The organism is Flavobacterium sp. NPDC079362 (genome assembly GCF_050267765.1).
Taxonomy (GTDB): Bacteria; Bacteroidota; Bacteroidia; order Flavobacteriales; family Flavobacteriaceae; genus Flavobacterium; species Flavobacterium azizsancarii.
The window spans coordinates 57,672-173,014 of the sequence record NZ_JBNNFM010000004.1 but is presented as its reverse complement, the minus strand read 5'-3'; the positions used below and the strand labels follow the sequence as shown (position 1 = coordinate 173,014).

Sequence of the window (115,343 nt, the reverse complement as noted above, 5' to 3'; positions counted from 1 at the left end):
GACACAGATAAAGATGGTTTTACGCAATTAGAAAATTATTTAGATTGGCTGGCAACGCCTCATTATTTTATTAATTCCGGAGGAAAAGTGGCTTTTTCAGTGCAGGATTATTTCAAAGGATATGAGAAGAAACCGGTTTATACATTCTCTGAAGTAAAAAATGGGAAAGTTACTTTAAAAGGAAAAGAAGTTCAGTTTACTGCAACCAATAAAGGTTTTGCATCTTTCATCATTTCAGTAAAAGATGCTGATGGAGACTCAATGAGCCGTGTGATTAATTTCTTTGTCAAATAAAAAAGTTTGCCACTAATTACACTAATTTCCACGAATTAATTATCAAAAAAATTAGTGCTAATTTGTGGAATTCGTGGCGAAAAAACAGCACATAGATGAAGCAGATCTAAACGGATTCACGCAGATTTTTTTAATAATACAATTAAAATATAATCTGCTCAAATCTTTTTAAATCTGCGTGAAAAAACAGCACACAGATTTTACTTATATGAGCGGATAAAAAAAATCCGTAATAATCCGTGTTTTGCTTTAGCAATCCGTGTCATCAGCGTTACAACCACAATACCAAGAACATATTCAAAATGAAAAAGCATATAATCTTATTATCGACAATACTTTTTTCTACTTCCTTTTTGGCACAGAACAAAGGATTAGTAGCCAATTCTGAAAGCCCATATTCTAAATTACAAAGTGTTGGTCTTCAAGATGTAAAATGGACAAACGGTTTCTGGAAAGAACAATTTGATGTAGAAACTAAAAATACGTTGCCATATATGTGGAATTTGTATCATAACGATTCGGTTTCACATGCTTATAAAAACTTCGAAATTGCAGCAGGATTGATGAAAGGAAAATTCAGCGGACCTTCTTTCCATGATGGAGATTTTTATAAAATTTTTGAAGGAATGGCGGCCACTTATGCGGTAACAAAAGATAAAAAACTGGATCAGCAGATGGATAAAGCGATTGCACTTTTTGCAAAAGTACAGCGCAAAGACGGTTACATTCATACTCCGGTTTTAATCGATGAACGTTGGGGAACTTTAGGTCCGGAAGAAGTAAAAAAACAATTGGGTTTTGAGAAATACAATATGGGACATTTGATGACGGCTGCCTGTATTCATTATCGTGCTACCGGAAAAATAAATTTTCTGAATATAGCAAAAGGAGTTGCTGATTATTTATATGATTTTTATAAAAAAGCATCACCGGAATTGGCGCGAAATGCTATTTGTCCATCACATTATATGGGAATTGTCGAAATGTACCGAACCACCAAAAATCCAAAATATTTAGAGCTTGCCAATAATTTAATAGATATTAGAGGAACGACAGAAGACGGAACTGATGACAATCAGGACAGAGTTCCGTTCAGGCAGCAAACTACTGCAATGGGGCATGCTGTAAGAGCCAATTATCTTTACGCTGGCGTTGCTGATTTGTATGCAGAGACCGGAGAAAAGAAATTACTGGACAATCTCGAATCGATTTGGGATGATGTTACCTATCGAAAAATGTATATTACCGGAGCATGTGGGGCTTTATACGATGGAGTTTCGCCAGACGGAACTTCTTATGATCCTACTGTCGTTCAAAAAATTCATCAGGCTTATGGACGACCATTTCAATTGCCAAATGCTACGGCGCATACAGAAACTTGTGCCAATATTGGAAATGTCCTTTGGAATTGGAGAATGCTGCAAATTACAGGAGAAGCAAAATATGCTGACATTGTCGAGTTAGCACTATACAACAGCGTTTTATCAGGCGTTAATCTCGAAGGAGATAAATTCTGTTACAACAATCCGTTGAATGTTTCTGATGATTTACCATTTCATCAAAGATGGGGAAATGAACGCGAAGGCTACATTAAATTATCCAATTGCTGCGCACCAAATGTCACAAGAACCATTGCTGAAGTTGGAAATTACGCTTATAATCTTTCGAAAGAAGGTTTAATTGTAAATTTATACGGAAGCAATACTTTAAATACAAAAACATTAAGCGGAGAATCATTAGAAATAGAACAGCAAACTAATTATCCATGGGACGGAAAAATAACATTGAAAATTGTAAAAGCACCAAAGGATAAGTATACTTTCTTTTTAAGAATTCCGGGTTGGAGCAGTGGTGCTGAAGTTGCTGTAAACAATTCTAAAATTCAGGATAAAATTATTTCAGGCACCTATTTCAAAGTAAATCAAAAATGGAAAAAAGGAGATGTAATCGAATTAAATCTGCCTATGCCAGTAGAGTTGATGGAAGCCAATCCTTTAGTAGAAGAAGTTAAAAATCAGGTCGCTGTAAAAAGAGGACCTTTAGTATATTGCTTAGAATCAGATCAGCTTCCTGTGAATTCGAGTGTAAATGATGTCGTTTTAAATCTTAATTCAGATTTCAAAATTGACTTTACAGAATTAAAGAACAGAAAATTGATGACGATTGAGGCGACGTCTTTTATAGCGCAGGACAATTCATGGAAGTATTCACTTTACAAGCCAATTTCGGCAAAAGACGGAAAATCGGTAACTATAAAATTGATTCCGTATTTTGCATGGGGAAATAAAGGAAAAGGGGAGATGACCGTTTGGATGTCACACTAAAAAATAACTTATATAATCTTTGTCAAAGTTTTATACTTTGACAAAGATATTGAGATCAATTAAATTAAAAAATCATGAAATATATTCTAGCTTTATTTTTATTAGCAATCCCTTTTGTACGCGCACAAACCCTTGATAATCGGTTAGAACTAACCGTTGCAAAAGATGGATCCGGGGATTTTAAAACCATTCAGGAAGCCATTAATAATGTTAGAGATAATGCAGATAAACACGTGGTAATAACAATAAAACCCGGAGTTTATAAGGAAAAATTGGTTATTCCCGCCTCTAAAAATTTTATTACTTTAAAAGGAACTGACAGAGATAAAACTATTATTTCATTTGATGATTACTCGGGAAAACCAGTTAGAGAAATAGATGCATCTGGCAAGAAAGAATTTGGTACTTCAACTTCCTATTCGTTTTTAATACAGGGAAATGATTGTACACTCGAAAATCTAACGGTCGAAAATACCGCAGGAAAAGTAGGGCAGGCAGTGGCACTGCATATCAAAAGTGATAGGGTTATAGTAAAAAACTGCAATATTTTAGGAAATCAGGATACGCTATATTTATCCGAAGGCAATACACGCAGCTATTTTGAAAACTGTTTTATAAATGGTACAACAGATTTTATTTTTGGAGCCGCGACAGCCTATTTTTATAAATGTACTATAGAAAGTTTAAGTAATTCCTATATTACAGCTGCTTCGACTCCTAAAGATCAGCCTTATGGTTTTGTTTTTACTGATTGCAGGCTTACAGCAAAAGACAATACAGTTGATAAAGTCTATCTGGGAAGACCATGGAGACCTTATGCACAAACTGTTTTTATAAATACAGACATAGGTTCGCATATTGTACCTGAAGGCTGGAATGCCTGGATTGATACAAGATTTCCTGATAAAGATAAAACGGCTTATTATGCAGAATATGGTAGTAAAGGACAAAGTACCAAAAACGTAGCTCAAAGAGTTTCATGGTCACATCAGCTTAAAAAGGCAGATACCAATAAATACAAAAGAGAATTAGTTTTTAATGGATGGAATCCGAATAAATAACAAATAGACGCTCATGAAAAATTTCAAAATCGCTATCATTACAATAAGCTCAATTTTAATATTGAGCGCTTTTAGTTTTAAATCTAAAACCATGACAATTTATTTAATAGGAGATTCAACAGTTGCAGATTATTCGCTGGAAGAAGACTATCAAACCAAGAAATTTCCTCAGGTAGGCTGGGGGCAAATGTTTCAGCCCTTTTTCGAGAAAGACAGTTTGAAACTTGTAAAAAGTAGTATAGGAAATGCTACCGAAGTAAAAATCGATGATCGTGCCAAAGGAGGAAGAAGTACCAGAACCTTTTTTCAGGAAGGACGTTGGGCTGCTGTTTATAAATCACTTCAAAATGGCGATATGGTAATGATGCAGTTTGGACATAATGATGCATCGGTTGAAAAAACAGAACGTTATGTAAACATTGAAGGTTATAAAGAATTTTTACGCCTTTTCATCAATCAAACCAGAGAAAAAGGAGCGACACCCATACTTTTGACTCCGGTTGCGAGAAACTATCCATGGAAAGAAGTGAAGTTAACAAACGTTCATGGCGAATATCCGCAAGCGGTAAAAGATGTGGCAAAAGAATTGAACGTTAGGCTAATAGATTTAAACGAATTGTCTATGAAGTTTTTTTCTTCTAAAGGACAGGATTTTGTTACGACAAATTACTTCATGAATTTTGAGGGTGGTGTATTTCCTGCTTACCCTAACGGACAAAAAGATAATACACATTTTCAAACTGCCGGAGGGATAGAAGTCGCAAGATTAGTGTTTGATGCCATGAAAAAAGAATAGTTCTTCACCTATATGAAATTAATGTCACAAACAAATCCCGTGGCAATTCGTGACATTCGTATTATTCTTAAACTTGCGTCCAGACGGTAGGATCCTTCACTTTTTTTTCTTTTAAAAATTTGATAATCCCTTAATATCGTTAAACAAAAAAGGTTTTTTTATACTGTAAACATCTTGCCAAATTTAATTGGTCAGAATTTACGTTTAAAAAAATAAAATTTTAAAAAAAATCTATAGTAAGTTTTTATTAGTGTTTTTAATAGCTACTGTAAGTTTTTTATTAATTAACAAGTGTGTTTTTTACATGAAAACTAAAATAGAGATTAAAGACATATCTTATTTAATTGATTCTGTATCAACATACAAATTATGAGTTTTACGAATTAAGCAGCTTACAATTACTTTTACTGCTTTTTTTTCTTCTTTTTCTATAAAACAGGTTTCTGTATTGGATTATAGTCAAACATTTTCTTTATTTTTTCTGATACACATATTGTTTTTTTCTTTTTTTTATTAATATTGTTTTTTTAAGTGTAATTTTTTGAGATAATACTATTTTAACAGGATAGCACAGGACGGTTGTAATACGCAATCGTTATATTTTTGGATCAAAATTAATAAATGTGTTTTAGACATTTAATAAACGATTTAGGATTTATTTAGATTTTGTTTATTAATAAAACATATTAAACATGGCAAACACTTAAACAATTACTAACCTAACCAAAAAAAAACATTTATGAAACAAGCACTTATAAAAAGATGTAGTTTTCTTTTGTTTACATTAATGACAGTGATGAGTTATGCTCAAAACTCAACCACTTACACTGTTGTAACCGTAACAGGAACTGTTACCGACAATTTAGGAGGCCAGTTACCCGGAGTTAACGTAACTGAAAAATCTTCGAAAAATACAGTAACTACAGATTTTAACGGGCAGTATACAATAAAAGTAAAGACCGGATCGACTCTGGTTTTTTCTTTCATTGGAATGAAAAAATCAGAATTACCATTAAACGGACGCAATATCGTTAATGTAAAATTAGCCGAAGATTCTAACCAATTGGAGAATATTGTTGTTGTTGGTTACGGTACTCAAAAGAAAAGAGAACTTACTGGTGCTATTGCAACTATTAAGCCTGATGATTTAATGGATTTGCCAGCAACTAATTTATCTGACGCTTTGAAAGGATTACTTCCTGGTGTTTCCGTTACAAGTAGTTCAGGGCGTCCTGGAGATGCTGGTAGTATCCAGATTCGTCAATCTTTTGGTTTCTCAAAAGATGGAAATTCAACAATACCTTTAGTAATCATTGATGATATGATTCAGGTAGATCCTGCTAATGGTAAGCCAACATTAGAACAATTCAATAGACTGGATCCTTCTGAGATCGAAAGTATTACAGTTCTAAAAGATGGTTCTGCTGCAATTTATGGTTCTCGAGCCTCACAAGGAGCAATTGTGGTAAAAACGAAACGTGGTAAAGCGGGTAAAGCAAAATTCTCCTATAACAGTCAGTTTGCAGTAAATGATGCTGTGAGTCATAGTAAAGTTTTGAATGCTTATGAGTTTGGAGTTTTTAGCAATAGATTTAATACTTCTAGAGTAAATGCGCCAGCCGTTGTTGATCCTATTACATTATATTCTGCTTCTGAGTTAGAACAAATGAAAAGTTTGGATTATAACTGGTTAGATGAAGCATGGAAACCGGCTATTCAGCAAAAACACTCTTTTAATGTGAGCGGAGGTAATGAGGATATTACGTATTTTGCTGGTGCAACTTACCTTACTCAGGGTGCTAATTTAGGATATCAAAAATATGATAAATGGAATTTCCGTACCGGAATCAATGCCAAAATTGCTAAGAATTTAGACTTTTCTGCTTCTGTTTCCGGAAATGTAGGAACAATTGATAAATCTTTTACAAAAGCTTCAGCAAATATTAGTGACGGAAGTTATGGATCTGCTGCTGGTGGAGAACAGGCAGATTATGGATTCTTATTACACATGCCGCAACATGTGCCTTGGGAAACAATGATAGATGGGAAACAGTATTATGTGTCTCCATTCCCTAATTCAAACAAGAATTTAGGAAGCGCAAATGCCAATACTACAATTGCAGGCTGGAACTATTTTGCTAACTTAAACAATGGTTCACATCAAATTACTGATGACAATTCATTTAATGTAAATGCTTCGTTAAATTATAAAATTGCAGCGGTTAAGGGATTGTCTGTTAAAGTTACTTATGCCAGAACTCAAAGTTCTTCTTATACAGAACAGATTCAATTGCCTTATGATTTAGCCCGAATTAGAGATTATCAACTTTTAGACAGACACTTAGCTAGTGAAGCTAATCCTAGTATTTACAATGCAATAACGAATCCAACCGGTAGTTATATTATTGATACAAATGTTAGAAACTCAAGAGTTTATTATAATAATAACAATGGTAAAAGCACTCAGGGAGATTTCCTGATCAACTACGATAGAACGTTTGGAGATCATCAAGTTGGGATGATGGTAGGAGGAGAAGCATCAGAAGTTTATAATACATTTACACGTTTGGCATACGAGCAAACTGGTAAAGATTATTTAGGAGATTATCGTACAGCAGGGACATTAAATGGTTCTAATAGCCAAGCAACAAAAATAGAAGGAGGAACGCTATCTTATTTTGGGCGTTTTAATTACAGCTACAAACAGAAATATTTATTTCAATTTCTTTTTAGAAGCGATGCTTCAACAAAATTTGCTCCGGAAAAGTATTGGGGATATTTTCCATCTGCTCAGTTTGGTTGGGTAATGTCTAAAGAAAGCTGGTTTGAAAAATCAGTACCATGGGTTGATTTCCTAAAAGTTCGTTACTCGATTGGTAAAACGGGTAAAGATAACATTCAGCCATGGAGATGGTCTCAGTATTATGATCTTATCGTGGATAAAGGAACTCAGTTCGGACCTGGTGGAGGAACTAATGGCAATGGTTTAACACCTAGAGTTAATCCTAATCGATTAGTTACCTGGGATACTACTATTAAAAATAACGTGGGTCTTGATATTAATGTGTTGAAAAACAGATTAAATTTTACATATGATTTTTATTATGATAAAAACAAGGAAATGTTAACCGATATGAGTAGCGCTGTGGGAGTGCCAATTTCTGTAGGAGGAGGATATGCTGAAGAAAATTACGGAGCAATCGATGCTTGGGGATCAGAATTTAGTATTAACTGGAACGATAAAATCAAAAATAATATTAGTTATAACATAGGAATCAACTTTAGTTACAATAATAATGAAGTTAAGAGATTCCCTGACCAAGGAAATGTACTTCCGTCTAATAATGTTACAAGAGAAGGAAGATCAGTAGGATACAATCCTGTTTGGGGATTTGCAGTTTGGAAAGGAACATCTACAGGAGATGGTATTTTGCGTACAGATGCAGATATTGCAAATTACTGGGCTTACTTAACTGAACGTGCTACTGCAGCTGGTACGGTACCAAGATACTTGGACATTAATACAGCTTCTGGAATCAGAAAAGGATCTTTAGCTTATCAGGATGTTGCAGGGCAACTTAATCCTGACGGAACTGTAGCTCCGGCTGATGGTCAGATCATGAAAGAGAATGACTATGTAAAATTAGCAAACAGCAGTAGAACCTATGGATTTACGACTAATTTAGGTTTTAAAATAGATGGATTTTATCTAAGAAGTCAAATTGCTACTTCATGGGGAGGGGCTAATTTTGTAGATTTAGTAAATCAGGGTACTGCAACTGCTCATAATATGTGGTCTCGTGAAAGTTTCTGGAGTGATATGTATGCTGAGGATAATCCAAACGGAAAATATCCTAGCGTAGCACAGTGGGCTTATATGTCAAGTCCTTCAGATTTCTGGCAATTGAATACTTTCCGTTGTTTTGTCAGACAATTATCTGTAGGGTATGATATTCCTAAAAAAGTTTTTGCAGATACTAAAATTGCAGCTATAACATTAGGTATAACAGGTAATAATCTTTGGGATTTATACAATCCTTATCCAGATCATTATAGAAATATGTATGATAATTCTTCTGTAAATTATCCTACACTCAGAACCTGGACGCTTAATTTTAACGTATCATTCTAATTTAAATTAATCGCAATTATGAAAACACCAATTAAATATATAACATTATCACTATTGCTTGCTGCAAGCGCTGTTTCTTGTAGTGATGATTTTCTAAAAGACAAGAAACAATATTCATTTTACGATGACACATTCTATCAGACACAGGAACGTGCACAAGCATATGTAGACAATCAATATTATGATTTTTACAATGCATATAAGTCACCGGTAGTTACTATTATTGGTTCTTATACAGATGGAAATTCAAGATTAACGGAGGAATTAGGAGGTACTCAGGATCTTATCAATCCAAATAAAACACTTATAAATTCTATAGATGCCAATGGTTACTATGGAGGAAAATTAACAACGAGTATTAATAACACTCCTTATAACAGAATTAGAGAATGCAATGTTTTTCTGGAAGATATTGATGTAAAAGGTAGCAACTTAGATAAAACATTTCGTGATCAGGCAAAGGGACAAATGTATTATATGCGAGCTATGCAGTATTTTGATTTGATGCGTGTTTATGGAGCCGTACCAATTATTACTACTGTTCAGACCGCATCAGCTGATGATCCGTCTATTCAGCTCCCAAGAGCAAAAGTTTCTGAAGTTGTTGCTCAAATCGTAAAAGATTTAGACACAGCGGCAAGTTTATTGCCCGGAAACTGGGGTTCTGCAAGTTATGGACGTTTTACCAGAGGAGCAGCTTTGGCGCAAAAGTCCAGAGTACTTTTAACTTTTGCAAGTCCGTTATTCAATAAAAACTGGGATGGATCAAATGAGCGTTGGCAAGCAGCTTTGAAAGCTGGATTAGAAGCAGAAGCTCAATTGACACAAGATGGCTATGGTTTATACGGTAGTAATATTAAACAGTGGGAACAAATGTTTTTGATTGATAATGCTTTTTGTTCAGAGGCGATCACTGTGCAGCTTTGCGGAACAGGTGTTACGTCTAACGTAATAAACAATTCATGGGAAAAAGGAATTCGTTTATTGAGTTTAGGCGGAACAGGTGGAGGAACTGCAGCACCTAAGGAAATGATCGATTTGTTTCCGATGGGAGATGGTAGAAGACCTACTGCTGCAAATGGTTACAATGATTTTACTTTCTTCGTTAACAGAGATCCAAGATTTTACAGAACATTTGCATTCTCCGGAGCGAAATGGGGATCTAAAGAAACTCCCAATTCGGTTCTTTGGGCTTACCGTTGGGTAGATAATGGGAACAAAGCTGGTTTTTCAGATGGAAATACAGCAGTGTCAAGTCCTGCATTTGTTAGAAAAATGACGAATACTGCAGCTAGTAAAGAAACCAACTTCCAGTATTCTGGAACAGATATTTTTGAATATCGTTATGCAGAGTTATTATTGAATATTGCTGAGTGTTATGCCGCATTAGGGCAAACAGGAAATACAATAGATTATTTAGGAAGAATTAGAAATCGTGTAGGGATTCCTTCTGCAAACAATTACGGAATAGGTACGTTAGCAGATAAGTATAAAGCAATAGAAGCAGTTCTATATGAGCGTAGAGTAGAATTGGCCTACGAAGGAAAACGTTTTTGGGATGTTCAAAGATGGATGCTTTATGATAATGAGGCTCTTCCTGGCGTAACTGCTGGAACTGTTAGTAAGTTAGGTTTAGCACCTATTAATGGAACAAAACGTACAGGAAACTATTTACAGTTCAAAAATACTGCGGCATCTTCAACTACAGATCCTTTAGCAGCAGCTCGTGCAAGTATTGTAGCAGATCCGGATGCAGCTAATTTTGAAGCACAACTAACGACTTTAGCCGCTTTTTATAATACTAATTTTACGCGTACCCAACTAATTACACCTATGGATAATTTTAACGGAGGCGCTGTCAATATTAAATTCAATCCTAATTATTATATTAATGGTCTCAATACAACGGTTTTAACTTCAAATCCTTGGTTGTTGCAAACGATAGGCTGGAATGATAATTTTGGAGGACTAGGTACTTTAAATTATCAAGAATAAACATAAAACACACATAAAAACGGTCACCTGTATTCTTTTTAATACAGGTGATTTGTTTAAAAAGAATTACCAAAAGTAAAAATTAACATGAAAAATTCCGTATTATTTATCGCAACTCTGCTTTTTTTAGGAAGTGCAAAGTGTTTTGCTCAATATCCAAAACTAAGTAAAGAAGTTCAGGAACAAGAAAAGGCAATTAAAGACGAAGCTTCAAGACTTTCTGACGAAGCGTGGGAAAAAGCACTCGTAATTATCGAAGAAGAAGCTAAGCACGGAAAACCATATATTCCGTGGGCATCAAGACCAAATGATTTACCACAAGCAGAAATTCCTGCATTTCCGGGAGCCGAAGGTGGAGGAATGTTTACTTATGGAGGTCGTGGTGGAAATGTTTATACAGTAACAAGTCTGGAAGACAGAGGACCGGGAACTTTGCGTGAAGCCTGTGAAAAAGGAGGAGCAAGAATCATTGTTTTTAATGTTGCCGGAATTATCAAAATCAAAAGCCCGTTAATCATTCGTGCACCTTATATTACAATTGCAGGACAAACTGCTCCGGGTGATGGAATTTGTATTGCAGGAGAATCTGTTTGGATCGATACGCATGACGTAATTATCAGACATATGCGTTTCCGTCGTGGAGAAACTTTTGTAGGCCGTCGTGATGATGCTATTGGAGGAAATCCGGTGGGGAACATTATGATCGATCACGTATCAGCAACTTGGGGATTAGACGAGAATATGTCAATTTACAGACATATGTACAGTCCTGGTGCAGGTTATCCGGACGAAAAGAAACCTACAGTAAATATTACGATTCAAAATAGTTTATTTGGAGAAGCATTAGATACTTATAATCATGCTTTTGGAAGTACTTTAGGAGGAGAAAATTGTGCTTTTGTTAGAAACATGTGGGCAAACAATGCCGGTAGAAATCCTTCGATTGGATGGAATGGTATTTTCAATTTTGTAAACAACGTCGTTTTCAACTGGTACAACAGATCAACAGACGGAGGAGATTATACAGCAAATTATAATATCATCAATAACTTTTATAAGCCAGGTCCTGTAACTGATTTGACTCAGCCAATTAGCTACAGAATTTTAAAACCGGAATCAGGAAGAAGCAAATTGCCATATATGGTTTTTGGTAGAGCGTATGTAAACGGTAACGTCGTTAACAACAACGAAAAAGTTACAAAAGACAACTGGGACGGTGGAATTCAGATCGAAAATAAAAAAGGTGAATTAATGGCGTATGACGAAGCTAAAGATTTTTTTGCTAAAATGAAAAGCGACAGACCATTTCCGATGCCTTGGTTCAATAAATTTATGACTGCAGAAGAGTCTTATGATTTTGTACTTAAAAACGTAGGAGCAACATTACCAATCAGAGATAAAGTAGACGAAAGAATCGTAAGAACAGTAAAAACAGGAGTTCCTGAATATGCAAAAGGATTGGAGAAAAAAACATTCTACCAGTTCGAACACAGACGTTTACCGATGGATTCTTATAAAAAAGGAATTATCACGGATATCTCTCAAGTTGGAGGATATCCTGAATACAAAGGAAAACCTTATGTTGACACAGACAAAGACGGTATGCCGGACAAATGGGAAAAGAAACACGGATTAAATCCAAATGATCCTTCAGATGCTAAATTAGATACTGATAATGACGGATATTCTAATATCGAAGAATATCTTAACGGAACAGATCCAAATCAAAAAACAGACTGGAAAGATTTAAGTAACAATCATGAGACCTTAACAAAGTCCATACAAGAATAATCCAGAGATAAAGTAAGTGAAAAAATCTGCCTAATCTGTGAGAAAAAATAGCCTACAGATGAGGCAGATCTTATAAAATCATTGTAATTCATAACCTTTTTTAAAATGAAATCGATAAAAAACATAAGCGTTTTAATGCTGTTACTGGTATTCGTTACCAGTGTGGCACAACAGCATTTAGATCCGGAATACATCAAAGTAACCAACGAAAGAGCGGCTAAAATTGTAGAAAAATTAGGATTGAAAAATCCTGAAAAAGAAAAAGCCGTTACAGATATTGTAGCACAGCAATTCAGGGATTTAACTGCTATTCAGGATCCAAGAGATGCTGAAATCAAAAAAGCAAAAGAAGATGCCGGTTTATCAAAAGAAAAGCAAAACGAAAAGATTGATAAACTAAAGTCAAAAGCAGATCAGTCTATTGAAAAATTGCATACAGCTTATCTTAAAAAATTAGGAAAACAATTATCAGAAGATAAAATTACTGACGTAAAAGACGGAATGACCTACGGAGTTTTGCCTATTACCTACGCAGGATATCAGGATATGTTGCCGGCTTTGACTGAAGCGCAAAAAGAATATATCTATAAAGCTTTAGTAGAAGCAAGAGAACACGCCATGGATGGTGGATCATCTAAAGAAAAACACGGTTGGTTTGGAAAATACAAAGGAAGAATCAATAATTATTTATCTAAAGAAGGTTACGATTTAAACAAAGAAAGTGCCGACTGGCATAAACGTGTTGAAGAAAGAGAAAAGAATAAAGCAAATAAATAGATTCCGCTAAGACCTCACAAGATTTAAAAACCTGCTAGGTCTATTTAGAAAGTCATAAACTTCAGATCATAATTCTCATGCAAAATAATTCCTCAAATAGTATTTTAAAACGAACAATGATGATTGCTTCATTTTGTTCAGTGGTTTCATCTGCATACGCACAATATCCTGTAATTCCGAAACCGGTTCAGGAAAAAGCCGATGCAATTTTAGCAGATGAAGAAAAAAGGTTAAACGAAATTTGGACTTCCAATTATAATATCATTCAGTCCGAAGCAAAACAAGGAAAACCATATTTGCCTTGGGCTTCTTACCCTAAAGATTTTGTTCTGGCAGATATTCCCGCTTTTCCGGGAGCCGAAGGAGGAGGAGCTTTTACACAGGGAGGAAGAGGAGGAAAAATATTTGTTGTAACAAGTTTAGAAGACAGCGGAAAAGGAACATTTCGTGAAGCCTGTGAAGCCGTTGGGGCAAGAACAATTGTATTCAACGTTTCCGGAATTATTCAGTTAAAAAAACGAATCAGCATGCGTGCACCTTACGTAACCATTGCGGGACAAACTGCTCCTGGTGACGGAATTTGCATTGCAGGCGAAACATTAGAAATAGATACACACGACGTTATCATCAGACACATGCGTTTTCGCAGAGGCGCCACAGATGTTACCCGTAGAGACGATGCGCTTGGAGGAAACCCGATGGGAAATATAATCGTTGATCACTGCTCTGTAAGTTGGGGATTAGACGAGAATATTTCGTTGTACAGACACCAATTTCAAGTCAATGATAAATCTAAATTAGAGAAATTGCCGGCTTGTAATATTACCATTCAAAACACGATTTCATCTGAAGGATTAGATACTTATAATCATGCTTTTGGAAGTACAATTGGTGGATTGAATAGTACGTTTATGAGAAATTTATGGGCAGATAATATTTCAAGAAATGCTTCTGTTGGAATGTACGGAGATTTTAATTTCGTAAATAATGTAATCTTCAATTGGTGGAACAGATCTGTTGATGGTGGAGATTATCGCTCGATGTTTAATATCATTAATAATTATTATAAACCGGGACCAATAACACCAACAGATCAGCCAATTCGCTATAGAATTCTAAAACCGGAATCAGGATATATGGTACCAAAAACTTACGGAAGAGCGTATGTTGCAGGAAACTATATCGATGGTTCGCCGGAAGTTACGGCAGACAACTGGAATGGTGGGATACAATTAGAAGATATGCCAGATGAACAAAAGAAATCATATCTGGAATTAATCAAACAGACTAAACCCTTTTCGATGCCCAAGTTTACTATTATGACGGCAGAACAAGCATATGAGTTTGTATTGAATAATGTTGGAGCAACTTTTCCTAAAAGAGATATTGTCGACGAAAGAATCATAAAACAAGTACGTACCGGGAAAATAGATGCTAAGGACGGATTAGAAAATGCAATTGGCAAAGAATATATAAAAAGAAGATTACCTGCGGACTCTTATAAAAAAGGAATTATAACACACCCGGATCAGGTTGGCGGTTATCCGGTATACAAAGGAAAAGCCTATAAAGATTCTGATAATGATGGGATTCCGGATGCATGGGAGAAAAAGTTTGGTTTAAATCCAAATGATGCTTCAGACGCCAATAAAGATGCAAACGGCGATGGTTATACCAACATTGAGAAATATTTTAACGGAATCGATCCAAAAAGTAAAACTGACTGGACAAAACCTGAAAATAATACAGATACATTGGCTAAACTAAAAGGATTAGTACAATAATGTTTTAAATTTATTCCGTTGACAATATTATTTCAACGTCTAACAGGTTTTTCAAAACCTGTTAGGTATTCAAAGAATAAAAGAAAGTAGGTTAGAATGAATTTCGACAATATAAGATCGAGAACTAATACCCAACAGGTTTTTGGAAACCTGTTAGGATAAATTACAACAAAAAATATTTTAAAGTGAATTTCAGCAAACGACAAAAAATAAATTCTCTTCAAAAGGACAAACTGTTTTTGTTCTGTTTCGTTTTGTTTTTAATTGCAAATATAGGAACAGCACAAACCTCGTTCCCGGATATCATCAAAACTAAAGAAGGAAAACTTTCTTTTACCACTGACAATAAAGGAAACCAAATTCCTGATTTTTCTTATGCAGGATACATGGCATCTGAAAAAGCGATCCCAAATCTTGAGAATAAAATTTTTGTACCAAAACAAGAAGAAGATGCTACCCAAAGAATTCAGGCAGCGATAGATTATGTAAGTAATCTTAAACCAAATAAATCTGGTTTTCGAGGCGCCGTACTTTTAGACAAAGCAACTTTTAAAATCAGTGGGACTTTATATATCAGAAAATCAGGAGTTGTTTTACGAGGAAGCGGAAATACTGAAAACGGAACTATTTTTTTAGGAACCGGATTGAAACGAGAAGCCGTAATTCGGGTTTTAGGAGTTGATGATAAAAAGCTCGGTGAAACTTTCGAATTTAATACAAATTATACGCCACTCGGGACAAAAATAATTCAATTAAAAAACACCTCAAAATTAAAAACATCAGATGAAATTATCATCACTAAACCCTTAACTGCAAATTGGATTAAGGAATTAAAAATGGATGATTTTGGAGCAGAAACAGGTTGGATTGGATGGAAAAAAGACGATTGGGATATTTCGTGGAGCAGAGTTGTAACCAAAATTAGTGGTAATGAAGTAACATTAAATGCTCCGTTGACCATGACTTTAGATGATGTTTACGGAACAGCAAAAGCAACGTCTTATTCCTGGACAGGAAGAATCGAACAAATCGGAATCGAAAATATCCTGATGAAATCGACTTATGATCAGTCAAATCCAAAAGACGAAGAACACAGATGGTTCGGAATTAGCATCGAAAACACAAGAAATGCCTGGGTAAGACAAGTTAATTTCAAGCATTTTGCGGGAGGTGCAGTTTCGTTATTAAAATCGGCACAGCAAATTACAGTTGAAGATTGTATTGCAACGGAACCCATTTCTGAAATCGCAGGTTTTAGACGACATACTTTTTATACAGAAGGCCAACAAACTTTGTTTCAGCGTTGTTACTCAGAAAATGGTTACCACGATTTTGCAGTAGGCGGATTTGGAACAACAGGTCCAAATGTGTTTATTCAGTGTGAATCGTTTATGCCCTTCAATAATAGCGGAGCAATTGGTAGTTGGGCGACAGGCGTATTATTTGATGTTTCTTATGTAGACGGTCACGCTTTAAGTTACAACAACAGAGAACAAAACGGCAGAGGAGCGGGATGGACGGCTGCCAATAGTGTTATTTGGGAAACTTCGGCATCTAAAATAGAATGTTATAATCCGCCAACAGTACAAAACTGGGCTTTTGGAGTCTGGGGCGGAATCATGGCTGGCGACGGTCACTGGAAAGATGTAAACAATCATATTTCGCCAAGAAGTTTATTCTATGCACAATTAGAAAACAGATTGGAAAAACTTCCTGTAAATCCTCACATTTATGATTTAGGTTCAGAACCCTCATCAAGTCCTACAGTAGAAGTGGCGCAGGAATTGACTAAAAATTCAGTAGCTCCAAAAGAAAATTTAGTAGAATGGATTGCAGAAGTTTCAAAATCGAATCCAATTGACATCAACAATTCAGGACTTAAAAATGCAAATGATTTAAAAATAAATTCGGTACAAAATAGTACTTCAGATAATAAAGTAGTTACAAAAAACGGCTGGCTTACTTATGACAACAAAGTAATTGCCGGAAATAGATTAAGCGTGCCATGGTGGCGAGGAAGCCTGAGAGATAGTGATATTTCTAAGTCATTACCGGATATTACAAGATTTGTTCCCGGTAGAACTGGTACAGGATTTACAGATAATATCAACGAAGTTGTAGGTTATTTAAGTGCTAATAATATGGTCGCCTTAGAACATAATTATGGTTTATGGTACGAAAGAAGAATGGACGATCACGAACGCGTTCGCCGTTTTGATGCTGATGTTTGGCCACCATTTTATGAGCAGCCATTTGCACGAAGCGGACAAGATTTAGCCTGGGATCAATTGAGCAAATACGATCTGACAAAATTTAATAGTTGGTATTGGGATCGTCTCGCACTTTTTGCTGATTTAGCAGAGGCGAAAGGACAATTGTTAGTCAACCAACAATATTTTCAGCATAATATTATAGAAGCCGGAGCACATTGGTCAAGTTCACCATGGCGTTCAGCAAACAACATAAACAATACAGGTTTTCCGGAACCGCCGCCTTACGCAGGAGACAAACGTATTTTTATGGCAGAACAGTTTTATGATGTTACAAATCCTGTTAGAAGAAAATTGCACGAGGGGTTCATCAGAAAATCGTTGGAGAATTTTCAAGAAAACAGCAACGTAATTCAGCTGACAAGTGCAGAATTTACAGGACCACTTCATTTTATGCAATTTTGGTTAGATGAAGTTCAAAAATGGAAAGACGAAACAGGTAAAAAAGCAATCATTGGTTTAAGCGCTACAAAAGATGTTCAGGATGCAATTTTGATTGATGCCAAAAGAGTAAAAACAGTAGATGCAATTGATATTCGTTATTGGTATTATAAAGAAGACGGAACAGCTTATGCACCGCAAGGAGGTCTGAATTTAGCACCAAGACAACACGCCAGAAAATTAAAAACCGGAAAAGAAACAGACGATCAGGTCTATCGCGCCGTTCGTGAATATCGCGAAAAATATCCTGAAAAAGTAATTTTGTATTCAACAGATGGATCTTCAAAATTTGGATGGCCGGCATTGATGGGAGGAGCTTCTTTACCTAATATTCCAAAAATAGAAATGCCTGCATTTTATTCCGCTTTAAGCGAAATGAAATTAGTACAAGGAAATACGTTTTCAGACAAGCTATGGACATTAGAAAATAAGGGAAAAAGTTATCTTTTTTATGCGAAGAATCCACAAGATATTTCAATTGATTTGTCAGGTTACAAAGGTACTTTCGAAGTATATGAAATTAATGCTACAAAGGGAACTTTCATTAAAAAAGCAAATATAAACGGAGGAAAACAAGTAACAATTCCACAAGCCGAAATCAAAGAAAAAGTACTTCTTATAGTGAAGAAGAGATAGCCACAGATTTTGCATATTAAAAAGATTAAAAATTAAAAATAAATCTGCGAGAGAATTTAAAGACAAAGCTTGGAAAATCCATTAAATCAGTGAAATCTGTGGCAAAAAAATAACAACACAATTCAAAAACAAACCAAAATGAATCTGAAAATTAAATATTTATACGCCCTAAGTATATTCTTTTTGTTGACAGCACAAATCGGACATTCTCAATCTCAAAATCTGCCGCAGCTTAAAGTATCTAAGAATCAACATTATTTTGTAACCGGAGATGAAAAACCATTTTTCTGGTTAGGAGATACAGGTTGGTTAACTTTTGGAAAATTAGACAGAGCGGGAGTAGATAAGTACTTTAAAGACAGAAAAGAGAAAGGATTTAATGTAGTTCAGGTAATGGTTTTGCATACTCTCAATGTGACAAATGTTTACGGCGATATGGCTTTGATTAACGAAGACGTTTCTAAGCCTTTGATTACTGCCGGAAATAACTTCAAAAATCCACAGGAATATGATTATTGGGATCATGTTGATTATACTTTAGAGGTAGCTCAGAAAAATGGCATTTATGTTGCCATGGTTCCGGTTTGGGGAACAAACGTTGCAAAAGGAAATAAAGTAAGCAAAGAACAAGCTACAGAATATGCGAAGTTTTTAGCCAATCGATATAAAAACAGAACCAATATTATCTGGTTAAACGGAGGTGATACGCACGGAAACGAATTTATGGACATTTGGAATGCGATCGGGAGTACTTTAAAAACCAATAATCCGGATCAGTTAGTAACATTTCATCCTTTTGGAAGAACAGATTCATCTGAAAATTACCATAATGCAAAATGGTTAGATTTCAACATGTTTCAGTCAGGACATCGTCGTTACGATCAGGATACTTTACCAAATAGTTTCAAAGAAGACAATTATAAATTCGTTCAAAGAGATTTAACCCTAAAACCCATAAAACCAACACTTGATGGAGAACCGTCTTATGAAGGAATTCCACATGGTTTACACGATACGCTACAACCAAAATGGACAGATAATGATGTAAGACGTTACGGTTATTGGTCAGTTTTTGCAGGAGCTGCAGGATATACTTACGGACACAATGCCGTAATGCAAATGTTCAGAAAAGGCGATAAACCAGCTTACGGAAATAAAGAATTATGGACATCTGCGGTTAATGCGCGCGGAGCAAAACAAATGATATACATTAAGAAATTAATGTTAGGTTTTCCGTATTTAGAAAGAGTTCCGGATCAATCATTAATTGCCAATCAAGGAGAAAAATATGATTATCTAATTGCAACAAGAGCAAATAATTATGCACTGATTTACACATACACCGGTAGAAAAATTGCGCTTAACATGGCAAAGATTACCGGAGATAAAGTAACTGCAAGCTGGTACAATCCAAGAAATGGAAAAGAAACAAAAATTGGAATCGTAGAAAATAAAGGAATCCAGGAATTTCAGCCATTGGGAGATAAAAAAGATGGTAATGACTGGGTGCTTATTTTAAGATCAAAGTAACCACAATCTTGTCATACCGAGGAACGAGGGATCACACACGAAATTCGACAAAGGTTGACCATTAAGTAATAACCACGATCTTGTCTCCCGAGGGACGAGGGATCTGCTCAATCTGCGAGAAAAAATATTGCACTCAGATTTAAAAAAGATTTAAGCAGCTCCCAAAGATTTTTAATTATAGATCTGCCAAAATCAGCAAAATCTGTGTGAAACCAAAAAACATAAACAATGAAAAATATACTAATAATACTCTTCTTCATTACCGGACTTAACACCACTTTCGCAAATGACGGCTGGTTAAACATCCTAAACGAAGGAGGAAATAACAAAGGAGTAAAATGTACAGAAGCCATTCAGAATGCTATCGAAAAAGCATCTAAAAATGGCGGTGGAACCATCTTTTTTCCTGCCGGAGAATATTTGACAGGAGCTTTAAAATTAAAAAGCAATATTACCATTCATTTAGATTCAGGAGCACTTTTGAAATTCTCAGACAATTTTGATGATTTTTTACCTTATGTAGAAATGCGTTACGAAGGAATTGTAATGCAGTCTTTTTCTCCATTATTTTATGCGAAAGATGTAGAGAATATCACCATTAAAGGAAGAGGTGTAATCGACGGACAAGGTAAAGCGTGGTGGAATGAGGTGTACCGAATTGAAACGGCTAAAGGACCAATTCCGTTAACGAAATACCAGAAAATGTGGGAAGAACAAAACAAAGGAATTGTTTATTCTGATTATTATAAAAGAACGATCGACAAAAAGTTTTTCAGACCTTCTTTCTTTCAGGCCTATAATTGCAAAAATATTTTAATTGAAGGCGTTACATTTCAAAATTCTCCTTTTTGGACTATAAACCCAGAGTTTTGTGATAATGTGACCGTTACAGGGATTTCAATTTTTAACCCACATTCTCCAAATACAGACGGAATCAATCCTTCGTCTTGTAAAAACGTTCACATTTCGAATTGTCATATCAGCGTTGGGGACGATTGTATTACGATCAAATCAGGAAGAGACGAAGATGGTCGTAAATACAACAGACCAACGGAGAATGTTACGATTACCAATTGTACGATGTTAAGTGGTCACGGTGGTGTTGTTATTGGAAGCGAAATGTCCGGCGGAATTAAAAAAGTAACGATTTCGAATTGTGTTTTTGACGGAACAGATCGAGGAATCCGTATCAAAGCCGCTCGTGGTCGTGGTGGTGTTGTAGAAGATATTCGTGTTGATAATATTGTCATGAAAAACATCAAGGAAGAAGCCATTGTGTTGAGTCTTTTCTATGATAAAGATACCAAAGTAGAACCCGTAACTGAGAAAACCCCTATTTTCAGAAATATTCACATGAGTAATATTACGGGTTCGAACGTAAACAAAGCCGGACAAATTTTAGGAATTACCGAAATGCCAATTCAAAATATCACCTTTTCTAATATTAATATGGACGGAAAAGAAGGTTTTACAGTAAGCACAGCAACAGATGTTGAATTTCATGATGTAAAAGTAAATGCTTCAATTGGTTCTTCTTTTAAAATATCCGATTCTAAAAATATCATTTTAGACAATGTAGGTTCATCAACACCAATAAAAGGAGTTCCGGTAATTAAGTTAGATAATGTATCTAGTATGATGATCAATAATAATTTTCCGTTTAATGCAACGGATGTTTTCATTGAAGCAAACGGAAAAGAAACAAAAAATATTTTCCTGAAAAATAATGTGTTTAATAATGTAAATACAATTGTAAAAAAAGGAAAAGATCTGGATAAAAAAGCCATTACAGAATAAAAATTGGAGAGTCAATTTTGTCAAAGTTCGAACTTTGACAAAGTTTAAACGAGATACAACATGAAAAAAATAGCCTTCATCATAACCCTTTTTGTTTTTGCGATAAGTTATTCACAGAAAAAGAAAGACATTTATCTTTTTACATCGTTTAGAGAACCGGCAACAGCAGGTTTGTATTTGGCCTATAGTGAAGACGGTTACAACTGGAAAGGTCTTGAAGGATCATTTTTGAAACCCGAAATTGGAGCCAGCAAAATAATGCGCGACCCTTCGATAGTAAGAGGCGGAGACAATACGTACCACATGGTTTGGACAACAGACTGGAAAGGCGGAAACGGTTTTGGATACGCCAGTTCTAAAGACTTGATTCATTGGTCAAAACAGGAATATATTCCCGTGATGAAAAACGAGCCGGAAGTAGTAAACGTTTGGGCACCGGAAATTTTCTATGACGATGTCAAAAAAGAATACATCATTATTTGGGCATCAACAATTCCGTTTCGATTTGAAAAAGGAATAGAAGAAGAGAAAAATAATCACCGAATGTATTATGTAACGACAAAAGATTTTAAAGCTTTTTCAGAGGCCAAATTATATTACGATCCGGGTTTTAGCGTCATCGATTGTGTGATTGTAAAGAAAGGAAAGAAAGATTATGTTTTGGTTTTAAAAGACAATACAAGATCAATGCGTAAAATTGAAGTAGCATTTGGAAAATCACCTTTAGGACCATTCAGTAAAAGATCAGAACCCCTGACAGAATATTTATCAGAAGGTCCAACCGTAGTTAAAGTAGGTAAAAATTGGCTGTTGTATTATGATAATTATGGCTCAAAAAATTATAAAGCATTAAGTACTTTAGATTTTGTTCATTTTGAAAATGTATCATCAAAAATAAGTCTTCCGGAAGGGCACAAACACGGAACGATTACCACAATTTCTAAAGAAGTTTTAAAAGGACTAGTTGAAAAGAAATAGTTAGAAAATAAATTTCATGCAGATTTAAATGGATTAAGGCAGATCAGGCATATTTTTAATTTTCAATCTCATTAAATAAAATAAAAGCAGGTTAAAAAATGATCTGCAAGAATCAGCTAAAATCTGTAAAATCTGCGTGAAATAAAAAATATAAACAATGATTACTTTCCAAAACATAAAAACCAATATATTAAGTACAGCCACAATTCTATTGATTTGTGCCGCTGTAAATGCACAGAATGATACTGTGCGTTATGTGGGTAAAACACTTTCAAATATCGATTATCATCACGGTCAATTAAGTCCGGCTGTTGGAGTTCACGCCACGCAAATTATGCGTGCCAGCCGTGAACATCCTGAAAAAGCAGATGGTTTTGGCTGGACCTACAATCACCAGCCAACAATGGCGTATTGGAATAATACCTTTTATCTTCAGTACCTCAGTGATCCTGCAGGAGAACATATTCCGCCAAGCCAGACCGTGATCATGACTTCAAAAGATGGTGTGACGTGGAAAATGCCAAGAGTTATTTTTCCTATTTATCATATTCCGGATGGATGGAAAAAAGAAGGAGTAGAAGGTGTTGCCAAAAATCTGGATGCGATTATGCATCAAAGAATGGGTTTTTATACCTCCAAAGACAAACGACTTTTTGCTCTTGCCTATTACGGAATTGCAATGGATGAAAAAGACGATCCGAATGATGGAAAAGGAATTGGACGTGTCATTCGTGAAATCAAAAAAGACGGAAGTTTTGGTGAAATTTATTTTATCAGATACAATAAATCATGGGATAAATCAAAATCAGCTTTTCCATTTTACACACAGGCAAAAGACAAAGGACTTAGAAAAGCCTGCGAAGAAATTCTTTCAGATCCTTTAATACTGCAGCAATGGGTTGAAGAAGCGGATCGTGATGACGAATTAATTCCGTTAAAAAAACCTTATAAAGCTTTAAGTTCTTATCATTTGCCAAACGGAGACGTAGTAGGTTTATGGAAACATGCTTTAACTTCAATCAGTAAAGATGGTGGGAAATCATGGGAATATATGCCCGTTCGCGCTCCTGGTTTTGTAAACAGCAACGCGAAAATCTGGGGACAAAAAACATCAGATAACCGTTATGCAACCGTTTATAATCCATCAGAATACCGTTGGCCCTTAGCGATTTCAACCAGCGATGATGGATTAAATTATAAAGATTTATTATTGGTTCACGGCGAAATAAGCCCGATGCGCTACGGTGGAAATTACAAATCTGCCGGCCCGCAATATGTAAGAGGAATTTCTGAAGGCGACGGAACTCCGCCTGACGGAAAATTGTGGGTAAGTTATAGTGTCAATAAAGAAGATATTTGGGTAGCTTCGATTCCGGTTCCGGTTGTGGCTAAAGTTACCGAAGACGTAAATGATATTTTTAATGAACTTCCTGACGGACAAGAATTAAAACTGTGGAATACCTACGATTTATCCTGGGCTTCAACCAAAATAGAGAAGAAAGCAGACGGTAAAAAATGGCTGACTTTAAAAGATCAGGATTATTTTGATTATTCCCGTGCAGAACGCGTTGTTCCGTTTGCCGAAAAAATGGAAGCAACTTTTACCGTTAAACCAGAACAAAACAATCACGGTTTATTACAGATTGAATTTCAAAACAAGCAAGGATTACCGGCTGTAAGACTGACTTTTGATTCAGATGGACAATTAAAAACAAAAAACGGAGCCCGCTCGAATACCATTGCAAAATACGAAGCAGGTAAAGAATATAAAGTAACATTAAAGCTGAATGTCAAAACACGTTCATACACTATAAAAGTAAATAACGAGAAAGAATCAACGAGGATTTTTTACGCTCCGGTAGAAGGTTTTGAACGAATTATGTTTCGAACAGGTGAACAGAGATATACACCAAATCCTGATACAGCACCGGACACAGACGATTATGATGATCTGCCGCAAACCGGAAAATTAATCCCGGAAGCGGTATTTAATATCCAATCGCTGATTACAAAAAAGTTATAGAAAACAGAACGCGGATGAAACGGATTCGCTAAAGCGAAGACGCAGATAGACGCAGATTTTTCATCTAAACAGTACAATAAAAAAATCCGTTTTTATCTGCGTCTTTACGAAGTAAATCCGTGTTATCCGCGTTCAAAAATCTCAACAATAAAAAATGAAGAATTTAAAAAAATTCGGGAAATTGGTATAATTCGTGGCAAAAAAAGAATTCTGATAAAACAGACTCGCTAAAGAGAAGACAATAAAGCAAATAAAAAAATCCGTTTTTATCTACGTCTTTACGAAGTAAATCCGTGTCATCCGCGTTCAAAAATCTCAACAATAAAAAATGAAGAATTTAAAAAAATTCGGGAAATTGGTATAATTCGTGGCAAAAAAAGAATTCTGATAAAACAGACTCGCTAAAGAGAAGACAAGAAAGCAAATAAAAAAATCCGTTTTTATCTGCGTCTTTACGAAGTAAATCCGTGTCATCTGCGTTCAAAAATCTCAACAATAAAAAATGAAGAATTTCAAAAATATAATAGTAGCAATTTGTCTTTTAGTAAACCTGGTTTCTAAAGGGCAAATTTTGCCAGTACATCTAACAACAGAAATGGCTCAGAATCCAGTAGCGGTGGTTCAAAATCAGCCACGATTAAGCTGGCAGTTGGTTTCAAAAGAATCCGATGCATCACAAATAGGCTATCAAATTTTGGTTGCTTCATCAGAAGAAAAACTAAAAAATAACCAAGGAGATATCTGGAATAGTGGAAGAGTAAATTCTAATAAAAATTTACAGATAGTTTATGGTGGAAGCCCTTTAAAAGCTGAAACCAAATATTTTTGGAAGGTTAAAGTATGGAATCAGGCAGGCAAAATTTCTAAATGGAGTTCAACCGCATCTTTCAGAATTGCCCCTTTAGACGAAATATTAAATCCAACCTGGATTGGAGCCATTACAAAGGCCAACAGCCATTTACCGGAAGGAAGAAATTTTCATACGGCCACGTTTAACAGACAAAAAAAAGATGCTATAATTAATGCTTCAGATTCTTTGTCGCGCAGAAGTATTATGCTTCGAAAACCATTTACAGTTGCTAAAGAAATTAAGGAAGCGGTAGTGTATATTTCCGGTCTTGGACATTATGAATTAACGATTAACGGAAAGAAAATAGGCAATAGTGAGTTTGCTCCTTTATGGACAGATTACGACAAAACGGTTAATTATAATACCTATGAGTTAAACGCTAAAGAACTAAAAAATGGCGAAAATGTAATTGGTGTTCTTCTGGGAAATGGAATGTACAATACACTTGCTGAACGATATACCAAGTTTTTTGTAAGTTTTGGTCCGCCAACTTTATTTTTGAAAATGAAAGTGGTTTACAAAGACGGTACCGAAGACATTATTAAATCTGATGAAAGCTGGAAATACAGCAAAAGCCCAATAACGTACAATAGTATTTTTGGGGGAGAAGATTATAATGCCAATTTAGAACAAAAAGGCTGGAACGAAACCGGATACAATGATTCTAGTTGGAAGAAAGTAGTTGTTCAGGAAGCACCAAAAGGAATTTTAAGAGCACAAACAGCACCGCCAATTACAATTCAGAAACAATATGATGTTGCATCTGCAAAAGAATTGAAACCTAATTTTTATGTTTTTAACATGGGGCAAAATCTTTCAGGATTTACCACTATTAAAGTAAAAGGAAAGAAAGGTCAAACCGTTCGTGTTTGGGTAGGCGAAAGCTTAAATGATGATGGAACTGTAGGACAGGGAAGATCCGGAAAACCTTATTATTATGACTATACTTTAAAGGGTGGAGGAATAGAAGAATGGCAGCCAAAATTCAGCTATTACGGTTTTCAATATGTGCAAATTGAGAATATCAATTATAAAAAGACCAAAGATCAAAATCTACCGACATTACTAGATTTAAAATCGAATTTTATTTATAATTCGGCAGGAGAAGCAGGAACTTTTGAATCTTCGAATGCCATTTTTAATAAAACACATGAATTGATAAACAACTCCATAAAAAGTAATTTTCAAAGTGTTTTTACTGATTGTCCGCAACGAGAGAAATTGGGTTGGTTAGAAGAAATTCATTTAAACGGACCGGGATTAATGTTCAATTATAATCTTGAAAGTTATATTCCGGCAATGATGCAAAACATCTCAGATTCGCAAAGAGAAAATGGTTTAATTCCAAGTATTGTTCCTGAATATGTTGTTTTTGGTGGCGATTTTACTGATTCTCCGGAATGGGGTGTAACGGGAGTAATTCTGCCGTGGATGTATTACCAATATTACGGTGATGCTTCGCTAATTGAGAAATATTATCCTGTAATGAAAAAATATGTCGATTATTTAGGGACAAAAGCAACCAATCATATTGTTTCGCACGGTTTAGGCGATTGGTACGATTACGGAACTCATGCTGCGGGGTATTCTAAAAATAGTCCTATTGCCCTTTCTGCAACTTCTCATTTTTTCTATGGAGCAAGTTTGGTAGCAAAAGCAGCGAAATTATTGAATAAAACAGATGATATCGCTACATACGAAACACTGACTTCTGATATAAAAAATGCTTTCAACAAGGAATTTTTCAATGTTGAAACCAAACAATACGGAACAAACAGTCAGTTTAGTAATGCCGTTCCCGTTTACATGGATATCGTAGAACCGCAATATAAAGCTGCTGTAATGCAGAATTTATTAAGTGATATAAAAGCAAAAGGCGACCGATTGACAACAGGAGATGTTGGAAACCGTTATTTGTTTCAGGCTTTGGCACAAAATGGCGAAAATGAAATGATGTACAAAATGAACAATCATTATGATGCACCAGGTTACGGTTTTCAGATAAAATTTGGTTTAACCACTTTAACCGAGCAATGGGACCCAAGAAAAGGAAATTCATGGAATCATTTTATGCTGGGACAAATTGAAGAATGGTTCTATCAGAGTTTAGCAGGAATTGTTGCTGATCCGGAAAAACCGGGTTTCAAACATTTCTATATTCAGCCTGAAATTGTAGGCGATATGACTTTTGTAAAAGCAACGTACCAATCTATTTACGGAATTATTACATCAGCATGGGAGAAAAAAGACGGGAAGTTGATTTTGAAAATTGAAATTCCTGTCAATACTTCGGCAACAGTAAAATTGCCGGTTGATAAAAATTCAGAAATAAAAGTAAATGGAAAATTGACAAAGAATTTAAATTTTGGATCAGGAAAATATACAATAGAATACAAAATATAAATGGCACACGGATGAAACGCATTCGCTAAAGCGAAGACGCGGATAAAAACCGATTTTTTAATTTTTAAATATGGCAAGCTGAATAAAAAAAAAAGTTTTTATCTGCGTTTTTACGAAGTAAATCCGTGGTATCCATGTTCAAATCTATGTTAGTTAATACACAATACAACCATGAAAATAAAACATATTTATATATTAGTTTCAATTTTTGCATTGACAATTTCAAATGCACAAATAACATCTGATGAGAACTTTAGAAAACCCGTTTCAGAAACATTAAAAAAAATCGAAACAGCTTTTCACGTTACGATAAACGACGACCGAGGTTTACTAAAAGGAAAAGAACTGGACTATGCCGATTGGAGAATCGAACCGGGAAATCTGGCAATTTCACTCACCAATATTCTGGCTCCTTTTGAATTGATGTACTTCAAACAACCGGATGGAACTTACATCATTAGAAAATATGAAAATCACAAAGTATCGGTTGATAAAGGAAAAGAACGTCTGGCCTATTTAACGACTTTATATTCGAATGTAACTGAATGGGAAGCACGTAAAAAAGAAATAAAAGCGTGTATGATAACGTCTTTTGGTTTGGATAAAGCACCACCGATGCCAAAATCAAAACCTATTCTGACTCCAAAAAGAATTTATAAAGATTATAGTATCGAAAATATTGGTTTAGAAATCCTACCGGGTGTTTACGTTACAGGCTCGATTTACAGACCTTATCCTTTCAATAAAAAAGCTCCGATTATCTTAACGCCTGACGGACATTTTGGTGACGGAAGGTATCGAAAAGACGAACAATATCGTTGTGCAATTATGGCAAAAATGGGTGCCATTGTAGTGAGTTATGATTTGTTTGCCTGGGGAGAATCATTGCTTCAATTTCCCGAAGAAACACATAGAAACAGTATCGCTTCAACCGTTCAGGTTTTAAGCGGAATCAGATTATTGGATTATTTGGCAACAACAAAAAATGCTGATATGTCAAGAGTTGGCGTGACCGGAGGTTCTGGTGGAGGTTCGCATACCATGTTTTTGGCAGCTTTAGACGATCGAATTACAGTTTCGGCTCCGGTGGTGATGGTTTCTTCGCACTTTTCTGGCGGTTGTCCGTGCGAAAGTGGTCGTGGTATTCACCTTTGTGGAAACGGAACCAATAATGCCGAAATCTCTGCAATGATGGCACCAAAACCACAATTAATAGTTTCTGACGGAAAAGACTGGACATTGGCAGTTCCGGAACTTGAATTTCCTTTTATTCAGCGAACGTACGAATTATACGGAAAGAAAGATCTTGTAGAAAATGCTCATTTTGCTAAAGAAGGACATGATTTTGGAGTTTCAAAACGTATGGCTTTGTATCCGTTTATGGCAAAATATTTAGGATTGGATTTGAATAAGGTAAAAAATGAAAAAGGCGAAATCGACGAATCGACTTGTGTAATTGAACCCAAAGAAAAAATGTTTGTTTTTGGAGATAAAGGCGAAAAATTTCCAGCCAATGCTTTAAAAGACATCAACAAATTGTATGAGATGTTTGGGGAGAAGAATAATAAAATTTACGAGGTTAAGAAATAAAAGAAAGTTGCCACGAATTTCACGAATTAACACGAATTAAAATTTTTGACACAGATTAAAAAAGATTTACGCGATTCTTTAAATAATAAATCCAAATAATCCTTTTAATCTGTGGCTAATAATGATAGTGTGAATTAGTGTAATTCGTGGCGAAAAAAAAAATTTATATGAAGTTAAGAAATAAAATTACCTCGATTTGTGTTGGAATTTTTTCGTTTGCTGCAACAGCGCAAAACAACAGCGACCTAAAACTTTGGTACGATAAACCTGCTGCAATCTGGAACGAAGCTTTGCCTTTGGGTAATGGTCGTTTAGGGGCAATGGTCTTCGGCGATCCTGCGGTTGAACGTTTACAATTGAACGAAGAAACGATTTGGGCGGGTTCTCCAAACAGCAACGCCCATTCGAAATCATTAAAAGCTTTACCAATTGTAAGACAGTTAATTTTTGACGGAAAATTTGATGAAGCGCAGGAATTAGCTACTCAGGATATTATGTCGCAAACCAATGACGGAATGCCTTATCAAACTTTTGGGAGCGTTTATATTTCGTTTCCGGGACATCAAAAATATTCGAATTACTACAGAGATTTAGATATTGCAAATGCTACTGCAAAAGTAAAATACACGGTGAATGGCGTTGAATTTACCAGAGAAATTCTAACCTCATTTTCTGATCAGGTAATTGTGGTGAAACTTTTGGCAAGTCAGCCGGGTCAGATTACAGCGAATGTTTTTATGAACAGTCCGCTTGATAAAACGGTTTCGGGAACAGAAGGCGATCAAATTTTATTATCCGGAATTGGAAGCAATTTCGAAGGTGTAAAAGGGAAAGTGAAATTTCAGGGACGTTTAATTGCCAAAAATAAAGGCGGAGAAGTTTCAGCCAGCAACGGAATCATTAGTATCAACAAAGCAGATGAAGTGACGCTTTATATTTCGATTGCAACAAATTTTAAAAATTATCAGGATATCAGCGGTGATGAAATTGCGAAAAGCAAAGACTATTTGGCTAAAGCCGAAGTAAAAGATTTTGCCACTATTAAAAAAGATCATGTTTCCTATTATCAGAAATTCTTCAATAGAGTTTCTTTCGATTTAGGAACAAACGAAGCGGCGAAGAAACCAACAAACGAAAGAATCAGGGATTTCTCAAAACAATTTGATCCGCAATTGGCGAGTTTATATTTTCAGTTTGGTCGTTATCTTTTGATTTCGAGTTCACAACCTGGCGGTCAGCCAGCTAATTTACAAGGGATTTGGAACGATATGGTAACGCCTCCATGGGACAGTAAGTACACCACAAACATAAATGCTGAGATGAATTACTGGCCGGCAGAAGTAACGAACCTTTCAGAAATGCATGAACCGTTTATTCAAATGGCAAAAGAGTTAAGCGTGACAGGAGCCGAAACAGCAAAAATAATGTACAATGCAAAGGGTTGGGTTTTGCATCATAATACTGATATTTGGCGTGTAACTGCTCCGGTTGATTATGCTGCATCCGGAATGTGGCCAACAGGTGGTGCATGGGTAAGTCAGGATTTATGGGAAAGATATTTATACACAGGAGATAAAAATTATTTAAAGGAGATTTATCCGACAATAAAAGGCGCAGCAGATTTCTTTTTAGATTTCATGATTATTGATCCCAATACAGGTTATCTGGTGGTTGTTCCTTCAAGTTCTCCTGAAAACACGCATGCTGGCGGAACAGGAAAAGCAACAATTGCATCGGGAACCACGATGGACAATCAGTTGATTTTTGATTTGTTTACGCACGTTATCGAAGCTTCAAAATTGGTTGCTCCAGATGAAGCTTACGCCAAAAAAGTAAGTGAAGCTTTGGCTAAAATGCCTCCAATGAAAGTAGGAAAGCACAGTCAGTTACAAGAATGGCAGGAAGATTGGGACAATCCGGAGGACAAACACAGGCACGTTTCGCATTTGTACGGTTTGTTTCCAAGCAATCAGATTTCGCCAATTGAAACACCGGAACTGTTTGAAGCTGCAAAGAATTCACTGAATTACAGAGGAGACGAATCTACAGGTTGGTCAATGGGATGGAAAGTCAATTTATGGGCAAGATTGTTAGACGGAGATCATGCTTATAAACTATTACAGGATCAATTGCATCTGGTTACGGCAGAACAAAGAAAAGGCGGCGGAACGTATCCGAATATGTTAGATGCGCACCAACCGTTTCAAATTGATGGAAATTTTGGATGCACAGCCGGAATTGCCGAAATGCTAATGCAAAGTCAGGAAGATGCGATCCTCTTATTACCGGCTTTACCAAGTGTCTGGAAAGACGGTAGTATAAAAGGTCTGGTGACCAGAGGCGGTTTTGTAATCGATATGAGTTGGAAAAACAATAAAATTTCGACTTTAAAAATTTACTCAAAACTAGGAGGGAACTGCAGATTGAAATTAGAAAATATACTAAAAGCAGATAAAGGAATTTCTATTAAAAAAGCAAAGGGAAAAAATCCTAATCAATTATTTTATGATGTCGAAGTAAAGAAACCAATTATATCAGATCAGGCGAATTTGAAGAAAGTGGTTTTACCAAAATATAATATATATGATGTTCAGACAAAAGCAGGACAGACGTATACCTTTTACGGGAATTAGAATTATCCTAACAGGTTTTTAAAACCTGTTAGGTATAGATTGATAGTGTAGTTTGTAGTGTGATTTCTCCCTCCGGTCGAAATGACAAAACAATGGGAATAGGCATTAGTTGTGTGAAGAACAAACAGCCCGATTCGCCGCAGCGAAACACACCCAAAGAATAAGTTTTTAAATAATAATTAGAATATGTTACACCATTTCAAATACAAAATAATAGCTTTCCTAATCTTGATTTCAGCCTTAAATATAGGTTGTAAATCAGGCGTAAATCAGTCTCAAAAAGGAACTTCGGTGGTTTTGAATCCCGCAAATTTCAAACATTACGTTGATTATTTCAATACAATGGAAGATGAGAATTTAAAATTTGCGATTCCGAATAACAGTGCCTGGGGTTGGATGGAGAAAAATATCCCGTTGTTTGAGTGTCCGCAGCAAAATTTTGAGGAGATTTATTATTTTAGATGGTGGAGTGCACGAAAACACATCAAGAAAACACCTCAGGGATATGCGATTACAGAATTTTTGGTAGATCGTTCGTATGCTGATAAATACAATATGATTAGTTGTGCTTTGGGGCATCACATTAACGAATTCAGATGGTTACACAATCCGGAATATTTGGAGCAGGATGTACATTTATGGTTTAGGGGAAATGATGGTAAACCCATGAAAAAACTCAGAACTTTTAGCAGTTGGACGGCGGATGCTTTGTACAATCGCTATTTAGTGAATAAAGATGATAAATTTTTATTGGATATGTATCCTGATCTGGTTGCCGAATATGCCGCTTGGGAAGGTGATAGAAAACGTAAAGACGGTTTGTTCTGGCAGTTTGATGTTAAGGACGGTATGGAAGAATCATTGAGCGGAGCCAGAAAATTTAGAAATTCACGCCCAACGATCAACAGTTATATGTTTGGAAATGCTGCAGCTTTGGCTAAAATAGCCAAGCTGAAAGGAGACACTAAACAAGAGAATTATTTTGAGGCAAAAGCCGATACATTACAAAAATTGGTAGAAACAAAACTGTGGAATGCTAAAAGTGAATTCTTCGAAACGTTTACAGAAAAAGATACTTTGGCACAGGTTAGAGAAGCGATTGGGTTTATTCCGTGGTATTTTAATCTGCCACAGAAAGACAAAGGATTTGAAAAAGCTTGGGAACAAATTAAGGACGAAAAAGGATTTTCGGCACCGTTTGGATTAACAACCGCGGAGAGAAGAAGTCCGCGTTTTAGATCACACGGAACAGGAACTTGTGAATGGGATGGTGCGATCTGGCCTTTTGCGAGTTCTCAGACTTTAACAGCATTGGCGAATGTCTTGAATAATTACGATCAGAATTTTGTTGCCAAGCCGGATTATTTCAAACAAATGAATCTGTATGTAGAATCGCAATATTATCGCGGAAGACCTTATTTGGGCGAATATCTGGACGAAACGACTGGATATTGGTTAATGGGTGACAAAGAAAGAAGCCGTTATTACAATCATTCGACTTTTAATGATTTGATGATTACAGGATTGGTAGGTTTACGACCAAGAGCAGATGAAAAAATTGAAGTAAATCCGTTGATTCCACAAGACAAATGGGATTGGTTTTGTCTGGATAATGTTTTATATCATGGCAATATTGTTACGATTCTTTGGGATAAAACAGGAGAAAAGTATAAAAAAGGAAAAGGTTTCAGGATCTTTAAAAACGGGAAGGAAATTGCGGTTTCTGAGAAGTTGGAGAAATTGGTTTCTGAATAAATATTGGCGAACGGGTTTAATGAATTAAGCAGATTGACACAGGTTTTATTCTCATTTTGTGTCATTGCTCTCAGAGATTTCTCGTTCATCTAAATGACAAACCAAATCGAAAATAAAATAAAATTCGCAATAATCTGTTTGATCGGTTAAAATCTGCAGGCAAAGAATCAACGCATTACATACTAAAATACAACTTATGAAAAGGTTTTTTTTACATACAACATTCATCATTTTAACCCTGATTTCAATTTCGGCGAAAGCCCAAAACAAAATCGGCGTTACAAATTTGCAATGCGAAATGCTCAGCAATCCGGAAGGAATTGATGTCGTTCAGCCACGATTGAGCTGGCAAATAAATGCGAATGTTAGTGATGTAAAACAGACCGCATATCAGATTATTGTGTCTTCGACTTTAGAGAATCTGAACGCGAATAAAGGTGATTTATGGGATACTGGAAAAGTACAAAGCAACGCATCTGTCAATATTATTTATAACGGAAAACGACTGGAAAACCGTCAAAATGCTTTTTGGAAAGTGATTCTCTGGACGAATAAAGGTGAAATTCAATCAGTAGATAAAGCTCATTTTAGTATGGGTATCATGAATTATGCTGACTGGAAATCAACACGCTGGATTGGGTACGAAAAAGCTTCTGCAGGAGATAGTATATCTCAATATTCTAAATTATCAGCAAGATATCTTCGAAAAGAAATCAACTTAAAAAAACAAGTTAAAAGTGCCAAAGTCTACATCATGGGAATGGGATTATATGAGTTGTACATTAACGGAAATAAAATTGGTGATCAGGTTTTGGCGCCTGTTCCTACGGATTATACAAAGAATGTAAAATATAATGTTTTTGATGTGACTTCTCAACTTAAAGAAGGTAAAAATATGTTAGGAACGATTTTAGGAAATGGACGTTTTTTTACGATGCGTCAGGATTTTAAACCGTATAAAATCAAAACTTTTGGTTATCCAAAAATGGCTTTGCAATTGTATGTTGAATATACAGATGGAACAAAAGAAGTAATCAGAACGGATGATACCTGGAAAGTAACCACAAATGGACCCATTTTATCTAATAATGAATATGATGGAGAGGAATACGATGCCCGCAAGGAATTGAAAAATTGGAACACCACCAATTTTGATGATAAAAATTGGTTTCAGGCAGAATATGTTCAGGAACCGGGCGGTTTTTATGAGGCGCAAATGACACCTAATATGAAAATTATGGGTGAGGTAAAACCAATTTCGTTCAAACAAACGCCTAAAGGAACTTATATCTTGGATATGGGACAGAATATGGTAGGTTGGCTGCAATTGAAGGTAAAAGGTAAAAGTGGCGACAAAGTGACTTTGAAATTTGCCGAATCCTTGCAAGCAGATGGTTCTTTGTATATCGAAAATTTACGTGACGCCAGAACAACAGATGTTTATACTTTAAAAGGCGAAGGCGAAGAAATTTGGGAACCAACTTTTGTTTTTCACGGTTTTAGATTTGTCGAAGTTTCAGGATTTCCGACGAAACCAACGCTGGATAATTTTGTTGGAAAAGTAGTTTACGACGATATTAAAACGACCGGAACTTTTGAATCTTCAGACGCTGTGATGAATCAGATTTTCAAGAATGCCTATTGGGGAATAAGTGGCAATTATAAAGGGATGCCAATCGATTGTCCGCAGCGAAACGAGCGTCAGCCCTGGCTTGGCGACAGAACAACCGGAGCTTATGGCGAAAGTTTTTTATTCGATAACCAAACTTTATACGCAAAATGGCTGGATGATATTAAAAATGCACAAACGGCAGATGGCGGAATTCCGGATGTTGCACCGGCTTTCTGGCGGTATTATGGCGATAATGTAACCTGGCCCGGAACTTATATTACGGTTGCTGAAATGCTGTACCAGCAATTTGGCGATAAAAAAGTAATTGAAAAACATTATCCGTCGATGAAAAAATGGGTGGTGTATATGGAACAGAATTATTTGGTTAAGGATTTAATGACCAAAGATAAATATGGAGATTGGTGCGTTCCGCCGGAATCATTAGAATTAATTCACTCGAAGGATTCAGCAAGAACTACCAATGGCGAATTAATTGCCAGTGCTTTTTATTATCATTTACTGCAAAAAATGAAAAAGTTTGCTACTATAAATGGAAATAATTCAGATGATATTCAATATTATGATTCACTTTCTGAGAGAGTGAAAACGGCTTTTAATGTGAAGTTTTTCAATGCTTCTAAAAACAATTATGCCAACAATACGGTAACAGCAAATTTGCTTCCATTAGCTTTTGGAATGGTTCCTGAAAATCTTCAGTCGAAAGTATTTGAAAATATTGTTCATGAAGTCGAAGTAACCTATAATGGTCATATTAGTACCGGAGTTATTGGGACTCAGTTTTTAATGCGAACCTTATCTGAGTACGGAAGACCAGATTTGAGCTATAAACTGGCTTCGAATGATACTTACCCAAGTTGGGGTTATATGGCAAAGAATGGTGCAACAACAATCTGGGAATTGTGGAATGGAAATACTGCTGATCCTAAAATGAATTCTCAAAATCATGTGATGTTATTAGGCGATTTACTGATTTGGTATTACGAGAATATTGCCGGAATCAAGAGCAATCCTGAAACTCCGGGGTTCAAACAAATCATCATGAAACCAGATTTCGAAACCGGATTAACCTTTGTGAATGCTTCTTATGAATCGATTCACGGAACGATAAAGAGTAACTGGAAAAAAACTAAAAATAATTTGCAATGGAATATTACGATTCCTGCCAATACTTCGGCAATAGTTTATTTGCCTTCAACGAAAGTTTCAGCAGTAACTTTAGACAATAAAAATTTAGATAAAACTGCGGTATCTTATAAAGTAGAAAACAATAAACTTGTTCTGACATTGCCTTCTGGTTCTTATGTTTTAAATGTAAAATAGTAATAGCAGCACTTAAGCGCATATAATCTTGCTTCAGATCTTTGTCAAAGTTTAAAATTTTGACAAAGACTTTTGCTATTGTCTGGTCTGCCATTGTTAAAAAACGCAAAAAGTATCCCATTTAAAAAAAATTCGGGACAGTACAGGATGGATCTTTAGAATTTTAGTGTCATTTTTACACTTAATAAATAATTTTGTGCGAAAAATTATCAGGAATGCATTTAAAAGCAAAAATTTTAATTCAAAATAAAAAATAATAATGAAGATAATAAAAGTAACATTTGTGTTATTGGGTCTTTTACTTTTGGGAAGTTGCAAACCAACTTTACAAAATAAGACCTGGAAAGAAGGAATTTTAGTAGATGAATTTATATATGATAAAGCACCTTATCCGTCTTGCCACGCTGTTACAATTGTTGAAGCTTCAAATGGGGATTTAGTTTCATCCTGGTTTGGAGGAACGCACGAAAGACATCCGGATGTTTGTATTTATGTAAGTATAAAACCAAAAGGAAGCGATAAATGGAGCGAAGGCGTTAAAGTGGCTGACGGCGTGATGAAAGAAGGCCCGAGATTACCAACATGGAATCCTGTTTTATATCAAATTCCGGGTGGCGATTTAATGCTTTTCTATAAAATTGGTCCAAAACCATCTGAATGGTGGGGTGTAATCAGAACTTCATCTGATAACGGAAAAACCTGGTCTGAGGCGAAAAAAATGCCGGAAGGTTTCTTAGGACCAATCAAAAACAAACCGGTTTTATTAAGCAACGGAACTTTATTGTGCCCTTCAAGTATCGAAGGCGACGGCTGGAGACTTCGCATGGAATCTACTCCTGATTTTGGAAAAACATGGGTAATGGGCGATACTTTATCGCGAGGAAAACAAAAGATAAATGCAATTCAGCCAAGTATTCTTTTTCATAAAGACGGAAGTATACAGGCTATTGGAAGAACGAGAAACAGAGCTATTTTTAGTACTTTTTCTAAAGACAACGGAAAAACATGGTCTGATATAGAATTAATTGGTCTACCAAATAATAACTCAGGAACAGATGCGGTAACGCTTAAAGACGGAAGACATTTGTTAGCTTACAATCATGTCTTACCTCCGGGAACAGAAGCAAAAGGTCCAAGAACGCCATTGAATGTTTCAGTTTCTAAAGACGGAATTCACTGGGATGCAGCGTTAGTATTAGAAGATTCAAAAATTAGTCAATATTCGTATCCATCCATGATCCAGAGTTCTGACGGAATGGTACATATCGTTTACACATGGAGAAGGGAAAAATTGAAATATGTAAAAATTGATCCAAGCAAACTAAAAACGATTCAAATCAAAAACGGAATCTGGCCCGGAGATGAGAACAAAGTAGTAACGGCTGTAAAAGCTGAAGAAGAGTAAGAATTTAAATTTAACCATTAAGATATTAAGTTTCATTAAGCTTAACTTTCTTAATGGTAAAAAACAAAAATATGAAGTCAATTTATTTAAAAAAAAATATTATTATTTTATTTTTTGCTGTTTTGTGCACTAGTTTCAATAGTTGTGCAACGGCTCAGTCATCAAATAACAAACAGCGCTATAAAGTTGCGGTTTGCGACTGGATGATTTTAAAAAGACAAAAATTAGGCTCTTTTGCTCTCGCAGCTGAAATAAAAGCTGACGGAATAGAACTGGATATGGGAGGTTTAGGAAACCGCCCAACCTTTGACAGTAAATTAGGAGATCCAATCGAAAGACAAAAGTTTCTGGATAAATCCAAAGAATTGAATGTCGGAATCAGTTCGATAGCCATGTCCGGATTTTACGCGCAGTCTTTTGCAAAAAGAGAAACTATCGCGCCCATGATCGAAGATTGTGTAAAAGCAATGAAAGACATGAAGGTCAAAGTCGCTTATCTTCCTTTAGGGACGGAAAGTGATTTGGTGAAAAATCCTGAATTACGTCCTGTAATTATCGAAAGATTAAAATGGGCGGGAAAACAAGTAGGCAAAATTGGTGGAGTTATAGCAATTGAAACATCATTAGACGCTACCGAAGAAAAAAAACTATTAGAAGAAATAGGTTCTAAATATGTCAAAAGTTCTTTCAATTTTGCGAACGCCGTAGATAACGGAAGAGATATTGTAACCGAATTAAATATTTTGGGTAAAAAACATCTGGCACAAATTCATGCTTCAAATACAGACAAAGTCTGGCTTGAAAACGATACCGCGATCGATATGCCAAAAATAAAACAAGCGCTGGACAAAATGAAATGGAGTGGCTGGCTAATCGTAGAACGTTCCAGAGATGTTACACAGGTTCATAATGTAAAAGCGAATTATGGCGCAAACGTTGCGTACTTAAAACGTGTTTTTCAGAATTAAATAAAGAGGAATCTGCCAGATCTGCAAAATCTGCGAGTGTTAATTTTTGACGTAGATTTTGCAGATTAAGCAGATTTATTCTCATTTTTTGTCATCTCAACGAAGAAGAGATCACACAAACTTCATTCTCACTGTTGCTGAATATTGGATGTGATTTCTCTTTCGTCGAAATGACAAACTAAACAGAAATTTTCAAGAATAAAATTCCAATACCATGAAATATTTAAGTTTACTTTTTTTAGGTTTTTACGTCACTATTGCAACAGCGCAAAACATTACCATAGTTAATGATGTCAATTCGCCCAGAGCTAAATTCGGTGCCGGAAAACTATCAGAAACACTTACTTCTAAAGGTTTCAAAATCACCTCTGCAAATAAAATCAAAAGCTCAAAAGACCAGTTGATTGTTATTGGAGAAAAGGGAACTGATTTCTGGAAACAGAATGCAAAGAATGCCAAAATAGATGATAGTAAACTCATCAAAAAAGAAGGCTTCCAGATTCGTAGCCAAAAAAACATCATTTATATAGAAGGAACAGATGCATCAGGAGCTTTATACGGCGCTATGGAATTGGTGGATCGTATTAAAACTTCAGGTAAGATTCCAACAGAAATAAATATCGAAGACAGTCCTGAAATGGTTTTAAGGGGAGCTTGTATCGGTATGCAGAAAACAACTTATCTGCCGGGCAGAGATGTTTATGAATATCCGTATACGCCGGAAACTTTTCCGTGGTTTTACGATAAAAAATTATGGACAAAGTATCTGGATATGCTGGTTGATAACAGAATGAATTCCTTGTATTTATGGAACGGACATCCGTTTGCTTCATTGGTAAAACTTAAAGATTATCCGTTTGCTTTAGAAGTAAGTGAGGAAGATTTCAAAAAGAACGAAGAGATCTATAAATTCCTGACCGAAGAAGCCAATAAAAGAGGAATTTGGGTGATTCAGATGTTTTACAATATCATTGTTTCCAAACCTTTTGCAGAACATTATAATATTAAAACACAGGATCGTTCGCGTCCAATTACACCTTTGCTTTCAGATTACACAAGAAAATCAATTGCCGCTTTTATCGAGAAATATCCAAATGTTGGTTTATTAGTTTGTTTGGGAGAAGCCATAAACACCATCGATGATGACGTAGAATGGTTTACCAAAACGATTATTCCCGGAGTTCAGGATGGTTTAAAAGCGTTGGGAAGAACAGATGAACCGCCAATTATTTTGCGTTCGCACGATACCGATGGACCTTTGGTTATGGAAAAATCGCTTCCCTTATATAAAAATCTCTACACAGAAAGTAAATATACCGGAGAATCCCTCACGACTTATACACCAGGCGGACCTTGGGGAGAAACACATAAACAGTTAAGTGCTTTAAAATCGATTCATATCGAGAACGTACATATTCTGGCCAATTTAGAACCTTTCAGATACGGTTCACCTGATTTTATCCAGAAAACAGTAAAAGCCATGCACAGTGTTCACGGTGCCAATGCATTGCATTTGTATCCTCAGGCATCCTATTGGGATTGGCCTTATTCAGCAGATAAAACAAAAACGGGCGAACGAATTCTCGAAATGGATCGTGACTGGATTTGGTACAAAGCGTGGGCAAGATATGCATGGGACAGTAAAAGAGATCGAAATCAGGAAGTTAAATTTTGGGATACAGATCTGGCGGCGAAATACGGAACAGATACACAAGCCGCCAATAACATCTTAAAAGCCTACGAAGAAACCGGAGAAATTGCGCCAAAGACGTTAAGACGTTTTGGAATTACCGAAGGAAACCGTCAGACTTTATTACTAGGAATGTTCGAAAGCCAATTGGTAAATCCTGCAAAATGGCGTGTTTATCCTGGTTTTCATGAATCGTGCGGACCTGCCGGCGAATTGCTTTTAGAATACGCTAAAAAAGAGTGGAATAAAGAACCGCATTCTGGTGAACTGCCAACTCAAATTATTGCCGAAATCACTGAACACGGTAGATTAGCGGTTGAAGCCATTGACAAAGCGGAACCAAAAGTGACAAAAGACAAAGAAGAGTTTTTACGCCTTAAAAACGATATGCATGCCTATAAAGCTTTCGCCGATTTCTTTTCAGAAAAAGTAAAAGCAGCATTATTGGTTTTGCGATACAGTTACTCAAATGATATTTCAGATCTTGACAAAGCGCTTCCGCATTTAGAAAAAAGTATCGAATATTATGAGTTATTGGTTGATCTTACAAAGGACACATATTACTATGCTAACAGTATGCAAACTGCACAACGCCGTATTCCGATTGGTGGAGACGACGGAAACAACAAAACATGGAAGGAATTATTGCCACATTACGAACGTGAATTGGTTAATTTTAAAAGAAACTTAGGGCTATTAAAATCATCAAAGGATGGTAAGATAGCAACCACAGAAGGCAAACCATGGCAAACTGCAGAAGTCACTTTATTAAGTGAAAGCAAAGGGACTTATGCAGTAAAAAACGGAACAAAAGTATACGGAACACCAATTTCTGAGCTTACAAAAGTAGCTCCGGAATTGCAAAACCTGAAAGGAATTACATTCGATGAAACTTCTCAAAACGAGAACGGAACGCAGCTGAAATTCAAAAACACCAAAGCCGTGAAACTGGTTGTAGGTTATTTCAATTCAGATCAGAAGAGATTTTTATTTCCGCCAAGTTTAGAGACAGACGCAGCCGGAAATGCTCACGGTCAGGCCGAAGTGATCTTAGCAAGTGCCATGAATCTTAAAGAATTACCACGTGTAAATATTCATACCTATACTTTTCAGCCTGGCGAAAACAAACTCGATTTAGGCAAAGGAAGAGTATTAATTTTAGGATTTATAGATGCCAATCAAACCATAACACCACGAGATGTGGGTTATATCGATGCAGGAGAAAAAGGCGCGATAGACTGGTTGTTTTATTAATAGTATTGAGAATAAAGTTTCTAATTTGGGCGTATTCGCCGCGGCGAACGGACTATCCGCGATATCTTTTTATTTTTAAAGAAAAAATAAAAAGGATATCGCTTCTATCCCTAACGCAATCCAAACGTCATCGAGACCTGACAGGTTTTAAAAACCTGTCAAGTCTAACTTAAGATATAAACACAATCTTGTCACCCTCGACGAAGGAGAGATCACATCCAGAAAGCAACGAACTGTGAGGATTCAGCAAATTCGATGTCTGTGATTGAGAATATAAACACAATCTTGTCATATCGACGAAGGAGAGATCACATCCAGAGAACAACGAACTCTGAGGATTCAGTAAATTCGATGTCTGTGATTAAGAATATAAACACAATCTTGTCATCTCGACGAAGGAGAGATCACATCCAGAGAGCAACGAACGGTGAGGATTCAGTATATGTCATTTCTCCTTCGAAATAACAAAAACACTAAAATAACCTTATATCGCTTATATGGTTTAATAAAAATATAAGGTTCAAAAAAATATGAAGAAAATAGTTTTTTTTATTTTTTGTTTTTGCTCAAGTAGTTGCCTTGTTTGGAGTCAGGGCAATAGTTCAGTAAAATTTCGTCAGGAAATTTCGCTGAACTCCGCTTGGGCTACTATTGTTTTAGACCAGCTTCCAAAACAAGAAGATGCTTTTGTCAATGATCCCAAAACCGATGCACAATGGCAACGCGTAAATGTACCACACAATTGGGATCAGTATTACGGATTCAGAAGAACAAAACATGGTAATTTGCACGGAACTGCCTGGTATCAAAAATCATTAAAACTGGATAAATTGGTTAAAGGAAAAAGACTTTTCCTTTATTTTGAAGGTGTAAGTTCCTATGCGACCGTTTGGGTAAATGGTAAAAAAGCCGGAGAACACAAAGGCGGAAGAACTACTTTTACAATCGACATTACCCAATTAGTAGTTTTAGGAAAAGAAAATAAGATTCTGGTAAAAGCGGCACATCCATCTTTTATTGCTGATTTGCCGTGGGTTTGCGGAGGATGTTCCGGCGAATGGGGGTTCTCTGAAGGATCCCAGCCTATGGGGATTTTCAGACCAGTTTCTTTAATAATTACAAACGAAATCAGAATTGAACCTTTTGGCGTTCATATCTGGAATGATGCTTCGACTTCTAAAGAAAAAGCAATTCTTCACATGACAACCGAAATCAAAAATTATGGTGTTTTAAAACAAAATTTAACTGTAGAAAATATCCTTTTTGATAAAGACGGAGAAAAAGTAGTTTCAGTAAAAAGTAAGGTAGCCATTAATTCTAATGAAATAAAAGAAATAGCGCAAACACTGCCTGAGATTCTTCAGCCTAAATTGTGGTCGCCATCAAATTCATATCTATACGAATTGGTTACGTCTGTTTATGAAAACGGAAAAAAAATTGACGAACTAAAAACGCCTTACGGAATCCGTTGGGTGAGTTGGCCGGTTAGCAGAGACGGAAAAGACAATCGGTTTTTTATCAACGATCAACCTTTATTCATCAACGGAACCTGCGAATACGAACATTTAATTGGGAACAGCCATTCGTTTTCAGACGAACAGATTCATTCCAGAATCGAACAAATAAAAGCGGCTGGATTTAATGCGTTTAGAGAAGCACATCAGCCCCATAATTTATTGTACCAAAAAGAACTGGACGAAAACGGAATTCTGTTTTGGAGTCAGTTTTCGGCACATATCTGGTACGACACGCCAGAGTTTAAAGAGAATTTCAAAACCCTGTTGCGAGAATGGATTAAAGAACGTAGAAACAGTCCGTCGGTTGTCATGTGGGGATTACAAAACGAAAGTACAATCCCAATGGAATTTGCTGAAGAATGTACTAAAATAATCCGAGAAATGGACCCGATGTCAGCTTCGCAACGTATTGTCACGACTTGTAATGGAGGTGAAGGAACAGATTGGAATGTTGTACAAAACTGGTCAGGAACGTATGGAGGCGATCCGTTAAAATACCATCTTGAAATGACCACCCAGTTATTAAACGGTGAATACGGTGCATGGCGTACAGCAGATTTGCATACTGAAGGTGAGTTTGATCAAAAAGGAATTTTGAGTGAAAACAGATTTTCCCAATTAATGGAGATTAAAATCCGTGAAGCCGAATCGGTAAAAGATAAAATTGCGGGACAATTCAACTGGCTTTTTGCTTCGCATGAAAATCCGGGACGCGTTCAGAACGGAGAAGGTTTTAGAGACATTGACAAAGTTGGACCAGTTAATTATAAAGGACTTTTTACCATTTGGGGAGAACCTCAGGATGCGTATTATATGTACCGTGCCAATTACGTTTCGAATAAAACCAACCCAATGGTATATATCGTTTCGCACACCTGGCCAAGCCGTTGGGATTCGGTGGGAATAAAAAACGGAATCGATGTTTATTCGAATTGTGATGAAGTCGAATTGTTTAATGAAGTTAATAAAACATCATTAGGAAAATTAAAAAATCCAGGCTTAGGTCAGCATTTTCAATGGAATAATGTCAATATTCAGTACAATGTTTTGTATGCTGTTGGTTATGTAAATGGTGTGGCTGTAGCCAAAGACTATATTGTTTTGAACACACTTCCTAAAGCGCCAAATCTAGCCGAATTATACACAGATAAGGCAGATATTTTAGAATCAAAAAAAGGATACAATTATATTTACAGAGTCAATTGTGGAGGTTCTGAACTGACAGACAGCTCCGGAAATATTTGGTTAACCGACACACACAAAAGCGGTCAAAATACCTGGGGTTCATTATCATGGACAGATAAATTCGAAAAACTTCCGGACTTTTATGCGAGTCAGCGTAGCACTTTTGATCCTGTAATGGGCACAAAAGACCCTGTATTGTTTCAAAGTTTCAGATACGGAGTTGATAAATTAAATTACGAATTTCCTGCACCGGACGGAGAATATTTAGTCGAATTATACTTTACAGAACCTTGGTACGGAACTGGCGGAGGATTAGATTGCAAAGGCTGGCGTTTATTTGATGTTGCGATCAATGACAATGTAGTTTTAAAAGACTTTGATATCTGGTCAGAAACAGGACACGACAAAGCCTTGAAGAAAACATTTACTGTAAAAAGCAAAAACGGAAAAATCAATATTTCTTTCCCAAATGTAAAAGCGGGACAAGCGATTATTTCTGCCATTGCCATTGCGACCAAAAACAAGAACGTTAAGCCTGCAAATGCATCGCCAAAAAATATTGAGAATGTTGTTCTAAGTTCTCAAATCCAAAATGAATCAAAAATTGCTTCGTGGCTGGATATCAATTCAAAACAATATTCAGATTCAGATGTTGTTTTTACCCAGTTACCTTCGGAAGTTTTTGGAGCTGATTATTTGCAGTTTTTATCTCAGTCTAAGATTAAAGGTTCTTTTACATTAAAAGAAAACTCAGATTTATATCTTTTGATTGACAATAAAATAAAAACAAAATTTGCGTGGTTATCAGATTATAAAAAATCAGAAGAAATTGCAAAAAACAGTAATAATGTTGAATTTAGTATTTTTTCTAAAAAGGTAAAAAAAGGAGAAAAAGTATCTTTTGATAATTCAGAAGTTTTGAGTTCTATTATTGTCGTTCCAAATTATGATATGGGCGAAAAGGACGATTCAAGACCTGTAGTAGTTATCGAAGCAGAAAATACAAAAACCACAGGAACCGATATTGTAAAAGGAAATTTCAAAAAAGCGGATTATATCGAGTTTACAAAAAAGACACATAATAGTATTGAGTTTGAAGTAAAACCAGGAGTTGCCGGAATTTATTTGATGCGTTTTAAATTCATGAATCGAAACGAAACACCATTAAAAGTAAATTTCAAAATGGAAGACGCTTACGGAATTTTGATGCGAAATGATACGATAGAGTTCTTTCCTTCACCGGAAAAATGGAAGGTTTTGAATACCACTTCTGGAGGATATATTAATGCAGGTACGTATAAAATTACGCTGGAAGCGGAGGATTTAAAAGGATTGATGTTGGATAATTTTGAATTTCAATAGTGGTTTTGCCACGAAGGCACAAAGACGCAAAGGTTTAATAAAGATTAGTAGTGTGTATAATTAGCCACGAAGACACAAAGGCGCGAAGGTTTAATAAAGATTTTTATTGTAGAGGCGCACAGCAGTGCGTCTACGTTCCAATTGTCAGGCTGAGCTAAGTCGAAGCTACGCAAAGAGAGTTTCGCCTCATTTTTGTCATCCCGAGGAACGAGGGATCACATTAGAAATTCCGAATAGAATAGTGTTATTCTTTGTCGAGTTACGTGTGTGATTTATCTGCCGAAGCTGAATGTCATTAGGTTAAGCTTTTTTAAAGACAATTATGGCTAAAAAAATTCGCGCAAAGTCGCAAAGAAAATGGATGTAAACTTGGCGGCTTGGCACCTTTGCGCGAAATCCATTTAAGGATTACGGAATATTGGGTTGGACTTCGCTCAGTCTGACAAATAGGGGGTATATTTTAGATTAGAATAAAAAATATAATTATGATTAAACATAAAAAAAATTTACAAAAAACAGTAATTGCAATATCATTATTATTGCTCTCAACAATTGGTTTTTCACAAGAAAAAAAAGCCAGAATCATCGAAGACTTCAATAAAAACTGGAACTTCAAACTAGGAGATTATCCAACGGCAATTCAGTCTGATTTTAAAACTACCGATTGGAGAACGCTTCAATTGCCACACGATTGGAGTATCGAAGGGGCTTTTGACAAAGACAGTAAAACAAAACAGGCACAAGGATTTTTACCTGCCGGGAAAGGTTGGTATCGTAAAGTATTTACTGTTCCTGCAAATTGGAAAAACAAATCGGTTTCGATAGAATTTGACGGTGTTTTTAAAAATAGCGAAGTATTTATTAATGGACATTCATTAGGAATTCGTCCTAATGGGTATATTTCCTTTGGGTACGATTTGTCAAAATATTTGAATTTTGACAAAAAGGAAAATGTAATTGCTGTAAAAGTCGATAACGATGCGCAACCTAATTCAAGATGGTACACGGGGTCCGGAATTTACAGGAATGTACGTTTAGTTGCGAGCGAGAAACTGCACGTAGGGAAGTGGGGAACTTTTGTAACAACGCCGGAAGTTGCTGCGGCAAAATCAAAAATACATTTAGAAGTCACGATTGATAATGACAATGGTATTGCAAAAGAATTTAAATTGGTTACTTCAATTTTAAATGCTGAAAATAAAGAAGTGGCTAGTTTTACTTCAACTGAAAAAATAAGAGCAAAAACATCAGAGAAAAAGATTCACGATTTGGTTTTAAATCAGCCAAAACTATGGAGCACAGAGAATCCCTATTTGTATAAAGTGGTAACTAAAGTTTATGAAGGATCTAAATTGGTGGATGATTATGAAACACCTCTTGGTTTCCGATTTTTTGATTTTGATGCTGAAAAAGGTTTTTCATTAAACGGGAAACCAACCAAAATATTGGGCGTTTGCCTGCATCACGATAATGGCGCATTGGGCGCTGTAGAAAATATTCATGCCGTGAGAAGAAAGCTTAAAATCTTGAAAGAAATGGGAACCAATGCGATTAGAATGTCGCATAATCCGCACTCTCTGGAAATGATGCAGCTGTGTGATGAAATGGGATTTATTGTTCAGGATGAAGCTTTTGATGTTTGGAAGAAGAAAAAAGTAACCAACGATTACCATAAAGACTGGGATGCATGGCACAAACAGGATCTGGAAGATTTTATCAAAAGAGACCGCAATCATCCATCTGTAATGATGTGGAGTATTGGTAACGAAATCAGGGAACAATTCGACAGTACCGGAATTGCCATTACAAGAGAATTAGCCAAGATTGTAAAATCGTTAGATACTACTCGTCCCGTAACTGCGGCTTTGACAGAGAATATAATCGAGAAAAATTTTATTTATCAATCCGGTGCTTTGGATCTTTTGGGTTTCAACTACAAACACGAAGATTACAAAGATTTTCCTGAACGTTTTAAGGGACAGAAAATATTAGCTTCTGAAAGTGTTTCGGCGTTGGAAACGCGTGGACATTATGATTTTCCAGATGGAATTAAAGCCTGGCCAACAAAGCACGGTGCTGCGTTTGATGGAAATGCAGATTGGACGGTTTCGGCCTATGATCAGGTAAAATCATATTGGGGAGCTACGCACGAAGAAAATTGGAAAACTATTAAGAAACAGGATTTCATGGCGGGAACTTTTATCTGGACTGGATTCGATTATATTGGCGAACCGGATCCGTATCCATATCCGGCAAGAAGTTCTTATTTCGGAATCATCGATTTGGCCGGACTTCCAAAAGATGTGTATTATATGTATAAAAGCGAATGGACAACGAAACCTGTGCTATATATTTTTCCGCACTGGAACTGGAAAGCAGGACAGGAAGTCGATGTTTGGGCGTATTACAACAATGCTGATGAAGTTGAATTATTCCTTAACGGAAAATCACTTGGGAAAAAATCAAAACAGAATGATGACTTACATATTTCATGGCGTGTAAAATTTGAACCCGGAGCGATAAAAGCAGTATCTAGAAAAGATGGGAAAGTAGTTTTAGAGGCAGCAATTCATACAGCCGGAGAAGCTTCTAAAATTGATTTAAAAGCTGATAAAACGACGATCAAAAATGATACTTATGATTTGGTTTATGTAACGGTTTCTATTGTAGACAAGGATGGAAATTTACTTCCTAACGCTAATGATTTAATTAATTTTGAAGTTTTGGGTGGAGGAAAATTAGTTGGCGTTGATAATGGATATCAGGCCAATTTGGATTCTTTTAAAGCCAGTTCCTGCAAATTGTTTAATGGAAAATGTATTGTAATTATTCAGTCGAATGGGAAGAACGAGGCTATTCAATTGAAAGCTTCAGGGGGAAAGGAAATTCCAATTTCATCTATTGAAGTTAAGGTGCAATAATTTTAATTATTTCGCGCAGATTTTAAAGATTTAAGCAGATAATCGCAGATTTATTTGAAAGTAAATTATAGCAAATTTTAAATTTGTTCTCATCTGTAAAATCTGCGTGAAACAGTCTTTTTTGTGGTTATTTCAATATTATTTGATCTAATTATGTTTGTTCTTTGTAGTAAAATAATTCTATATTAGCGTAAACAAACAGATTTATAAGCCTGAATATTTAATCGCAAATAGAAAATAACGAAATGATTTGTACCATTTACTCGCACCAAACTGGTTTCGAAAATATTAAAGAAATAATCTTATTGAATTTCCCAAAAGGGGAAGTTTCAATAAACAAAGAAGATGAATGTGATGTCATCGAAATTGAAATTAAAGAAGGGCCTTTGAATTCCTGGGGAAAGATAGAAATTTTGTATCGTGAAAGACTCGAGCCGTATTATCAAATTCCTGAAATCAACGATTCGACTTTTACAGCAAATCTAAAAGGATTTTACGGATTCGTAAATTCATTGCCAACTGTCGACGAGAAAGTCAAAGATTTGTTTCTGCGTAAAATCCAGACCCTGAATTGTGAGTTTACAGTAATTCAGGAAGAGGGCGAAGTCAAAGATTTAAAGAAGATAATAGCAAATTTAGCACTGGAACTTGATGCTGTTTTATTTGTGCAGCCAGATAGTATTATCAGCAGATCTGGTGGACAGCACTTTTTGGACAAAAATCTGAACCTTATTATTGATATCGAAGGAAATTGTGAAATTGATACTTTAGATGTCAAAATCGATTCCCTTTATTTTGATGAAGATCAAAATGCTTTAGAAGAAGATCAGAAACTCAGAAAAGAAAATAACGAAAAAATTCTTGAGAATTATACGATCAAAATCAACAGAAATCTTCCTTGTATAGAATCTGAAAGCGAAACTACTTTAAGAACCCCAAAAGAAATTGCACAACGTGTTAGCGTTTTGGCGGTAGTAAATTTGGTTGCATTTAATAGTATTTCTCCCGAGGAAGCCACTGAGTATTTGCAAAATTATAAGCTGTGGAATTTTGTAACTGAGAATGAAAAGGAATTTCTGGCGAATCCTACAGACGATAAAAAAGCAAACGAAAGCTGGAAATGCGAAGGAATCTGGGTTTTGATGTGGGCATTAAACAAAGTTGAAACACTGGATTTTCCGAATGAATTTTGTGATTTAGAAAACTTAGATCCTGATGATTATCCTGTTGGTCAGGATAAAGACCCAAATTTTTTTATTGATGCAATCGTTTCAACAAGATCTAAAAGTGAAATTTTGGATGTCAATGATTTGTATTACAGATTTAATTGGGCTTGCGTAGATGAAAGAATTAATGGCAGGGAAATAGAAGGAATTAATCCGGGGATCGTTTATGAAAGACAATATGCTTTAAACTGGCTTGTTAATTATATGGAGCAGGATTGGGATATTGTTACTTGCGATACCTAGAATTTACTAATTAATTTTATTGCAATCCCTATAGCGATCTGAAACAGAGAATTTTACCGCAAAGCGCGCAAAGTTATATTAATGCGATTTTCTAAGAATTAAAGTTCCCAAAGCTTGGTATTGAAACAGCTTTGCGAACTCTTTATTTATCAACGTAATATTAGGCAAAAAAACTTTGCGTTCTTTGCGGTTAATTTTTTATTACGCTATTAAAAACAAACATTCCGCCCCAAAAAATGAAGCGGAATGTTCTAATTAAAAAAAAAATTCAAGTTATTATCTTTACAGATTATGTTGCTGTGTTTGTATCTTTTTAGAATACACCAATATAATGGTTTCCAGGATTGTTGATCAATTTAGCCCCTTTAGTTACAGCTCCGGTAGGAATGTCGATAATATAAAGGTTTCCGTCTTTTCCAACTGGAGTAACCGCGATGTATAAATCATTTCCGTCAACTACAAAACCTTGGTACTGACCAAAATCTAAAGCCGGGTCATAAGCTATGTCTTCTACTTTTTTAGCTGTTTTTGCATTCAGGTCAACTCTTGCAACAAAACCTTGTTCTCCTGCATCTGCATGAGTATAAAGTACATAAGCAATTCCGTTTCCTGCATATCTCCATGCGTCGATATAAGATCCTTTTACTCCAAGAGCCGTATCTAGGCTAAAGTTATAAGAGTTGTCGTATTGATTGCTTTGGTTAATTCTTAAGATGTAAGAACCATTTTTTGTGTCTCTTTGAGTCGCTTGGTAAATATTACCGTCAGTTGCTAAAAAGCTATTAAAACTACGGAAACCACTTGTATCTCCAAAAGCTACTGTAGAAGTAATCACCTGTGGATTCTCTAAAGAAGGGTAATCAACAATTACAGATTTTGAACCTAAACGGTCAAATGTAGCTTCGTTTTGTCCGGTCTCAGGATTTGTTTTACGCATCCATGTACCAATGATTAATTTATTTCCGGCTTTGTTAAGTGTTGGAGCATCCAAACGGAAAAGGTGATGTCCTTGTGCTTCTTCCTGAGCAGTTAATGCAATTTCGTATTGTTTATATGCCGAAATTAAAGTTTGTTGCATGTTCAATGATACAACAGTTGCAAGTCCTCTGGTATGTTTGTAACTTTTGTCAGTATTAGTAACCACTACCGGGGTCGCTACATTTACAGCTACACCTGTTTTATCACCGTCAAAAAGTTTGTTCCATCTTGGTGATGTTCCGGCATATTGAGAGATATTTACTGTAGCTCCGGACTGCGCAAAGTTAGCAGCTCCGTTTACTTTATAAGTCATAAATTCACCACCGTTTGCACCTGTGTAAGTAATATTAAAAAGAGTGCTTCCATCTACAGATGATTGTAAACGAGCGGTTCTGCTTGACTGAACAGGAGATCCTTTTCCGTATACATCAATAGAAAAATTAGGATTTCTTGCATCTACCTTAGAAACAGAAAATACTTTTGTTCCACCGTTTCCGTCTCCTGGTTCTGTTTGCATCAATGCACCGGCAAGAGTAATCCAACGTCCCGGAGTTTCAGGTAATGTAGGTGGGGTATTATCGTTATTGTCGTTACTGCTACAACTTGTTGTTAGGGCAAATGTTGTAAAAACCAGACCACATGCAAGTAATTTAAATGTACTTTTTTTCATATTCATGGATTTAAAAAAATTAATTATATAGAGTATTAGAATTTATTGAGTGTGTAGTTTAATTTTAAATAAAAAGCCCTTCCTGGTTTTTGTACAGCAAAATTGTCATATACCTGTTCGTTTAGAATATTTCGGGCATCAAAGCTTACTATTATTTTTTTGTTAGGAAAAGCGTAACTCAATCCTAAGTCTTGGGGGAATTGAGTTGTTGTTTTATCTATTTCAAGCCATGACGTATAAAATTCTCCCACATAACCAAAATTGTAATACAAGTTCAGTTCAGAATTCTTTTGTAAAATATCTTTAAAATTATACTGAAGACTTCCGTTTACGGTGAAGTACGGCTCATTAGGTAATTGTTTATTATAGTACAGGAGCACATTTCCGTTTTTGTCGTATTTACTTTTATATAATGAATTAAATTTCGACATGTTCATGGATACGAATAATCTCTTATTGTATACATAATCAAATGAGGCTTCGAAACCCAAAGATTGTGCTTTTCCAAGATTCGCAAAAGGTGTTGATTGTACCGCTTCATTCAAACGGATACTAATGGCACGTACAATTTTGTCTGTAGAATTTCTCCAGAATCCGGATCCGGAAAAAGAGATTCTGTGTTGGTTAAAATCATAAGGACCAAATTTAATTCCTGCGTTTACATTTTTACTTTGTTCAGGTTTTAGTTCAGAATTTCCTATTATATTTTCTCCCGGTCTCCCGAATACTTCATCTTCAGAAGGCAGTCTAATCGCTTTTTCTGCAGATAATGAAACCATTGTTTTAGGGGTAACAAAATAAGAAGTGGCTAAACCGTATCCGAAAAATGAATTTGTGTTTTTAGTTATTTTTTCAATAACGGTATTTTGACCATTTTGAGAAAGGAGTTCAGGTTTTATTTCATTTAACTTCTGTTCATAGAATTTAGCAAAAACATTGGTTCTTAAACGGGAATCAAAAGCTTCCATTTCATATGCTAATGAAGAAACTGTTTTTTGTAAATCGCGTGTTGCCTCAAAATTGTTCTGAAATTCTGGTTTTATCAGGTCATTGTCATTTCTGTCAACCATATAAAACATATTGCTAAACACAATTCTGTTCTTCTCATTTATGTTATAGTTTAATCCCATTCGTGACGTAAGGATATTACTTGCGATAGTATTAATAGTTGGCCCGGCTTGTTGCGCTCCGTAAGTAGATAAAATAGGTTTACCATATAATCCCAGTGCTTTTTCGCCAAACCAATTGTAAGTCCATTTTACAGTGTCATTTAATGTTTCGTTTCTTTGGCTGTAAACTGCGTTTAAGGTAAAGTCAAGTCCTTTTGCAAGGAAATCTTTTTTAGCATAATTCAAGCTTATTGCTGTCGCATCCGCTTCTGTAAAACGGCCTTTATAAGGTCTTGTCATATATTGACCATGCTGAATCTGATTGTGGTCTTCAGAAACATTTACACCTATTAAAAAGTTATCTGCCCATTTAACATCTGTAAAACCAGCCTCAAATCTTCCTCCATATGAACGGTATCTGTTTTCAAAACGTTTGGCTCTAACATAATCGTAGCGTCCGTCTGGCAGGATATTGTAAACAAATTTCCCCCATACCTCATAATCATTATCAGAGTAATTATAGAACCCGGATCCTTTTACTGTAAAACCGGATTTGTCGCGGTATGTAGTATTAAAATTAGACTGAACTGTATTAAAAGAACCATAAGAAACAGAAGCATTCAAGGTATTTTTAGCTCCTTTTTTCAACACTACATTTATGGCTCCACCTAATGCATCATCTGCCAAATGAGCAGGGGTAACGCCTTTGTAAACTTCTATGCGTTCGATTAATGCGGGTGGAATACTGTTTAAATTGAATGATGAGCCATAGGTAGAAATTGGAATCCCGTCTATAAATACTCGTATAGAATTTCCCGTCATTCCGTTTACATTATAATCAACGCTAGATCCTAAACCACCATTTTGCCTGATTCGAACTCCTGCAGAGCGATCCAGTAAATCGTTTGTCTGAAGGTTTCTGGTAGCTGCATCTTTGGTGTCAATGACATTTACCGAGAAACCTTTTTCTGTAATCTCCTTTTTTATGGATTTTTTCTGAATGACAACTTCTTTAAGGTTCTTAGGATCATTTTTTTCTATTGAAATAGTAATATGAAAAGAAGGACGATTTATATGAATGTCAACAGTTTTAGTTTTGGCTTCTAACGAAGAAATTTCTAAAGTATAATTTCCATAAGCCAATCCTTCTATTTCAAATTGACCTTGATTGTCAGCAATAACAAATTTTTGTGTTCCTAAAACAAGTACCGAAGCCCCTGAAGTTGGCTGATGGTGAGGGAAACTTACTTTTCCGGTAATTTTTCCATTTTGTGACCAAGCAGAAAAATTGGCAAGCAAAAGAACAAATAATATAAATCTCATAATTAGTTTACATATCAATAGAAACGCAAACTTATAATATTGTTTATATTTAATCTAAATAAATACATTAGAAAATCATTAGAATTACATTAGAAATTCTAATGTTGGGATTTTGATATTTTTAGAACTTGAATAAGAATGATTTAAGAACAGGGATAAGGAGATTTTGTGTTTTTAAGTGGAGATCGGCAGGTCTAATATTAGAAGAAAACCCGGCAGGTTTTTATCACAAAGCATAATGTCATTAAGCTAATGTTTTTTAAAGAAAATTATGGTTATAAAAATTTGCATAAAGGCGCAAATGCGCAAAGAAAACGGATGTAAACTTGGCGAATTTGCGCCTTTGCGCGAGATCCATTCGGTAAAAGCATTATAGATTTTCCTTAACTTAATAACATTGCCCAAAGCGTGGGGTTTAATGTTTTTTTTGCGTGATAAAAAAATTGAGTTTAGTCTCTTGTATGAAAATGCATTAAAGTTTTGCCCTGAATTTTTTGATAGAGAAGTTTTTTGATTTTACCAGTTTTCCATTATCGGTAATCATTACGCAACTGTATTCTGGATATTTCTTAAGGAAAAGCAGACCTTCTTTTTGTCCTAAAACCATGAGTGAGGTACTAAGACCATTAGCCGTTTCGGCATTTGGACCAAAAACAGATACGCTGCACAATCCTGTGGCAGGATAACCTGTTGCTGGATTTATGATATGAGAATATCGTTTACCATTAAAAACAACAAACTTTTCGTAGCTTCCTGAGGTGGTTACGGCGCCATTATTTAATGGAACTACTGCAAATAAGGTATCCGGATGAAACGGATTGGTCATACCAATATTCCAGTCTTTGCCATTGGGTTGTTTTCCCCATGCCGTCATATCTCCGGATCCGTTTACGATTCCGGCTTTAATGCCTTTTGCGAGCATCATGTTTCGGCATTTGTCAGTCGCATATCCTTCTCCTAAAGCACCAAAACCTATCTTCATTCCTATTAATTTTAGGAATATAGTAGATTGAACTGAATCTAAAATGATGTTTTTATAACCTACTTTTTCTACCGATTTTTTTATGGCTTCTGCCGAAGGCATCCCGGTCATTGATCCGTCAAATTTCCAAATTCTGTCCATTGCAGCAAAGCTCACATCAAAGCCACCATTTGTAGCTTTAGAAAACTGTATGGCTCTTTGTGTTAATTCAAATACTTCGCGATCTACTTTTATAGGTTTGATTCCGGCATTTTGATTGACTTGTGATACTTGCGAATCTGGTTTCCAGTCGGAAATTAGATTTTCTATTCGTGTAATTTCCGCAATGACTTCATCGATATTTTGTTCAGCCGAAAGAGAATCTTTAGCAACAATTGTAATATCAAATCGTCCGCCCATAAGCAAGGTTGTTCTTTTTCTTAGAATTTGTGCATTGCCGGATAAGCTGCATAAGATTACAGAAAAAAACAGGAAGGTATATAAGGTTGATTTATGCATGAGAATCGTTTTTAAAGACTGTTTTTAGTAAGATTTCAAATGTGACTTTAGATACAAAATATTGGTAGTTATTTATTCGAAATTTGTTAGCGTGCCATAGGTATGCAACAAAATGATTGCTATTGCGTCTACTGCAAGCTAAAAGCAACTGTTTAAATATATATCACCCCGCCGGGGCTCTTTTTTTTTGAATTTATAATTTTCTACCAATATTTAGTACTCTCGTTATGAAATTAATTGCACGAAAGAATTTGTGTAAATTAGTAAAATTCGTGTTTAGTAACAATCACTAAGTAACTGACCATTATCTTTATAATATGAAATGCTCTTCATTTCTCCGGCAAGACACAATTTATCCAGAATGGCTTCAACATCTTTTTGCATCGCAAGCGAACCGCAAATCATGATTACACCACCTTGCAGCAACAGATCAATAAAGAAGTCAGCATCACGTTTTATCAGGTCCATTACATAAAAATGTTCTGCTTCGCGTGATAAAGCCAGATGAAAACTTTGAAGTTTTTGCTTTTGGATCATTTCTGATGTAAACTTCTTATATTCTGAAACAGTTTCAGTTTCCATTCTGAATCCCGCATACAAATGTGTTTCTGTTTTTGCTTTATTTTGTTCAATCATTCCAAGGAAAGGAGCAATACCCGTTCCGTTAGAAATTAATGCTATTTTAGAAACTTTTTGAGGAAAATGAAAGGCTTTATTATTGATAATCCTTGCTTTGATAATATTTCCCGGCACCAGACTATTTAAGAATTCAGAACCTAAACCATGTTGGTGTAGTTTTACAACCAATTGAATATTTCCGGTATGTTTTCCAATAGAGTAGAGGCGTTCCCTCGTATCGTCTGCCGGATAAATAGCAAGTAAATCTCCAGAATTAAACCTTGATCTTAAATTGGCTCTTAGAGTAAGGATAAAAGTTGGCTCATTTTCAGAAACTAACGTTTTATCCAATACCATTATTTTTTGTAAACCCTGAGGAACATGATTGTATAGAGAAGGTGTTGTTGATAATGGAATTTCGTTTTTAGTACTCCATAATTTTATCCATTCTACAAATTCTGCAGCAGATTTATCATTAACTGTTTGAACTTCCAGAAAACGTTCTGCCCAATTCTGATTTTCCAGTTGTTTGTCAATTTCGTATGCAAATCCACAAAAATCGGGATACGCTTTCGAGCCAAAACCGACAACAGAATAATTGATTTTTTGTTGTTGGGGATATTTCTTTAAAAGTGAAATAAATTTATTTCCATTAGACGGAGCATCTCCTAATCCGTGAGTAGACGAAAAAATAATAATATGTTCTGCCTTCGGAAAAACAGTAAAACTATTCAATTCAGTAATAAAAGCTTTTTCTCCATGAGCGATTAATTGCTTGAGAATAGCATTAGCGAACCGCAATGAGCTTCCGTTTTCTGAACCAATTAAAAGAATGATTTTACTTTCGCCGGCTTTGAATTTGTTTTTAATACGGCTTGCTCTTCTTTTTAAAGTAATTGCAAAACCTGAATAGATAAAAAAGAGAATATTTATACTTGCAATGGCTAATATAAAAGCCCAGATTGCATTGGTTTTTCCGGTATGAAGATTAAGGCTTAAATCAGATAACTGAACCGTCATTGGGGAACGTTTTTCAGTCACAACAGCGCCTGTAACCTGATTGACTTCGATTTCACGATCGTTTAACTGAATGATATAATATTCTTCAGGATCGTCTGTAAACGGAAATTCGATTTTCTTTACATCGGCCAAAAGGGTAGTTGTAAAGACGGATGGAGTTTTACCTTTTGGAGTTGATACAACCTCTATTTTTTCTTTTTGATTTTTTTCTTTACCCATAAAAAAGTTAAACCTTTCTAAAGATAAATACGTTCCGGTAAGTGCAATAATCAGAATTGGAATTAAAGCCAGTCTGCCTAAAACAACATGATAATATTGAGTGAAATATTCTTTGACTACTTTCGAAAAGAAATTACGAATGCCTCTTTGTCTGTTCAGAACAAGAGCAAAGCCTGAGATCGCGATTAAGACTAATAAAAAAGAGATTACACCCACAAAAAAACGTCCGGTTTCATGAAGAAATAACGAACGATGAAAACCGGTGACCCATTGTATGAATTCACTTTTTTTGATTGGCTTTCCTAAAGCTTTTCCGGTTTTGGCATCAATATAGGCATTGATATCATTACCATCCTGATCAATTGCCTGTAAAGCTACAAATTGATTATGATCTACGCTTAGTTCTGTTATTTCCGGATAGGCCTTTTTTAGTATTGGCAAAGTTTCGCCTAAGGTGATCTTGCCAAAGTTTTCTGTATGATACGGAAGTGTTTTTTCCTGCATCGCATCAACTGCCAGAATAATACCGGTTGCTGAAGCCAAAACTAAAAACAAAGAAGAGAAAAGAGCCAGAGCCAGGTGTGAGTAACGCCAAAAGGAAAGAGTCATTGAATGTAATCTATAGTGTAATCAAATGTAACTGAGAATTGGTTTGCCACAGATTAAAAAGATTTTCTTCCGGATGGTAAAATATAATTGTTAATCTTTTTAATGTGTCAACTTTGTCAAAGTTCAAAACTTTGACAAAGTTTGTTAGAAACGGTAAACTATTAAATCTTGTTTAATCTCACGTATCTAATATATCCTTTTCCTTCTGTTTTATCAGCTAATCCTTCAGTAGTTAAAGGAATTTCAAGATCACTTACATAGTATTTCTGATCTTCAACAGCAGATTCGAATCTTAGTTTATATCCTTTGTTAATTTTAGAATCTTCAATTTCTATGGTTGTAATACTGCGATCTCCACCAGTAACTGATGCTCCGGTTTTTGCACTGATATCAGCAGGTTTTTGAGTTTGAAATTTATTCCACTCCTTCAATGATTTGTACCATTTTTTATCGTCGCCCATTACATAAAGCGTTTTCTCATAACCACCGGTCGGGTTAATAAGCGAAACTACGATGTAAGCTCCTTCTCCCATGTAATTTGCCATTTGAAGCATACATTTGTATTTGCTCGCCTGTGCATTTGCCTGAAAAGAGATAAGACAGATTAGTGCGCCTGTTAACGCTATTTTAAATATTGATTTCATGTTAATTAATTATGAATTGTAAATTGTGAGTTATTAGTTATTGGTTATAAATTATGGGTTTGAGTTTCGTTTTGACTTATAACTCAACCCCATAATTCATAATTTTTTATTCTATTTTAAAAACTCAACAGATACGTTGTTTTTAGTTAGGGACTCATTTTCTTTGGCCAAAGCATAAGCACTTTCGTCGAATTCAGTAGTAACGTCTTTTTTAGCCCCAATTGATACTAAATATTTCATGATAGTATCATCTTTGGCAACCATTGCTGCTTTATGCAAAGCTGTTATACCATCTTTGTTTTTAGCATTCACATCAATATTTAAAGAGGATAATTTCTTTACCAGGTTCAAATCATTCTTGGCTGCAGCAAAGTGGTATAATGTGCTTCCGTCTTTTTGCGGCGTACTAAGGTTTAATCCTTTGTCCTGAAGTAATTTTACTTTAGCATCAAACGGATCTTTAGCAGCGTTAGCTTCACCACGTCCCGTTGGTCTGTAGGATTGTACCAAATAAACGCCTAAATTGTTTCCGTCTTTGTCTTTTACATTTACGTCAGCACCTTTGTTTAGCAAGGTTGCAACTGCTTCAGGAGTTCCTGATTTAACCGCAACTGTCAAAGCCGATTCTCCTTTTAGGTTTTGTGTATTGATGTTTTTTACTTTTGGTAATAGTAGTTCCAAAACAGCAGTATCTTTTGCTCTGGCCGCTACCATCAGGGGAGTATTTCCTTCCTTATCAGTTTTATTGGCATCTACACCTTTAGATAAAAAATAGTTGATAATTTCAGTTTGATTAGGTTTTGCAGCTAGAAAGTGAAGTACATTTTCTCCATCTTTAGTAGTTACAGTAGGTTTGATTTTTACTTCTTCTACTAAATATTTATATGTTTCAAGTGTATTCGTTTCTCTGCGGCTACCCTGAGAAGCAATAATAAGTGCATTGTCAGTATATTTAACTCCTTTTTCTAAAAGCTTTTTCAGAAATGGAATATTTCCGGATCTTGCAGCATAGTTAAATGCAGTATTTCCATCACTATCAACATCTTTCAAAGACATTCCTTTAGTGATAAAATAATCAGTAAGTGTTAGGTTTTTGTCTGCTGCAATAGCTAAAAGCAATAAGTTTTCTCCACTTTTATATTTTTTCTTAGGGCTTATTCCTGCCTTAAAAAAAGCATCGTACAAAGCTGTATTAGTTTGTCCGTTAGATGCAGCAAATACAATTGGAGTAGTGCCGTGGCTGTCTTCCAGATTAATATCAGAACCTTTTGCAATCAGATATTCTACCAGTTCAGTATTTCCTCTGTAAGCCGCCCAATGCAAATAAATACGATTATCATGCGTCATTTTACCTACTTCGTTTCCGGGTTGGTCCAATAAAAATTTAATAGTCGCTAAAGGTGCATCATTGTTAATAGCAAGAACTGTAGGGTCAAAAGCATTTGCATTTGCTTCAGCAGGATTGTTTCCTTTTGCAATTTCAGCTTTAACTGTGTTTGTATCAGGTGCATTTTTCCAAAAAGATTGTTCTAATAAGCTATTTTTTTGTTGGGCACTAACAAATAAAGTAGCGGCTAATGCAAAAGAGATAAAAATATTCTTTTTCATATGGAGATATTTATTGTTTAAATTGGTTTAAGGATATTTCTTTGTATTGTAAAATTCAAATAAGACCTTCAATCTATTTAGAATAATTAAAAATAACACAAATGTAAAAATTAATATTAGTAAATCAATTTATTTAAGGAATAAACTCGAATTTTAATCAATTTTTAAGATTTTAAATAATAAGAAAAAGGCAGGGAAATGACAAGATTCTTGGTTTTTGTTTGTATATACCTGAAAAAAAAAAGGAGATTAGAATGTTGTACTGTAGATTATTATAAGTTATAATTTGAAGAATAAATTCAATTCCCAGTACCGATTCTTTCTGAAGATTTATTACTATTTATTAATCGTTTCAATAATCTTTTCGCGATGGCTTAATCCCCAGTTTACCAAAGTTTTAGTTACCGGAAGAACAGATTTTCCGTATTCTGTAATAGCATAAACGACCGTAATAGGTTTTGTTTGTTGTTGTGTTCTGGAAACAAGCAAATTAATTTCCAGCTCTTTTAGCTCTTTACTGAGCATCTTGGCAGAAATTCCTTCGATTTCCCGTTGCATTTTTTTGAAGTTAATTACCTGATGTGTTCGGTTTGTTAAAAAACGCAGGATCATCAATTTCCATTTCCCTCCTAATATGTCCAGACTATCACGCATTGCCATAAGTTCTTCTGAACAATTTGCTTCACGTAGTATTCCGTTATCATTAATTTTTGCCATAGTAGTTTCTCATTGGTAACTGGTAACCTCGGGTTAACCAATAGCAAAAATAAAGTATTTGTATGATAATTTTGTACCATAAAAAATATAAAAATGAAAGCAATCATTTTACATCAGAATGGGGATTTTAAACTGGAAGAAGTTGATACACCGGAACCAATACACGATCAGGTTCAGGTAAAAATAGTGGCGGCAGGTTTTAACCCGATAGATTACCAAATGACCGAAAATGCGATGGAACGCAAGTTATTGCATTCAACTATATTAGGCAGGGAATTTTCCGGTATTGTATCTGCGATTGGCAAAAAAATTACTGATTTTAAAATAGGAGATGCTGTTTTTTGTGGGTCCGGAAGTATGGGATCAAACGGTACATATGCCAAATATATTTGTGTTCCCGCAGCGATCCTGATGCATTTGCCCAAGAATATTTCTTTAGAAGAAGGAGCCGCATTACCTTCTGTGGGATTGACAGCATTACAAATTATAAAGAGAATGAAAGTCAATAAAGATGATTCTATTTTTATAACAGGAGCTGCTGGCGGAGTAGGGAATATGCTCTTGAAATTGCTTCTTGCAAACGGGTATAATAATTTTATTGTGACGGCAGGAAACGAAAAGAGTATCGTATCATTATTAGATCTTGGCATAAAACAAAATCAGATTATAAATTATAAAAAGGATAAAGTTTACGAAACGGCTTTAGCATTAAATAATGGCGAAAACTTTGATTTTGTCGTTGATTTAGTAGGGAATGAGATGGCAGTTACAGCTGCAAAACTTCTAAAAACAAACGGAACGTATGTTGATGTTACTAATTTTTCTACCCCTGATTCACGCGAAACCCTTTTTAGTAAAGGTGCAACGATTCTCAACATATCCAATTATGCATATGGGTTGGAGAAACGATACGATTATTATAAAGCAGGTCTTGACCAATTGAGAAGTTTACTCGAAAATAAATCTATTATGCCACCAAGTATAGAAATAATGGGGGATTTAGAAGTTTCGACAGTATTAAAAGCACACACAATACTCCGCGAAAATAAAACGAACGGAAAGAAATTAATCATGCAAATAAACCAATTATGAAACCAATTCCGAGAAGGATCATTACGGGAATAAAAAACGGAAAATCAATAATTGAAAAAGATGCAATTGTATCAAATGTTTCAGAACATTTTCCTGGATTAATTATATCAGATATCTGGTCGACAGATTCTATGCCTGTAAAATTAGAAGAAGAAAAAGTGATCGAAAATACTGCTTTCCCACATACACCCAAAAAAGGAAGTTATTTCAGGTATGTTCAAATACCACCCGATAAGGATCTTGGAATTGTGACGCCCAAAGGTCAGCCACATCCGTTGATGCATCAAACTGAAACTTTAGATTATATCGTAATTCTTTCCGGTGAAATCTGGCTTATTGTTGATGAAGGCGAAACTTTATTGCAAGCCGGAGATATTGTCGTGCAAAGAGGAACCAATCATGCGTGGAGCAATCGATCTGATTTGCCTTGTATTCAATTGGCGATATTATTGGATGCAGAGAAATAAGGTTGTTGAATTTATGGCCCACGGATGACACGGATTCGCTATCGCGAAAACACGGATTTGCACGGATTTTTTTATGAATTTTACTTAGTTTTAGCCTCATTTTTGTTTTTCGACGCAAAGAGAAATCTCCGCGAGAAGCTCGTCAAAAATTAGTGATTCTGATTGACGGTTTTGATTACCTATGATGGATTAAAATCCTTCCCTACAATATGTTTTTGTTCCTCCGGAACGTTCTTTAAAAATCGGAGGAATGATTTATTTTGTAGCAACGGATTTTAATCCGTTGTAAAGCAAAAAAAGAAATCCGCGCAAATCTGTTTAAATCCGCATAAATCCGTGTGTCATAAAAACACCCAACCCTGAAACAAGTCTATTAAATTGATAGGATAAAAAAAGTTTCAGGTTTTGTATTAAAATTCAAATTATCTCTTTAAATTTGCCGCAGCAATGAAAAACAATAACCAGTATACAATTCATTACAACTGCAACACGATGTGTTGTGATACTATGCGATGGTATGAACTGGCTTATATATAATAGTAAAATTATTTATTCCTGAAGCCTTTCATAATCAATTGAAAGGCTTTTTGATTTTTAATTTTAGAATTTCAGAAGCGTTAAGTATTTATGTCTGTGGATTTAGCAGGTTTAACTTGAATTATAAAAATGATTGAATTAAAAAATGTAACGAAGAATTTTCATCAGAAAAACCGAATTGTTTCGGCTTTATCAGATGTTTCTCTTAAAGTTCCTCCAGGGAAAATCTTTGGCGTAATTGGAACTTCGGGAGCTGGAAAAAGTACCTTAATTCGATGTGTAAATTTGTTGGAAAGACCAACTTTTGGAGAAATTATCGTAGACGGAAAGTGGTTAATGCAATTAACGAATGCACAACTGGCGATTGAAAGAAGACAAATCGGAATGATTTTTCAGCATTTTAATTTACTTTCCTCGAGAACGGTTTTCGAGAATGTAGCTTTTCCATTAGAATTGGCTGGTGCATCAAAAGGAGAGATCCAGACTCGTGTTTTAGAATTATTGGAATTGGTAGGTTTAGCCGAAAAAGCCAATGATTATCCTGCAAGCCTTTCAGGAGGTCAAAAACAAAGGGTTGCTATTGCGAGAACTTTAGCAAATAATCCAAAAGTACTTTTGTGCGATGAAGCGACAAGCGCATTGGATCCGGCAACGACAAGATCGATTTTGAATTTATTGAAAGATATTAATCGTCGTTTAAACATTACGATTTTATTGATTACCCATCAGATGGAAGTTGTTAAATCAATTTGTGATGAAGTTGCTGTAATCAGCCACGGAAAACTGATAGAACAAGGAAGTGTAGGCGAAATTTTTGCTGATCCTAAACATGAATTAACCAAGGAATTTATTGCTTCTTCCTTACATCTTGACATTCCGAGAGTATATCAGGAAAGATTACAAAAGGTAGATGGCGAAGGTTTGAGTCCGTTATTGAGATTAGAAATGACTGGGAAATCAGTAAATGAACCTGTTATTTCTGAAGTTTCGAGATTATTTGATACCAACTTTAAAATTGTCAGCGCACAAATGGATCAGGCCGGAGATGTAAATTTTGGCGTAATGCTGATTGAATTATCAGGTAAACGTGAAAATTACGAAGCTGCAATTGAATATTTTATTTCTAAACATATTAAAACAGAAATTATAGGTTATGTCTGATTCTATTATTGACTTATTATTAAAAGGAACCTGGGAAACCATCGTGATGACATTTGTGTCTGGCTTTTTTGGTTTTGTATTAGGACTTCCAACAGGTGTATTGCTTTTTCTTACCCGAAAAAATCAAATTCTGGAGCAACCAATTTTAAACAGAACTTTATCGATTTTAGTAAACATTTTTCGTTCTATTCCGTTCATTATACTAATTGTCTGGATGATTCCGTTTACGCGTGCTTTGGTAGGAACTTCTATTGGTGTGAGTGCCGCTTTGGTTCCGTTAAGTATTGGCGCGGCGCCATTTATAGCACGACTTGTTGAGAATAGTCTTCTTGGTTTGCCTTCAGGATTAATCGAAGCCGCAAGAGCTTTGGGTGCAACACCATTACAAATTGTATATAAAGTATTGCTTCCGGAAGCTTTGCCATCATTAATAAATGCCGCATCGATCACGTTAATCACACTTGTAGGTTATTCTGCAATGGGTGGAGCAGTTGGTGCAGGCGGATTGGGACAAGTTGGGTATCAATACGGATATATTGGTTATGATGCCGTAACGATGAATTCGGTTTTGGCATTATTGGTACTTTTGGTATTTATTATTCAATTTGCGGGTGACTTTTTATCAAAGCGATTTGACCATAGATAATACTTTGCGATTTTACCGCAACGAGCGTGAAGTTTTTTTTATGCTTTGTGAATACTTTGACATTTTACCGCAAAGTGCGCGAAGTTTTTTAATTAAGCGGTTTTATAAAAACACAAAGTTCGCAAAGCTTTGTGTATATTTTGAGATTTAACTACAAAGCTTTTGTGAACTTAAATTGTGTTTACAAACTTCAATCTTAGTGAACTTTGCGAAAAACCTTTGTGTTCTCTGCGGTAAAACCTTTGCGGTAAAAAACACATATTACACATAAATTAAGAATTAAAAATTAAAAAATACGAGATGATTACTAAAAATAAATTTTTAAAAACAGCCGGAATTATAGCATTAGCATTTGTAGTAGCAAATTGCGGAAAAAGTAAAAATAATGATCCACATCATATTAAAGTAGGAGTTGCAACGGGACCGGAATATAAAGTGGCAGAAGCGGCTAAAAAAGTAGCAAAAGAAAAATACGGATTAGAAGTAGAGTTAATTTCTTTTAATGATTATGTGATTCCAAATGAAGCTTTGAGTCAGGGAGATATTGATGTAAATGCTTTTCAGCACAAACCATATCTTGATGAACAATCGAAACAACGCGGTTATAAATTAGCAATCATTGGTAAAACATTTATTTATCCGATTGCAGCGTATTCTAAAAAAATCAAAAACCTTTCGGAATTAAAGGACGAAAGCACAATTATTATTCCAAATGATCCAACAAACGGTGGACGTTCTTTATTGCTTTTAGAGAAAAACGGATTGTTGAAGCTTAAAGCAGGAATTGGCTTATTGCCTAAAGTAACGGATATTGTAAGTAATCCTAAAAAACTTAAAATATTAGAACTGGAAGCACCTCAATTGCCAAGAGCTCTGGATGATGAGAACGTAACAATTGCGATTATCAACAATACTTTTGCTTCTCAGGCAGGACTTATTCCTTCGCGTGATGCTTTGTTTGTTGAGGATAAAGACTCTCCTTATGTAAACTTGGTAGTAAGTCGTGAAGACAATAAAAACGAAGAAAAAGTAAAACAGTTTTTACAGGCTTTTCAATCTGCAGAAGTTGAGCAGGCCGCTCTGAAAGAATTTAAAGGCGGTGCTGTAAAAGGCTGGTAATAAAAATGAGTATCTTTTTGATATAAAAAAGAAGCGCTGGATCAGTAGATTTAGCGCTTCTTTGGTTTTAAAAAAAAAATATTAAATAAATCATAAGAATCATTTTATGGAAGAAAAAAAGCAAAATGAAATCGTTACCTTTATGCTGCTTATTTACAATTCCTAAAATCGAATCCATTAACAAACACGCTGAATTGATTTATTTTTCAATCGGTATATTTATTCTAAAAATCAATCCAATGAATTTTCAAACAAAAAACATTATTGCTTCACTCTTGCTTTGTTTTGGAGTTACTGCTGCACAGGCTCAACAAAAAGAGGGCGCTTCAAAATGCCGTTATGTTAAAACTGCTGCAGGTTATTTAATGGTTTTACGGGAGTCAGATAATGTTATCGAATCGATTGAAAAGCTCGTTCGGGAAGAAAAAATTCCTTCCGGAAACTTTACAGGAATTGGCTTTGCACAAGAGGTTACTTTTGGTTTTTATGATTTTAATCTCAAGAAATTTAATCCAAAAACCTATAATAAAGTCGAAATGGGAAGCCTCACGGGTTCTATCGCCTGGAATGGAGACAAACCTTCATTACACATTCATGGCGTGGCAACCGATGATAAATTTAGTGCATATGGCGGACACATTCTTGCCTTAAAAGTTGGCACAGGTTCTATGGAGGTTTACATTACAGTGAATACAGAAAAACTGGAACGAAAAATTGAGCAGCCCTTAAATGCTAATGTGCTGCAATTGCCCTGCATACAATAAAGTGCTGACTTAAATTTGCAAAAGACTGATTGAGGCAGGAATTAAAAAACTAAATGCATTTTCAATTCTTACTAAACCAACTATTGGTTAGTCAATCTCTATACTTTCAATTGCTTTTTTCATTGCATTCTCTTTTACTTCCGGTACTTTAAGCCCTTCAGCACGAAATGCCGTAAGATCTGTCATGCCCAGAAACCCCAGAAATGCTTTTAGATAAGGAACTACAAAGTCATTGGCTTTGCCGGTACCTTCAGAAAATATACCACCGGAGCTCATTGCTACGTAAACTTTTTTGCCTGTTACTTTTCCAATTGGGCCATTTTCTCCATACCCAAAAGTTATTCCTGCTCTGGTGATATGATCAATCCAGGCTTTTAATGATGAAGGTATAGTAAAGTTATAAAGAGGTGCGCCGATAACGATAATATCTGCAGCCAATAATTGATTTACAACCTGATTAGAAAAACCAATAGATTCTTTGTCTTGTTGTGTCAGCTGATCTTCCGGAATAAAAAAAGTGCGAAGAACGTCAGGATCAAGATGTGGAATTTTGACATCGGTCAGATTCAATTCTTCAACCGTACTGTTCGGATATTTATCCTGAATTTTTTCAATTATAGCTTTACCCAATTTAATGCTGTAGGATTCATTGCCTTGTATGCTTGAAATTAAATGAAGAATGTGTTTCATAACGAAAATTATTAATGTTAGATTTTTGTATGAAGCAAAGCTACAATTACCAACTATGCAAAAGTGAGTACTTACCCAAAGGAAAGCGGTTACTTTTAGGAAAGTGCCTATCTTTGCAGCATGAAAATATTTGAATATGAAATACTTCCTACAAAGGACGAATGCACCGGATCGCTTAAGAACATACTCGATGCGCTCTATGTTTTAAACGGCAAATGGAAGATAGCTTTAATTCTTAGCCTTATACAATCACCCAAACGTTTTAATGAGATTCAGAAAGAAGTCACAGGAATTTCGCCAAAAGTTTTAGCCAACGAACTCAAGGATTTAGAATTGAACGAATTTATCAAACGAAATGTGTATCCTACAACTCCGGTAAGCATCATTTATCAAGCTACGGACTACAGTCAAAGTTTAAAAAGTGTGATCCGTGAACTTAGCGCATGGGGCGAGCAACATAGGGAAAGAATTAAGGAAAGTATGCGGAAATAGATGAAAAGGGAATCAAAAATAACTTTCGACATAAGCATTAAAAACAGAACCGCAATTAACGTGTGCGTTAAAATTAAAGCTATTTCAGCCTGTTTTTTTAACGTATCATAAGCTTTATTTAGGGTATATTAACTTTTGTCCTACACGGGGTTTTAGTAAATTTATAATATCAAACTATAAATATATTCTTATGAAAGCAGTACGATATTATGGACACAAAGATGTTAGGATTATAAATGATTTAGAAAAACCTAAACCTTCAGGCGATGAAGTTTTATTAAAAATTGGTGGAGCAGGAGTATGTCATTCAGATTTGCACATTATTGATGAAGGAACAGTTGTAGGAACGACATTTACTTTAGGACATGAAAATGCAGGTTGGGTAGAAGAAGTGGGACAGGATGTAAAAGGTTTTAAAAAAGGAGATGCCGTTTTAGTTTACGGTCCCTGGGGTTGCGGACATTGCAAACCCTGTCAACATTCGAACGAAAATTATTGTGATCACCAATCTGAACAAGCTTATGGCGGAGGATTAGGATTAAATGGCGGAATGGCTGATTATATGCTTGTACCTTCTTCTCGTTTATTGGTACCTATTCACGATTTAGATCCTGTAATTGCAGCTCCACTTACAGATGCTGCCCTAACACCTTATTCCGCCATAAAACGTTCGTTGCATAAATTAATGCCGGATGAATATGTGGTGGTTATTGGAGTTGGTGGACTTGGACATGTGGCACTTCAAATTTTATCCGAAATGTGCGGATCAACCATTATTGCGTGCGATATAACACCAGAAAGACTTGAATTTGCCAAATCACTTGGCGCAGCTCATGCGATAAATTCTACGGATAAAAATGCTGCCGAACAAATCAAAAAAATCACCGGAATAAAAAAAGCCAAAGTTGTACTTGATTTTGTGGGAGCAACTTCGACAATAGATTTAGGAACAAAAATTATCGGCTTAGATGGAGACTTAACCATTGTAGGGTTAGGCGGAGGAAAATTTGAATACAATATGAATGGATTGCCTTTTGGCGTAAGCATGACAAATCCGTATTGGGGATCCAGAACAGAATTAATGGAAGTAATAGGTCTGGCGATTCAAAAGAAAATTCACATCGAAATTGAAAAATACAATCTGGATCAGGCACTTGAAGTATACGATAAATTACGTCAGGGAAAAATTAAAGGACGCGCTGTTTTAATTCCTTAATTTTAAAAATAGATGAGCTTGTTTTATTACAAGCAAAAAGCGCTGAACCAGTACATTCAGCGCTTTTTTTTATAATAATTCGAATTAGTAAAAACAATTTAATATTGAGTACTTAACTTTTTTGAGTTTTTTTCTTTCCCTCAATATTGGGAAGAAAGGTTGTCAAAACTCCAATCAATGGTAGAAAAGCACATACTTTAAAAACGTATTCAATACTTGTAGCATCAGCTAATTTTCCTAAAATTGCAGAACCTAATCCACCCATACCAAAAGCAAATCCAAAGAAAAGCCCCGCTATTAAACCTACTTTTCCCGGAACAAGCTCAGTTGCATAAACCAAAATTGCAGAAAAAGCCGATGAGATGATTAAACCAATGATTACAGATAAAATTCCGGTCCAGAAAAGAGAAACATAAGGCAATAGTAGAGTAAAAGGAGCAACACCAAGTATCGAGATCCAAATGATATATTTTCTTCCAAAACGGTCTCCTAATGGTCCGCCAAATAATGTTCCTGCAGCTACAGCCCCCATAAAGGTAAAAAGATAAACCTGAGATTCCTGTACAGACACATGAAACTTATCGATAAGATAAAAAGTATAATAACTCGTCATGCTGGCCATATAAAAATACTTAGAAAAAATAAGCACCATCAAAATAGCCAATGATAATATTACTTTTTGTTTAGAAAGCGAATGATGAACCTCTTCAACAGAAGCTGATTTGTTTAAAGCTTTAAGGTTTAAATGTTCCTGATACCATTTTGCGATTCCTGAAAGAATTATAATTCCCAGCACAGCAGCAATACAAAACCAGATAATATTAGATTGTCCGTAAGGCACCACAATTATTGCCGCAAGCAAAGGTCCTATGGCACTTCCTGCATTTCCACCTAATTGAAAAATCGATTGGGCTAAACCTCTTTTTCCTCCAGATGCCATATGCGCAACCCTCGAAGCTTCAGGATGAAAAATAGAAGATCCAATTCCTATTAAACTAACAGCAAGTAATATATTGACAAAACTGGAAGCGTAAGCAACAGCGGCCAGGCCAAGCATTGTAAAAACCATTGAAACGGCCAAAGAATAAGGACGTGGCTTTCTATCGGTATAAAATCCAACAAAAGGCTGCAGGATAGATGCTGTAAGTTGATAAGTCAGCGTAATCAATCCTATCTCAGTAAAGGTAAGATGAAATTTGTCTTTTATAATTGGATATACCGCAGGAACGACGGCCTGTAGCATATCATTAATTAAATGAGTAAAACTAATGGTGAATAAAATAGAAAACACTGTCTTTTGGACTAACTGTTTTGAATTGGAAGTGGTATTTGTTGTCATAAATTTAAAATCAGATCATCTGATGAATTTGGGTAAAAAATTAGTAATTAATATGTCCTGTGATTTTTGCGACAATATTCCATGTCTTTTTTTGATCTTTTGCAATAATGCTTTTTAGAAGCTGTTCGTGTATAGCATATGTTTCCTGAAATACTATAGTGTCCGGATAAAGAGTAAGAAATTCCTTTTTTAGATGTTTAGAAACGGATTTGTATAAATCGGCAAGGATCTCATTTTTTGATGCTTCTGCAATAGCAATATGAAATTGTATGTCAGCTTCAACACATTCTTCTATTAAACCTTCATTGGCCGCTTTCATACGATCAGCCAAATGTTGTTTCATAGCAATTATATCATCTTCTGTTCTGTTAAGTGCTGCTTTTTCAGCAATTTTCAATTCAAGCAATTGTCTTACTTCATCTAAATCCTCCAGACTTGCACGTTTAAAACGTTGGTCCATTGGCTCACGTGTATTGGTAACTTCCTGAACAAATGTACCAACACCTTGCTGAATACGAAGTAACCCGGAATTAGCCAATAGCTTCATTGCCTCTCTTATAGAGGATCTTCCAACACCAAAACTTTTCATCAACTCCGCTTCAATTGGTAGCTTCTCATTGATCTTATAGTGACCCAGAGCTATTTGCTCCTGTAATTTTGAAGCAACTTCTTCTGCGAGAGATTTTTTATTGATTAAAGTCATAATTTAGTTGTCATATCATCTGATGATTGCAAATGTATGAAAATATTTTAAATAACGGCAAGAGCTTAAAAATTTTAATGGCAAAGTCTTTTTACCGCAGAGAACACAAAGAAAGAGCAGACAGAGTTGACAAAGGTTTTATTTCTCTGTGAAAATCTTTGTGTTCTCTACGTTTAAAATAAAAAACCTTTTAATTAATTATGTAAATTTTCCTATAAATTATATAACTGTTTTTATTTTTAATTTAAGATTTTTACTTGGTTAAAAATTAAAGCAATACCATTTACAACTTTTTTTAATCATTAAAATCCCAAAACTATGAGAAATATTAACCAGATTGCTATTGTTTCTATTGTGCTAATTACCTTATTAAGCTGCTCAAATGATAAAGAAACGAATGTAGATCCCGGCACAATTACCAATCCTGTCGAAGGTGGTGCTGCCAATACAACATATAAACCGGCATTCGAAGGGCAAACAAGAATCAGTGGTATCCAGACCAATACACCCTATGAAGGAGTTGTTATTGCTACAACATTAACAAGTCCGTGGGGAATAAAAACGCTTCCTGATGGCCGATTATTGATTACGGAAAAAACAGGAACCATGCGTATTGCTACAACAGCCGGCGTTTTGAGTGCTCCAATTACAGGTATTCCTGCTGTTAATCCTGCTAGTCAAGGTGGTTTATTAGGTTTGGCTATTGATCCTGATTTTACGACAAACAGAATGATTTACTGGGTTTTTGCCGAAGCTACAAATGGCGGAAATAATACCGCTGTAGCGAAAGGAAAACTTTCAGCAGACGAAAAAACTATTGAAGGAGCAGCCGTTATTTACAGAGCAAAACCAGCGAACGCAAGTACGCTTCATTATGGCGGAAGAATTCTTTTTGATAAAGCTGGTTTCTTAGTTGTAAGTACCGGAGAGCGTTCTGTTTTAGAAACACGTCCATTAGCACAATCTGTGACTTCAGGTTTAGGAAAAGTAGTCAGAATCACAAAAGAAGGTCAACCCGCAACCGGAAATCCAACTTTTACAGGAACGGGAGCTTTACCGGAATTATATACTATTGGACACAGAAATCCGCAAGGTTTGGCGCTTAATCCTGTTACTAATGAAATTTGGTTAGCAGAACACGGACCACGTGGAGGTGATGAAATAAATCGCCTAAAAGCAGGTTCGAATTACGGATGGCCAACAATTACTTACGGAATTGAATATAGCGGAGAAAAAGTAGGAGCGGGAATTCAGCAGCAAGATGGTTTAGAACAGCCCGTTTATTATTGGGATCCTGTAGTTTCGCCAAGCGGAATGACATTTTATACCGGAAATCGTGTTCCGGAATGGCAAAATAATCTTTTCATAGGCGCTTTAAGCGGAATGCATATCATTCGTCTTGCCATAAAAGACAATAAAGTAATTGGTGAAGAAAGACTTCTTGCATCCGAAAATCAACGTTTTAGAGATGTCACGCAAGGAAATGACGGCGCATTATATGCTGTTACGGATGGTGGAAGACTTTATAAAATTGATAAAAAATAAGTTTCAATTTCAACATATGTTCTTTTCTAAGAACAAAATAATGGCGCTATTTGGTGCCATTATTTGTTATGCGCAAAACGGTTAAGTATATTTGAATTGCCATTAAACCAAAAACAATTGAAGAATAAAATTACAACATATTCACTCGCACATCATAAGAGTTTGTTTGCCGATGTTGATAATACGAAAGAGTACTTTTATATTCAGGCCAAAGATCATCCTTATATCAGCGAACCTTACCGCGCAGAAAGTTATGCCATAGAATTTCTAAGAAAAGGCAGTATTGTTATGCAAACCAAATTGAAGAAAGTCGTAATTCATGCGCCGGCAATAATCACATTAGGACCGTCAGTAATTAGAAGTTTTACAAAAGACAGCGATGAAATTCTAATTGATATTATTTTCTTCAAATCACAATTTTTTCTTCACAATCAGGCCAATGTTTTTTTTCTTTCGCAATATGAGTTTTTTGAAAATAGCGACATGCATGTTTTTAATTTAGAGAAAAACAACGAAGAAAAGTTCGAACAAATATTTTCATTGCTAAAACAATCCCTTGATACTAATTCAGACCATCAGCCCTCTATTTTAAGAGGATATCTGTATATTTTGATTTACGAACTTGATTTTATAAAGCAAACAATTATTAATGAGAATTCACAGAATCCATTGTTTGAAAAATTTAAGGATATCCTTTCCAAAGATTTTTTAAGCCAAAGATCAGTTCAGTATTATGCCGATACTCTGAATGTAACTCGTAAATATTTATCAGAAGTAATCAAAAATAACAGCGGTAAAACAGCCAGCAACTGGATCGAAGATATTGTAATTCTCGAAGCCAAAGTATTACTTCAAAACAAAGATATCACAATCAACCAAATCAGTGATACATTAAACTTCCAGAATCAATCCACTTTTGGTAGATTCTTTAAAAATGCCACGGGAATTTCGCCTTTAGAATATCGTAAGAAAAATATCTAACAAAATATCAAATCATATCACATTTTAAACATAGCCCGAGGTTTCACCCCTTGGGGAATGTAAGGTTATTACGAAATATAAGGTCATTTATTTCAAGTTTTTCTATTGTGATTTCCCCTTCGTCGAAAGGACATAGAATAAGAAAAAAAATATTTTAGTCTGTATTTGAAGCTTTAGGAATGCCTTATTCTATGTGTTTTATTAAAAGTGAAATGCCTTTTTTTAAACATTATGTTAAGCTATTTTTCTATGTGTTTAAAATAAATTCACCGACTTTTTGAACAAAACAAAAGACATTTAGCTCTTTCCTCATCCATCAAATCATCTCAACTTTGCACTTAAGATAATTCAAAATTTTAAAAATAAAAGACATGTCTAAAATAGCAAGATTCGTAGTAATCATAAATGATAATGTAATTTGGATGGAAGAAAAAGCACTGAAATTCTATTCAGATTTATTCGTTGATTCAAAAGAAATAGGAGAGAAGTATGCAAATGAAAATTTGTCAAGTCAGAAATTATTCAAAATACAAAATGACTTTTCGGTTGAAATGTTGATGGCTTACGAAGGCGAAAATCCGTTGTCTTTTATGAAACTGAATTCGTCCCGACTTTCAAATCAAAATCTTGGCGCTAATAAAGCGATTGGTGTTGATCATATTGTTTACTTTAATCAAGAAGATATTTTGATACTTTTTAAACGTGCTCAAGAAGTAGCTTTACAAAGAAAACACGATTTAATTTGGGCAAAAGCCTTTGAGATAGATACAGTTTTAATAGAAACATTGAAGTCTTTGGGATACGTAGAATTTAATTATGAAAATGATGTGAATCGGGATACCAATCAAAAACAACTTTATTTTAAGAAATCAGTTTAGTTTTATTTTGACTACTTCATCATTTGCAATGGCATACACAATATCATTTTGTTGCGGTTTTAAAACATGCTTTCCTGTAAATTCTCCAAAAGCAGCCAGAATCATTTGGTTTTCTTTTCTGAAAAAGCAAGATAATTTCAGAGATTGATCACCAAAGCCACGAAGAATAATTCCCGGATGAATATGCCCTGAAAAATTAAAAAAACCTTCTTTTATGGAAGGATGATGAGTCAATAAAAAATCATCGATTTCAAGAAATTCGACAACATCGATATCGAGTTTTATGTAATGCTTTTTGTCAATAATATCGTGATTTCCTGCAATCAGGATAATTTTGTTTGTACAGCAATCTACCCATTGCTGGAATAAATCCCATTCAGAATTTTTAGAACTATGGAATAAATCTCCGAGGAAAATAATTTTTTCAGGTTTAAAATTTTCGACAATATCAGTCAAACGTTTAAAATTTTCCGAAACTACATTATTCGGAATCGCGACGCCATGTTTTCTGAAATGCGAGATTTTACCCAAATGCACATCAGAGATCAGAAGCAAATTTCTGGTTTCCCAAAATAAAGCACCGCTGGGATGTAAAATAAACGTTTGATTTTGTATAGTAATTGTCATAAGTAGCTACTTCATATACGAAGCCGTCATTTTTTTAATTCGTTCTGCCAAAGTCTCACTCGACAATTTTTCGCGTAATCGATCTGTAATTAAGGGAAAACTAAAAGGCGTAGGTTTTAAACATTGTTTCCAGACAATTTCTTGTTTCTCAATTCGTTCCAAAGCCATAATCAAACGGCCTTCTTCAAGCTGATGCTCAAAGGTTTCACGATAAGCCTGTTGAAACAATAAATTATCAGGTTCATAATCCCTAAAAACCTCAAATAACAATTGCGAACCGCTTTGCAAATGTTTTGTCTTCACCATCTTACTAGGAAAACCAGTAAAAACCAAACCTGCAATTACGGCAATATCCCTGAATTTACGCCTTGCCATTTCGGTAGCATTCAAACTTTTTTGTAAATCATGATGTACATATTCCGTCGAAAATAGATTATTATCTAAAACATTCTGCATATCAATTTCCTGATCTGATAATAATTCGAATCCGTAATCATTATACGCAAGCGAAAAACTAATGGGCAATAATAAACTAATTCGGTAAGCCAATAAACTAGCCAAAGCTTCATGTACAAAACGACCTTCAAAAGGATAAAAAATGGCATGATAACCTTCTCTGGTTTTAAAAGTTTCAATCAAAAACTGATTATCACCGGGAACAATAGATTCCTTTCTTTGTCTTGTAAATAGTGGTTTTAGAGCTTTTAATTCCGGCGATAAATCATCAGTGTTGGCACGATACAATTCATGTCGCAGCAATTCACTCATTTGTGCCGAAAGTGCCATTCGGCCACCCATCCAGCTTACTACTTTTGATTTCTTTTTAGGATCTGCCTTTCGAACTAAAACCTGCATATTTCGTATTCTGAACAATTCGAGTTGTTTACCCGCAAAGATAAAAGTATCTCCCGGTTTTAGTTTCGAAACAAACCATTCCTCAATAGTCCCAATATAACCGCCGCTCATGAATTTTACGTTCACCACGGCATCGCCTACAATGGTACCAATTTGCATGCGGTGATGCATTGCAATTAATCTACTATTGATTTTAAAGCGTCCGTCTTCCTCAATTTCTACTTTTTTATATTCGTCATAAGCCTGTAAACTTTGGCTTCCGTTAGAAATAAAATTCAGAATCCAGTTCCAGTTTTCCTCCGTCATTGCCTGATAACAAAACGTTCCTTTGACTTCTTTAAAAATTTCATCAGGAAGAAATCCGTCCGAAACTGCCAAAGTATTTAAATATTGTACCAAAACATCCCAACTGTTCAAATACGGAACGCGATCTTCGATTACATTTTCTTCAACTGCTTTTTTTAATGCCGAAGCTTCGATTAGTTCAATCGCATGCGTGGCAAGAAAATAAATCACACTTTCTTTCCCGGGTTGATGTCCGCTTCGTCCCGCTCTTTGCAAAAAGCGCGCGACACCTTTAGGTCCGCCAACTTGAATAATGGTTTCTACAGGCGCAAAATCGACGCCCAAATCCAGACTTGAAGTACAAACAACGACTTTTAATTCTTCGTCTCTAATCGCTTGTTCGACCCAAAGTCGCGTTTCTCTGTTAATGCTTCCGTGATGCATCGCCATTTCTCCCGCAAACTCAGGATATTTCTCGAGTAATCGCTGAAACCAAATTTCGCAAGCCGACCGTACATTGGTAAATATCAAAGTCGTTTTGCTGGCTTTTACAATTTTAGCCACTTCATCAATAAGATGCAAACCCATATGTCCGCGCCACGGATAGGTTTCCATTTTATCGGGAATAATCGAAATGACTTTTATTTTTTTGTGAATTTGAGCCTTTATCAAAACTGAATTATGATACGCATCTGAATCAACTCCCAATAAAACTTCCTGAGCTTGCTGCAGATTCCCGATTGTAGCCGAAATTCCCCAAATACGCATTTTAGGCGCAATCGCTTTTAGTCGGGACAAACCAAGTTCTGTTTGTACGCCTCGTTTTGTACCTAATAATTCGTGCCATTCGTCAATGACAATTGCGGTACAATTGGCAAATATTTTGTCATAACCTTTTGTTGCCAAGAGCAATTGTAAACTTTCCGGCGTTGTGACCAATAAATCCGGCATTTTTCCTTTTTGCTTGGCTCGCTCACTTGCCGATGTATCTCCGGAACGAATCCCGACGGTCATTTTTGTTCCTAAATCATTAACAACTCTTTCTGCAGCTTGTTTGATTTCCACCGATAATGAGCGCAAAGGCGTAATCCAAATTGCTTTAAGTCCCGGAGTATGTTTGGTTTTATAATTAGGATTGTCTTTTATGTAATTCAAAACAATAGGTAACCAGAGCGCATAGGTTTTTCCGCTGCCTGTAGGAGCGTTCAGCAAACCATTTTTTCCCTGTAAAAAAGCAGTCCAGGTTTGCGTCTGAAACGGAAATGGTTTCCATCCCTGATGCTGAAACCATTCATTTGCTACCGCAAAAAGTTGCTCTCTGTTCATTTGTTCTTGTTATTGTTTTTTTATCATTAAGATTTTTTTAAACCATTAAGATATTAAGATTCATTAAGTTTTGAGTTATTAAAGAAAATCAAGGGAATATGTTTTTTAATTAATATTAAATTCAAATGATAAAAATTTATGTAACAGAACCCCAGAGGGGTGACATAATATATGATGATATTATTCGAAACCAATTATATATCGCTCCGCTAGAGCTTTGAAAAACTATATTAACCACAATTTTGTCATTTCAATGGAGGAGAAATCAAACTCGTATTCGAAAATTTTTACTTCTCTGACGAGTTTCTAGTGTGATTACTCCCTTCGGTCGAAATGACAAAAAAAATGCGTAATGACAAAAAAAGCGAATAGAAATTAGAAAAATTTAAAAACAAAAAATAAAAAATAAAAAATCCGTTTTTAATCCGCGTTTTCGCGATAGCGAATCCGTGTCATCCGCGTGCCATTCTGCTCATGCTATATAATCATACTTTTCAAATCATCAATAGAATTCGCTTCATCTATTTTTTTATCGTGCCGCCATCTTAAAATTCTAGGAAACCGTGTTGCAATGCCACTTTTATGTCTTTTCGAAAGTGCAATTCCTTCAAAACCAATTTCAAAAACCAATTGTGGTGTTACGCTTCGAACGGGACCAAATCGTTCCAGTGTATTTTTCTTAATCCAGTCGTCCACCATTCTGAATTCAGCATCGGTTAAACCAGAATATGCTTTTGCAAAAGTCACCAGTTCACGTTCGTTATTTTCGTTATTCTGCCATAAGGCAAACGTATAATCCGTAAATAAATTCGAGCGTCTTCCGTGCCCGCGCATGGCGTAGGTAAGAACCGCATCAATAACAAGAGGTTCAATTTTCCATTTCCACCAATCGCCTTTTTTTCTTCCTACAAGATAAGCAGAATCTTTTCGCTTTATCATCAAACCTTCGCTTTTCATTTCGCGGGAGCGCAATCTTTCCTCCGTCAATTCTTCCCAAGTTGAAAATTTTACCCGTTCAGAAAGTTGCAACGGAATATCGTGGTGTTTGATATCTTCATATAATTGTTCTAATAAGATACGTCTTTCTTCAAAAGGAAGATTTCGAATATCAATCCCTTTCCATTCTAAAAGATCATAGGCTTTTATAATTACAGGAGATTTTTTAAGGATTGCAGCCGAAACTGTTTTACGCCCGATTCTGGTTTGAAGATCATTAAAAGTCCCAATTTCATTATTTATGTAAGGCAGAATTTCACCATCAATTACGGTTCCGTCCGGGATGATTCCAATAAACGAAGCAAATTCAGGATATTTATCCGTAACCAATTCTTCGCCACGACTCCATATAAAGATTTCATTATCACGTATTATGGTTTGCGATCTTATTCCGTCCCATTTGTGTTCAGCGCTCCAATCTTCGGGATTTCCAAGATTTGATGGTTCGCCTTCGATAGGATACGCGAGATAAAACGGATATGGTTTTGATAAATAATCGCTATTTTTTTCATCCAGAATTAATTCCTGAAACGTGATCGTATTAGGATTCCAGTCGCCCATTAATTTGTGTGCCAAAGCATCTTCATCAATGTTTTCGGCTTTAGAAAGTGCACGCGTCATCAATTTTTGGCTTACGCCGATTCTGAAACTTCCAGTAATTAATTTGGTAAAAACAAAACGTTCGTAGTAATTTAAAGCCAGCCAGTTTTCGTGCAGATATTCTTTTTTCTCAATATCGGTTTTCTTTTTCAGCGCAATAATTTCCTGAAGATATTCAGTCAGACTTTTATCCGAATGTTCTTTTGTAGTAGGAATCACCAATGCAATTGTCTCGGCAAGATCGCCTACAATATGATAACTTTCCTCAAACAACCAAAGCGGAATATTTGCCAGTTCATTCGCCCATATTCTCAATAATGTAGTATTAACGGGTCTTGGCGGCCGACGATGCGAAAGTATTGCAATTGTCCAGACTTTATCTTCGTTACTGGCATTGATGAAATAATTGGTCAAAGCATCCACTTTTACCGACGTTTTATTAGAACTGTCAAGCGCTTTAATAAGTTCGGCAAAGTTTTTCATTTTTGTTGTGGTTATTAATTAGGTGTCGTGGGGCTTAATTTTTAAATTTAAACACATAGAGACATAGCTTTTTTAACTTAAAAAATAGGCATTTCACTTATTTTAAATTACATAGTACTTTGCGTATTTGCTATGTGAAAGAAATGTATTTCTTTTTGTATCCTTTTTAAGCATTAAACAAATCCTATGTTTCTATATGTTTCAAAAATTTAAGCAATAGTCTATATTCTATTCTCTTTGTTCTATTTTCTCAGTTTCTATTTCTTCCTCAACATCTTTCTTTGAATCCATTTCTCCCAATTCTCCTTCGTATTGTGTGTGAGCGGTTCGAGCATCATAACCAATTTCCTGAAGATATTTTGAGAAAATATCTGAGTAGCCGTGTGTACAAATTATCTTTTCGGCTCCTGTTGCTTTAATGCTTTCCAGTAAACCTGTCCAGTCACAATGATCGCTTAGAACAAAACCCCTGTCTACGGCGCGTCTGCGTCTGGCACCTCGAAAGGTCATCCAGCCACTTGCAGAACCTGTAATAAACGGAGTCATTTTCCTGATCCATGTACTTCCGTGAGCGCTTGGCGGAGCGAGGACAATACTTCCCAGTAAATCTTCTTTTTTAGTTTCAGAAGTTACTCTCGTTGTGGGCGGAAAATCTACTAACGGACGCAATACTTCGGTCATGTTTTCGATGGCTCCATGGGTATATATTTTTCCAATATCAGTATCCAGATATTTTAGTAAACGTTGTGCTTTTCCTAACGAATATCCAAAAAGGACTGACGTTTTGCCTTCGGCTCGATTTTCTGCCCACCAATTGTTGATATCCGTCATAACCTCGGCTTGAGGTGTCCATTTAAAAGCGGGTAATCCAAACGTACATTCGGTGATAAAAGCATCGCATTTTACCACTTCATAAGGAGTGGAAACTCCGTCATCTTCGGTTTTATAATCTCCCGTAAAAACCCAGACTTCGCCTTTGTATTCTACGCGTATCTGAGCAGAACCAATAACGTGTCCGGCAGGGTGGAGGGAAAATTGTACACCATTTACGGTAAAAGTTTCGTTCCAGTCTTTTCCGGTAACATTAATATCGCCCAAACGGTGTTTTATAATAGGCACATTTTCATAATGTGTAATGTAATTTTTATGCCCCCAACGTGCATGATCTGCATGTCCGTGTGTGATAATAGCATTTGTAACCGGACGCCATGGATCAAGATATACATCGGCCTGCTGGCAATATATTCCTTTATCGTTGAAGGCTAATAGTGGGGTTTTCATAATTTTAATTAAGCTATTTGTGCAATTCTTGCTGTTTTGTACAACGGATTTGCCGTCATGAAATGAGATACTTCGTCTTTCATTTTCTCATATGATTGTCCGTAAAAGTATAATCCTGTAGTCGAATTTCCTTTCCAATATCTCTCTGTAGTTTGAGAGGTATTGGTTCTTCTTGAAATCTCAGATTGAACAAAATCCAAATTATATTGTTCTTCTTTTTCTTCAGCATTTTCTTCATCAAGATATATGGCAATTCCTTCGTTTTTACCAAACGGAATTTCCTGATGGGTATTTTCTATAATTATTTTTGATCCTTTTGGAGCACCACAATCTTCAAGGCAAGTCTTAATATTTTTTAAAATATTTGGAGCAATTTTTTCATCAAAAAGTTTGATATGGATATCGCAAAAAATAATTTCACCCGGTTCTTCTTTAAGAATTCCACCGCCTGAAATTTCACCATAATTTTTTTCTAATAATAATTCATTTAAAGGAAGAAGATAAAGATTTCTTTTGTCTAAAGGAGAAACCTTATCATTTATCTGAATCACAATATCGTATTCATTATGATCCGTTTCGTCGCTTTCGAATAGTTGTGAGATAAATTGTAGTAGCATAACAATTAAGGTATTAGTGGTAAAATTACTTTCTCAAAGTTACTTCGTGAGGCAAGTTTAGAATTTATACTTTTTTCCGTAAATGTTATATGATTTCTTTTTGAAACTTGATGCGTATGATATCACGTTTCCAAACGGTTGAAACCGTTCGCCATGTTTTTTAGTATCTAAAACCATTTAATTTCTTCATATTTCCGCATAGCCCGAGGTTTTGACCTTGGGAACACCCGGAGAATATTAGTCCAATGCAGGTTTGAAATCTATTGCGATATATATCACGTCCAAACAGTTGAAACCGTTCGCGATGTTTTTTAGTATTTAAAATCATTAATTTCTTCATATTTCCGCATAGCTGGAGGTTTCAACCTCTGGAACATCCAGCGTATGTTAGTGGGATTTAAGATGAAATCTATTGCGATATATATTATATCCAAATGGTTGAAACCGTTCGCGATGTTTTTCGTAATAGCCTAAGGTTTCAATTTTATAATGTATGAGATTATAAGTATTACAAGATACCATCCAGTGTGCTAACTAATTCCTGAAAATTATTAGGTTTTGTAAATATTTGAACAGAATCAAATTCATTGGTTAATTTTTTTAGTGTATCATGAGAGTGCGAGGAGTAAACCACAATCTTAATTGGACTAAGTTTAGGAATTTGTCGTAGTTCTTGAATAAATTCTGCTCCGCTTAGGTAAGGCATTTGCATATCCAAAAATATAAAGTCAGGTAAAACTGTTGCTACTTTTAAATTGTTTAGAGCTTCTAATGAATTATTAGAAATCGTAGTCAGTATATTTTTGTTCAAAGAAGCAATGGCTGCGATAAAAAGTTCGCAATCATCTTCGTCGTCGTCCACTAATAAAATTACTGTATTTTTCATTTTATGAAATTATTTTAAAATCCGGAACTTGCGGTTATATAATTTTATAAGGATGTTACATAATATAGATGTTTAATCTTCGATGAAACAAATTTCAAAAACAGTTTTATGATCTTCGGTTTTATGCGCGATATAACCGCCATGAGCTTCAATAATATTTTTGGATAAGGTTAATCCAATTCCGGCACCTTCTTGTCTTGTGGTGAAAAAAGGCAGGAATATTTTATTTTCTATTTCTTTTTCAATGCCGTTTCCGTTGTCAATAATTTTTATAAAGATTCGGTTTTCTTTTGCTTCCGCCGAAATATAAATCTGCTTATCAAATGTATCTTTCAACGCATAAATGCAATTCGTTAAAAGATTAATTAAAACCTGTTCTATTTGTTGCGCATCAATATTAATGAAGCGTTTAAGTGTTATTGCGTTTACTACTTTAACAGCATTGTCCCTGAATAGCGGATTCATAATCTGAAGACAGTTATCGATTAAATATTGTAGTTCTACTTTTTCTTTTTTTGGAGTAGGCAACATGGCTAGTTTTCGATAGCCTTCGACAAATTTTTGTAAATGATCGCTTCGTCTCAACATGGTTTCAACACTATTTTTGACATCCTCAAGATCTTCTGCCGACATTGAATCCTGTTCGACCAAATCTTGTAAATTCTGGCAAATAGAACGAATAGGCGTAATAGAATTTAATAGTTCATGAGAAATCACCTTCATCAAATTTACCCACGCTTCTTTCTCTTTTTTCTCGACAACATTTTGAATTGAATCGAGTAAAACAATAAAATAATCCTGTTCAAAAATTTCTGTTCTGGAAGCCTGCAAAACAAATGTCTGCATGTTTTGTTCGTTTACCCGGATTTCTACCGATGTTTTAATCTCTTGAAAATTATCTTCTTCAAGGATTTCACACAAAGAAGGCAATTGGTTTTTTAGGTATTTCCATTTGGATACTTTAGGAACATTAAAGTGCGTCGAAAAGTAATCGTTCATTAAAAAAATATTCCAGTCATTATCCTGTTTTTGCAAAATGATAATTCCCGTTTCAATATTATTCAAGATAGAACGATATATGATGTCTCGTGAAACCTGTTCTTTTTGTTTGTTTTTTAAGATATCGTATAAATGAAATAAGTCATTATAATTCTTGTTGAATTTATGTTTCGAAAAATCGGAACTAAAATCATTTTGTAATATCGAAGCTATGGTTTTGCTATAAATCAAAACAAAATTACGAACATAAAAATACATTTCCCTTAGAAGCAGAAAAACGATAAAAAGTCCAAATATTCCAGTAAAAAGCAATTCTTTTTTAAAGAAAAAAATAGAAACTTCGATTCCCGCAACAATTAGAATTAATCTTAAAAAAAGAAGTTTGTATGTCTTGATGGATTGAAACATGTTTTAATAATTAAAAATTGAGAATTAAAATTTAATTTTTTGAAACCATTATTTATCTCATAGCTATGCGATTTATTTTAAGTAAAACGCCTTTCAACACTATGTAATACTATGTTTCTATGTGTTAAAATAAATTAGAGACCATCTGTTTTGATGTTAATATTATATTTTTCTAAACGTCTATATAATGAACCGCGTGACAAACCCAATTCTTCGGCAGTTTTACTGATATTATTATTGTTTTTGATTAACGCTTTTTCAACGGCAGTTTTTTCGACAGCAGAAAGCTGAATGTCATCCACGTTTTCTTCATAAGCGGTGATAATTTCCAGATCTAAATCAGCAACGGTAATTTTATTGTTTTCACAAAGAATAACGGCACGTTCTATCTTATTTTCCATTTCCCTGATGTTTCCATTCCAGGCATGTTTTTCGATTTGTTCGAGAACTTTTTTATCAAAAGTAATCCTGTCCCTGCTGTATTTTTCGATCATTTTATCCAATAGATATTCGGCCAACGGAATTTTATCTTCGTTTCGTTCGCGCAAAGGAGGCAATACAATTTCCATAGTATTGATGCGATAATACAAATCTTCCCTGAAATTTTTATCGGTAACTTCCAGTTTCAGGTTTAAGTTCGTTGCCGTAATAATACGTACATTCAATGGTCTTGCTTTCGTTTCTCCTAATCTGGTTACGGTTTTTGTCTGGATAACCTGCAATAATTTAGATTGTAGATGCAGTGGAACATTCCCAATTTCATCCAAAAATATAGTTCCGTTTTGTGCCATTTCAAAACGTCCCGGAGTATCGGTTTTTGCATCTGTAAAAGCACCTTTTGCATATCCGAATAATTCACTTTCGAAAATATTCGAATTCAAAGAACCTAAATCAACGGCCATAAAAGGGCTATTTTTTCTATCAGACTGACTGAAGATATGATGCGCCAGAACAAATTTTCCAGTTCCATTTTCGCCCAGAATTAAAACATTAGCATCAGTTTTAGCTACTTTGTCTGCGAAGGAATAAGCTTTTTTTATAATTTCAGAACTACCAATAAAAAAGTTGTTTTCGATTTCAATCTTCTTTTCCTTTTTCTGATCTTTTCGTGCTTTATCAACGGCTTGTTTTACAGATTCGAGTAATTTTTTGTTTTCCCACGGTTTTAGGATATAATCAAATGCACCATTTTTTAATCCTTCAACAGCAGTTTCAACTTTGCCAAAAGCAGTCATTAATATCACAACAGTTTTGGGAGAAAGTGTCTTTATCTCTTTCAATAAATACAAACCTTCTTTTCCGTCTTCAAAACCAATTCGATAATTCATGTCAAGTAAAACAACATCGATGCTTTTTTTTGATAATAATTCGACAATATTTTTAGGATTATTAAGTGTATAAATGTCTTCAAAATACTTTTTCAAGAATACTTTCGACGCAAAAAGGATGTCTTCCTGATCGTCTATGATTAAAATTGAGGCATTTGTCTTTTTCATTTTTGTTCGGTTTTGGACGAAAGCTGTCCAATAGTGGACACTTTTGAATTTCTTAAATAAATAAGAATTTAAAAATAAGGCAGTTACAATCTTTAAATTTTTGGCATGAAAATCACATTAAGATTAGCAAATCATCAAGTATGAGAATCATTATTACCGGTAAATGTAACAAAAATAGATATTTATAGATTATGTTATCTATTATCTTAATTTAGGATCTGTTTTTTACTTCAGCACTTAAAATTCTCAAAAAGAAAATCAAACATCAAAAACAAATTATTATGATCAGTATTACCAAACTTTCAAAAATTTTTAGAACTGAAGAAGTTGAAACAAAAGCTTTAAGTGAAATTTCGCTAACGATTAACCAGGGGGATTTTGTGTCGATCATGGGGCCTTCCGGAAGCGGAAAGTCAACTTTATTAAATATCATTGGATTATTGGACAGTGCTTCAGGGGGAAGTTATAAATTGCTGGGACAGGAGATGATTGGCCTAAAAGAAAAATCAAAATCGAAAGCCAGAAAAGAAAACATTGGGTTTATATTTCAGAATTTCAATTTAATAGATGAATTATCGGTTTATGATAATATCGAATTGCCGCTGATTTACAATAATGTTCCGTCATCAGAGAGAAAGAAAAAAGTAGAGGATATCGCTAAGATATTAGGTATTTCGCATCGTTTAAAACATTATCCGCAACAACTTTCAGGAGGACAACAACAGCGTGTAGCCGTTGCGAGGGCTTTGATCAATGACCCGAAAATTATTCTTGCCGATGAACCAACGGGAAATCTTGACAGTAAAAATGGTAATGAAGTGATGGAGTTATTAACGGATCTTCACGCCAGCGGTGCCACAATATTGATGGTAACACATTCTGATTATGATGCCTCGTTTTCGCAAAAAACTATTTTGATGAAAGATGGGGTAATACTTTCTGAGAAAATGAACAATAGAAATGTCGATGTTTTTGCAGCAAACTTAAATAACTAAGATAATGCTAAAGAACTGGATCAACATATTTATTTACCACATCAAAAACAATAAGCTTTTTACGGCTTTGAATGTTTTGGGTTTGAGTATTGGAATCGCGGGATTAATTTTCGCTATTTTATATTGGAATGATGAGCATTCATACGATCAGTGGAATCCTAATAAAGATAACGTATTTTTAGTCGCCAATCAAATGGATGCGACTACCTATTGGGCTTCAAGTTCAGCACCAATAGGATCTGCAATAAAAGAAGCAAGCCCTGAAGTAGCATCTTACTGTTATTTGAACGGCAATTATGAAAATGATATTATTCGCGTTAATAATAAAAAAGTGCAGTCTGACAGAATAATTGCAGCACAAAAAAACTTCTTTGATTATTTTCCATATCAATTTATTGAAGGAAGTTCAAAAAATGCATTACCAGATGTAAACAGTATTTGTTTGTCACAGGATTTGGCCATTCAGCTTTTTGGAAACCAACCTGCCGTAGGGAAACAAATCGTACTCCAGGGTAAAAACCTAATAGTAAGAGGTGTTTATAAACTCGATAAAAAATCAGTTTACAATCCTTCGTGCGTGGTTAATTTTATAGATACAAGAATTAAAGAAACCATTCAGCAATGGGGTAATTTTCAATTTGTTCTGTTATTAAAATTAAAAAATCCCAATGACCAAAAGCAAGTGACTCAAAATCTTCAGAAAATATATTTTGCAAACATGACAACTCGTTTTGCAAAAGAGCAAGGTATTAAACCTGAAGAATTTATTAAGAAATATGGCGAGGTAAAACCAGGTTTAGAGTCATTATCATCTATTCGATTACATACAAAAACCGGTGGTGTGGTAGAAGCAAACGGCAATCTTCAATTTTTGCTTATCATGGTTGGATTATCTGTTTTAATCCTAACGCTATCTATTGTAAATTATGTTAACTCAGCTACGGCAAATGCTGTAAAGAGAGCGAAAGAAGTGGGAGTTCGCAAAATCATAGGAGCTTCTAAATTTTCTATAATTCAACAATTTATTTTTGAAACTGCCATCATTTCGTTGTTTTCAATTTTAATATCATTGGTCATTGTCGAGATCTCTTTACCGTATTATAATGCTTTTTTAGATAAATCACTCGTATTGCAAAGCGGACAGTTTTATATCCAGCTTGTTGCTATATTTTTCATAACTGTAATATTGGCAGGAATATTTCCGGCTGTGTATGTTGCTAATTTTGAACCATTAAAAGTATTAAAAGGAAATTTTGGAAGAAGTAAAAGCGGTGTGTGGCTTAGAAACGGGATGCTCATTTTTCAGTTTGCTGTAGCTGCTTTCTTTATTGTAGGATCTTATATTGTTTATGAGCAAATAGAGCTTATGAATGCAAAAGATTTGGGTTTTAGCGGAAAACAAATCCTTAATGTTTCATACCGAAATATCTATGGCGACGCAATAACTGATAAAGACCGTTTTGAACGATATAGTATTATTCAAAACCAATTAAAGCACATAAAAGGAGTGCAGCAAGTTGCAGGAGGTGGTTTTGTTTTTGGAAAAGGTGTAAAATCTGTAATAACATATCATTACAAGTATATAAAAATTGACGGAAGTAATGTACCAATAGATTTTGGACTGCTGGAAATGATGAAAATAAAAGTTGTAAAAGGACGTTATTTGAGTCCGAAATTTGCACAGGATACCGTTACTTCGATGCTAATTAATGAAACTGCCTTAAAGCTATTAAGTGAAAAAAATCCGATAGGTAAAAAACTGAGTTGGAACGGACAAGATGCCATTATTGTGGGAGTTGTAAAAGATTTTAATATAGGAAATCCGGGAGATGCAATACCTCCAATGTCTTTTTTCCATTTTAAAAGCGTTCCTTGGTTTTCAGGACTTTTGAACAATATTTACATTACCGCTGATCCTAAAACTATGCAACAAACCATAGGTGATATAGAAAATCTGTGGACAAAAAAGGTAGATACAGAATATCCATTTGTATATGATTTCGTAGATAAAGAATATAAGAAGTCGTATAGCAGTTATGTAAAGCAAAAAAATCTTTTCTCTTTATTGAATATTGTTGTTATTGTAATTGCACTCTTCGGGTTATTTGCTCTCGCTTCGTACTCTATAGAACGACGTATGAAAGAAATTGCGATTCGAAAAACCCTAGGCGCAGAAACAAATGTTTTATTAAAAGAACTTTGCAAACAATATGTCATCTTTAGTATAGTAGGTTTTTTAATGGCTTTGTTTCCGGTTTATTATTTATTGGATAAGTGGTTAGAGAATTTTGCTTACCGAATTAGTATTTCTGTTTATCCGTTTATAATTGGGTTCAGTGCTTTATTGATATTAACATTATTAGTTGTACTTACAAGAGCGTATCAGGCAACAAAAATTGATGTTTTAAAATATTTAAAATACGAATAAGATGCTAAAGAACTGGACCAACATATTTATATATCACATCAAAAACAATAAGCTTTTTACAGCTCTGAATATTTTGGGTTTGAGTATTGGAATTGCGGGATTAATTTTTGCCACTTTGTATTGGAATGATGAACATTCGTATGATCAGTGGAATCCTGAAAAAGATAAAATTTACGCTGTTCTAAATGATATTGGCGGTGGTAATGTTTGGGCTGTCAATTCTCCTGTACCGGGACCGCTCTTAAAATCAACTGCAGATGTACAGGATTATTGTTATTTTTCAAGTAATTACGAAAAGGAAACCATACAGTACAATGGGAAAATAGAATTGGTCGATAAGATTTTTTCTGCTCAGGGCAATTTCTTTTCTTTTTTTCCCTTCGAATTTATTAGAGGTAATAAAAAAGACGCTCTTCATGACCGTAATAGTATCGCGTTTTCTGAAGAGACAGCTGCCCGTTTGTTTAAGAATGAAAACCCAATGGGAAAACAGGTTAAATATGCTGAAAATTATTATGTCGTTCGCGGTATATACAGCTTATCCAAAAAATCTTCGGTAATGCCTGCTGCAGTTACTAGTATAATAGAGGAAAATCTGGAAAAGAAGAAAGATAACTGGGGATTAAATTTTGGATTAATTCTAAAATTAAACAAACAAAGCGATACGACTGCTGTCCTTAAAAGGCTGAATACTATTTATATTGAAAATTGTTATAAAAAACAGGCAAAAGCTGAAGGAATAACCTTTGATGCTTACTTAAAGCTCTATGGCGAACTGACAAAGCCAAAATTACTGGCATTTTCAAAGTCGAGGCTTCATCAGGGAAACTGCCCTTTTCCGGAAGGAACCGGAAATCTTCAGTTTTTAAAAATTTTAATGGGATTATCGATTCTTATTTTAGTATTATCAATTGTAAATTACATTAATCTTGCTACTGCAAATGCGGCTAAACGTGCTAAAGAGGTTGGTGTAAGAAAGATCGTTGGTGCTGCAAAGTCACAAATTATCACTCAATTTGTATTTGAAACCACATTAATTACGCTTTTTTCGCTCTTGTTAGCATTGGTAATTGTCGAACTTTCACTTCCTTTTTATAATTCACTTATAGGCACAAATTTAATCCTTGAAAGTTCTCAGTTTTATTTACAGTTAATAGTCATTTTTGTAATTGTCATTTTGGTTTCCGGAGTTTTACCCGCTATTTATGTTTCTAATTTTGAGCCTTTAAAGGTTCTAAAAGGAAATTTTTCCCGCAGTAAAAACGGAATCTGGCTTAGAAATGGTATGCTGGTTTTGCAATTTGCGATCGCAACTTTTTTTATAATTGGTTCTTTTATAGTATATCAGCAGGTCAACTATATGGCCAATAAAGATTTAGGTTTTAAAGGAGCTCAGGTAATGGATATTTCTTTTAAACCCAAAAAAGAAAAAAATCAATTTGAACGGTACAAAATAATACAACAGGAACTTTTGAAAATAAAAGGGGTTCAGGCCGTTTCAGCTGGAGTATTTTCTATAGGAAATGATGTTAATTCATGGTCAGGATTGCATTATAAAGACAATAAGGAAGTCATAACACAGCAAATGCCAATTGATTTTGGAATGCTGGATCTTCTGGGAATTAAGATAGCTAAAGGAAGGGATCTGACAAGTAAATTTGCTTCTGACACTATTAACAACGTTTTGCTTAATGAAGCTGCCGCTAAGACATTACAGGAAAAAGATCCTCTTAATAAAGAAGTTATTTGGGAAGGTAAAAAATTAAAAGTAGTAGGGATCGTAAAAGACTTCAATTATTTTGGACTTGAAAATAACATTTCGCCAATGATTTTCATGCATATCAAAGCCTTTGACTGGATGTCTAGGGACATGTCTAATATTTCGGTTAAAATTCAGCCAAAAGATATGCCTGAAACAATTGCTGCAATTGATAAATTCTGGAGAACAAAGGTAGATGCCGAATATCCTTTTGAATACAATTTTGTAGACAGAAGTTTTGCACGTACTTATAAAAATTATGAAAGTCAAAGTGAATTATTTTCTCTGTTAAACGGAATTGTGATTCTAATTGCCATTTTTGGATTGTTCGCTTTAGCTTCTTTTTCTATGGAAAGGAGGTTGCGTGAGATTGCTATCAGGAAAACACTAGGCGCTGATACAAATGTTCTGCTTAAAGATTTATCCAAACAATATGTGATTTTTTGTGCGATTGGTTTTTTGATAGGAATTATTCCGGCATATCTTTTATTGCAAAAATGGTTAGAGGATTTCGCCTTTAGAATTGATATTCCCATCATTCCCTTTCTTGTAGCTTTTGTTGTTTTGATATTTTTGACATTAACTATTGTGCTTGCAAAAGCATATCAGGTCACTAAAATTGACGTTCTGAAATATTTAAAGTACGAATAAAAGAGTAAATGTCTTTATTCTATTTAACCACTAACTATAACTATGATACTAAACTATATCAACATATTTATTTACCGCTTAAAGCACAACAAGCTTTTCTCTTTTCTGAATATTCTAGGATTGTCAATAGGAATTTCCGGGCTGATTTTTGCACTACTTTACTGGAACGACGAACAAAATTACAATGCCTGGAATCCTGAAAAAGAAAAAGTATACCAGGTTTTGGTTCAACTAAGCGATATGCCTGCCTGGTCAGATTGTGCCTTATTCCTGAAACCGGCTTTAGACGAAGATCCAAATATCGAATCTACATTATATGCTGATTCTGATTACTGGTATCAAAAGGATAAAATTATTTACAAAGGAAAAAAGGAATTTGTAGATAAAATTATCAATGTCGAACAAAATTTATTTTCTTTTTTTCCTTTCAAAATTATTCAGGGCGATGCAATTTCAGCTATAAAAGATGATTCCAGCATTGCTATTTCAGATCTTACAGCTAAAAGGGTTTTTGGAAATGAAAACCCCATTGGGCAACAAATAAAATGCTTTGACCAGCTGTTTTCTGTACGGGCTGTTTATCATATTCCCGGAAATTCTTCGATTGCGCCAAATGCCATCATCAATAAAATGAAGAAACTGACCACTTCAGGAAAGACATATCCGTTTATTTTAAAGTTATTATTAAAAGTAAAAGATCCGTCAAAAGTTGATCTGACAAGACAGAAACTCGAAAGAATTTACAACCATAATTTTATTGCGCAACTTGCCAAAGAAGCAGGTTTTACGCCCGAAGTTATGGCTAAAAAAGTAGGTCATTTTACGGTTATTCTTGAACCATTATCAAAAGCCAGATTACATTCGATAACAGATGGTTATCCTGAAACACGAGGGAATTATCAATTTTTAATGATCATGATGGGGTTATCTCTTTTAATTCTCATTTTGTCGATTGTTAATTACATCAATCTCGCAACCGCTAATGCCGTAAAGCGGGCGAAAGAAGTTGGAGTACGTAAAATTTCGGGTGCATCAAAAGGCGATATTATTAGTCAGTTTCTCTTTGAAACGGTTTTAACCACGAGTTTTTCTATTTTACTGGCGTTAGTAATTGTAGAGCTGACTTTGCCGTATTACAACAATTTTTTAAACAAAAACATTGTACTTCTTGCCAGTCAGTTTTACATACAATTGATATTGATTTTTATCATTACAATTTTGACGGCAGGATTATTTCCGGCTATTTATATATCCAATTTCGAAACTTTTAAAGTTTTGAAAGGAAATTTCGAAAGAAGCAAAAACGGTATTTGGCTGCGTAACGGAATGCTTATTTTTCAGTTTGCCATTGCGGCCTTTTTTATTATTGGCTCAAATATAGTATACCAACAAATTAAATATTTACAGAATAAAGATTTGGGTTTTAAGGGCGATAAGGTAATTTCGGTTTCTTTAAATTTTCCATCGGTCGATTACCAGGGAGAAAATGCAGCGCAAAATATTTACAACAAATACAATATCATAAAACAGCAGCTCAACAAGATTAAAGGCGTTGAACAAATCTCGACGGGCCTTATTGCGTTTGATGGTTCAGATAATTCTATAAATGCGGTTTTATACAATGATGAACTTTTTAAACAACGCATTATTCCTTTAGATTTTGGCATGTTTGAAATGTTGAACATCAAAATAATTAAGGGAAGAAATTTTGATAGAAAACGGGCTTCAGACACTATAAATTCTGTGATCATAAACGAAAGTGCATCAAAATTAATGAATCTTAAAGATCCTCTTGGCAAGGAACTTTTAATTCGGGAACAAAAATTAAAAATAATTGGTATTGTTCAGGATTTTAACTTATTAAGTCCTGAATCAAAAGTACCGCCAATTGCTTTTTACAATATCAAAATGTTTGGTATGACACATAACATCAACAAAGTTTATGCAAAACTAAAACGGGATGATATGGAAAACACGATTGCCAATATCGAAAAATTATGGTCGAAAGTTGATACCGAATATCCATTTCAATATGATTTCGTAGATAAAGAATATGCGAGAACTTATGAAGCTTACACAAAACAAAAAAACTTGTTTTCACTGCTCAATATTGTTGTTGTTTTAATTGCTCTTTTTGGATTATTTGCACTTGCATCTTATTCCATACAAAGGCGTATGAAAGAAATTGCAATAAGAAAAACGCTAGGAGCAGAAACAAATACTTTACTAAAAGAATTATCAAAACAATACATCCTGTACTGCGTAATAGGATTTTTAATCGCCATTTTTCCAGTATATTATTTGCTGAATAGATGGCTAGAGAACTTTGCTTATCGAATAGAAATGTCGCTAATTCATTTCATTTTAGGCTTTGTAGTTTTATTAATTCTGACTTTAATAATTGTATTGTCAAGAGCTTATATAGCAACCAAAACGGATATTTTAAAATACTTAAAATACGAATAAATCTTAAAAAATACGGAAGTTATTTATTAAAGAGTTGTTAATTTATTTTTGATATAAAGTTTTCTACCTGATATTTAGGGCTAATTAGAGAATTGATATTTTATTTTTGTAATAAATCAAACTCCTAAGACTAAAACAAGAATAGATTTAATAATAAACTATGGAAAATTTTTTTGAACCCGTTGATCCCGAAAGTTGGGAACGACAACCTTATTTTGATTATTTTAATAATATTATAAAATGCAAATACACAATCAATGCGAATGTTGACATTACAGAATTGCTCCAAGTATCAAAAGGAAGGAAATTAAAGTTTTTCCCGTCATTTCTTTACGTAATTATGCGTTCTGTAAATCAGAACAAAGAATTTAGGATGAGTTATAATGATCAATATCAATTAGGTTATTGGAATTACGTTGTTCCTTCATACACGATTTTTCATGAAGATGATAAAACTTTTTCAGATGTTTGGAGTGAATATCATGAAGATTTTAAGTTTTTCTATGAAACAATAGTAGGCGATATAGAAAAATACAAGGATGTTAAAGGTATAAAAGCACGCTTAGATCGTCCTGCAAATTTTTGTTCTATTTCGGCTTTACCTTGGTTAAGTTTTACAAATTTTTCTCAAGATACATATCAGGAATCTAATTTCATGTTTCCGCTAATTCGTTTTGGAAAATACTTTAAGCAAGATGACAGAATATTAATTCCGGTTGCAGTATTTGTAAACCATGCGGTTGCTGATGGATATCACACCAGTAAGCTGATTAATGATATGCAGGATTTTGCTAAAAATGCGGAAGATTGGATGCTTTAATCAAAAAAAAACGGAGAGTTTTATTAATCGAAAAACGGATTATCGAATGTGATTTCTAAATAATAAAACCTCCAAAGTCATTGATTTTGGAGGTTTTAGTTTTATTGAAAATTATTTTAATCAACCATGAGCCGCTACAGAAACATCAGCCCATTCTTCCCAGGTTGCTAATTTTTGCTCGTAAGTTTGTTTTGCAAATGGCAACGCTATTCTTCCTAAGAATAGGCGTAGTGGTGGATTTTCTGCTTCAACCAGTTTGATGATTGCAGGAACTGTAGCACTTGTTTTTCCGAAATTGTCAGGATCATGTCCTTCTGCTATTGCTTTTCTAAGTCCGTCATAAGCATCAATACTTTTACTATTGAAACCGTTACCCCAGATATCAGTAGAATAACCGTTTGGTTCAACCAAAGTAACATTGATACCAAATTGTTTTACTTCCTGAGCCAGAGTTTCAGTAAGACCTTCTACGGCGAATTTAGACGCATTATAAAGACCTAAATTGGGTAAAGTGGCAATTCCTAAAATAGAAGAAACTTGTATAATATGACCGCTTTTTTGATTTCTCATAATTGGTAAAACTGCCTGAGTTAACCAAAGAGTTCCAAAGAAGTTCGTTTCAAATTGTGCTCTTGCTTCTGTTTCGCTGGCTTCTTCAACAGCTCCGTTTAGTGCATAACCTGCATTATTGATCAGGATATCAATTGTACCAAAATGTTGTTTTACCTTTTCTACTAATGCAAATGAATCTTCGCGTTTATTTACGTCTAATGTTAAAGGCAAAATTGCGTCTCCGTATTGTGCTTTTAAGTCGGCAAGGGTATCGATATTTCGCGCTGTTGCAGCTACATTATATCCTTTTGCTAAAAGTGCTTCTGTCCAGGCTCTTCCAAATCCTTTTGATGCTCCTGAAATTAAAATTGTTTTTGACATGATCTTAAATTATTAATTGTTAGTGGTGAATTATTAATGATATTGATATTTGTAATTATTTTAGTGACCGTTCGGTCATTTTTATAAGAAAAAAAAATTAAAGTGTGTTTTCCTCTATTATTTTTCTTAGGGTTTTGGTTATAATTCTCATTTTGTCATTACTGCCTGAGACTCTTGATATAAGGTGACCACCTTCCATCATGGCAAACATAACGACTGCAAATTCCTCAGCATCCCATTCCGGTTCAAACTCTCCATTGGCAATTCCCTTATTTACACTATTAGCCAATAGCTGTTGATTAGAGTTACAGCCTTTATTTATTTTTGCTTTAACAACGGGGTTGGTATCATCTGCCTCTGTCCCGAAATTCAATAACGGACAACCGCCTGTAAGCGGAGGATTTACGGCATTGCTAAAAAAATCTATATAAGCAAAAAGCTCTTCTTTGGCCGTTTTACTTTTACTCACTTCAGATAAAAGTTTATCACCCAATACCTTCATATTATGATCTACAGCGGCGCAAGCAAGGACATCTTTATTTTCGAAATGAACGTACATGCTTCCCTTAGACAATTTGGTAGCCTCCATAATATCACTCATAGAAGTAGCGGCAATCCCTTTTGTGTTAAAGATTGGGGCTGCTTTCTCTAGAATGAATTGTCTGGTTTCTTCTCCCTTTGTCATGATAGTTTTCATTTACGGGTACAAATATATGACCGATTGGTCATTTATGCAAATTGTTTTAATTTTTTGTGATAAGTTTCACATTTCATAGCTGCATTAATTGTGCGAATCTCACAAAAAGCGCAAGTTTATTTCACGCAGATTAGGCAGATTTAAGCAGATTTTTTAATTTAAATGCTGACATAATAAAGAAATAAAAAATAATCTTCAATATCTGCTTAAATCTTTTTTAAATCTGCGTGAAACAAAAAATAACAATTTTTAATCAAATATTTTTATTTACGTATTTAACTACGTAGTTTTGCATTGTAAATTGTAAAAGAAATGAAATCACAAATTATTCCTATCGAAAATAAATACTCTAACGAAATTGTAGAGTTAATTTTAAACATACAGCAAAAGGAATTTAATGTCGCCATTACGATCGAAGACCAACCGGATTTATTAAATATAAAGAACTTCTATTATAATGGAGGAGGTCATTTCTGGGGTGCTTTTATAAATAATGAATTAGTAGGCACAATTGCTTTAGTAAAATTTGCTGACAAAGAAGCTGCGATTAGAAAAATGTTTGTTAAGAAAGAATTTCGTGGAAAAGAGTTTTCGATTGCCCAGAAATTATTAGACACTTTACTCGATTATTGCAATGAAAATCAAATTGATGATTTATATTTGGGAACCATAACGGTATTAGAAGCTGCTTTGCGTTTTTATGAAAGAAACCATTTTATAAGAATCGAAAAAGAAGCACTTCCAAATACATTTCCTGTCATGAGTGCCGACAATGTATTTTGTCATTTAAAACTAAAAAAGAACGATGAATATAATTGATGAATCAGGAATTTTAGCCATTTCAACCCGATTACAGCGTCTGAGCGAGCAATTGCGAAAAGATGGTGCGTTATTTTATAAATCATACGGCATCGATTTTGAGCCCAAATGGTTTCCTGTCATTTACACTTTACATCATAAAGAGGTTTTGAGCGTTGTCGAAATTGCAAACGAAATTGGTTATACTCATCCTTCGACCATTAGTTTATTAAAAGAGCTCGAAAAACAAAAACTAATCCGTTCAAAAAAAGACAAAGTCGACGAACGTAAAAGATTGATTTTGCTTACGCCAAAAGGCCAGGAATTGATTCTGAAAATGAAACCAGTTTGGAATGTAATGTCGAACGTCCTTAAAGAAATAGCAGACAATCAAAACAATTTACTTCAGGCGATTAACGAAGCCGAAAACAAAATAAAACAGCAGAGTTTTTTACAAAGAGCGTTACAGTTGAAGAGTTTGGAGTAAAGAATAGAGTAAAGAGAATAGAGAATAGAGAATAGAGAATAAAGAGTATAGAATAAAGAGTATAGAATAAAGAGTATAGAATAAAGAGTAAGTTTTTATTGTAGAGGCGCACAACAGTGCGTCTTCTTTGTTGTCGGAAGTTTGTGATTTATACTTTTTTTTTCGAAAACGAATACCTAACTATGATAGGAAGAAAAAAGCTTTGTCCATTTGAGCCTTTGCATCTTATAAAAAAAACCTTTGTACCTTTGCCCACTCTGAACCTTTCTACTTTTTTTATGAATACCAAAGAAATACTACAGCAACATATCGCCAAAACTGCTTCATTGACAGAGGAGCAATTTGATTATTTCTTTTCGCATTTTAAGCCTTTATCTTTCAAAAAAGGGCAAACTATAATCAGCGAAGGCGACAAAGTAGAGTGCGAGTATTTTGTGATTTCAGGTTGTTTGAAAGCTTTTTTTATCAACGACGAGATCAAAATGTATATTCTGCAATTTGCCATGCCAACCTGGTGGACATCAGATTATGATGCTTTATATAATCAAACTGCCGCAACCATAAATGTAGATTGCATTTCAGATGTCGAATTACTTTGCCTTTCTAATAACGACCGTGAGAAATTATGTAATGAATTTCATCAAATCGAGCATTTTTTCCGTTGGAGAACCAACAAAGGATATATCGCTTCTCAAAAACGACTTTTATCTTTTATGAATAATAATGTCAAAACTCGTTACGAAGAACTTATGGTATTATATCCCCAACTTTACAACTTAGTTCCTAAACATTTAATTGCTGCTTATCTTGGCGTTTCGAGAGAAACCCTAAGCCGACTTAACGCGTGATTTTTTTTATGCAGATTTTGGGAGATTTTAGGAGATGATTTATTTAATTTCTATTTTCCGGTTTGCTTGTCATCTCGACGAAGGAGAGATCACACCAGAAACTCCGCAAATAAAGTGACAATCTTTGTCGAGCTATATGTGATCTGTCCTTCGTCGAGATGACAAAAATGAGAATGAAAATCTACGTAAAACAAAACACTTTGCACCTTAAAAAAAGATTGTGATCTACATCACGTAACCAATTTTCATACCCGCCGTTCCTTTGTATTGTACTTTTAAATACAATAAAAATGGAAACAATAAATTTTAAAATCATAAGCTCAAATAGCAAAATCGATTGGACTGGCCGAAAAGTTACCGGTTCGCATAATGGTACAATTGGTATCGAAGAAGGTCATTTTATCCTGATTGACGGCAAAATAAAAGGCGGAAATATTGTAATCAATACAGCTTCAATACAAATACTCGATGTTACGGATTCTGCAACAAACGCACAATTTGCCGGACATTTGGCATCGGATGATTTTTTTGCTACAGAAAAATTTCCTTTAGCAAATTTTGATATTATAGATGCAAAGGAGCAATCAGATAACAGCTATTTTCTTGAAGGAAATCTTACCATAAAAGGAATCACACATTTGGTTGGGTTTAATGTAATAATAGAAAATAATAGAAATACCATTTCCCTTAATGGTAAACTGGTAATTGATCGTACCAAATACAATATCAAATTCCGTTCAGGAAACTTCTTTGTTGATTTAGGAGATACCTTGATTTACAATGACTTCGATTTAGATTTTAATATCACTGCCGAAGCTTCATTTTCATCAGAATCTAAAAACTGAAGCCATGCCATACGTAAAACTAGAAGTGACACGTGAAGGCGTAACCCGCGAACAAAAACAGCAATTAATAAGCGGAATCACCAATTTGATTACTGATGTATTGAACAAGGATCCGCATTTAACTCAAGTTGTAATTCAGGAAATAGAATTAGACGATTGGGGTTACGCAGGAGAACAAGTATCAATATTAAGGGAAAAAGGCATTACAGCCAATAAAAAATAAGCATCATGAAAAAACAAACTATAATTGTTACCGGAGCATCATCTGGGATAGGAAAAGGAATCGCGAAATATTTTCTGGACAGAGGCGATAATGTGATCATCAACTCGTTTACAGCATCTTCTTTAGAAAGTGCTTATAATGAATTGGGAGCGGGCAATAATCTGGCAATGTTTGCCGGAGATGTGAGCAATAAAGAAACGGGCGAACAATTGGTAAAAATTGCTTTAGACAAATTTGGTTCTGTAGATGTATTGGTTAACAATGCCGGTATCTTCGAAAGCAAACCATTCCTGGAAGTGGATGAAGCATATCTGGATAAATTTTTGAAAACAAACCTAAAAGGAACTTATTTCACTACACAATCAGTGATTCCGCAAATGCTGAAGCAACAAGACGGAGTTGTAATTAATATTGGAACACCTATAGTAAACCACGGATTAGGCGGTTGGCCAGCTTCGGCACCAATTGCCAGTAAAGGTGCAATTCATGCTTTGACACTTCAGTTAGCAGCTGAATTCGGGAAACAAAATATTCGTGTAAATACTGTTGCTCCGGGCGTTATTCGTACGCCAATGCACGGCGCTAATGCTGATCAAAGTGCGGGATTACATCTTTTAAACAGAGTAGGAGAGGTCGATGACGTAGCCGAAATGGTGTATACCGTTGCAAAAAGTAGCTTTATTACCGGTTCAATCATCAATGTTGATGGCGGTAAAGGAGCGGGGCATCATTTAAATTAATTTGAAAAATATTTTATTAATGGCTTTTATGCTTTGTACCTTACAAGGCATAAAAGCACAAAATAATATCAAAATGGAAAATCAGGCAGACGTATCAGCTATTACTGATGCACTAGAAAATTATTATTTTAAAGGAATCTACGAAGGAGACGAAATACGTTTAGGGAGCATTTTTTATGAAGGCGCTTTACTTTTTGGAGACGTACAAGGCCAGCCTTATTTTAAAACGGTGGATCTTTATTTAAGTGGTGTAAAGAACAGGCAAAGTCCCAGGGATTCAGGAAAACCTTTCAAAGGGGAAATTCTGAAAATTTCTGTAGTGAACTCGATTGCTATGGCCGAAATTAATGTAAAAATGTACGATTTTAATTATCGGGATTTTTTATCTTTCCATAAGATTAACGGAAAATGGCTTATCGTCAATAAAATGCTGACGGATACAAGCAATTAAACTTTAAATAAAATAGCAATGTGGTACAATACTAAAGCTACAAAATTATTAGGCATTGATTATCCTATCATGCAGGGACCATTTGGCGGTAATTTATCTACGGTAGAACTGACTGCCGCGGTATCAAACGCAGGCGGACTTGGCGGATACGGAGCTTATACAATGTCTCCTCAGGAAATTTTTGATGCAGACAAACAATTAAAAGCTGCTACCAATAAACCTTATAATATCAACCTATGGGTTTCTGATCATGATATTCCACAATCAGGTCTTACAGACGAGCAATACAACAACACGAAAGCATTATATAAGCCTTATTTTGATGAAGTTGGAATTCCGATACCGGAAAAACCGGTTCCGTTTCAATCCCGATTTGAGAATCAGTTAGAAGTAATTTTGGATGTCAAACCTAAAGTATTCAGTTTTATGTTTGGGGCACTTTCTGCAGATGTTTTAGAACAATGTAAAAGGTTAGGAATTATAACCGTTGGCGCAGCAACTACATTAGATGAGGCTATTTTTCTCGAAAATTCAGGTGCAGATATGATTATTGCATCGGGTTTTGAAGCTGGCGGACACCGGCCTTCATTTTTGGCTTCCGCCGAATCATCCTTAACGGGAACTTTTGTATTATTACAGCTTATTCGTGAAAAAGTAAAAATTCCTGTTATCGCTGCAGGCGGAATTGCAAACGGAAAAGGTGTTGCCGCAGCATTAGCTTTAGGAGCAGACGCTGCCCAGATTGGTACCGCATTTTTAGCCTGTGATGAATCGAATGCTTTACCAATTCACAGGCAAATGTTATTCTCTGATGCCGCAAAATACACCACTTTATCCCGTGCGTACACAGGACGTTTAGGTCGAGGATTAACGAGCAGATTAGCTGAAGAAATTTTAGGTAAAGAAGAAAGTATTCTTCCCTTTCCGTTACAAACTACGCTTATATCGCCATTGCGAAAAGCAGCTCTTGATCAGCAAAAATGGGATATGATCTTATTTTGGGGTGGACAAATTGCACCTATTTTAAAGCATACCAAAGCTGTAGCATTAATGAACTCTTTGATTGAAGAAACTACGGCTTATTTTAATGATCTGAAAGGATAGTCTGATTCAAATATATAAAAGTGGAGATTCTTTGTCTCACATATTAAACCCGACAAGTTTTAAAAACTTGTCGGGTTTGCTGTAATATTATTATTTAGCTGTTTTTTTCTTCTTTCCTAACCAGATTAATAAACCCGTAATAGGTAATGTCAAAGCAAAAAGAGAAACTAAAAAAGCAAGTATTTTGGTTGGTAAACCATAAATGCTTCCGGTATGAATAGGGTAGTTCAGACGTTTTATTTTATCTCCGTTTGAAAAAGATTCGTAAGGTCTTGCTTCAATTTCCTTAGCCGTATATTTATCAAAATAAGCAGCACTGGATTGATTGGGAATTGTTTTTTCTAAATTTTCTTTCAATACCAAAATGCTATTGATTGTATCAACAGGCATCCTGATTTGAATGTTTCCGGTATACGGAAAAATACTGTCTGCTTTATTGTAAATGCTTTGATAAAAGGCCGTATTGTTTAGTTTAGGATCTATTTTTGTTGGATTTTTTACTTTCGCAGAAGGTCTCTTTGTTGTGCCGTCAGCCAGAAAATAAACTCCGTCCTGAAACCAGGAAAAAGCAAAGGATAATCCGGTTAGGGAAATAATCAATAAAATTAAAAAGCTGTAGAAACCAAAAGTCGAATGAAAATCCCAATTCACCCTTTTAAAAGAAGCGCCCCATTTTACAGTTAATCTTTGTTTCATGTTTTTAATCTTTTTTGGCCACCATAAAACAATACCTGAGATAAGCATGAATACAAAGATCAGGCAGGAAGTTCCCATAATAATTTTTCCAACATCGCCCAGCAATAGTTGTCTGTGCAAAGAAAGAAGAAAAACAAAAAATCTTTTTTCCTGAGGTGTTGTTGCCAGAACTTTTCCAGTATAGGGATCAATAGAAAAAAATTGGGCTTTTTTCTTTGTATCCTTCCCTAAGATTTGCATTGTACGCGCAGGATCATTAAAAGTGTAAATACGCGTTATTTTCTTTATATCATAGTGTTTCTGTAGTATATCCGTACAGTAATCAATGGTTTTTTTTGTGGTACCTATAGTTGTAACATTATAAAATTCAGGATGTATGGCAGTGTCGATTTCCTTTTCAAAAACTAAAAGACTTCCTGTTAATGCAGCAATAAAAACAATTAAACCAGAACCAAGCCCCAGCCATAAGTGGATCATACCAACAGTTTTTTTTAATCCTTTCTTCATACTATTTCTATATTCTAAAATTCAGCGACAAATTTATACTTATTTAGACTAATTCTACAGCATCTTTAGAAAAATAATTATGATTTAAAGACAGTTAAAGTGATGCTATTGGATGGGATAGGAAAGAAGAAAAGAGAATAATAATGAAACGTTACCTATTATTTTTTGTAATAATAAGTAATAACTATTGTATTGCGAAATTTAGAGTCACTCGTATATGTTCTAAGTAATTGATTTTTAATTAATTAATTTTTTGTTGCATAAAAAATTAACAGAATAAGCAGAAATAGTACTGCGTAAACGATTATTAATATTTACTTTTGCGCTGTTTTTATTTATTCTAAATAAAAACTAAACCTAACCAAATACCAAAATCAATGAACAATCTTAATTTAAGAACATCTAAGTTTTTACTTATTATTTGCCTTCTATTTTCAGTCTTTTTATCTTTTGCACAACAAACCGGCGGAAAAATAAAAGGAGAAATAACAACTTCCAACGGAAAATCGGCTTCGGGAGCAATCATTACTCTTAAAAACTCAAAGTATAAAACAACTGCAACTAATGACGGCAGTTTTAGATTGAATAATGTTGCAGAAAATATTTATACGATACAGGTTTCTTTAGCAGGTTATGAAACAATCGAACAACAAATTACGGTTGTAAATAATGAAAAGACTATTGTTAATCTTCAATTGAAGTTTTCAGGGAAAACGGATGAGGCACAAAACAATGAAATTTCAGAAAAAAGCGGTTCTCAGCTTGACGAAATTATTGTTTCAGCCAGCAGAAAGGTAGAAACGCTATCAAAAACACCATCTTCTGTTACGGTTATCAATGCTAAGGATATCGAAGATTTATCTATTGTGAGTCCAAACATTGCAAACATCGTGGCTTTTGCGGTTCCGGGTTTAGGATCAGCAACCAATAATACAGGGAATTACGGGCAAACCCTAAGAGGTAGAAATCCACTTGTATTAATCGACGGAATTCCGCAGTCAACGCCATTGAAATCAGCCGGACGAGAAATGCGTTCTATTGATCCTTCTGTAATTGAGCGTATTGAGGTTATCAAGGGAGCAACAGCTATATATGGTAATGGAGCCGATGGTGGATTGATTAATTACATTACGAAATCGGGTAAAACTCAAAAGAGATTTGCCGGGTACAGTGAAGCCGGAACTACAGGAAATATAAAAGGAGATAGTACGGCAGGATACAGGTTTAACCAACAGTTTTACGGAAAAATCAATAAATTCAATTATATGGTAGCCGGAACTTACGAAAAGACAGGCGTATTTAGAGATGGTGAAGGACAGGTTATATCTCCTGAATATGGTTTGGGAGAAACTAAAACGTATAATATTTTTACTAAGGCAGGTTATAATCTAACTGACAAGCAAAGAATTGAATTAATGTACAATTATTTTAGTTCCAATCAGGATTCTGATTTTATCCTAAAAAATGGTGTTTACGGCGTAAGTCCGGCAATTGGTGTTCTCGGGAACAGACCAGGAGTAGACGAAGGAACACGTTACAATCACAATGCAAATCTTCAATATGTAAACAAGCAGATTTTTAGGAGTACATCATTAACGGCTAATTTGTATTTTCAGGATTTCCTGACGATATTTTCTAACTCTGCCTTTTTCTACGGAAGCGGACAATCTCAAACGGCATCTGCTAAAAAAGGTTTGAGAGTTTACTTGAATTCTCCTTTTACAGTTTCTTCCAATTTTACAGGAGATGTAACTTATGGATTTGATTTACTTAATGATAAAACCAATCAAAAACTGGTTGACGGACGTGTTTGGGTACCTAATATCAATATGGTCAATTTAGCGCCTTATGCACAAATATCGACACAAATTTTTGGTGATTTTAATGTAAAAGCAGGATTACGTGCAGAAAATATTAAAATCAATATTGATGATTATAACACATTGGCAACAGGTGCAAACGGAGCAGGAAGTATTGCTGTCAAAGGAGGAGATCTTACTTATGATGCCTTTGTTTTTAATACGGGCCTTAGATATTCAAAATTTAAATTCTTCAATCCTTTCGTGAGTTTTTCTCAGTCTTTTTCTGTATTTGATCTGGGGCGTGTACTCACGAATGCTAAAGAAGATGCGATATCAAAACTACAGACAAAGCCTATCATCGTTAATAATTATGAAGGAGGTTTTAGCAGTCAGTTAGGGAAATTCAATTTGAGTGCTGCGTATTATTTCAGTACTTCAAAACTAGGAACGAATCTGGTTCAGGTCGATGGTTATTTAGTAGCTGAACGTTTACCGGAAAGAGTTTGGGGTTATGAAGTTCAGGCAGATTATCAGATTATAAAACAATTGACAGTGGGAGGAAATTATGCTTATGTACAGGGTAGGGGTGACAAAGATTCTGACGGACATTTTTACGGACCAACAGATATTTATCTAAAATCAAACAGAATCCCGCCGTCTAAAGTAACAGGTTATGCAAAATATGGCGATAAGAGATTAAATGTAGAATTGTACTGGATGATGGTTGGTGATCGTGACGTTTTTCAACCTAATGCCAAAGGAGCTTATGCAATTGGTGAAGGACCAATAAAATCATTTAATTTATGGAATGTAGCTACGGCTTACAGAGTTACAGAACAGATCAGGGTAAAACTAGGAATCGAAAATCTTTTTAATACAGATTATTATACCACAACATCTCAGTTTTATGGCACTAATGCTAATTATACCAGAGGAAACGGTTCAAGGTTCAATTTAGCACTTGGTTATAGTTTCTAAAAAGTAGAATTTAAAAAAATATTTTTTGTTTTTTTATTGGAGGTTTCTGGCGATCTTTTTTGTCAGGAACCTTTTTTATGTTTTTAAGAAACAACAATCCAAAAAAAATCCCTCAACATTTGAAATTGAGGGATTCTGTTTTTTTAATTGTCTTGATGTAAAGCAATCATAATTATTTAATTACTTTTTTGAATCTCATCATTGGGATGTCCTTCATGATCAAATTCAATTTTCCGTCTTTATCAATAGAGTAACTATCAATATCTTTAATAGTTTTTGTAAAAACCTGTTCTCCGCCACCTTCGCAATACATTAAAGTTGCAGGACCTTGTTCTCCAAAAGTAAGGGATTTTCCTTTTACTGTAAATGGAGCACTATAACCATTGCAACCAGCATTTCCAGAGACTTGTTTAGTCGCTTCATCAAACTTAATAAACGGTTTTTTATCAGGAAATAAACCTTCAAAAGCAATACGTGGTCCGGTAATATATTCCAGTTCCCAAGTTGTATTATAAAGATCAGCAGAGCTTGTTTTGTCTTTCATCGTTGTACAGGAATTAAAAGATAATGCTAAAACAGAAACGAATAGTAGTACGTAATTTTTCATAAAATAAGATTTTAAAACATAAATTTAAAGATTATTAATCGAATTCGCATCAAAAATGAGCGATTATATTTACTAACTTCTTTTGATTTTTTATTGTAATTTATTCATTGGAAGTTAATTTTTAAAAAAAAGTACAAAACCAATACAGCCATTCTAATTTTATGTTTCTATTTCGCAATAGAAATAAAAGGGCAATGAAATGTCCCGTTTGTAATTTCTCCTTTATCTCTAAGAGAGCAATTATTGGAAAAGGTTGGGTGTAAAGTCAAGTTTTTTTTCAAAAAAAATCTAAAATTTAAAGCAAAACCAGTAAAACGTTTGATTATTAAGACGTAAGGGTTTTAGCTTTGCTGCTTTTATATTTTTATTCTTTCATTATATTTACTGCTCTTCAAATTTCTGTTACATATACTGGAAAGGTCCTGAATTATTAGAAATTGAATTTGACAAGATATGTGATGTTATTTTTAGAACCATTTGCATTTTTATTTAAAATATTCAGGCATAAATTGATTTCTGAAAATTTTCATATATTCCTGATCTGATTTGCTGTTTCTTAAAGCAATCATAGGTTCTAAATCCGGTCCTGCAATGTAGCGCAAAGTATGACTTTGATCCGTTACGGCGCCATAAATAATTTTAGCAACATCAGAAGGCGTGGCAATATTTTCGTTTTCAAAAGAGGAGAATAATGAATTCATTTCATCCTGAAAAGGTTTGTAATCTTCTAAAGCCGGATCGAAAGCAAAATCAGTAGCAGCCCTTTCGTGGAAAGAGGTTGGCACATATCCAGGCTCTATAATTTTGACTTTGATGTTTTGGGATTCCAGTTCATAAGAAAGTGATTCAGAGAAACCTTCTATAGCAAATTTTGAAGCAGCATATACAGAAACCAAAGGAACCGTTATGCGTCCTACACCAGAAGTAACATTTACAATCGTACCTTGTTTTCGGTTTCTGAAATGAGGTAAAATAGCACGCGTAACATCCATTAAGCCAAATACATTTACCTCAAACTGTTCACGGATTTTCTCTGCCGAAATAGCTTCAAACAAGCCTTGCTGTCCATAACCGGCATTATTAATCAACGCGTCAATATGTCCAAATTTCTCTATTCCCTCACTAATTGCTGTTGTAATAGATGGCAAATCAGACACGTCAAGTCGTGTTACAAAAACATTTGAAAGGTTTTTTAGTTCGGTTTCTTTTTCAGGATTTCGCATAGTAGCAATAACATTCCAGCCTTGTTGAGCAAAAAATAAAGACGTAGCTTTTCCCAGACCGGAGGAAGCTCCGGTAACAAAGATTACTTTTTTCATAGTAAGAGTATTTATGTTTATTAGATTATTTCAAAGTAAACAGCGTCAAATTGCAGATGGATTAACGCCAAATAGTTTTTTAAAGGAATAAGAAAAATGAGAAATACTTTCAAATCCCACCTCGTGATACACGTCAGAAGGGCGTTTCTTTTTTTCTTTGATAAGATAATGAGCTTCTTCGAGGCGTCTTTTCTGTAACCAGCGATTGGGTGACATCTGAAAGATTTTTTCAAAATCTCTCTTAAAAGTAGCCAGACTTCTACCGGTTAAAAAAGCCAGTTTTTTTAAGTCAATATTAAACTTAAAGTTTTGTTGCATAAAAGCTTCCAGATCTATTTTTCCGGGCTGATTAAAATCGAAAAGGATATTTTTTAAATCAGGATTTATTTCGAGCAACAGGAGTAAAGCTTCTTGTTTTTTTAATGCAATTAAGTGCTCCGGAATTTTCGAATCGAAATAGGTAAGTAGCGTATCGTAGAAATTTTTAAGTAAAGCATTCTCTTTCAGTTGCAAAACTGCCTCTTTTAAGAGATAAGGTTTATCATAGACAACATGATATTGCTGACTGAATTTCTGCAAAGTATCCCTGTCAAAAATAATTGCAATTGATTTGAACGGTTCTTTTTCGTTGGGAATCTTGGTGAACTTTGAAAGAAAATTTTTTCTGTAAAAAAGTAAATCACCTGCACCAAAAAATCTTGTTTGTCCCGCGTCTGTAACTTTTAGATTTCCGGAAATAATATACGATAATCCATGTTCGATAATAAACTGTTCGCCAATAACCTTTTGTGTTTCATAATAAGAATAGACGATTCCGGGAAGTTGGTCGGTATGTAAAAATGTTTCTTTCATCACTACTTGTTTACAGTACAAAGATCAGTAAAATTTGCCTATACTGTTTTCGTGAGAAGCTCAAAATTACTTTATTGAAAGGCTCTTTCCTGCTTATTATTTATAACTAAGCGTAACCACTTTTTCATAACGCCCGTGATGACTGATAGAAACATCCTGAAGTATATTCGATGTAGAATGGGACAGATAAGGTATTCCGTTACTGTCTTTTACAATATCTTTTCTCACGATCTCAATTACATTGTTCAAATTGTCCGGACAAGTAACCGCAATACTATGCAAAACATCGGGAGTAATAATAGTTTTTGTGTAATAGATATTTTGCTCACAAATAACTTTTCCTGTACAATAATTAGGCTCTTTTGAGCCAATTGTACAGGCTAATTTTTTAGGGATATATTCCCTAATTTTTGTTTGTCTGTTATAGATTTTATAGGCAGCTTCTTTCATGCTCCAAAGTATCCATAACATCATCTCCGGTTCCGGATCATGTGTTATAAGCAACTGTTCGTCAATGGTAAAGAGTTTTTGCGCAAGACCTTTGCGTTGCCAATTGCTTTCCTTGCGGGATTGCAAGATATCTATAACATCATTGCCTATCATTTTTCGGCAAGCTTTGTTTCGATAATTTCTACTGCAGTTTTTACATCCAGCATTCGTTCCATATCAGTATTATCAATAACAATATCAAATGCTTCTTCGATATCCAGTACAATATCAACCAGATTGGCTGAATTTATACTAAGATCGTTTATGAAATCAGTATTTTCTGTTAGATTATCAAAAGCCTCTGTATTGGTAGTATAGGGCTTGATAATAACTTTTAGTTTCGCAATAAGTTCGTCTTTATTCATAATTAGTTTTTAAATTTTTTAAAGATAATACAGGCATTTACATCACCAAAACCAAAGCTGGCTTTAGCAATTATATTTAGATTCGTGTTTATTGTTTTTAACGGAACTTTCGAAGAATCAATTAGTGTTGTAATTTCCGGATTCAGATCTTCGCAATTCAGGTTACCAAATAAAAAACCTTCATGAAGCTGCAAAACGGTAGCTACGCTTTCTATGCTTCCGGCGGCACTAAGACAATGCCCGGTCATACTTTTTAAGGAATTAATGTACGGAAAATTATCCCCTTTTCGATTTAATGCTTTCGTCCAGTTTTCTATTTCCAGACTGTCTTTTGTCGTTGCTGTAAGATGACCGTTAATGGCATCAATATCATTTGCTGCAATACCTGCATTTCTCAATGCGCTCATAATGCATTCTTGTACAGCTTTGCTGTTAGGAGCAGTCATGCTTCCGGTGCCGCGCTGTCCTCCGGAGTTTACATTACCTCCCAGTATTTCGGCATAAATGGTTGCGCCTCTTTCTATGGCAGTATCTAAATCTTCTATTACTAATGCTCCTGCGCCACTACCGGGTACAAATCCTGCTGCCGAAGCACTCATGGGACGGGAACCGCTTTCCGGATCTTCATTATATTTAGAACTGCACACACGCAAAGCATCAAATCCAGCCCAAATATACGGACCGCTATCGCCAGTACTTCCTGCCAGTATTCGTTTTGCCTGTCCGGATTGTATGCGGTCATAGGCCATCATAATAGCTTCTGTTCCTGTTGCACAAGCAGAGGAATTGGTTGTGACCTGATTGCCAAGTCCTAATTTACCGCCAAGATAAGCGCTAATGCCACTGTTCATCGTTTGTGCCACTACGGTACTGCCAAGTCTTCGAACTTGTAATTCGTCTATTTTATAAATACTTTCGCGAAACTTATCAATTCCTGATGTTCCGGATCCAAAAATTGTTCCGCTGTCCCAATCAGGATCTTCATTAACTTCAGTTGATAATCCGGCATTTTTCCAAGCTTCTATTCCGGCAATTACGCCGTATAAAATACCCGTACTGTTAAACCCCCGCAATTCAAGTTCTGTAAAATACGCTGATTTTAATTCCTCTGAAATTTGTGGCTGACCTGCGATCTGACAAGAGAATTGCAATTCCTGCAATTGTGCATCGTGCCGAATTCCCGAAATACCATTTTTTAAGGAATGTGTAAACGCAGGAATTCCAACACCGTTTGGAGCTGCTACACCCAGACCTGTTATTACAACTCTTTTGTTCATAGTTTTGTGGTAATCATACCCGCCAAAATGCCTTTGCAGACTTCTTGTCCGGCTTCGTTTGTCATAATTACATCACACTTTAATTTACCAAATCTAAAAAAAGATTTTTGAGACGTAACCGTTACTTTTTCGTTAGGATAAACCGGTTTTAAAAATTGCATATCTGCAGATGTAAAAGCAATTACTGTATCCTTACTAAATTTTTCTCCCAGTAAATAGATTCCCAGGCAAACCATACCAATCTGAGCCATAGTCTCAGTTAAAATTACGCCCGGAGTTACAGGATTATCTTTAAAATGACCTTTATAAAAATCAAGATCTTCATTAAAAGTATACGTTCCGGTTATTCCGTTTTCATCGACTTGCAATAGCTCATCTACAAAAAGAAAAGGTTTACTGTAAGGCAGCTTTGCTAAAATATTTTTTAAAGTCATAGTTTGTTTCGTTTAATAAGTTGATGTTTAATTGAACGCAAATAAAACGGATTTACTTCGTAAAGACGCGGATAAAAACAGATTTCTTTTCCTAATTTGAAGCAAACGAAATTTCAATTTTTTTTTAAATCCGTTTTGATGTGCATCTTCGTCTGGCGAATCAGAAAAATTCACGTCTAATTTTATATAACAATAATCAAATTCCAAAATCAATTAGTTAATATTACCATTGTAATAAAACGCGTTGTGCCGAAAATCCAGGTCCAAAACTAAGCATCAATCCTCTTTCTCCCGACTTTGGTTTTTCATTCATAATACGTTCCAAAACATACAACACCGTTGCACTAGACATATTGCCATACTGTTTAAGTACTTCTTTAGTTGCTTCTATGTTTTTACCTAATCCTGAGAAAAGTGACTCAACAGTTGTAACTATTTTTTTTCCGCCGGGATGAAAAATCATATGGTCAATATCGCTAATCCCTAAATTGTTTTTTTGCAGGAAAGGATGAATAATATCTTCAAAATGTGATGCAATAGTATCCGGAACTTCAATGTCTAATACCATTTGTAAACCTGTGTTGGTAAGTTTAAATCCCATCATATGTTCTGCATCATAAAAATGATACATTTCCTCGGCTATTATTTCAGGACCGTTATCTTCTTCATGAGATGACAAAAGACAGCAGGCAGCTCCGTCACCAAAAATGGCGGCACTTACAATATTAGGCATCGAAAAATCATTGAGCTGAAAAGTTGCCGTTGGCGATTCGACCGCGATAACTGCAGCACGTTTACCCGGATTTGCCTTAAGGAAATTTTTAGCATATATAATTCCTGATATTCCCGCCGCACAACCCATTTCGGTTACAGGAAGCCGGACAATATCCTGTCTTAATTTCATTTTGTTGATTAAATAAGCATCTAAAGACGGAATCATAATTCCGGTACAGCTTACCGTAATAATATAGTCGATTGTCTGCGGATCCCAGTTTGCCTTAGCAAGTGCTTTTTCCAATACCTGCTCGCCCAGAATAATAACTTCCCGGCTGTAAATATCGTTTTTGTCTTCAAAGGATGTTGCTGTAAAAACTTCCGCCGGATCCATGATAGAGTAGCGTTTTTCTACGGCAGCACCTTCAAAAATTTTCTTCACTTTTTTTATAAAACGTTCGTCCTGACCGTGCAGCCATCCATCCAGTAACGGAAGTATATCTGCCGTGGTACGCGAATATTTGGGTAGTTGCTTTGCAACAGTAATAATTTTTACACTCATTTTTTAGCAATTATCCATTGGTAACGAAAAGCCCATTTCCAGTTTATGGTATAGTTTTTTAAATTCAGTTTTTTAGAGAAGTCTTCCAGTTCTTTTTTCTTGAATCCTCTCAAAATAGACACAAGTCCATCTTCACGAGACATCCTGTTTAAATTAAAAACAGCACATACTTTTTCAAAAAGGCGGTATGCTAATTTACTGCGATGCAGGTCATTAATGATTACGCCAACTTGAGCATTGCTATTAAAGGTAGTAATTATATCTATTATTTGCTCATTAGTAAAATGGTGCAGGGTTAGAGTACATAAAACAATATCATATTTCAGAGTACGAAAATCATCATTAAAAATATCGAAACATTGATATTCGATATTAGGAAATTCAGTCGACAATGTTTTAGCATAATTCACCGTATAAGCATTTGCATCTATACCAATAAGCTTAAAATTTAGATTATTTTTCTGTCCGTATTTCGCCAGCATGCGCAACATATCGCCATTGCCGCAACCAATGTCAGCAATTACTATTGGCTGTCTTGTATTGGCAATTTTTAGTAATCGTTTTATTCCGTGAAGCGTAAGTTTATTACCGCCTAATAATCGATTAATGCTGGCGATTTTATCCAATGCATCACGTAATTCTTTTCCCTGAAGAAAAAAATCATCCATGATCTCCGTTTCCTGTGTTCTATATTTTGTATCTACAGCCATTTAATTGATTACTATTGATTTGCCGTGTGTTTGTTTAATGATCGTGGGTAATAGTGCAGGCAAAGCTACCGTAATGGCAACCAGGGCATTTGTGATCGTTTTGTTTCTTAATACTTTTGCCAGGATTCTCCCCATAAATAAACGTTTGCCAAAATGTTTTTTCCATTGTTCTCTATAACCATTTTCTAATGCTTCTCTCGATTGTATCCTACCGGAGTAATAATCAAGCACCTGTTCTGAAGCTATTTTTGCACTATGAATCGCCATTGCCATTCCGTTACCACATAAAGGGTGAATAAGTCCAGCGGTATCGCCAATCATCAATATGTGGTTTTCTACAGCTTGTTTTTTATCAAAAGAAATTTGACTTATCGTTAATGGTTTATCAAAAAGAAGCGTACTGTTTTCTAAAATAGCCTTAAGATGTTTGTTTTTATAAAGTACATTAAGCTGATATTCTTCAATATTTTTGTATTGTTTAAAAGTGGCATAATCGGCGAGATAACAAATGTTTATAATGTTATTTTCTACCTTAGAAACACCGCAATAACCACCTTTAAAATTATGCAGCGCCACCACATCATTAGGGAATTCGCTGTAGTAATGTGCTTTAACGGCTAACCACGGCGACTTTTTTATAAAAAAATCACGGGATAATACCTGATCTATATTAGAGCGTTTCCCAAAAGCACCTAATACTATTTTTGATGATAAAACTTGGTCAGGAGTTGTAATGGTAAACAAATCATTATCGAAAGAAACGTCATTTACCATTTCTTTAATAATGACACAGCCGTTTGAGATTGCTTTTTGATATAAAAAATTATCCAGTTGATATCTGCTAATGCCAAAACCGCCTAACGGAAGATTTGCCGAGGCGACTTTTCCCTTTGAGGTACTAAACTCAAATTTGCTGATGTTTGCAGGGTGTAATTTAGAGATCTCGATATCAAGCCATTTAAGATAAGGCAGAATTTCGTTAGAGACATATTCACCACATACTTTATGGCGAGGATAAGATGATTTTTCTATTAATGTCACTGACAATCCTTTCTGAGATAGATGTAGAGCACTTGCTAAACCGGCAAGACCACCGCCTATAATTACTACATCTGAATTTGTTCTCATACTAAGCAATTTAGCTATTATATCTCAAATAGTATATACATATTGTTAAAATTACCTTGATTTCTTAGTAAAAAAATATGTTTGTGAATAATTATTTACTACAAAGATCATAAACTGAGCAGTTTCCTGAATTACATAATTTTCTTTGATGCTTATAGAATTACTGTCTTAAAATAAAAAAACGGGAAGCAGAAGCGTTACCGTTTTTTGTTTAATTATAAATGCGCGGTCCAGACAAGACCACTTATATCTGTTAGTGTTAGTGTATAATGCCCGTTTTGAAGGTTGGGCTGACCAAATATCGGAATCCGAATTGTTGCTTTTGCTCCAAGCGGAATAATTAAACTATGTGCTCCAGGTTTTATTTTTGCTACATAGTGATTGTTTATCGTTTTAGGAGATAGTTTGGCTAAATCACTTCCGTTCAATTGCAAAAGATAGTTATCGGCAGCATCCTGTAGAGAAATTCCAATCAGGAACGAGCCATACACATCAACGCCTTCTACACGAAAAACCTCAAAGCTTATTTCATTTCTATCTATTTTTAAGTTGCTGATTTCAAGTTTAGGTTTTACTGATTTATTATGAAG

At 35.0% G+C, this 115,343-nt stretch carries 82 protein-coding genes (2 of these 82 cut by a window edge); 50 read left to right on the top strand and 32 right to left on the bottom strand.

Annotated elements, in window-relative coordinates; all coding sequences use genetic code 11:
* The 25 genes from ACQKCJ_RS06170 to ACQKCJ_RS06050 all read left to right on the top strand — a co-directional run.
* Positions 1–294, top strand: partial view of a pectate lyase family protein gene (locus ACQKCJ_RS06170; RefSeq protein ID WP_427401618.1) — the 3' portion only. It extends 2,154 nt beyond the left edge of the window; 294 of the gene's 2,448 nt are visible here — the last part of the coding sequence; its start codon lies off the left edge, out of view; its stop codon occupies positions 292–294.
* Positions 295–596: 302 nt separating this feature from the next.
* A complete protein-coding gene (locus ACQKCJ_RS06165; protein WP_427401617.1) occupies positions 597–2,618 on the top strand; it encodes an aceric acid hydrolase in 2,022 nt (673 codons plus the stop codon).
* Between the two features lie 74 nt (positions 2,619–2,692).
* Positions 2,693–3,679 carry a pectinesterase family protein gene (locus tag ACQKCJ_RS06160; protein ID WP_427401616.1) on the top strand — a complete coding sequence of 329 codons (987 nt, stop codon included), beginning with the start codon at positions 2,693–2,695 and terminating at the stop codon, positions 3,677–3,679.
* A gap of 13 nt (positions 3,680–3,692) precedes the next feature.
* Positions 3,693–4,475, top strand: a complete 783-nt coding sequence (locus ACQKCJ_RS06155) for a rhamnogalacturonan acetylesterase (protein WP_427401615.1) — start codon at positions 3,693–3,695, stop codon at positions 4,473–4,475.
* Between the two features lie 739 nt (positions 4,476–5,214).
* On the top strand, positions 5,215–8,607 hold the full coding sequence (locus ACQKCJ_RS06150; RefSeq protein ID WP_427401614.1) for a SusC/RagA family TonB-linked outer membrane protein: 3,393 nt from the start codon (positions 5,215–5,217) through the stop codon (positions 8,605–8,607).
* An 18-nt stretch (positions 8,608–8,625) separates the two neighbouring features.
* Positions 8,626–10,602: a RagB/SusD family nutrient uptake outer membrane protein gene (locus ACQKCJ_RS06145; RefSeq protein ID WP_427401613.1), complete on the top strand. Its 1,977-nt coding sequence runs from the start codon at positions 8,626–8,628 to the stop codon at positions 10,600–10,602.
* A gap of 87 nt (positions 10,603–10,689) precedes the next feature.
* Positions 10,690–12,393 (top strand): polysaccharide lyase, encoded by a 1,704-nt coding sequence (locus ACQKCJ_RS06140; RefSeq protein WP_271334164.1) that lies wholly within the window; start codon positions 10,690–10,692, stop codon positions 12,391–12,393.
* Between the two features lie 105 nt (positions 12,394–12,498).
* Positions 12,499–13,170, top strand: a complete 672-nt coding sequence (locus tag ACQKCJ_RS06135; protein WP_427401612.1) for a DUF3826 domain-containing protein — start codon at positions 12,499–12,501, stop codon at positions 13,168–13,170.
* Positions 13,171–13,247: 77 nt separating this feature from the next.
* The gene (locus ACQKCJ_RS06130) at positions 13,248–14,954 is read left to right on the top strand and encodes a polysaccharide lyase (protein ID WP_427401611.1); all 1,707 of its coding nucleotides are present in this window, start codon (positions 13,248–13,250) and stop codon (positions 14,952–14,954) included.
* A 185-nt stretch (positions 14,955–15,139) separates the two neighbouring features.
* Complete coding sequence (locus ACQKCJ_RS06125; RefSeq protein WP_427401610.1) at positions 15,140–18,301, top strand: DUF6298 domain-containing protein; 3,162 nt, start codon at positions 15,140–15,142, stop codon at positions 18,299–18,301.
* Positions 18,302–18,439: 138 nt separating this feature from the next.
* On the top strand, positions 18,440–19,831 hold the full coding sequence (locus ACQKCJ_RS06120; RefSeq protein ID WP_427401609.1) for a glycoside hydrolase family 140 protein: 1,392 nt from the start codon (positions 18,440–18,442) through the stop codon (positions 19,829–19,831).
* A 228-nt stretch (positions 19,832–20,059) separates the two neighbouring features.
* Positions 20,060–21,628, top strand: a complete 1,569-nt coding sequence (locus tag ACQKCJ_RS06115) for a glycoside hydrolase family 28 protein (RefSeq protein ID WP_427401608.1) — start codon at positions 20,060–20,062, stop codon at positions 21,626–21,628.
* Between the two features lie 60 nt (positions 21,629–21,688).
* Positions 21,689–22,606 (top strand): glycoside hydrolase family 43 protein, encoded by a 918-nt coding sequence (locus ACQKCJ_RS06110; RefSeq protein ID WP_427401607.1) that lies wholly within the window; start codon positions 21,689–21,691, stop codon positions 22,604–22,606.
* A 157-nt stretch (positions 22,607–22,763) separates the two neighbouring features.
* A complete protein-coding gene (locus ACQKCJ_RS06105) occupies positions 22,764–24,629 on the top strand; it encodes a six-hairpin glycosidase (protein WP_427401606.1) in 1,866 nt (621 codons plus the stop codon).
* A 502-nt stretch (positions 24,630–25,131) separates the two neighbouring features.
* Positions 25,132–27,882, top strand: coding sequence for a glycoside hydrolase family 78 protein (locus ACQKCJ_RS06100; RefSeq protein ID WP_427401605.1), 2,751 nt, complete (start codon positions 25,132–25,134; stop codon positions 27,880–27,882).
* Between the two features lie 171 nt (positions 27,883–28,053).
* Positions 28,054–29,472, top strand: a complete 1,419-nt coding sequence (locus ACQKCJ_RS06095) for an alpha/beta hydrolase family protein (RefSeq protein WP_271334173.1) — start codon at positions 28,054–28,056, stop codon at positions 29,470–29,472.
* 167 nt (positions 29,473–29,639) lie between these two features.
* Positions 29,640–32,105, top strand: coding sequence for a glycoside hydrolase family 95 protein (locus ACQKCJ_RS06090; protein ID WP_427401604.1), 2,466 nt, complete (start codon positions 29,640–29,642; stop codon positions 32,103–32,105).
* A gap of 186 nt (positions 32,106–32,291) precedes the next feature.
* Positions 32,292–33,860, top strand: a complete 1,569-nt coding sequence (locus tag ACQKCJ_RS06085) for an MGH1-like glycoside hydrolase domain-containing protein (RefSeq protein ID WP_427401603.1) — start codon at positions 32,292–32,294, stop codon at positions 33,858–33,860.
* A gap of 196 nt (positions 33,861–34,056) precedes the next feature.
* Positions 34,057–36,813: a glycoside hydrolase family 78 protein gene (locus ACQKCJ_RS06080; RefSeq protein WP_427401602.1), complete on the top strand. Its 2,757-nt coding sequence runs from the start codon at positions 34,057–34,059 to the stop codon at positions 36,811–36,813.
* Between the two features lie 259 nt (positions 36,814–37,072).
* Complete coding sequence (locus ACQKCJ_RS06075) at positions 37,073–38,218, top strand: sialidase family protein (protein WP_427401601.1); 1,146 nt, start codon at positions 37,073–37,075, stop codon at positions 38,216–38,218.
* Between the two features lie 71 nt (positions 38,219–38,289).
* Positions 38,290–39,186: a sugar phosphate isomerase/epimerase family protein gene (locus ACQKCJ_RS06070; protein WP_271334178.1), complete on the top strand. Its 897-nt coding sequence runs from the start codon at positions 38,290–38,292 to the stop codon at positions 39,184–39,186.
* 214 nt (positions 39,187–39,400) lie between these two features.
* Entirely contained in the window at positions 39,401–42,130 is a 2,730-nt protein-coding gene (locus tag ACQKCJ_RS06065) for an alpha-d-galacturonidase (protein WP_427401600.1), read from the top strand.
* Between the two features lie 530 nt (positions 42,131–42,660).
* Positions 42,661–46,194: a malectin domain-containing carbohydrate-binding protein gene (locus ACQKCJ_RS06060; RefSeq protein ID WP_271334180.1), complete on the top strand. Its 3,534-nt coding sequence runs from the start codon at positions 42,661–42,663 to the stop codon at positions 46,192–46,194.
* A 485-nt stretch (positions 46,195–46,679) separates the two neighbouring features.
* Positions 46,680–49,115, top strand: a complete 2,436-nt coding sequence (locus ACQKCJ_RS06055) for a sugar-binding domain-containing protein (RefSeq protein WP_271334181.1) — start codon at positions 46,680–46,682, stop codon at positions 49,113–49,115.
* Positions 49,116–49,360: 245 nt separating this feature from the next.
* On the top strand, positions 49,361–50,584 hold the full coding sequence (locus ACQKCJ_RS06050; RefSeq protein ID WP_427401599.1) for a DUF4272 domain-containing protein: 1,224 nt from the start codon (positions 49,361–49,363) through the stop codon (positions 50,582–50,584).
* Between the two features lie 313 nt (positions 50,585–50,897).
* Here ACQKCJ_RS06050 and ACQKCJ_RS06045 read toward each other — a convergent pair whose 3' ends face one another.
* The 7 genes from ACQKCJ_RS06045 to ACQKCJ_RS06015 form a co-directional block, all read right to left on the bottom strand.
* The gene (locus ACQKCJ_RS06045; protein WP_271334183.1) at positions 50,898–52,232 is read right to left on the bottom strand and encodes a hypothetical protein; all 1,335 of its coding nucleotides are present in this window, start codon (positions 52,230–52,232) and stop codon (positions 50,898–50,900) included.
* A 35-nt stretch (positions 52,233–52,267) separates the two neighbouring features.
* Positions 52,268–54,664 (bottom strand): TonB-dependent receptor, encoded by a 2,397-nt coding sequence (locus ACQKCJ_RS06040; protein WP_271334184.1) that lies wholly within the window; start codon positions 54,662–54,664, stop codon positions 52,268–52,270.
* Between the two features lie 472 nt (positions 54,665–55,136).
* Positions 55,137–56,144: an FAD:protein FMN transferase gene (locus tag ACQKCJ_RS06035; RefSeq protein WP_427401598.1), complete on the bottom strand. Its 1,008-nt coding sequence runs from the start codon at positions 56,142–56,144 to the stop codon at positions 55,137–55,139.
* 276 nt (positions 56,145–56,420) lie between these two features.
* Positions 56,421–58,610, bottom strand: a complete 2,190-nt coding sequence (locus tag ACQKCJ_RS06030) for a PepSY domain-containing protein (protein ID WP_427401597.1) — start codon at positions 58,608–58,610, stop codon at positions 56,421–56,423.
* A 161-nt stretch (positions 58,611–58,771) separates the two neighbouring features.
* Positions 58,772–59,254 (bottom strand): DUF2271 domain-containing protein, encoded by a 483-nt coding sequence (locus ACQKCJ_RS06025; protein ID WP_271334187.1) that lies wholly within the window; start codon positions 59,252–59,254, stop codon positions 58,772–58,774.
* Positions 59,255–59,365: 111 nt separating this feature from the next.
* The gene (locus ACQKCJ_RS06020) at positions 59,366–60,862 is read right to left on the bottom strand and encodes an ankyrin repeat domain-containing protein (protein ID WP_427401596.1); all 1,497 of its coding nucleotides are present in this window, start codon (positions 60,860–60,862) and stop codon (positions 59,366–59,368) included.
* A gap of 336 nt (positions 60,863–61,198) precedes the next feature.
* Positions 61,199–61,579 carry a winged helix-turn-helix transcriptional regulator gene (locus tag ACQKCJ_RS06015; RefSeq protein WP_427401595.1) on the bottom strand — a complete coding sequence of 127 codons (381 nt, stop codon included), beginning with the start codon at positions 61,577–61,579 and terminating at the stop codon, positions 61,199–61,201.
* Between the two features lie 93 nt (positions 61,580–61,672).
* Here ACQKCJ_RS06015 and ACQKCJ_RS06010 point away from each other — a divergent pair, with 93 nt between their 5' ends.
* The 6 genes from ACQKCJ_RS06010 to ACQKCJ_RS05985 all read left to right on the top strand — a co-directional run bounded on the left by ACQKCJ_RS06010 (position 61,673) and on the right by ACQKCJ_RS05985 (position 67,365).
* Positions 61,673–62,671, top strand: a complete 999-nt coding sequence (locus ACQKCJ_RS06010) for an NADP-dependent oxidoreductase (protein ID WP_271334190.1) — start codon at positions 61,673–61,675, stop codon at positions 62,669–62,671.
* Complete coding sequence (locus ACQKCJ_RS06005; protein ID WP_271334191.1) at positions 62,668–63,138, top strand: cupin domain-containing protein; 471 nt, start codon at positions 62,668–62,670, stop codon at positions 63,136–63,138. The genes ACQKCJ_RS06010 and ACQKCJ_RS06005 overlap by 4 nt, the downstream gene beginning before the upstream one ends.
* Positions 63,139–63,804: 666 nt before the next feature.
* Positions 63,805–64,836 carry a methionine ABC transporter ATP-binding protein MetN gene (metN, locus tag ACQKCJ_RS06000; protein WP_271334192.1) on the top strand — a complete coding sequence of 344 codons (1,032 nt, stop codon included), beginning with the start codon at positions 63,805–63,807 and terminating at the stop codon, positions 64,834–64,836.
* On the top strand, positions 64,829–65,482 hold the full coding sequence (gene metI / locus ACQKCJ_RS05995; RefSeq protein ID WP_271334193.1) for a methionine ABC transporter permease MetI: 654 nt from the start codon (positions 64,829–64,831) through the stop codon (positions 65,480–65,482). Before metN ends, metI begins: the two co-directional genes overlap by 8 nt.
* A gap of 300 nt (positions 65,483–65,782) precedes the next feature.
* Complete coding sequence (gene metQ / locus ACQKCJ_RS05990) at positions 65,783–66,601, top strand: methionine ABC transporter substrate-binding lipoprotein MetQ (RefSeq protein WP_271334194.1); 819 nt, start codon at positions 65,783–65,785, stop codon at positions 66,599–66,601.
* A 239-nt stretch (positions 66,602–66,840) separates the two neighbouring features.
* Positions 66,841–67,365 (top strand): PPC domain-containing DNA-binding protein, encoded by a 525-nt coding sequence (locus ACQKCJ_RS05985; protein ID WP_271334195.1) that lies wholly within the window; start codon positions 66,841–66,843, stop codon positions 67,363–67,365.
* 87 nt (positions 67,366–67,452) lie between these two features.
* Here the strand turns inward: ACQKCJ_RS05985 and ACQKCJ_RS05980 are convergent, their stop codons facing one another.
* Positions 67,453–68,055 carry an FMN-dependent NADH-azoreductase gene (locus ACQKCJ_RS05980; RefSeq protein WP_427401594.1) on the bottom strand — a complete coding sequence of 201 codons (603 nt, stop codon included), beginning with the start codon at positions 68,053–68,055 and terminating at the stop codon, positions 67,453–67,455.
* Positions 68,056–68,175: 120 nt separating this feature from the next.
* On the opposite strand from ACQKCJ_RS05980, the gene ACQKCJ_RS05975 reads away from it, so the two are divergent.
* Both ACQKCJ_RS05975 and ACQKCJ_RS05970 read left to right on the top strand, forming a co-directional pair.
* Positions 68,176–68,547 carry a winged helix-turn-helix transcriptional regulator gene (locus ACQKCJ_RS05975; RefSeq protein WP_427401593.1) on the top strand — a complete coding sequence of 124 codons (372 nt, stop codon included), beginning with the start codon at positions 68,176–68,178 and terminating at the stop codon, positions 68,545–68,547.
* A gap of 190 nt (positions 68,548–68,737) precedes the next feature.
* Positions 68,738–69,763, top strand: a complete 1,026-nt coding sequence (locus tag ACQKCJ_RS05970) for an NAD(P)-dependent alcohol dehydrogenase (RefSeq protein WP_271334198.1) — start codon at positions 68,738–68,740, stop codon at positions 69,761–69,763.
* Positions 69,764–69,875: 112 nt separating this feature from the next.
* Here the strand turns inward: ACQKCJ_RS05970 and ACQKCJ_RS05965 are convergent, their stop codons facing one another.
* Together ACQKCJ_RS05965 and ACQKCJ_RS05960 are read right to left on the bottom strand one after the other, a co-directional pair.
* On the bottom strand, positions 69,876–71,102 hold the full coding sequence (locus ACQKCJ_RS05965) for an MFS transporter (protein WP_271334199.1): 1,227 nt from the start codon (positions 71,100–71,102) through the stop codon (positions 69,876–69,878).
* Between the two features lie 40 nt (positions 71,103–71,142).
* Complete coding sequence (locus ACQKCJ_RS05960; protein ID WP_271334200.1) at positions 71,143–71,805, bottom strand: FadR/GntR family transcriptional regulator; 663 nt, start codon at positions 71,803–71,805, stop codon at positions 71,143–71,145.
* 318 nt (positions 71,806–72,123) lie between these two features.
* Between ACQKCJ_RS05960 and ACQKCJ_RS05955 the strand changes: the two genes are divergently transcribed.
* From ACQKCJ_RS05955 to ACQKCJ_RS05945, 3 genes are all read left to right on the top strand, one after another.
* Positions 72,124–73,350 carry a PQQ-dependent sugar dehydrogenase gene (locus ACQKCJ_RS05955; RefSeq protein ID WP_271334201.1) on the top strand — a complete coding sequence of 409 codons (1,227 nt, stop codon included), beginning with the start codon at positions 72,124–72,126 and terminating at the stop codon, positions 73,348–73,350.
* Positions 73,351–73,467: 117 nt separating this feature from the next.
* Entirely contained in the window at positions 73,468–74,331 is an 864-nt protein-coding gene (locus ACQKCJ_RS05950; protein ID WP_271334202.1) for a helix-turn-helix domain-containing protein, read from the top strand.
* A 371-nt stretch (positions 74,332–74,702) separates the two neighbouring features.
* Entirely contained in the window at positions 74,703–75,209 is a 507-nt protein-coding gene (locus ACQKCJ_RS05945; RefSeq protein ID WP_271334203.1) for a hypothetical protein, read from the top strand.
* On the opposite strand, the gene pdeM is transcribed toward ACQKCJ_RS05945, so the two are convergent.
* The 8 genes from pdeM to ACQKCJ_RS05905 all read right to left on the bottom strand — a co-directional run bounded on the left by pdeM (position 75,201) and on the right by ACQKCJ_RS05905 (position 86,068).
* A complete protein-coding gene (gene pdeM / locus ACQKCJ_RS05940; protein ID WP_427401592.1) occupies positions 75,201–75,836 on the bottom strand; it encodes a ligase-associated DNA damage response endonuclease PdeM in 636 nt (211 codons plus the stop codon). The two genes, ACQKCJ_RS05945 and pdeM, sit on opposite strands and share 9 nt — an antisense overlap.
* Positions 75,837–75,842: 6 nt before the next feature.
* On the bottom strand, positions 75,843–78,302 hold the full coding sequence (locus tag ACQKCJ_RS05935; RefSeq protein ID WP_427401591.1) for a ligase-associated DNA damage response DEXH box helicase: 2,460 nt from the start codon (positions 78,300–78,302) through the stop codon (positions 75,843–75,845).
* A 477-nt stretch (positions 78,303–78,779) separates the two neighbouring features.
* A complete protein-coding gene (locus tag ACQKCJ_RS05930; protein ID WP_271334206.1) occupies positions 78,780–80,381 on the bottom strand; it encodes an ATP-dependent DNA ligase in 1,602 nt (533 codons plus the stop codon).
* Positions 80,382–80,609: 228 nt separating this feature from the next.
* Positions 80,610–81,662, bottom strand: a complete 1,053-nt coding sequence (locus tag ACQKCJ_RS05925; RefSeq protein ID WP_271334207.1) for a ligase-associated DNA damage response exonuclease — start codon at positions 81,660–81,662, stop codon at positions 80,610–80,612.
* Positions 81,663–81,670: 8 nt separating this feature from the next.
* Complete coding sequence (locus ACQKCJ_RS05920; protein WP_271334208.1) at positions 81,671–82,279, bottom strand: hypothetical protein; 609 nt, start codon at positions 82,277–82,279, stop codon at positions 81,671–81,673.
* Between the two features lie 508 nt (positions 82,280–82,787).
* Positions 82,788–83,165: a response regulator gene (locus tag ACQKCJ_RS05915; protein ID WP_271334209.1), complete on the bottom strand. Its 378-nt coding sequence runs from the start codon at positions 83,163–83,165 to the stop codon at positions 82,788–82,790.
* A 72-nt stretch (positions 83,166–83,237) separates the two neighbouring features.
* The gene (locus ACQKCJ_RS05910; protein WP_271334210.1) at positions 83,238–84,572 is read right to left on the bottom strand and encodes a sensor histidine kinase; all 1,335 of its coding nucleotides are present in this window, start codon (positions 84,570–84,572) and stop codon (positions 83,238–83,240) included.
* 134 nt (positions 84,573–84,706) lie between these two features.
* The gene (locus tag ACQKCJ_RS05905) at positions 84,707–86,068 is read right to left on the bottom strand and encodes a sigma-54-dependent transcriptional regulator (protein WP_427401590.1); all 1,362 of its coding nucleotides are present in this window, start codon (positions 86,066–86,068) and stop codon (positions 84,707–84,709) included.
* Positions 86,069–86,349: 281 nt separating this feature from the next.
* On the opposite strand from ACQKCJ_RS05905, the gene ACQKCJ_RS05900 reads away from it, so the two are divergent.
* The 5 genes from ACQKCJ_RS05900 to ACQKCJ_RS05880 all read left to right on the top strand — a co-directional run bounded on the left by ACQKCJ_RS05900 (position 86,350) and on the right by ACQKCJ_RS05880 (position 95,187).
* The gene (locus ACQKCJ_RS05900; protein WP_271334212.1) at positions 86,350–87,063 is read left to right on the top strand and encodes an ABC transporter ATP-binding protein; all 714 of its coding nucleotides are present in this window, start codon (positions 86,350–86,352) and stop codon (positions 87,061–87,063) included.
* Between the two features lie 4 nt (positions 87,064–87,067).
* Positions 87,068–89,491, top strand: a complete 2,424-nt coding sequence (locus tag ACQKCJ_RS05895; RefSeq protein ID WP_427401589.1) for an ABC transporter permease — start codon at positions 87,068–87,070, stop codon at positions 89,489–89,491.
* A gap of 1 nt (position 89,492) precedes the next feature.
* Entirely contained in the window at positions 89,493–91,901 is a 2,409-nt protein-coding gene (locus ACQKCJ_RS05890) for an ABC transporter permease (protein WP_271334214.1), read from the top strand.
* A gap of 42 nt (positions 91,902–91,943) precedes the next feature.
* Entirely contained in the window at positions 91,944–94,367 is a 2,424-nt protein-coding gene (locus ACQKCJ_RS05885) for an ABC transporter permease (protein WP_427401588.1), read from the top strand.
* Between the two features lie 160 nt (positions 94,368–94,527).
* Positions 94,528–95,187: a CatA-like O-acetyltransferase gene (locus ACQKCJ_RS05880; RefSeq protein WP_271334216.1), complete on the top strand. Its 660-nt coding sequence runs from the start codon at positions 94,528–94,530 to the stop codon at positions 95,185–95,187.
* A gap of 120 nt (positions 95,188–95,307) precedes the next feature.
* Here the strand turns inward: ACQKCJ_RS05880 and ACQKCJ_RS05875 are convergent, their stop codons facing one another.
* Together ACQKCJ_RS05875 and ACQKCJ_RS05870 are read right to left on the bottom strand one after the other, a co-directional pair.
* Positions 95,308–96,120, bottom strand: a complete 813-nt coding sequence (locus tag ACQKCJ_RS05875; RefSeq protein ID WP_427401587.1) for an SDR family NAD(P)-dependent oxidoreductase — start codon at positions 96,118–96,120, stop codon at positions 95,308–95,310.
* Between the two features lie 97 nt (positions 96,121–96,217).
* A complete protein-coding gene (locus ACQKCJ_RS05870) occupies positions 96,218–96,805 on the bottom strand; it encodes a TetR/AcrR family transcriptional regulator (protein ID WP_271334218.1) in 588 nt (195 codons plus the stop codon).
* A gap of 324 nt (positions 96,806–97,129) precedes the next feature.
* Between ACQKCJ_RS05870 and ACQKCJ_RS05865 the strand changes: the two genes are divergently transcribed.
* From ACQKCJ_RS05865 to ACQKCJ_RS05830, 8 genes are all read left to right on the top strand, one after another.
* The gene (locus ACQKCJ_RS05865; RefSeq protein ID WP_271334219.1) at positions 97,130–97,636 is read left to right on the top strand and encodes a GNAT family N-acetyltransferase; all 507 of its coding nucleotides are present in this window, start codon (positions 97,130–97,132) and stop codon (positions 97,634–97,636) included.
* Positions 97,623–98,102 carry a MarR family winged helix-turn-helix transcriptional regulator gene (locus ACQKCJ_RS05860; protein WP_427401586.1) on the top strand — a complete coding sequence of 160 codons (480 nt, stop codon included), beginning with the start codon at positions 97,623–97,625 and terminating at the stop codon, positions 98,100–98,102. Before ACQKCJ_RS05865 ends, ACQKCJ_RS05860 begins: the two co-directional genes overlap by 14 nt.
* Positions 98,103–98,284: 182 nt before the next feature.
* A complete protein-coding gene (locus ACQKCJ_RS05855; RefSeq protein WP_427401585.1) occupies positions 98,285–98,950 on the top strand; it encodes a Crp/Fnr family transcriptional regulator in 666 nt (221 codons plus the stop codon).
* Positions 98,951–99,240: 290 nt separating this feature from the next.
* Positions 99,241–99,795, top strand: a complete 555-nt coding sequence (locus tag ACQKCJ_RS05850) for a YceI family protein (RefSeq protein WP_427401584.1) — start codon at positions 99,241–99,243, stop codon at positions 99,793–99,795.
* 4 nt (positions 99,796–99,799) lie between these two features.
* Complete coding sequence (locus tag ACQKCJ_RS05845) at positions 99,800–100,018, top strand: tautomerase family protein (RefSeq protein ID WP_427401583.1); 219 nt, start codon at positions 99,800–99,802, stop codon at positions 100,016–100,018.
* Between the two features lie 5 nt (positions 100,019–100,023).
* Positions 100,024–100,758, top strand: coding sequence for an SDR family NAD(P)-dependent oxidoreductase (locus ACQKCJ_RS05840; protein WP_427401582.1), 735 nt, complete (start codon positions 100,024–100,026; stop codon positions 100,756–100,758).
* Between the two features lie 19 nt (positions 100,759–100,777).
* Complete coding sequence (locus ACQKCJ_RS05835) at positions 100,778–101,209, top strand: nuclear transport factor 2 family protein (RefSeq protein WP_427401581.1); 432 nt, start codon at positions 100,778–100,780, stop codon at positions 101,207–101,209.
* A gap of 18 nt (positions 101,210–101,227) precedes the next feature.
* Entirely contained in the window at positions 101,228–102,313 is a 1,086-nt protein-coding gene (locus ACQKCJ_RS05830; RefSeq protein WP_271334226.1) for an NAD(P)H-dependent flavin oxidoreductase, read from the top strand.
* Between the two features lie 90 nt (positions 102,314–102,403).
* On the opposite strand, the gene ACQKCJ_RS05825 is transcribed toward ACQKCJ_RS05830, so the two are convergent.
* Positions 102,404–103,516 carry a PepSY-associated TM helix domain-containing protein gene (locus tag ACQKCJ_RS05825; protein ID WP_427401580.1) on the bottom strand — a complete coding sequence of 371 codons (1,113 nt, stop codon included), beginning with the start codon at positions 103,514–103,516 and terminating at the stop codon, positions 102,404–102,406.
* Positions 103,517–103,893: 377 nt separating this feature from the next.
* Between ACQKCJ_RS05825 and ACQKCJ_RS05820 the strand changes: the two genes are divergently transcribed.
* Positions 103,894–106,296 (top strand): TonB-dependent receptor, encoded by a 2,403-nt coding sequence (locus tag ACQKCJ_RS05820; RefSeq protein WP_427401579.1) that lies wholly within the window; start codon positions 103,894–103,896, stop codon positions 106,294–106,296.
* Between the two features lie 172 nt (positions 106,297–106,468).
* Here the strand turns inward: ACQKCJ_RS05820 and ACQKCJ_RS05815 are convergent, their stop codons facing one another.
* The 11 genes from ACQKCJ_RS05815 to ACQKCJ_RS05765 form a co-directional block, all read right to left on the bottom strand.
* Complete coding sequence (locus ACQKCJ_RS05815) at positions 106,469–106,903, bottom strand: META domain-containing protein (RefSeq protein WP_271334229.1); 435 nt, start codon at positions 106,901–106,903, stop codon at positions 106,469–106,471.
* Positions 106,904–107,388: 485 nt separating this feature from the next.
* Positions 107,389–108,222, bottom strand: coding sequence for an SDR family oxidoreductase (locus tag ACQKCJ_RS05810; RefSeq protein WP_271334230.1), 834 nt, complete (start codon positions 108,220–108,222; stop codon positions 107,389–107,391).
* A 45-nt stretch (positions 108,223–108,267) separates the two neighbouring features.
* Positions 108,268–109,074, bottom strand: coding sequence for an AraC family transcriptional regulator (locus ACQKCJ_RS05805; protein WP_271334231.1), 807 nt, complete (start codon positions 109,072–109,074; stop codon positions 108,268–108,270).
* 96 nt (positions 109,075–109,170) lie between these two features.
* Positions 109,171–109,677: a 4'-phosphopantetheinyl transferase family protein gene (locus ACQKCJ_RS05800; protein ID WP_427401578.1), complete on the bottom strand. Its 507-nt coding sequence runs from the start codon at positions 109,675–109,677 to the stop codon at positions 109,171–109,173.
* The gene (locus tag ACQKCJ_RS05795; RefSeq protein ID WP_271334233.1) at positions 109,674–109,928 is read right to left on the bottom strand and encodes an acyl carrier protein; all 255 of its coding nucleotides are present in this window, start codon (positions 109,926–109,928) and stop codon (positions 109,674–109,676) included. The genes ACQKCJ_RS05800 and ACQKCJ_RS05795 overlap by 4 nt, the downstream gene beginning before the upstream one ends.
* Before the next feature lie 2 nt (positions 109,929–109,930).
* Entirely contained in the window at positions 109,931–111,205 is a 1,275-nt protein-coding gene (locus ACQKCJ_RS05790; RefSeq protein ID WP_271334234.1) for a beta-ketoacyl-[acyl-carrier-protein] synthase family protein, read from the bottom strand.
* Positions 111,202–111,639, bottom strand: coding sequence for a 3-hydroxyacyl-ACP dehydratase FabZ family protein (locus tag ACQKCJ_RS05785; RefSeq protein WP_271334235.1), 438 nt, complete (start codon positions 111,637–111,639; stop codon positions 111,202–111,204). The genes ACQKCJ_RS05790 and ACQKCJ_RS05785 overlap by 4 nt, the downstream gene beginning before the upstream one ends.
* Positions 111,640–111,862: 223 nt before the next feature.
* Entirely contained in the window at positions 111,863–112,915 is a 1,053-nt protein-coding gene (locus ACQKCJ_RS05780) for a type III polyketide synthase (protein WP_271334236.1), read from the bottom strand.
* Entirely contained in the window at positions 112,912–113,625 is a 714-nt protein-coding gene (locus ACQKCJ_RS05775; RefSeq protein ID WP_271334237.1) for a methyltransferase domain-containing protein, read from the bottom strand. Before ACQKCJ_RS05775 ends, ACQKCJ_RS05780 begins: the two co-directional genes overlap by 4 nt.
* Positions 113,626–114,753 carry an NAD(P)/FAD-dependent oxidoreductase gene (locus ACQKCJ_RS05770; protein WP_427401577.1) on the bottom strand — a complete coding sequence of 376 codons (1,128 nt, stop codon included), beginning with the start codon at positions 114,751–114,753 and terminating at the stop codon, positions 113,626–113,628.
* A gap of 215 nt (positions 114,754–114,968) precedes the next feature.
* Positions 114,969–115,343, bottom strand: the 3' portion of a protein-coding gene (locus tag ACQKCJ_RS05765; protein ID WP_427401576.1) for a TQO small subunit DoxD. Its footprint extends 630 nt past the window's final position; only the last 375 of its 1,005 coding nucleotides appear in the window; its start codon lies off the right edge, out of view — the gene reads right to left on this strand; its stop codon occupies positions 114,969–114,971.

Excerpts from the sequence above, each read along its gene's own strand:
- ACQKCJ_RS06110 (WP_427401607.1), top strand. The coding sequence starts at position 21,689 with ATGAAAAAAATAGCCTTCATCATAACCCTTTTTGTTTTTGCGATAAGT.
- ACQKCJ_RS05965 (WP_271334199.1), bottom strand. The coding sequence starts at position 71,102 with ATGACAACAAATACCACTTCCAATTCAAAACAGTTAGTCCAAAAGACA.
- ACQKCJ_RS05975 (WP_427401593.1), top strand. The coding sequence starts at position 68,176 with ATGAAAATATTTGAATATGAAATACTTCCTACAAAGGACGAATGCACC.
- ACQKCJ_RS06115 (WP_427401608.1), top strand. The coding sequence starts at position 20,060 with ATGAAAAATATACTAATAATACTCTTCTTCATTACCGGACTTAACACC.
- ACQKCJ_RS06090 (WP_427401604.1), top strand. The coding sequence starts at position 29,640 with ATGAAGTTAAGAAATAAAATTACCTCGATTTGTGTTGGAATTTTTTCG.
- ACQKCJ_RS06080 (WP_427401602.1), top strand. The coding sequence starts at position 34,057 with ATGAAAAGGTTTTTTTTACATACAACATTCATCATTTTAACCCTGATT.
- ACQKCJ_RS06060 (WP_271334180.1), top strand. The coding sequence starts at position 42,661 with ATGAAGAAAATAGTTTTTTTTATTTTTTGTTTTTGCTCAAGTAGTTGC.
- ACQKCJ_RS06130 (WP_427401611.1), top strand. The coding sequence starts at position 13,248 with ATGCAAAATAATTCCTCAAATAGTATTTTAAAACGAACAATGATGATT.
- ACQKCJ_RS05910 (WP_271334210.1), bottom strand. The coding sequence starts at position 84,572 with ATGTTTCAATCCATCAAGACATACAAACTTCTTTTTTTAAGATTAATT.
- ACQKCJ_RS06165 (WP_427401617.1), top strand. The coding sequence starts at position 597 with ATGAAAAAGCATATAATCTTATTATCGACAATACTTTTTTCTACTTCC.
- ACQKCJ_RS06100 (WP_427401605.1), top strand. The coding sequence starts at position 25,132 with ATGAAGAATTTCAAAAATATAATAGTAGCAATTTGTCTTTTAGTAAAC.
- ACQKCJ_RS05780 (WP_271334236.1), bottom strand. The coding sequence starts at position 112,915 with ATGAGTGTAAAAATTATTACTGTTGCAAAGCAACTACCCAAATATTCG.
- ACQKCJ_RS05865 (WP_271334219.1), top strand. The coding sequence starts at position 97,130 with ATGAAATCACAAATTATTCCTATCGAAAATAAATACTCTAACGAAATT.
- pdeM (WP_427401592.1), bottom strand. The coding sequence starts at position 75,836 with ATGACAATTACTATACAAAATCAAACGTTTATTTTACATCCCAGCGGT.
- ACQKCJ_RS05885 (WP_427401588.1), top strand. The coding sequence starts at position 91,944 with ATGATACTAAACTATATCAACATATTTATTTACCGCTTAAAGCACAAC.
- ACQKCJ_RS05825 (WP_427401580.1), bottom strand. The coding sequence starts at position 103,516 with ATGAAGAAAGGATTAAAAAAAACTGTTGGTATGATCCACTTATGGCTG.
- ACQKCJ_RS06075 (WP_427401601.1), top strand. The coding sequence starts at position 37,073 with ATGAAGATAATAAAAGTAACATTTGTGTTATTGGGTCTTTTACTTTTG.
- ACQKCJ_RS06055 (WP_271334181.1), top strand. The coding sequence starts at position 46,680 with ATGATTAAACATAAAAAAAATTTACAAAAAACAGTAATTGCAATATCA.
- ACQKCJ_RS06150 (WP_427401614.1), top strand. The coding sequence starts at position 5,215 with ATGAAACAAGCACTTATAAAAAGATGTAGTTTTCTTTTGTTTACATTA.
- ACQKCJ_RS05920 (WP_271334208.1), bottom strand. The coding sequence starts at position 82,279 with ATGCTACTACAATTTATCTCACAACTATTCGAAAGCGACGAAACGGAT.
- ACQKCJ_RS05985 (WP_271334195.1), top strand. The coding sequence starts at position 66,841 with ATGAATTTTCAAACAAAAAACATTATTGCTTCACTCTTGCTTTGTTTT.
- ACQKCJ_RS05850 (WP_427401584.1), top strand. The coding sequence starts at position 99,241 with ATGGAAACAATAAATTTTAAAATCATAAGCTCAAATAGCAAAATCGAT.
- ACQKCJ_RS06105 (WP_427401606.1), top strand. The coding sequence starts at position 22,764 with ATGATTACTTTCCAAAACATAAAAACCAATATATTAAGTACAGCCACA.
- ACQKCJ_RS05870 (WP_271334218.1), bottom strand. The coding sequence starts at position 96,805 with ATGACAAAGGGAGAAGAAACCAGACAATTCATTCTAGAGAAAGCAGCC.
- ACQKCJ_RS06160 (WP_427401616.1), top strand. The coding sequence starts at position 2,693 with ATGAAATATATTCTAGCTTTATTTTTATTAGCAATCCCTTTTGTACGC.
- ACQKCJ_RS06030 (WP_427401597.1), bottom strand. The coding sequence starts at position 58,610 with ATGACTCTTTCCTTTTGGCGTTACTCACACCTGGCTCTGGCTCTTTTC.
- metN (WP_271334192.1), top strand. The coding sequence starts at position 63,805 with ATGATTGAATTAAAAAATGTAACGAAGAATTTTCATCAGAAAAACCGA.
- ACQKCJ_RS05795 (WP_271334233.1), bottom strand. The coding sequence starts at position 109,928 with ATGAATAAAGACGAACTTATTGCGAAACTAAAAGTTATTATCAAGCCC.
- ACQKCJ_RS06010 (WP_271334190.1), top strand. The coding sequence starts at position 61,673 with ATGAAAGCAATCATTTTACATCAGAATGGGGATTTTAAACTGGAAGAA.
- ACQKCJ_RS05900 (WP_271334212.1), top strand. The coding sequence starts at position 86,350 with ATGATCAGTATTACCAAACTTTCAAAAATTTTTAGAACTGAAGAAGTT.
- ACQKCJ_RS05855 (WP_427401585.1), top strand. The coding sequence starts at position 98,285 with ATGATAGGAAGAAAAAAGCTTTGTCCATTTGAGCCTTTGCATCTTATA.
- ACQKCJ_RS06025 (WP_271334187.1), bottom strand. The coding sequence starts at position 59,254 with ATGAAATCAATATTTAAAATAGCGTTAACAGGCGCACTAATCTGTCTT.
- ACQKCJ_RS06005 (WP_271334191.1), top strand. The coding sequence starts at position 62,668 with ATGAAACCAATTCCGAGAAGGATCATTACGGGAATAAAAAACGGAAAA.
- ACQKCJ_RS05890 (WP_271334214.1), top strand. The coding sequence starts at position 89,493 with ATGCTAAAGAACTGGACCAACATATTTATATATCACATCAAAAACAAT.
- ACQKCJ_RS05775 (WP_271334237.1), bottom strand. The coding sequence starts at position 113,625 with ATGGCTGTAGATACAAAATATAGAACACAGGAAACGGAGATCATGGAT.
- ACQKCJ_RS05935 (WP_427401591.1), bottom strand. The coding sequence starts at position 78,302 with ATGAACAGAGAGCAACTTTTTGCGGTAGCAAATGAATGGTTTCAGCAT.
- ACQKCJ_RS05955 (WP_271334201.1), top strand. The coding sequence starts at position 72,124 with ATGAGAAATATTAACCAGATTGCTATTGTTTCTATTGTGCTAATTACC.
- metI (WP_271334193.1), top strand. The coding sequence starts at position 64,829 with ATGTCTGATTCTATTATTGACTTATTATTAAAAGGAACCTGGGAAACC.
- ACQKCJ_RS06035 (WP_427401598.1), bottom strand. The coding sequence starts at position 56,144 with ATGCATAAATCAACCTTATATACCTTCCTGTTTTTTTCTGTAATCTTA.
- ACQKCJ_RS05820 (WP_427401579.1), top strand. The coding sequence starts at position 103,894 with ATGAACAATCTTAATTTAAGAACATCTAAGTTTTTACTTATTATTTGC.
- ACQKCJ_RS05805 (WP_271334231.1), bottom strand. The coding sequence starts at position 109,074 with ATGAAAGAAACATTTTTACATACCGACCAACTTCCCGGAATCGTCTAT.
- ACQKCJ_RS05860 (WP_427401586.1), top strand. The coding sequence starts at position 97,623 with ATGAATATAATTGATGAATCAGGAATTTTAGCCATTTCAACCCGATTA.
- ACQKCJ_RS05915 (WP_271334209.1), bottom strand. The coding sequence starts at position 83,165 with ATGAAAAATACAGTAATTTTATTAGTGGACGACGACGAAGATGATTGC.
- metQ (WP_271334194.1), top strand. The coding sequence starts at position 65,783 with ATGATTACTAAAAATAAATTTTTAAAAACAGCCGGAATTATAGCATTA.
- ACQKCJ_RS05875 (WP_427401587.1), bottom strand. The coding sequence starts at position 96,120 with ATGTCAAAAACAATTTTAATTTCAGGAGCATCAAAAGGATTTGGAAGA.
- ACQKCJ_RS06085 (WP_427401603.1), top strand. The coding sequence starts at position 32,292 with ATGTTACACCATTTCAAATACAAAATAATAGCTTTCCTAATCTTGATT.
- ACQKCJ_RS06020 (WP_427401596.1), bottom strand. The coding sequence starts at position 60,862 with ATGAAAAAGAATATTTTTATCTCTTTTGCATTAGCCGCTACTTTATTT.
- ACQKCJ_RS06015 (WP_427401595.1), bottom strand. The coding sequence starts at position 61,579 with ATGGCAAAAATTAATGATAACGGAATACTACGTGAAGCAAATTGTTCA.
- ACQKCJ_RS06145 (WP_427401613.1), top strand. The coding sequence starts at position 8,626 with ATGAAAACACCAATTAAATATATAACATTATCACTATTGCTTGCTGCA.
- ACQKCJ_RS05840 (WP_427401582.1), top strand. The coding sequence starts at position 100,024 with ATGAAAAAACAAACTATAATTGTTACCGGAGCATCATCTGGGATAGGA.
- ACQKCJ_RS05980 (WP_427401594.1), bottom strand. The coding sequence starts at position 68,055 with ATGAAACACATTCTTCATTTAATTTCAAGCATACAAGGCAATGAATCC.
- ACQKCJ_RS06135 (WP_427401612.1), top strand. The coding sequence starts at position 12,499 with ATGAAATCGATAAAAAACATAAGCGTTTTAATGCTGTTACTGGTATTC.
- ACQKCJ_RS06070 (WP_271334178.1), top strand. The coding sequence starts at position 38,290 with ATGAAGTCAATTTATTTAAAAAAAAATATTATTATTTTATTTTTTGCT.
- ACQKCJ_RS06155 (WP_427401615.1), top strand. The coding sequence starts at position 3,693 with ATGAAAAATTTCAAAATCGCTATCATTACAATAAGCTCAATTTTAATA.
- ACQKCJ_RS05830 (WP_271334226.1), top strand. The coding sequence starts at position 101,228 with ATGTGGTACAATACTAAAGCTACAAAATTATTAGGCATTGATTATCCT.
- ACQKCJ_RS06140 (WP_271334164.1), top strand. The coding sequence starts at position 10,690 with ATGAAAAATTCCGTATTATTTATCGCAACTCTGCTTTTTTTAGGAAGT.
- ACQKCJ_RS05785 (WP_271334235.1), bottom strand. The coding sequence starts at position 111,639 with ATGACTTTAAAAAATATTTTAGCAAAGCTGCCTTACAGTAAACCTTTT.
- ACQKCJ_RS06120 (WP_427401609.1), top strand. The coding sequence starts at position 18,440 with ATGAATCTGAAAATTAAATATTTATACGCCCTAAGTATATTCTTTTTG.
- ACQKCJ_RS05810 (WP_271334230.1), bottom strand. The coding sequence starts at position 108,222 with ATGAAAAAAGTAATCTTTGTTACCGGAGCTTCCTCCGGTCTGGGAAAA.
- ACQKCJ_RS05945 (WP_271334203.1), top strand. The coding sequence starts at position 74,703 with ATGTCTAAAATAGCAAGATTCGTAGTAATCATAAATGATAATGTAATT.
- ACQKCJ_RS05880 (WP_271334216.1), top strand. The coding sequence starts at position 94,528 with ATGGAAAATTTTTTTGAACCCGTTGATCCCGAAAGTTGGGAACGACAA.
- ACQKCJ_RS05895 (WP_427401589.1), top strand. The coding sequence starts at position 87,068 with ATGCTAAAGAACTGGATCAACATATTTATTTACCACATCAAAAACAAT.
- ACQKCJ_RS05970 (WP_271334198.1), top strand. The coding sequence starts at position 68,738 with ATGAAAGCAGTACGATATTATGGACACAAAGATGTTAGGATTATAAAT.
- ACQKCJ_RS06040 (WP_271334184.1), bottom strand. The coding sequence starts at position 54,664 with ATGAGATTTATATTATTTGTTCTTTTGCTTGCCAATTTTTCTGCTTGG.
- ACQKCJ_RS06095 (WP_271334173.1), top strand. The coding sequence starts at position 28,054 with ATGAAAATAAAACATATTTATATATTAGTTTCAATTTTTGCATTGACA.
- ACQKCJ_RS05815 (WP_271334229.1), bottom strand. The coding sequence starts at position 106,903 with ATGAAAAATTACGTACTACTATTCGTTTCTGTTTTAGCATTATCTTTT.
- ACQKCJ_RS06065 (WP_427401600.1), top strand. The coding sequence starts at position 39,401 with ATGAAATATTTAAGTTTACTTTTTTTAGGTTTTTACGTCACTATTGCA.
- ACQKCJ_RS06045 (WP_271334183.1), bottom strand. The coding sequence starts at position 52,232 with ATGAAAAAAAGTACATTTAAATTACTTGCATGTGGTCTGGTTTTTACA.
- ACQKCJ_RS05835 (WP_427401581.1), top strand. The coding sequence starts at position 100,778 with ATGGCTTTTATGCTTTGTACCTTACAAGGCATAAAAGCACAAAATAAT.
- ACQKCJ_RS05845 (WP_427401583.1), top strand. The coding sequence starts at position 99,800 with ATGCCATACGTAAAACTAGAAGTGACACGTGAAGGCGTAACCCGCGAA.
- ACQKCJ_RS06050 (WP_427401599.1), top strand. The coding sequence starts at position 49,361 with ATGATTTGTACCATTTACTCGCACCAAACTGGTTTCGAAAATATTAAA.
- ACQKCJ_RS05960 (WP_271334200.1), bottom strand. The coding sequence starts at position 71,805 with ATGACTTTAATCAATAAAAAATCTCTCGCAGAAGAAGTTGCTTCAAAA.
- ACQKCJ_RS05905 (WP_427401590.1), bottom strand. The coding sequence starts at position 86,068 with ATGAAAAAGACAAATGCCTCAATTTTAATCATAGACGATCAGGAAGAC.
- ACQKCJ_RS05790 (WP_271334234.1), bottom strand. The coding sequence starts at position 111,205 with ATGAACAAAAGAGTTGTAATAACAGGTCTGGGTGTAGCAGCTCCAAAC.
- ACQKCJ_RS05800 (WP_427401578.1), bottom strand. The coding sequence starts at position 109,677 with ATGATAGGCAATGATGTTATAGATATCTTGCAATCCCGCAAGGAAAGC.
- ACQKCJ_RS05770 (WP_427401577.1), bottom strand. The coding sequence starts at position 114,753 with ATGAGAACAAATTCAGATGTAGTAATTATAGGCGGTGGTCTTGCCGGT.
- ACQKCJ_RS05930 (WP_271334206.1), bottom strand. The coding sequence starts at position 80,381 with ATGAAAAACTTTGCCGAACTTATTAAAGCGCTTGACAGTTCTAATAAA.
- ACQKCJ_RS05925 (WP_271334207.1), bottom strand. The coding sequence starts at position 81,662 with ATGAAAACCCCACTATTAGCCTTCAACGATAAAGGAATATATTGCCAG.